Genomic DNA, 115343 nt, shown 5'->3' on the forward strand with positions numbered 1-115343 from the left:
GCCAACTCCTTGTCTAATCGTGCCTAACTTGTTCGGGCGTTGTCGAAGTCGTTGTCGGAATGCGCCAAAAGCGTGCCGGACAGCGCGTAATCGCTCCCTGAATTGACTCATGCGTTTTTAGTCGAAGAAACCTGATAACTATACATGGTGTCGTCCTAAAGCCACTAACCTATCCGGCTACCGAAAAGCAGTACAGTAAATTCCGCTTCGACAGATTTACTCAGCTTATATTGATCGGACGATTTACCTCACCGGCAGACTGGCCGAGCGTCAAATATAACGTATTTTCGACCGATCTTATATACAAAAACCGGGTTGCGTGAACAACCCGGCTGGTTTTTAGTAAGTTAGCAGCAACGTACTGTATGAGCGGTATCGCTATTCAATAAACGGTCTCTGCTGGGCGATACATTTTGCCGTATCCGTTATTTTTTCTCAAACGTCATGGCGACACCATTCATGCAATACCGAAGACCCGTTGGTTTAGGTCCATCGTTGAAAACGTGTCCTAAATGCCCTCCGCAAACGGTGCAAAGCACTTCGGTACGGACCATACCATAGGTTTTATCGGTTACGTCCTTAACGGCAGTTTTAGAGATCGGTGCGTAGAAACTAGGCCAGCCTGTACCCGAATCAAACTTCGTATCGGAGGAGAACAAAGCACTGTGACAAGCTGCGCAATAAAAGGTACCGTGGTCGTGAATATCGTTCAGTGGACTGGTAAACGCCCGCTCGGTACCGTGTTCACGTAGCACCGAATATTGGTTCGGCGTCAGGATTTTTTTCCATTCAGCATCGGTCTTGACAACCTTCTTAGGTGGGTCATCATGTGTAACACGGCTAATCGAACTGGAGGTTTCGTGACTGTTCATACCTGGTAATTTGTTGGTGAAGCCAGCCAGTAAACAGGCAGGCAATAATAAAAACAGAATATTTTTCATGAGCTTATGACTTTGTTATAACAAAATATACGACCGGATTACGCCTGAGGATTTGGGTTTGTTGAAATCTCCCGACGCCATACGAAGCCATTGACTAACGTAGTAATAACAATAAAATCGCGGGTGTCGTTCAGGAGCTTATAGGTGCCAGCGCCAGCAACGTCGAGAGGGTTGGGGTAGGGCTGCCGCCACGTTTTTCGACGGTCACTGCAAACGCTTCCGCCCGATCAACGGAGCGATTCAGGCGTTGAACAAGCTCAGTGGCATTCGATGCTTCAAAAACACCGGCATCAACGGGTTTCCCTTTAACCATGTACCAGAGTTGATACTGCTTGTCGGCGGGCAAAGCGGGCAACGACTGAACCTGCACGGCCACCTGGTGCGTTTGGGTATTCCAGAAGACAAGCATATTGCCTTGCGGGGCTTTCTCATTACCCTTTAACTCCAGCGTTCGCAAACCGGGCTGACGCAATAAGGCCAATGCCTGATCGGCCTGTGCCTGATGATCTTTCAACTTCCGTACCTCCGACTGAAGTGAATTATTTGACGTCCGGACCGATGCCAATGTATTTTGATTCGTCCGTAACTGAGAAAGTAAATAAAAAGAAAATAATAAAACTAACAGGCCGATGGATGCGGCCACCATCCAGGTGAGTCGGTACGTATAGGTTGGTCCGGTCGTAAGATCTACGGGCATTGGCCGTACGACCGTTTCCTGAGGCTGATCGAAATCGAGTTGTGCCAGCAACTTCGCTTTTACAGAAGCAGGTGGCTCAACACTGTATAATTGTGTATACTGTTCAAGCGCAACCGATAGGTGATCCAGTTCCTGTCGCACATCTGGATAGATAGACGATAGGCACTCAACCTCGCGTCGTTCCTGGTCGCTCACCGCACCCATGACGTAAGACTCTAAGATACCAGACGCTATATATTCCGTGACGTTCATAACTTATTTAAATAGTTGCTTTAGTTCCTGTAAGGCGGCTCGAATTCGGGTTTTTACCGTTCCCAGCGGCAACTTCAGTTCTTCAGCGGCTTCTTCGTGGGTGTATCCTCCAAAATAGATCAGGTCAATAAGTTGTTTCCGTTCGGGGCGTAACTGGCTTACAACTTCTTTGAGACCAATGTGGTCGGGATTTGGTTGTTCCGTGTTATGTTGCCGATCAACAATATGTACGTTCTCCTCATCGGTTCGGATTGCACTGGTGGGTTGTGTTTTTTGAGCACGTAGGGAATCAATGGCCGTATTGCGAGCCACATTTAGCATCCAGGTGAACAAACGGCCTTTGCTGGCGTCGTAAGCATCCAGGTTCTTCCAGATTTTAACGAAAATGTCCTGCAAGAGATCTGCAGCCTGGTCTTCATCACGCACAATGCGTAATACAACCCCATACAGAGCAGGCGAATACTGGTCATAGAGCCACTGAAAGGCCTGCTGATCACGTCGAGTAAGCTTCTCGATCAGGACACTTTCAGAAACTAAAGAAGATTGGCGTTTCACGCAGACGGTGTGTTAAGTGAGCCAAATATAAGAGAAATTCAAAACTATGAATGAGGTAAGAGGCTATTACACTTCTTATAAAAGCTATATGTGTCCCATTATACCGATTATGTACGTTAAAAACCAATAATTAGCCATGTGCCTCTTCAGATTATTACTAAAAAGGTACATGACTAACTATGCTGATACGTTGTATATAGCCAATAAATAAACAAAGGATTCCAGTACTTACTCACTCTTTTTATCGAAAAGAACCCGACCCAGACTTAGGCATCAGGACACTGCTGATTTCATAAACAACACCGTTAAGCTGGCGATTTCCACTCCCTTCAACAGCCGCGGTTCCACCTTTCTCATCGGTTAATTGTATCTGACCGTTTGCGCCAAGTTGCGCCATTAAGCTACCACCCGCCAGTGTTTTTAATTGGGCTTTCCCATTGCCCGCTTTGATTTGCCGGGTTAATTCGTCGATGGTTAAAGCACCGTTCACAACGTGATAGGATAGCAGTTGTGTCAGGGCGTCACGATTACTGCCGTCCAGCAAGCCAGCCTGCGTAGTCGCAGGAAGTTTTTTGAAGGCGCTGTTGGCTGGTGCAAAGAGCGTGTAGGGGCCAGTTCCTTTAAGGGTCTCATCCAGTTTGACTGACTGAAGAGCATTTTGCAATGTTATATAATTGGGCGATGATGCCACAAAGTCGCCGATGCTGGTGTTTCGAACCGTACTTCCTGCTTTCACGGCGGGAGATTCAGTTGTTCTGGCACCTGAGATGGCTTCGGCAGCGCCAGCATCAGACCTGGCTTCTCCCTTCGTATTCGTGGGTGTGCCCGTGCTGGGAGATGATGTTGTGTTGTTTAATGTGTTTGGATTGCTACCCGCCCCGGTAGGCGCATTGGTGACGTTGTTACTATTATAATTTGTAGTATTGCTGTTATTGATAGACGTTCCCTCGCTGGCTGAACTTTGCCGGTAGTTAGCGTCCTGAGTAGATGTATTTGTGGTGCTGTTTGCGTTCTGATTTAGGGAATTTCGGTTCCGTTTCATGGCTTTCTTCTGACTGCGCGATGTTTTTGCAGGGGTTGAATCTGGCGCAATGGCTCCCGTCGGATAGCCAGTGGCAGGGGCCGTACTGGTAGGCGTCGTCTGAGCCCAGCCAGGGCTGATGACCAGCGTTATTCCCAACGCGATCAGGCCAATAGGTTGCTTGATTTTCATAATGTTGTTTATTGATTGCTTAGTAATAATCAGTCATGGATTAACCTGTTGTATCCTAAAAAGTTTGTTGGCTTGTGTTCATTGTTTGGCCAAAGGCCGGTAGATTTGCCCGTATCTCAACAAAGAACGAACTACGTATATGCAGTCTATTCTGCCACTTCCGACCCAGCCCGTTAAGCCCGGCACTAGCACTGGACAGCAGTTCTGGCATACTGACACACAGAAAACCATTGAATCGTATTCGCCGGCTGATGGTCAACTGATTGCTCGTGTTTATGCGTCAACCCGTGCTGATTATGACCGTGTTGTCGAAACAGCTCAGGCTGCATTTGTCGAATGGCGGCAGGTTCCAGCTCCACGTCGGGGTGAAATTGTCCGGCAAATGGGTGAACAGTTTCGTCACTATAAACGCGAACTGGGAACGCTCGTTAGTTACGAAATGGGCAAGTCGCTACAGGAGGGATTGGGGGAGGTTCAGGAGATTATCGATATCTGCGATTTTGCCGTAGGGCAGTCGCGCCAGCTTTACGGCCTCTCGATGCATTCCGAACGCCCGGCTCACCGAATGATGGAGCAGTGGCATCCGCTGGGTGTAGTAGGCATAATTTCGGCCTTCAATTTCCCCGTGGCCGTCTGGTCGTGGAATGCCATGCTGGCGTGGGTTTGTGGCGATGTCTGCCTCTGGAAGCCCTCCGAAAAAACACCCCTGACGGCGTTGGCCTGCCAGCAGATTATTGGCGACGTACTACGTAATAACAATGTTCCCGAAGGCGTATCCTGTCTCGTTACAGGTGGGCGCGATGCGGGCGAGTGGCTGGCTCGCGATCCACGCATAGCGCTTGTGTCGGCTACGGGTAGCACGCGTATGGGTAAAGCGGTTGCTGAAGCGGTGGCGAGCCGATTGGGACGTAGTCTGCTCGAACTGGGTGGTAACAACGCTATTATTGTTTCGGAGCATGCCGATCTGGATTTGGCTGTTCCCGCCATCGTGTTTGGGGCCGTTGGCACCGCCGGGCAGCGTTGTACATCTACGCGCCGAATCATTGTGCAGGAGAGCATATACGATGACGTAAAGAATCGGCTGAAAAACGCCTACGCGCAACTACGTATAGGAAACCCGTTAGACGAGTTGTTTCATGTGGGGCCAGTGATCGATCAGGCGGCTGTTCACAGTTATTTAGCAGCTATTAATGAAATACGAGAGTTAGGCGGGCATTTTGTCGTTGAGCCGGGCGTGTTGAATGGGTTGGGTTTTGAGTCAGAGTGCTACGTTCGCCCCTGCATTGCCGAAGCTGATAATAAGTGGCCCGTGGTGCAGCGCGAAACCTTTGCGCCAATTCTGTATTTGCTTAAATACACTACGTTAGACGATGCTATTTCACAGCAAAATGACGTACCGCAAGGATTATCGTCGGCCATTTTTACACTGAACCTGCGTGAAGCAGAGCGATTCCTGTCAGTTGCCGGATCGGATTGTGGCATTGCCAATGTGAACATCGGTACGTCGGGTGCCGAAATTGGTGGGGCTTTTGGCGGTGAAAAAGAAACAGGCGGTGGCCGCGAATCAGGTTCCGATGCCTGGAAAGCCTACATGCGTCGACAAACCAACACCCTCAATTATGGTACCACCATGCCCCTGGCACAGGGTATCACGTTTGAACTGTAAGTCGTGACTGGAAATAGACTTTTGGGGTCAATAAACCCTCATTGATCCTGAAAATCTGTTTTATGGTTACCATTCGTATTAATGATAAAGACCACCGCTACGTCTGTTGAGGTAGAACAGGCCACAAACCCGCCCTGGTCCCACTCAGCAAACGCATCATTGGTACTCATCGCAGACCGTTCCGATACGTACCACCCCTGCGTGAGTTCGACAAACACCCGGTTATTGTAGCGATCTCCGACGCACTTCAGGTGCAGAACTACAGCTATAAAACCCTCAAAAATTATAAACAGGCTCTTGTTGCCCTACTTCGTTGCGCTGCTCCGAAGCCCGTCGAGGAATTGACCAAACCTCAGTATTAGAAATATCTCCTGTATCTGATTGAGAAGAAACGGCTTAGTCGCTCTACGCTGAATGTCCATATCAACGCATACAAGTTCTATCAGGAAAAAGTCTTACAACGCGAGAAAGAATATTACGAAATCGCCTATCCCCGGCAGGCTACAAAACTACCAACCGTGTGTAGTGCATCTGAAGTAAAAGAAATTTTCAATGCTACAACCAGCTTTAAATACCGTGCACTTTTTACATTGATCTATGCCACAGGTCTACGCCTGAGCAAAGTGGCTTATCTTAGACTAACTGATCTCGATCGTATACGAAGGCTTATTCATGTTCGGAGGGGAAAAGGTAAAAAAGACCGCGTAGTAATGCTAACCGACAAACTTGAAATGATCCTTGATACGTATATGGCGCGTTACCGTCCAAAGACATACCTTTTCGAAGTAGTTGTTTCCGATGAGTCATTACAAAATTGCTCCATTCAACAGGTATACAGCGACACGGTTCGGCTTGCGGGCGCACTAAACGAGGGGGAATTCATACCTTGCCTCATTCATTTACTACGCACCTATTGAAATCCGGCACGGATAGCCGGTACATTCAGCAGTTGCTGGGTTATGAAAGCATCCTGACAACCTTGCGGTGTACACACGTAACAGCCGACAAGATCAGTACACTTAAAAGCCCTCTGGATGATCTATGAAATGATGATGTCGGAGCATTAGGCGGAATTGAGTCAAACTATAGAATCGACTTTTAAGTACGTAGCCTTGGGTATATCGTTTCAAACTACGCCGAATGCGTCTGAGTTCGCCCCGTTTTGTTATTCGGTAGAGTTCATTATCGTCGGAAAAAGTGGGTATGATACCCATCAATATCCCACCGCCTTAGTAAGGGCAACTTGTCCATAGCATTTAATCACTTGGTCATGCCAATTTTGTTAATTTCTGGCGAAAGGTATTCATTTGTTGTACTATCTTTCGCCAGATCAAGGTTCGTATTTTGCGGAACTAAGATAGGCTGATAGCTAGTAGCTCAAAAGTCAGTGGTTCCGCAGAATCTTGTACAATACTATGTGTTGGGTGAACTGGCCAAAATGGGAGTTAAAGGACGGGTTACCTGTGCAAGTGGAGCCGCCCCGACAGTCATGGTCTGACAAGGCTCAGCATAAAAAATCAATTGTTTTAGCCTAATTTTCAACATGAAATCAATTGTATTAATTTGTTTCGTTTTTATGATTTTTAGTTGTTCGCCAAAAGGGAATGAAATAACACCTTCTCAACAAACCTGCTTTATAGGATCTATTAATACTACTGATGGAATAAATTTTTCAACTACTAAATATAGCTATAGTCTAACTGGCCTTTTATTGCAAAAGGTAGATTCTAGCAACTCCACTATTAGTTATTTTTCATCTTATACAATTAAACAGGTAAGTTATTTATATGATAAAAATGATTATCTGAAAGAGAGCCAAACCACCCTTAGCTTTTTTTCTAAAGACGGAAAATTAGTAGAGATTCCTTCAAAACGTGTAGAATCGTACATGTATAATCCTCAGGGCCAATTAATCAAAAATGAGCACTATGGAATAGGTCAATTTTTATCTGAACCTGCATTAACTGATACTTATGATTATAATAATGGTCAATTAACACAGGCTACTTTGCGTACTTCATCGGAAACGGTAGTTATCAGTTTTCGCTCAGGTTTACCCATAACTATGACTTCTACTCCGACTGACCCCACAATACAAAACTCCAGTATATATGAAATAAATGAACAAGGCTTCGTAAAATCTATCCGGTTTAAAGATGTAATAAATAGACAATGGCTTACTATTAGGAATTATGACAACCAACAGCGCCTTATCTCAATAGAAACTAAAGTTGATAATCAAAATCCAAGTAAATATTTAGTTGAATACGATGATAAAAAAAGTCCAGAAACGTTGGTGCCGACTTTAAAGGGCTTCCCTCAATACGATTTGTATGGTAAACAACTAAACAATGTAATTAAAACTAGTTATGTAGAGAATACTGGTAATGCAATAAGTACCATTTATGAGTATAATAATGACAGCTATCCTATTAAATCTCAGATTACAGGTTCCACAATTTCTAACCCAATTAACTATTTATATACATACAGTATGTGTAAATAGCTCAGCAAAAGAGATAAGGGAATTGAAAACATGAAATGTAATGCTAAATCAGTCTTGCCTAGAATGAGTAATTAAGTTGTCCGCCCCGCGTAGGGTCGCTTCTGGCGACAGGTTGCTCGCCCCCGAAGGTAGGCTTTCAGCCCAACGAAAACAGAGGTGTAAAGGTGACAAGTATTTTGTGTTCAGTTATCTTGCTTCCTTATCCATCAACCCCTGTGGGTGTTGGGCGGGTTCCGGTTGACACGAGAATCGCCCCAGACAGGCCAGCTTTTTAAGCTCGTTTGTTACGTATCGTGCGACAGGTCAACCACCGTAAGTATAAAACCAATTTAAGTCCGGCCAGTCATTATGAGAAGTTTCGTTTTTTCTGAGAATACTGACCAGTATAAAACCTTAATTTGGCGACAATTTTATCACTCGCAAAAAGTAGAGTTCTTTCAACGTAAACGGGTTCAGACAATCGTCTTACTTATTGTGCCATTTTTATTGCTTTTGGCCTACTTTGCCAATCATAATACTAATAATTTGGTAGCTGCCTTCATTCTCTTTTTGGTGCTATGTTTTTGGATACTGCTCTTTTTCGTAAAAAGAAACTTGGTGAAGAAAAGTATTGCTGATTTCCCCAATAGGCATTTATACACAATAACATTGGATGAGGAGACTATTATCTATGCAACGGCCGTATCGCAGAGTGAAATAAAATGGAGTTATTTTCCTGAATACGAAGAATTTGAGAAGAATTTTACGCTTTATCCACGGGAAAAACCCAGAGAGCCAATTTATTTGCCTTTGTCATTTGCGTCAGACAGTGAAGATTTAGCCGCATTGATTCGCCAAAAAGTCAAGAAAAAAGAATAAAAGGGTTTTTTTGCTCGTGTTTCGCTTCGCGTGAGGCAGCTTCCCGGTGACAGCGAGCACGTCCCCAAGGAGAGTTGGCAGCCCAACTAAATGAGTGTGTAAAGGTGCAGGAACGTTCATTTTGGAGAATTTTGCCCTCATCCATTAACACTCATGGTCGTTGGGTGAACCGACTAAGTTGCGCGTGTTTGTGAGCTTCCGCGAGACAGGGGACACGTCTTGACAGGCAGGCTTCGGGGCTTGTCAGGCGGCTTTGGTTGACAGATCAAACGCCCAATTAGGTAGGTATTAGGTTTCCATTGCCAGCTTTCCGCTGACAAAATAAACTTGTGAGTAATTTTAAAACGCAATGACTACATCTATCATTTTTAGTCTACTGGGTTGGGTAGTTGCGGCAGTCAACTTCTATGCGATTTATAAAGTCTGGAAAGCCAATGTATTCTCGAAATGGTGGAAGATATTACTTCCCATTCTCATTAACTTACCAACGCTTACTTACACGGCGGTACAAGGCGTGGGCTTTCAGTTATTGCACTTCTTGCTGTTTGGCAAAGGCGTTGCTCAAAATTATCAGTCCAATCCTTTTGAACCGATTGTAGCAGGTGAAACGATCTCATTTGCTCTACCATTAGGCGCACTATATGTGTTCTATAAGCTGGATAACTGGGTTAGGACGAAGGAATATGCAGAGGAAGGCATTTAGTCGTTCTGCATGGGGCGGCTTCCGTTGACAAGATACATGTCCCGAGGGTGGGTTTTCAGCCCAAACAAACGAGTGTGTAAAGGTATGAGTAAGCTCGTTTGTTCTGACTTGTGTGCCCACCATCAACACTCATGGTCGTTGGGTGCGGGTCTATAAAAGTGCTTTTATTTCCGGGTTTCGGGCGACAGGCCGCACGTCTCCGACAGGCAGGTTTAGGTTTCAATTCGGGGCTCCGGTCGACAGGGCGAACGCTTAATATATTTACAATTTTTCTTACCATAAATATCAGTATGTTTTCAAGTAAAGACTACTCTAAAATGACACTTGACGAATTAGTGTCAGAAGAGAAAAGAATGAAATCGCAGAAAACCCTGATTGCTCTGATAGTCGGTCTTATCGTTGGCATTGCTGTATGGTCTGCAACACACAAATGGGGGGCTTTCTTTACTTTTGGTTTACTAATTCTTCCGCTTGTCATCGGTTCCACATATTCAAAAACCTTGAAGGCAATTGAAGCGGAAATCAGCCGCAGGGATGTTATTGATTAATTGGCTCCGCGTGGGGTCGTCTCCTGCGACAGGAAGCGCGTCTCAAAGGAAAGTTTTCCGACCGACCAAACGAGTATGTAAAGCTGTACGTAATTGTGTTTGAATGAACTTCTGTGCCTGCCACCGACACCCGTTGGCGTTGGGTGATAGAAAATGCCGGGTTTCCATTTCTGGCTTTCATGCGACACTGGATACGCTCTGGTTAGGTAAGTTTAGCCTTTCATTTTCGGGTTGCGTATGACAAGTGGTACGTCTGAGTGAGTCAGGTTTGTGAGTTTCAAGTTTCGGCTGACAGAGGAAACGCCCCTATATTTTAAACTAATTCAATAATCAGTAACCTCAGAACCCCTGTAAAAATTTGAACCATGAAATTCAACCGTGTACTTAGTTCGATTGCCATATTTACTACGTTTTATGGGTGTGCTACTAAAGATACTTCCAGCCCAATTATCGGAACCTGGGAGTTGACATCGGCAACAACGACAGAAAAAGACTCTACGTTTTCTACGTTTGATCCAAGCCACAAAATGATTAAAATCATTAATCCAACGCATTTCGCTTTTTTGAATCATGCTGTAAACACGGCGAAAGATTCATCAAATGCATTTACGGCGGGTGGAGGAAAATATACGCTAGTTGACAGTGTTTATACAGAGAGCTTAGACTATTACAGTGACAAAGCCTGGGAGAATAACAAATTTCCATTCGTTGTTAAAGTAACCAATGATACGTTGATCCAGAAAGGTGTTGAAAAAGTTGAGAAACTTGGTATTGACCGGGTGATAATTGAAAAATATAAACGAGTCACCAACTAATTTTGCATGACAGCTATTCAATAAAATCTACTTCTGTAGCATTGCCATAAGGCCCATATCACCCGTAACTGGCTGGTTCCTTACCTACTTCATATAGACTCATGTGTAGACTGAGAATGCATAATTACTTATCGCTCATCGAATTATTTCGTAAATTCGATGTTTCTTAGGTAGATAATTTTGCATACTCATGATTGAAAGACCCCTTACTGACTGGTTGCCTCTGACGATGAAAGAAGTCGAAAAAAGAGGCTGGGATGAAGTTGATGTCGTATTGGTGTCGGGGGATGCCTACGTAGATCACCCAGCTTTTGGCACGGCTGTGATTGGGCGCATCATGCAGAGTGAAGGGTTTCGCGTAGCGATTATTGCCCAGCCTAACTGGAAAGACGATCTGCGCGATTTCAAGAAATTTGGTAAGCCAAAATACTTTTTTGGTGTTACGGCAGGCTGTATGGACTCGATGGTTAACCACTATACCGCCAACAAACGACTGCGTTCCAATGACTCTTATACGCCTGGTGGCGAAGCGGGCTTTCGTCCCGACTACGCGACTATTGTGTACTCCAATATTCTGAAAACACTGTATCCCGACGTACCGGTGCTGCTTGGGGGTATTGAAGCTTCGTTGCGCCGGGTAACGCACTATGACTATTGGCAGGACAAATTAATGCCCTCCATTCTGGTCGATGCGGGTGCCGATATGCTGGTATATGGCATGGGTGAGCAACCTCTCCGCGAAATCCTGAAACTGGTGCAGAAAGGCGTGCCTTTTTCGTCGATGCGCAACATCAACCAGGTGGCGTTTCTGCACGACGCCAATACCGAACTACGCGACTATAATAACTGGAGTTCGGTTGAACTGGCGAGTCATGAGGTTTGCCTGGAGGACAAAATCAAATACGCGGCCAACTTCAAAATTGTTGAGGTTGAATCAAATAAGTGGCAGGCCAACCGGATCACCCAAAAAATAGGTGATCAGATTCTGGTGATTAACCCGCCATTCAAGACGATGGAAGAGGCCGAAATCGACAAGTCATTCGATTTGCCCTATACGCGTCTGCCTCACCCGAAATACAAAAAACGGGGTCCGATTCCGGCTTACGACATGATTAAGTTCTCGGTCAATATGCACCGGGGCTGTTTTGGTGGTTGCAGTTTCTGCACTATTTCGGCGCATCAGGGCAAATTCGTGGCATCCCGAAGCGAAGCATCGGTACTTAAAGAAGTCGATGAAATTACGAAGCACCCCGAATTCAAGGGCTACATCTCGGATTTGGGCGGTCCATCGGCCAATATGTACAAAATGAAGGGCAAAGACGAATCGATATGCGCCCGTTGCCAGAGTCCAAGTTGTATTCACCCGGTCATTTGCTCCAACCTCGATACGTCGCACAAACCTATGACGGAATTGTACCGCAAAGTCGATGCTAACCCAAACATAAAAAAGGCATTTGTTGGCTCGGGCGTTCGCTATGATTTGCTGGTCGATGATTTCAACAAAAACAACGCCGACGGGAATCACGACGAATATATGGAGCAACTGGTTACGCGCCACGTATCGGGTCGGTTGAAAGTCGCACCCGAACATACCTCCGACGATACGTTGCGGGTGATGCGGAAACCGTCGTTTAAATATTTCAAGTTATTCAAGCAGAAGTACGACAAAATTCAGGAGAAGCATAACCTCAAGCAGCCACTGATTCCTTACTTCATCTCGTCGCATCCCGGCTGCGAAGAACAGGACATGGCCAATTTGGCCGCGGAAACGAAAGATCTGGGTTTTGAACTCGAACAGGTACAGGACTTTACGCCGACCCCGATGACAGTCGCCGAAGTGATCTATTATTCCGGTGTCCATCCTTACACGCTGAAACCAGTCAAAACGGCAAAAACGCGGGAAGAGAAACAGGCGCAGAATAACTATTTCTTTTGGTATAAGCCTGAATATAAAAACTGGATTCGGAATCGCCTGAATACACTCAAACGGCCGGATTTAGTAGAGCGTTTATTGGGAAGTCCAAAGATGGAAAGTAACGGTAAGCCTAAATTTTCGGGCAACTATTCGGGCAAGAAAAAGCGATAAAGTAAGGTTCGATTTCTGAAAAATTTTAATTCGAGCGTAATGTATAAACAACATTACGCTCGAATTTTTTTGACTGAATTTATTGCTAATCAGGGGGAATAGTTCTTGTCTGAACGTTGGGTAAAAATACTTACTCCCGTATTTTTTTTTCGGATTAGTCACGTTTATAGTCTGGAAGATTAGCCGGTAACGTATGAGGAGTTAATGAATAATGTAGTCTTTTTAGCCTAACTAATCTTTTTCTAAAACGATGTTAATCAAAATCTCAACAATCGGTATACTTATATGGCTCGCTTTAACGGATTTACAGGCGCAGGCGCTTAATACGTTGACTCCTCAGGAAAAAAAGGAAGGTTGGAAATTACTCTTTACGGGGCAAAATGTAGAAGGCTGGCATACGTATGGCACTAAAACAGTAGGTGCGTCCTGGAAAATTGATCAGGGTGCGTTAAAGTTAGATGTACCTAATCGAGTCGGGAATAAAGCATCTGATGGGGGCGATTTGGTAACCGATGCCGTATTCTCCGGCGACTTCGAGTTTAAGGTGGAATGGAAAGTGGAACGATTCACCAACAGCGGTATCTTTCTCTTTGTTCAGGAAGCACCGCAGTATAAAAACATCTTCGATACCGGGTTGGAACTCCAGGTGCTGGACGACGCTATCTACGAAGGTGCCGCCGAAAATAAGCACCGGGCCGGCGATTTTTTTAGTGTAGCTAACGCGCGGGTTCGCGAACTCCAGCCCGTTGGAAGCTGGAACAAAGTGCATGTGATCTTTAAAAACAACAAGCTGAGTGTTTCGCTAAACGGCTTCAGCATTCAGGAACATGATGTGACCAGCTCTGACTGGAAACAGCGCATTTCTACCAGTAAACTCAAAGATAGCCCCCTGTCGAAAGGCCGACTATCTGGTCGAATCGGTTTGCAGGATTGGGGTAGCTCAGTCTGGTTTCGGAATATTAAATTTCGATCGCTGTAACCCTTAATCCAATCGTACCCATATGGTGCCAGACAGTGTCTCGCCTGGATTCAAGATAACCAATCCTTCACCGTTGTTGAATGCATCGACATTGGCTGTTAGCGGTTCGATCGCTACACTATCACGCCGGGTGGGCGTGTAACACACCAGATAGTTGAGTTTACCTTCGCCAGTCTCCTGCCCTACAATCAACCGGACGCCCGTTTGTAAGGATGTCAGTACCGTTTCGGCAAACGACTCAGTATCCGTTGGGAGGCTCGTTGGCTCAATGGCAAACGCCGTATCCAGTTCTTGATCTTTCAGGCCAATTGTTCCGGCTTCCTCACGCGGTAGTCGACCTTTCGGAATCATGTGATCATCAAGCTCAATGGGCGTTCGGATAGGTAGTGATAGCGTTTGATTGGCAATGGGCTCGTCTGAAAATGTAAAATAAGGATGCCAGCCAAAAGCGGCCGGACAACGTGTTGCGCCCGTGTTGAGTGCCGAATAACTCATCCGAAGCGCGCACATCTTGTCTTCGGCAGCACTGCTACCAAGGGTCAATGCATTGGCCTGAACCAATTCATACGTAACAGTTAACGCAAACGGAAACGGATAACCAAACGTATCACCTTCGTAGTCGTAACGTAGGGTTAGCTGCGCGTGGGTTGGTGATATATCCTGGCTTACTACAGAAAATACGCGCCCATGTACAAAGCCATGTAAGGCATTGTCGCGTCTCATCTCGTTCAGTTTCACGGCATAGCTTTCTCCCTCGAAATGGTAAACACCATGCCGAATCCGGCTTGGAAACGGGTAGAGTAAAGCGCTGGCATAACTCTCCGCGGCCAACAATGCCTGTGGTGATTCTGGAGCCTGTATCAACTCGAACCGCTTTGTGCCTTTCCGAAGGACTAGCCGCCTTAGAATGGCGCCAAATTCAGGAATGATCGTGATAAACTCGCCTGATTCAGGGTGGGCAAGTATGAATTCAGTGAGAGGCTCCGTACCGGTTGGCAACGGGCCAAAGGGCTGGGTAGTGATCTGGAAGGGCATAATGGATACGCAAAGGTCAGTGGAATAATAAGCCGTTTAAAGTGAGGATTGTTTGCTGATATGGGTCAAAATGAGAATTATAACAGCGTTGCTCTCATTTTGCTTATATTTCAGGGTAATCGAATGGGCTCCATTCCTTCCCCACTCCATGCAAACTACGTTTACTGAACCTCTTAACTGGTCATTAGAGCGAAAAATTATATTCCGGTTTTTCTGCGCTTACTTCGTTTTGTATACATTCCCTTTTCCCCTCGATATTATTCCGGGTACGGATAATGTATCTGGATACTACACAAACGTATGGCATCTCATTGTGCCGTGGATAGGCCGGAATCTATTGAATTTGCCTTACGAAATCACAGTTTTCCCAAACGGAAGTGGCGATACGACCTATGATTACGTGTATGTACTTTGCCTGTTTGTTCTGTCAATAATCTTCACCCTTATTTGGACGATTTTAGATCGTAATCGTCTAAACTACAATGCAACGCTCTATTGGTTATTGGTACTGCTACGTTATTATCTGGCATTTACGATGTTTTCCTATGGTTTCGCGAAACTGTTCAAAACTCAATTCCCATTTCCGAATCTGGGGCGATTAATGCAGCCCTACGGTCAGTCATCGCCAATGGGGCTAGCCTGGACGTTTATGGGATATTCGACTGGTTATAACTGGTTTACAGGCCTGGGCGAAGTTGTTGGTGGAGCACTGCTTTTGTTTCGAACAACCGCCATGCTGGGATGCCTTGTCCTGATTGGCGTGATCGGCAATATCGTGGCTATGAATTTCTTTTACGACATTCCGGTCAAGCTATTTTCGTCGCATCTGCTAATCATAACATTGTTTGTGCTGGCACCTGATGCAAGTCGACTTTTTGATTTGTTTGTCCTTAATCGACCAACCCCAGCCCGAAATCTGGAACCCTTCTTTCCTCAGCAAAAGGCTCGTATTGGACGTATTGTGATTAAAGCCGTACTGATTCTGTTCGCGCTTTATTTCAATATCAATAATAGTCTGGAAACCGTTAAAAACTATGGCGATACGGCTCCCAAACCACCACTTTATGGGGTATATCAAGTGGAGCGGTTTATGCTGAACGGCGATTCGCTGGCGGCAGATACAACACGTTGGCGGCAAGTTATTGTTGCAGGCTATAAGGGTGCCTCTAACCTAACAATTCGTCTCGCCAATGACTCGCTACGTCGGTATCAGTTTGAGCCAGATTCGGCTACGTCAAAAGCGGTATTATATGTTCGTTTCGATATGGCTCATAAACACCATCTTACCTATCTGCGACCCGATACAAACTCACTGGTGTTGCATGGTCGAATAAAGCAAGACTCCGTATATGCACGACTTCGCAAACAGCCAACGGATAAGTTTTTGCTGGTCAATCGGGGGTTTCACTGGATTAATGAGTATCCATTCAACCGATAAAAACGAATAGAAAGCTTACATTTCGCCTTCGACACCTAATCCGAAAAGGGCAAAATCATACCGCACTGGATCTGTTGGGTCGAATTGACGTAGTGTTTCAGTAAGTTCGAGCGCTGCTTTCCAGTCGGTTTGCGGTCGGGTGAGCAAGCCCAACTGGCGTGCTACCCGGTTTACATGGACGTCAATCGGTATCACTAGCTGGTCAGGCCGTAGCTGTTTCCAGAGCCCAAAATCAACGCCCCGCTCATCGTTACGTACCATCCAGCGCAGAAACATGAGCAGTCGCTTACACGACGAGTTGCGGGCGGGTGTGGCTATGTGCTTGCGTGTTCGTTCCGGGAAAAAATCAGTGAGGCCACAAAATCGGTCATGGAACGTCATGAGGGCTGATTCGATTGTTCGTTGCGTGGCCGGAATGCTGCCGTCTTCAATTTGTGGCATTCTGGCCGCGCAACTCAGAAAAGCATTCTCCAGCGAATCATTTTCCCGGTAATACTGCCGAAAGAAATGGAGGAAATAAAGCGCATCGGTCGCGTTGAAGGTGCGGTGTTTGAAAGCCAGAAACCGGCTCAGGTCACTTTCCTGATGATTGCGAACAAAATCGTAAGGCGTGCCATCCATGAGTTCGACCAGCTCGGTTGTTTTCTTCAGAATAACGGAGCGTTTTCCCCAGGCAAGTATGGCCGCCCAGAAGCCCATGAGTTCAATGTCCTGTTTGCGACTAAAGCGGTGCGGAATACTGATGGGATCGTGCTCAATAAATGAAGGCCGATTGTATTGATCGGCCTTCAGGTTCAAAAAATCAATAAGTTCGGGTTGTGTCATCGTAACTACGTAGTGGCTGGCGAAGGCTTAGTGCGAACGGCCTCCGCTAACGATCCATGCCATGGCGCGGGAAATACCTGAAAAAACAGCCAGCAGCGTCGACATAACGAACGTAAAGACCGCAATGAACGGATACGCCAGTGTGAACATAATGCTGAACGTCAAATAACCTGGGGTGGCTTTCATCTGCTCATCGCGTTCGCGGTGACGCCGGGCAATGCGCTCTTCTTTGGTTTCCATAAATCCTTATCGAACAATATAACTGACCTCAGCTCGAAAACGCCGATCTTCGGGTGAAAGTTTCGAAAAAGCTTGCGTTGACAATTTAATCAGAATCTTGTCATTGATACCTGTGTTCGGTAAGCGACCAATTACTTTCACCCAGAGGCTCTGGTTGTTGAAAGCATTACGAACCTGTACCAGCGTACCAATGGGAGCAGTGCGGTGCAGGGCGAGGTACTTTCCCGACCCATCGGCACCCTCAATCATTTCAGCGATCCCACTGTCCGAAATTCGTCGTCCGTGGGTAGGCATGGGCGCATCGTTCCCTGGCCGGGGCGACTCAATCTCCACTTCAGCGGGTTTGGCCGATGTAGACATAGAGCTTGGCTTACTGGCTGCATCCACTTCATTATGAGCAACGTCACTACGTCGTTCCGGTTTTTGTTCGGAGGCTGGCGGTGTGACTTTGGGTTCGGTAGCATGGGGTTCAGTAGCTGGCGTTGTCGAGCGAGGCTCGCTAGGTTTCGGTTCAACAGGACGCGGTTCTGTCGGATGAACTGCTACGGTTTTCGGCGCGGGTTCGGGTGTTTTGTCCGGTGTTTTAGCCGCGATCTTTGCCATTGATTTTGACGGGACACGCGCCTGGTGGGCTTTTTCCGAAACAATCAATGCCTGACCAATGAGTACGTTATTGCCCGGTAAATTATTCCATTTGCGCAGGTCTTCCTGCGAAACGCCATACCGGCTGGCCAAGCTGTAGAGTGTTTGACCGTTTTCAACAACGTGAATACCCGCTCGTGCCGGATCTTCTGCTTTCTTTAGCTCTTTTCCGGCACTTTTTTTAGGCTTGGCATCTGGCTGAGTTTCTGCCGATGCTGGCTTCGAAACCGCTTTCTGGGTTGTATCCAGCTTCCCTGCTTTTTCCTGTTTCGAGACGACTTTGTCAATGGCTTTGGTTTCTTTGGGCTTTGGAGCACCATCGGCCATAGGAATTCGAACAACCTGGCTGTATTTAACGGACTCTTTGATATCGGGGTTAGCGGCTTTAATATCCGCCACCGAGCGATGATACTTGCGGGCAATCGCGTAGAGCGTCTGGCCTTCGTCGACGCGGTGTAGCACGAAACGCTTTCCGTTTTTTTTCTCGACACCAATGGAGTCGATGACTGTTTCCCGAACAGGAAAAGTCGGATGGGCTTTAACCGAATATATAAACGTAATGCCGCTCATTACCAGCAAAGCACAACGAATAGCGAATTTTTTCATAGGTATCGTCAGCCAGAGCGCAGTTGATACGTGGTAGGCGTTGTGAGCCACGAATTGTCAACTGATTAAACGGCGTCTGTTGTAAAAGTAGCGTAAAATACGCCTGATTTTGCCAGAAATGTATTTTGTTGCCGCCGAGTTCGTTGATTAAGTAACTAACACACGACTTTCTTATAAATCTGTTAAATCTTCTTAAAAAGGCAGTTCCAATGATCTTTCGGAACAGAAGTCTGCGTTTGAAGTTAAACAATGAATGGTTTCGCTTTCTACTACAACTGGCAGATCTGCGAAATCTGTATGATAAAATCCCCCCGAACGCATGCAAAATTATTCGATACTCTGGGCCGATGATGAGATTGACCTTCTGAAACCACACATTCTGTTCCTGAAAAATAAAGGATATGATGTCACACCTGTCAATAGTGGTGCCGATGCTCTCGATCAGGTTGAACAGACCAACTACGACGTAGTGTTTCTGGACGAAATGATGCCTGGTATGACAGGATTGGAAACGCTCGCGCAGATCAAGCAAATGCGGCCCAATTTGCCTGTCGTTATGATTACCAAGAGTGAAGAAGAGCATATCATGGAGGAGGCTATTGGCTCTAAAATCGCCGATTACCTCATTAAGCCGCTTAATCCGAATCAGATATTATTGTCGGTTAAAAAGATTCTTGATAACAAACGGCTCGTCACTGAACGTACTAACATTGGCTACCAGCAGGATTTTCGAAATATTTCGATGCAGTATAACGACCGCATGGATTTTGAGGAATGGGCTGATGTGTATAAAAAGTTAATTTACTGGGAGTTAGAGCTTGATAGCTCGCAGGATAAGAGTATGTCCGAGGTCATGAACATGCAGAAAAGCGAAGCCAATTCGGAGTTCTGCAAGTACGTGATGGACAACTATGAAGACTGGTTGAATGAGCCTAAAATGGAGAGTCCGGTCATGTCGCACCAACTGATGCGCAAGAAGGTATTTCCATTGCTGGACTCGAATGCTCCCCCCTTGTTCTTCATTCTGGTGGATAACCTGCGCTATGACCAGTGGAAAGTTATCGAGCCCCTGTTGTCCGAATACTTTACCGTTGAGGAAGAGTCATCGTACTATTCCATTTTGCCAACCACGACAGGATTTGCCCGGAACGCCATTTTTTCGGGGATGATGCCTAGTGAAATGGAGAAAAAGCACCCTGATTTGTGGGTTAATGATGACAGTGAAGATGAAGGGCTGAACAACCACGAAGACGAGTTTCTGCGTCGGCAAATTGACCAAAGCCGCCTGAATATTAAATCGTCGTACCACAAGATTCTGAACGTCAATCAGGGGAAATCGCTTGTCGATAACTTCAATAACCTCTTGCAGAACCAGTTGAACGTAGTGGTTTACAACTTCGTGGATATGTTGTCGCACGCTCGTACGGACATGGCCATGATTAAAGAACTGGCTCCCGACGAGTCGGCCTACCGCTCCATCACGCGGTCGTGGTTCCTGCATTCGCCCTTGCTGGAGTTTATACAGAAAATTGCGTCTAAAGGCGGACGGCTTATCATCACGACCGACCATGGTATGATTCGCGTTCAGAAACCCGCCAAAATTGTTGGCTATCGCGAGACGAACACAAATCTTCGATACAAGCAGGGCAAGAATCTTGGTTTTGATGATAACCATCTCTTTGTCGGGCGTAAGCCAGAGCGGCTTTTCTTACCGAAGCCACATGTATCAACGGCCTATGTATTCACACTGGAAGATTATTTCTTTGCTTACCCCAACAACTATAACTACTACGTTAATCACTACCGTAATACCTTCCAGCACGGGGGGGTATCGCTGGAGGAGATGATTATTCCTTTCGCCTATCTGAAGGCGAAATAGGAGGGTAGAGAAAGGACGAGCGGGAGGAAGGGGAGAAAAGGGATTCATTATGCCCCTTTTTCCCTTTCTTCCCGCTCGTCCTTTTTCTTACTTGTAGGAATCAATACGTAGCAAAAACGTCCTCCATCACATAGGCATGAGTACCAAGCCATTTGGCCGTTCCATTCAATTTGGTAAGCTCGATGGTCATATCGTTCCGGAAGTCGCTCAAACAATATTTACTGATCGCCTGCTCAATGGTGCTCAGAATAAAAGCCGCTGCCCGGATCAGCACACCATCAACAATAATTATCTCTGGATTGAACAAGCTGATCGCAATAGCGAGGCCTTTGCCCAACTGAAACCCCGTTTCATGCAAAATGTCGATTGCATAAGAATCGCCCTGATGGGCCGCACTGATAAGCTCGTCAATGTCGATCTGGTCGACCCGATCACGAAAAGCAGCCAGTTTCGATACTTGTCCCGCCAGAATGTCGCGCTGTACACGCCGAACCAGCGCCGAAGCCGACGTAACGGTATTAAGACAGCCAATTTTACCACAATAACACAACTCACCTTCTGGGTCAACCTGAATATGGCCTAACTCGCCGGCAAATCCGCTGGCACCCTGAAAAACCTCACCATTAACGATAATTCCCAAACCAACGCCCCAGTCAATATTTATAGCGAGTACTTGCTTTTTGCCCCGTGCTCCACCAAATCGACTTTCGCCCAAAACAGTCGCTTTGGTATCGTTAATTAAATAAACGGGTTTGCCAATTTTTTGGGAAAACCACTTCGTCAGGGATTCATCAGTCTGATTTAAATTCTTGTAGGTCATATTTTGACCACGACGTGAATCAATTAAACCGGGCATCGATATCCCAACAGCAATCAGATTATCTATGGTTAAGCCAGAATCGTTCAAGGCAGTGGTAAAGTGTTGAACTAATGACGTGAGAAAGGCCGGATTGTCGTTTAAGCGCAGGTCATAATCGCCCCTGAAGATTACTCTCCGTTGCGCATCCATAAACAATATTTTGGTGTCATGTGTGCTAACGTCCAGCACGGCTGCATAATGATGTTTCCTGTCAAGCCCAAATAAAACCGGTCGTCGACCATTACTGCCAGTTGCCGTGCCGATGGCTGTTACCCATTGATTATCAATCAGTTCCTCGACCAGATTGGTGACAGAGGGAACACTGCTATGCAGCATTTTTGTTAAATAGGCCAGTGTACATGTTCCCTCTGCATATAAATAAGCCAACGCTTTACGCTGTTTTTGATTCTTTTTATAATCGACAACTGACTGTTGAGTTGGCGATTCTTCTTCAAAGATTATATCTGGATTCATTAGTGTAGATGAATGCGTTACTGAAAACGAGAAAAAATACAAAGAACTGTTTAAAGTTGCATCTTAATGTATTAAAAGGGCGTGTCGACTCAAGAACTTACGCTTCCTTCCAATAGGATCAGACATTATAAACAGAGCTTCAGTCGTTCAAAAAATTTAGTTAGTAAAGAAATTTTTAATTTTATTTTAATATCTAAAGAAAATATGTAGCCTGACTTACTTGATCGTTGCGTACTTATTTATTTATTGGCCTGAGCGAAGTTATTTTAGGTTTAGCGAAAATTTTATCCCAATGAAATTGTTCGGTCCGGATTAATACAGGGGGTGGCTGAATGGTAATAAATGTAGTTTCTCACGGTTTTCTACGGGCAAAAGAATGATTAATAATCAAAAAGGAAGAACTGTAGCATCCGTTACAACGGCTAGAAATGTCACGATGGATAGTAAGCGAAACGGCCTGAATAAGAAAAAAGGCATTCAGAGAGACATAGCCCTGATTGCCTTTTTATAGAAAAACTTAATTTATACCAGTTTATCCGCGTAATTCGACTACTTGCCCATCTTGGCAACGTAGCACGCGGGCTGGGTATTTGTGCAGTAAATCGTAATTGTGCGTAGCCATAAGAATGGCCGTTCCAGCGTTATTGATCGCCTGGAACACTTTCATGATTTGATCGGCAACGGCCGGGTCGAGATTACCCGTTGGTTCGTCGGCGATGAGCACTTGTGGTTTATTCAACATGGCACGGGCGACAACAACACGCTGCTGTTCGCCACCCGAAAGCTGGTGAGGCATTTTTTGCTGCGCATTTCCCAGACCAACCTGAGTCAGCACATCAGCAATGCGAGCGTCCATATCCGTCTTGTTTTTCCAGCCGGTTGCCTTCAGCACAAACTTCAGATTCTCCTCTACAGACCGATCGAAAAATAACTGGAAATCCTGAAAGACAATCCCTATTTTTCGACGTAACTGAGGCACATCGCGCGGGTTGAGTGCGTCCAAAGCATAGCCTGCTACGTGTCCCTTTCCACTCTGGAGCCATAGATCGGCGTACAATGTCTTAAGCAACGATGACTTACCACTGCCTGTGCGGCCGATAAGGTAAACAAATTCACCGTTGTTAATGATAAACGATACGTCCCCTAAAACCAGTTTTTTGCCCTGGTAAATATCGGCGTGGTCAAGAGTCAGAACGGGTTCCTGAGAAAGCATAAAAAAAAGTTGTCAATAAAGTCATCAGTCGTCAGTCAATAGTCATACCTACGACGGATAGCGCTGGTAGTTACGACTTATTGACTGACGACTGACGACTTTTTTTATTATTTAACGGCTGCAAGAGCCTTTTCGTGGTCGGCAAGGAATTTAGCCAGACCGCTGTCGGTAAGCGGGTGATTCAGTAGTGATTTAATAACGCTCAGCGGAGCCGTCATCACGTCGGCACCAATTTCGGCGCACTTGATAACGTGCATTGGGTGACGTACTGATGCCGCCAGTACTTCGGTTGTATAACCGTAGTTCGTAAAAATCGTTACGATCTGCTCGATCAAATCCATACCGTCGGTCGAGATGTCGTCTAACCGACCCACGAACGGCGATACGAAAGACGCACCAGCTTTAGCCGCCATAAGTGCCTGACCAGCCGAAAAAATGAGTGTACAGTTCGTGCGGATGCCCTTTTCAGAAAAATATTTAATGGCTTTAACACCATCAGCCGTCATTGGAATCTTGACAACTATATTCTCGTCGAGTTCGGCCAGTTCATCGCCTTCCTTGATCATCTCTTCGTACTTGATCGAGATAACCTCTGCACTCACATCGCTTCCTACGATGTCGCATATTTGTTTATAATGGCGCATTACGTTGTCTTTACCCGTAATGCCTTCTTTTGCCATCAGCGAAGGGTTGGTGGTAACGCCGTCGAGAACTCCCATGTCCTGGGCCTCACGAATGTCAGCCAAATTGGCCGTATCAATGAAAAATTTCATGGTAAATAATGTTAATTAAATTGGTCAATCCGTAAAACAATCATTCAAAAGGTGTGTCAATCAGATAGTAAGTCGAAATAATGATTCTGCTACTGACTGGCGCATTGACTATTTTACGGGTTTATTCTGTGCGTCCCATTTTGGATTTTGCAGACGTGAAGGTACGCATCTTTCCCCGTTTGGGCTTTGTATTGTTTTGTAATCAGGTCAGTAAAGTCATCCAGCGCGTTTTCGCGTACCAGATTAATCGTGCAGCCACCAAAGCCGCCACCCATCATTCGGGCACCCAGCACACCCGTTTGCTGGTGAGCAATGTCAACCAGGATATCTAACTCAGGACAACTGACTTCATACCAATGGCTTAGACCTTCGTGGGAGCCGTACATCAATTGGCCAAACTGAGCCACATCGCCTGCTTCGAGGGCGGCTACGCCATCCAATAAACGCTGGTTTTCCTGCACTACGTAGGCGCACCGGCGGTAGATCAATGGGTCCGTATCGCGGAGATGCCGATCCAGCATCGGCATCGTTACGTCGCGCAGACTCTTGATGTCGGGATAAAATGTTTGAAGAAAGCGGACGCCTGCTTCGCATTCTGACCGGCGCGTATTATACTCCGACGTAACCAGGGAGTGTTTCACCCGCGAGTCGCACAGGACGATACTGATGCCTTCCATTTGTAAAGGAGCATAGGTATAGTCGAGGGAGCGGCAGTCGAGTTTAATGACGTGATCGGCTTTGCCCATCATGCTGGCAAACATATCCATGATGCCCACCTTGGCGCCAACAAACTCATTTTCGGCCCGTTGCGACAGTTTTAGCATCGTAATTCGGTCGAGCCCTAGACTGAATACTTCGTTAAGGGCAAAGCCAACGCCGTTTTCGAGTGCCGCCGACGACGACAGACCGGAACCCATGGGAATTGTACCCCCAAAAACGCAGTTGAAGCCACCGGGTTCATGGCCCGCCAGCCGAAACTGCGCCACAACACCCAATAAATAATCGGCCCAGGTATGCGTTGGTTCTAATCGGTTGAGAGTGCCCTGATACGTTTTGTTCAGGTCATAGGCCACGAAGTGAAGTTCATTGTCGGAGCGAGGGCCAACAGCCAGGTAAATTGCCTTGTCGATGGCGGCAGGGAGCACAAAACCTTCGTTGTAGTCGGTATGTTCGCCAATGAGATTGACGCGTCCGGGAGAGCAAATCAGCAACGGATCAGCCTGAAATGCATCCTGAAACGTTGTGGTAAGTTGGCTAAGCAGATCCATGTTGGGTTTAGGGAATTTAGCGGTACAGCTAAACGGATAACCCGCTAAACAAGATAACCGCCCCTGCGGAAGTGATCAGCCTGGACGGAAATAAAAAATGGCAAACCAATGTCTCACCGCTACGACCACCTACCCTTGCTTCGGTCAAGACCTGGGGGATTCAGCAGGAGCTGGTAGCACCGATTTGCCGATGCAAAGTTAAACAATAGTTAATCAAACGACCAAATTTCACCCGTACCTTTGCGGCCAAATTAAGTAATTATGAAGCGTTCGTTGGTTGTTTTGTTTAGTATTGTACTCAGTATCAGTGGATGTAGTTCGTCGGATAAATATGTTGAACAGGGGAGGGTTTATTTGAAAGAAGGGAAATTTCGGGAGGCTGTACAGTCACTTAATCAAGCCGTAGAGGCAGATGATCATAATTTCGAGGCTTTCAACTCACGGGGCGTTGCTTATTTTGAACTGAAAGAATATGCCAATGCGGCCCTCGATTACGACCAGGCCATCAAGCTAAAGCCCGATTTTTATCGGCCTTATTACAACCGGGGGTTGCTCAAAGTTGCCCAAAACGATTTGACGGGTGCCCTGAAGGACTATTCGGATGCTATTCGGCTGGCTCCCGACACAAGCCGTTCTATCAGTTCCGAATTATTTCTAAATCGGGGCCAGTTGTTTGCGACGCAGGGGCAGCTTCAACCGGCTCTAACCGACTTTTCGCAGGCTATTACGTTAGATTCCAAAAATGCGCTGGCTTTATATAACCGGGGCAATCTTCGGTTTCAACAGAAGGAGCTTGCCGGTGCCATTGCTGATTTTCAACAGGCTGTGCAGGCTGATCCGAAATTCGGTAAAGCCTTCTATGCCCTGGGGATCGCGCAATTATTGAACAATCAACGCGAGAGTGGTTGTTTAAGCTTAAAGCAAGCGCAGACGCTGGGCTACGAAGATGCTGCTAATGCTGTGGCTGAATACTGTAAATAAAGTCATTAGTCGATAGTCAGTAGTTGTCAGCTACTAATGACTATTGACTATCAACTACCGACTCACTTATGCGCAAAGCTATCTCTATTTTTTTCGGACTGCTGTTTGTTTTGTTTGCCATCTTTCAATACAACGATCCTGATCCGGAGGTCTGGATTCCGATTTATGGATTAGCTGCCATGGCCTGCTTTATGGTTTTTGCTGGCGTGGGGCAATGGTGGATATACGTAGCCATGGCCGTCGCCTACAGCGTTGCGGCTTTCTATCAGTGGCCTCCCAAATTTGAAGGGTTTTTGTTTAGCGAGGTAGGTATGCGGAGCATGAACATCGAAATGGCGCGTGAAGCGGGTGGCCTGGCCATCTGCTCGACTGTCATGATGCTGCTGGCCTTCCTGATGCGTCAACCGATACGCCGATGAAACTTATTGAATGTCCCCGTGATGCGATGCAGGGTCTGGACCATTTTGTGCCGACAGACCTCAAAATTCGCTATGTGAACACCTTATTGCAGGTTGGTTTCGATACGCTTGATTTCGGCAGTTTTGTCTCGCCCAAAGCAATCCCGCAAATGCGCGACACCGCCGACGTACTGGCAGGACTTTACCTGGCGAAAACAAAAACCAAACTCCTGGCTATTGTTGCCAACGTTCGCGGGGCCGAACAGGCGGTTGCTTATCCGCAGATTCAGTACGTTGGTTTTCCGCTATCCGTTTCGGAAACGTTTCAGCAACGTAATACAAACAAATCGATCGCTCAGGCATTCGCCGAAGTAGGGGAGATGCAAGAACGCTGCGTTGGGGCTGGGAAAGAATTGGTCGTTTACCTGTCGATGGGATTTGGTAATCCCTACGGTGACCCCTACAGTCTCGACCTGGTTGCCGGGTTCACAGAGAAATTAATCCAGGTAGGAATTGGGATTATTGCCCCCTCCGATACGGTCGGTACGTCAACGCCGGAAGCCGTTGAAACACTATTCCGGCACTTAATTGGGCAGTTTCCGCAAGTGGAGTTTGGGGCTCACCTCCATGCGCGTCCGGGCGAGACACCCGCTAAAGTGCAGGCGGCTTTGCGTGCAGGTGTCCGACGAATTGATGGAGCGCTACGGGGTTTTGGTGGCTGCCCAATGGCCACCGACGAACTTACGGGGAATCTGCCAACTGAGGAAATCATTCAGGAACTTGCTGCCGAAGGAATCGCTCTGAGTATCGACAAGGAAGCATTTCAAAAAGCCATGACCCTGTCAGCAGGGGTGTTTTAGAGCGTAGGGCCTGGAGCGAGGAGCATAGACTTTCTCTTACCCCATGCTCTTCGCTCCAGGCCCCACGCTATTTCACATAAACATCGCTTGAATTTCTCCTTTTACGGCCTGGAGAGCGTCGGCCGTTGGTTGCCTGTCTTTCTGAATGATACGTTCGAAAATTCGCTTTGAGAGTTCGAGCGCGGGTGCGTCAGGGCGCGTATCGCCCGAGGCCTGATTGATGAGCGTCATTACGTCGTTCATCGCGGCCTGAATCTGGTCCCAAACGCCCTGACTCATGTACACCTGCTGCGACAAATTGTGGTTGTACTCCTCCCGGATTTCCTGCAAAAGTCGCTGCTGAAATTCCAGTACGGTGGTCGAACTGCCGCCCAGCCGTAGTAAGAGATTATTGGGACTGATACGTTCCAGAAATAACACCATCCGCTCATACGCCTGCAACCGGATAGGGACAACGGTTTCCGTATAGCGGGTTTTAACATCGTAGCGGTGACGGTCGGCTTCGCGCTCCAGCAACAATTTGACGGTCAGATACATGCCATATAATACTAATCCTGCCGGTACGATCAGTTTCAGGAAGTCACTCAATAGGTCCATAGAGGGGAACGTTGTTCAATAAAAATGGGTAAATTTGACTAAAGGTTTTCGATCTAGTTGTATGCTCACTCTTGATAATCCCGTTTTTGTTCGGCCCGAAGCGCGCCAGCAGATTCTGGATACGTTGCAGGCTAATAAAATTCCCGGCGAATATGGATTACGTGTCGGTGTCCGGGGTGGGGGCTGTGGCTCATCCTGGCTATTAGGCTTCGATTTGCCTGGCCCCGCCGACGAAGTGTATAACGTTGATGAGGTGCGCGTCATTATCGACCGGAAGCATTTACTCTACGTACTAGGGGCCGAAATTGGATACGAACCCGGTGGATTTACGGTCGATAAAGTGACTGAGAGCCGGTAAAAATTTAGTTAACTCCGCTGACGTAGCGATGAGCCACGCACGATGAGCTGGGTTTCCATCACTTTGGTTTCTTTGGGAATCGTATTGTCGGTAGCCTCTATTTCCCTCAATAACAGCCGTACGGTTTCGGTGCCCATTTCCTGAATTGGCTGACTAATGCTGCTGAGCGTTGGCGAAAAATAAGCCGAAATAGGTTCATTATTAAAACTCACGATCGCCACATCATCGGGAATGCGAATGCCCTTTTGTTGCATGGCATATATGGCCGAATAAGCCATTCGATCGCTAATGATGACGACACCGTCGGGCGGTTGTTGCAGACTCATCATCGCTAACGTCTGCATGATCGTATTCTCCTGCGTATAATCGCAATTGAATACGTATTGATCGCCGACCGATAATCCATGTTTTGCCAGGGCCGCCCGATAGCCGTTTATGCGCTGATTGCTCAGGACCAACTGAGCCGGACCGGCCAGAAAGCCGATACGTTGGCAGCCATTTTCAATGAGATGTTCCGTGGCTTTGAAGGCGGCTGCGTGATTATCCACAATGACTTTCGACACGTTGATACTTTCGGCATAGCGATCAAAGAGCACCAGCGGAATGTTCTTGCGGGTCAGTCGTTCGACGTGTTCGTAATTATCCGTATCCCGCGACAGCGAAATAATGAACCCCTCCACCTGACTACGTAGCAGGTTCTGAATGTTGGTAATTTCACGTAAATAGGACTCATTCGTCTGACAGACCAGCACACTATAACCAGACTGCAAAGCGGCCTCCTCAATGCTATTGAGCATGGCCGAGAAATAATAGTAACTCAGGTTGGGCACAATAACACCGATAGTTCGGGTACGGCTCTTGGCCAGATTTTTGGCTAACTGGTTCGGCTGATAGTCCAGTTCTTCGGCCAGTTGTGTGACAGCTTTCCGTGTATCGGGGTGAATTTCGGGCATACCACGTAGCGCTCTCGATACCGTTGAGATTGAAATGTTCAGAGCCCGGGCAATATCTTTAATGGTAACCGGCGTGTTTTTCATAAAGAATTTATCCAGCTAAACTAGGGGCCCGCAAGTATAACTTTTACAAGATGAAGTCTTTCGAATCAGTGAGAAGTAGCCAAAAGCGCATAAGCGGAAGTAGCAATTATACGAAGAAAAATTTAATCTTTTAAAGGTAGTCCGGGCTCATGCAACCGTTACCGCAAACGTTTGCGGTAACGGTTGCATGAAAAAAGATAATCGCTACACTCGAACAGGCTTGACAAGTTGTACTAAGCGAGTATATTAGTAGATGATACCCAGAAAATAGGCTGGAAGCGAGTTTTGTTAGCCCCAACCCAATTTTGCTTTCAAATTACTGGGAATTGTATTTTATATAGAAATTTAAAAATATAAGTGGTACTAAATGGAGCGGCATCCACGCATTGCAAACTGTAGTGTGGCACTTATAAATAGATACGTTCAAACCCTCTACTCTGAAAACAGACATGGCTACGTCAACACTGGTTCCTTCGGATGAACTACTACTCGCGGAACTCTGGACTCGATTCAAAGCCGGTGATGAGCAAGCTTTTGACCAACTGACTCGGGCACGGTATCGGGTACTATTTAATTATGCCACCCGCTTCACCAAAAACCGGGAGTTAATTAAGGACTGTATTCAGGACCTGTTTCTGGAACTCTGGAACCGGCGCAAAGCCATTGTTGACACGCCCTACGTAACAATTTATCTCATTAAGGCATTGCGTAACAATTTGTTACGTAAACTACGAAAGGAGCAGGGCTGGCGAGCGACTACCGATGAAGGAATTGAACCAGAAACCAGCATTACTGATGGGCAAACAGCCGAAACCGAATGGATTGCGCTTGAAGCCCTGACCGAAACCGAGCAAAGTCTCCGGCAGGCTGTGGGACAGTTGCCCCAGCGCCAACAGGAGGTTGTGTTCCTGAAATTTTACGAAGGTCTTTCAAATGAGGATATAGCCCAAGTGATGGAAATAGAAAAGCAGACTGTTGCTAACTTCCTCTATCGCGCCATGACGCAATTGCGGAACTATCTCCCCGCCCGTATTTTTTCTTAAATTTTTCAAACACAGAGCGGTCCGCCGGTGCGGGACAGAGAAGGTACGAAGAACATAGAGATAAAAAATCTTTGTGCCCTCCGTGCCTTCTCTGTCCCGCACCGGCGGACCGCTCTGTGTTTGAAATCCTGCAACTAATTCTCAAAAAATTTCTGTCAGAAAGAGTATTGCCCCGGTAAGTCGGTCTATTTCTCTGTAAAAGGGGAAACCGAGACAACCTGAGCATGCCTGATTATACCTGCTATACGTTCGACGAATTCGTGCTGGACAGCCACTTCAGGCGGTGGGCGCTGGCCGATGCTCCGGCCGATCAGATGTTCTGGAATGACTGGTTGCGGGCAAATCCCGACAAACTGGATCTGGTACTGGCGGCCCGGCAGTTTGTCGTTCAGATGCAACAGGCGCAGGACGAGCTGTCTGACGATGAGCTGGATAATGAATTAGATCGATTGAAAATAGCTCGTCAACAGGTGTCGGATGAGGATAAATCTGGTGGTCGACAGGAATTTATGAACTGGTTGTTCATGGCTGCGGCTGTAGTCGTTGTGGGCATCGGTACGTTGGTCTATGTCAATCAGCGGCCAGGTGATACACCATTGGCTGCTTATCAAAAACAAGCCGAACAGGATGCCGGACCGCTACGTGAGGTTACGAACGAAACGTCGTCGAGCCAGCTCGTTACGTTGCCAGACGGAAGCCAGGTGACGCTCCATAAAGGCAGCCGGATCAGTTTCCCTCGTGCATTTACGGCAAAGCAGCGGGAGGTATTTCTGGTTGGCGAAGCGTTCTTTAGCGTGGTACGTCGCCCAAAACAACCCTTTTTAGTCTATACAAATCAGTTGACTACCAGAGTATTAGGGACAAGCTTTACGGTACGTGCCTACGCTGATGACAAGGAAGCAAAAGTAATTGTTCGCACGGGTAAGGTGTCGGTGTTCACCACGCCAGCCGATAAGAAACCAGGCGAGTTCGATGATAAAAATCCGGCGTTTATTCTGACGCCCAACCAGCAGGTAACACTGGACCGGGAGGAGAAACAACTGAAACGGTCGCTGGTCGCTGCGCCCGAGCCCGTAGCCGTTACGTCGGCCCAGCCGCAAGCCACTGTGTTTGACCATACGCCCGTCGTGTCGGTATTCAAAAAACTGGAAACTACCTATGGCATTGTCATTAATTACGACGCCGACCTGCTGGCCAACTGCGAGCTAACCGCCGAGTTTGGCACGGAGTCGATGTACGAAAAATTAGACCTGATCTGCCGGGCAACGGACTCCCGTTATGAGGTTATCGACGCCCAAATTGTCATTTATAGCAAAGGCTGCCGACCGGCCAACTGAGCAACGTACCGTATGAACCAACCTAACACCCGTATGAGAAAACAGTACCAATCACTCGTCTGAATGCAGGCCTAGCCCTATCGCTGTCGCTAGGGCAGCCGATGCCTGCGCGGAACCACTACGTTATCCATCCTCTCCGATTTCAACAGTTTTTTCAATCCAGGTGAATACTGGGTAAGGGGATTCTTTGCGCCAAATTTTTACTACGTATTTTCTATTAATTTTATGCTAACCACTACAAAACCACGGGTGATTTTCGGAAAAATCATGCGAACGGCGTTTTATCAGGTCTTCATCCTGGCCTGGTGTTCCAGCCTGGTGCTGGCCTTTGACGGAAAGGGGCAGGAGTTGCTAAACCGCCCTGTTTCGGTCACGATTGAAAATGAGCAGGTTGAACAGGCTATTAAAAAGATTGGCAAGCTGGCCTCCGTGAAGTTCATTTATAGTCCGCAGGTGATTCGTTCGAATCGGAAAGTGAACCTGTCCGTTCAGAGCCAACCGCTGTCGGAGGTGCTGAATACGTTGCTGACGCCACTTCAGGTAACCTACGAAGTTGTTGGTTCTCAAATTATTCTGCGTAGCGCCAGTACCAGCCAACGTTCGGCTACGTTGCCGGTGAAGGAAGCACCGGTTGCGCCGACCGATCAAACCGTGAGTGGGACGGTTTCCGACGAAAAAGATGCACCACTGCCGGGCGTAACCATCGCTGTGAAAGGTACCACGCGTGGCACCACGACCGATGCCAATGGGAAATACTCGCTCACTGTACCCGACCGAGCCGTTCTGGTTTACTCCTTTGTTGGGTACGAACGACAGGAAGTAGTTTTAGGTAATCAAACAGCCCTGAACATTCAGTTGAAAGCGGAATCTCGGGGTTTGGATGAAGTCGTTGTGGTCGGGTATGGTACGCAGAAACGCGCTACGTTGACGGGCTCTGTGGCGACCATCGATTCTAAAGTTTTTCAGGATAGAGGGGTTGTCGATAACCCATTATCGGCGTTGCAAGGGCAGATTCCGGGCGTAGTCGTCACGCGTACATCGTCGGCTCCCGGTCGGGCCAACTGGAACTTTCAGGTTCGGGGGGCCTCATCGAGCAACGGAGCCGAACCGCTGATCATCGTGGATGGCGTTCCGCTGGTGAATCAAAGCGCCCTGAATTCCATCAATCCGAACGACATTGACAATATTTCGGTCCTGAAAGATGCCTCGGCGGCAATTTACGGTGCCCGGGCAGCTGGTGGGGTTGTGCTGGTTACGACCAAGCGGGCGAAATCGGGCAAAGTGCAGATTCAGTACGATGGGTCCGTCTCCCAGAAAGTACTGGGTCTTCAACCGCATCTGATCGATGTGCAGCAATTTGGTCAGGGCCTGATCGACGGGACCACGAACGATTTTTACGGCGTTCCGCCCACCTCGTTTCTCTGGTATCGGCTGGGGCAACTACAAGTTAATCCTCCGGCATCGGGCTTTATCGACTTCACTACGTATAACGGGCAGCCTGTTAGTCCGGCATCTCACCCGCTGAATCCAGGCTTTGGCGACGTGAAAGACATGACCTTTTTCAATACGAACTGGGTGGATGTGTTGTGGGGTAAAGCTACATCGACACAACACAATCTGAGTGTATCGGGCCGGGGTGAAAAATCGGGTTATCGGGTATCGCTGGGTTATTTGCGTGATGGCAGTATTCTGCAATGGGGTCAAAACTCAAACAGTCGCTACAATATCCGGCTGACGCACGATTACCAGTTTACGAGCAAACTGAAACTGGAATCGAATATTTCGCTGGAGAAAAACGACATCGTTCAACCGACTATGCTGAGTAGCGTACTGGGTCAGTATCAGCAACCTGGCTTCCCGATTGAGACCTTAAACGGCAAACCCTATGCCTGGGGAACGCAATACAGCCCGAACTGGCAGGCCGAATTGGGCGGTGAAAATAGGGAGTATAACAGCCGGGTTTTCACTAATTTCAAGCTGACTTATGAACTGGGGAAAAACCTGCGGCTGGTGGGTACGGCGGGTTACAACTGGACCTCAACCGACATCAAAGAACAGCAGAAGTCGATTCCTTGGTATAATTACCTCGGAACGATTCAGGCGGCCAGTAATCCCACACAGGCCCTTACGTATTATTCGCGCAGGCTGAATAAAGATTCGTATGCCAACCTGAACGCCTACCTGGAGTATTTTAAAACGTTCAACAGTATGCACGACGTTGGCGTTACAATCGGTACGAACTACGAGCGCGATGAGGCCAACTGGTATCTGGCCCGGACAAACTACATCGCCAATGACAACGTACCGTCGTTGAACCTCGGTATCGGCGATAACACCACCAAGAGCGTAAATGAAAATCAGAATCACTACGCCATCGGGTCTTATTTTGGCCGGTTCAACTACGCGTTCAAACAAAAATATCTGGTCGAAGTAAACGCTCGCTACGACGGTTCGTCGAAGTTTAGCGCGGCCAATCGCTGGAAACCCTTTTATGGTGTATCGGCTGGCTGGCGCGTTTCGCAGGAAGAGTTCATGAAAGGACTCACCTGGCTGGATGAACTGAAATTGCGCGCGTCCTATGGCACGGTTGGTAATCAGAACGGGATCGGCCTGTATGATTACATTCAGCTACTGAACGTAAGTGCTACGTCTGGTCCAAGCAGCAGCGGTTACCCGATTATCGGTACGGCTCCGGTCGTGTATGTGGGGCCAACCGCCAGTTTAGTGAGTCTGAACCGTACCTGGGAGAAGATCGAAACGACCAACGTTGGCGTCGATTATTCGGTGCTGCAACGGCGCCTGTCGGGTAGTTTCGATTACTTCGTGAAGCATAACCGCAACATGCTGTTGGGCCAAACCTATGCCGCCGTCATTGGGGCCACGGCTCCGGCCGGTAATATTGGCCACCTGAAAGCCTGGGGCTGGGAAACATCGATTCAGTGGAGAGACAAGATCGGTAGCGTAAATTATCGAATCGGTGGTTCGCTGACCGACAACCAGAACAAGTTGCTGAGCTACGGCGGTGCCAATTTGATTAACCCCGGCATCAATGCGAACGTAGAAGGCTATGCCCTGAACTCGTATTTCGGACTGGAATATGCCGGCCGTATTCAAACGGCTGAGCAACTGGCCGCTTACCGTCCGCTGGCTACCGGTAATAACATCAGCATGCCCGTAACGACGGCCAGCGTGCCGGGTGTTCGATTAGGCGACAACATGTTTAAAGACCTGAACGGCGATGGCAAACTAACGACGCCGGGCGATCTGAAATACCTGGGCCGGGATGATCCACGCTATTGTTTCGCGCTGAATCTGGGCGCCGATTGGAAAGGTTTCGATGTCTCGGCGGTGTTTCAGGGGGTTGGACAACGTACCATTTTTCGGGATGGGAACTGGCGTGTGCCCTTTGGCTCCATCTTCCAGGGGCAAACCGATTTCTGGGTAGGCAAAACCTGGACACCAACGAACACCGATGCGTATTACCCGAATTTGTCAACGGGCCAGAACGGCACAACCTACAATACCTACAGTTATCAGGCTTCGGACTGGTCGGTACAAAACGGCGCGTATGTTCGGTTGAAGAACCTGGTGATTGGCTACACGTTGCCAGTGTCCCTCACGCAACGGGTGAAAATCGACCGGTTTCGTATCTACTACTCGGGCAGCGACCTGTGGGAAATCAGCAAAATTAAAGATGGCTGGGACCCCGAAGCGCCAAGAACGGCGGGTCGTACGGCTGATCCTAACCGGAATACCGCCGTTGATCGCTATCCCTTCTATCGTCTACATACGGTCGGCGTAAACGTCACTTTTTAATCAGAACCTTAACTACCCCCACCCCCTAAAGGGGGCTTCACTCACTCTCAAGCCAAGCCCCCTTTAGGGGGTGGGGGTAGTTAAGCTTGTTAATAATAGCAAAGACATGAAACCATTTCGATTATTCTATACGCTCTTGTTAGTGGGCGCGCTCTCCCTAACACAGACCAGTTGCAATAAAGTACTGGAACTGGACCCCCTGGACCAGCTTTCGGATGCTGCCTACTGGACATCACCGAATGACTTTCTGCTGGCTGCCAACGGGTTCTATCCGTACATGCGGACGTTTGCCGACGTAGTGTATGACAACGTGCCGAACGCCACAACTCAGAATTACCATTCGGATTACAAGTCGGATATCGTGGCCTCACAAAATATTTTCAGCCGTGGCCTGAATACCGTACCCACGACCGATAATCCGTATAGCAACGGCTACTCCCGCATCCGGAATATTAACTACCTGCTGAGCAAGGCGCCAGCCTATCCGACACCGGCCGAGATCAGCAAATACGTAGCGGAAGCGAAGTTTTTTCGGGCGTACATCTATTTTGATCTGCTCCAGATTTACGGCGGTGTTCCCATTATCAGCAAGTTGCTGGCACCCAATTCGCCCGAGTTACAGGCACCCCGCAATACCCGCGATGAAGTTGTCGATTTCGTCATCAAAGATCTCAACGAAGCCATTGCCGATCTGCCGAATAAAACGGGTCAGACGGCGGCCGAACTGGGACGTATCAATAAAGAGGTGGCTCAGTCGTTTCTGGGTAGGGTCGCGTTGTATGAGGGAACGTGGCAGAAATTTCGGTCGGGCGCACGGGCCAATGCGCTGCTGGACGTAGCGATCAGTGCGAGTGGTGCCGTGATCACGGGCGGCCAGTATAGCCTGTTTGCGCCGGCGGCACTGGGCGATTCGGCGCAGAAATACATGTTCATTCTGGAAAACCAGAAGTCGAATCCGGCTAGTATTCAGAAGTCGGCCAACAACGAATACATCCTGGCGAACCGCTACGACCAAACAGTACGGATGATCAACAACAACGTTACCCGGTCGGCGGGCGTGGGGCTGACGAAGGGTTTTGTGAACATGTACCTGAGTAAAGATGGCCTGCCAATCGAGAAGTCACCCCTGTTTAAAGGGTATGCTACAATGACGTCTGAGTTCGAGAATCGTGATAACCGAATGCGGTACAACATGCGTATTGCGGGTGGTTATTACTGGTCGTCAAACGCCAACTGGCGGATCGACTGGACGAACGGTCCGGCTGATCGGGCTAATGCCGATGGATCGCCTTTCAAGCCGTATGCCAATGGTTTGTCAGGCTATTCCAGTCAGAAATTTATTGGGGAACGGCAGGTGCCTGACAATCAGGAAGGATTCGACTATCCAGTAATTCGGTATGCTGAAGTGCTGTTAAATTACGCAGAGGCCATTTATGAACGTAACGGAACCATCAGCGATGCTGATCTGGACAAATCCCTGAATCTGGTCCGTAATCGGGTAAACAAAATCATGCCGAAACTGAGCAATCAGTTTGTAACGGCGAATGGTCTCAACATGCAAACCGAAATTCGGCGGGAACGTACTATCGAATTATACATGGAAGGTTTCCGGCTCGATGATCTGAAACGCTGGAAAACGGCTGTTGACGTGTTGACCAAACCGTTAGTAGGTATCAAATGGACGGGCACTGAATTTCAGACGCTCTGGCCGTCGCAAGCCGCTACGGCGAAGGATGCCCAAGGGAACCTCATCGTGGACGGTAGCCGGTCGTTCAGCGAGAAAAATTACCTGTTGCCAATCCCTTCCCAGCAGATTCAGTTGAACCCGCAACTGACCCAGAATCCGGGCTGGTAATCCATTCATGTACTCTTCCCATGTGACGCAAGCAGGGCTTTTAGAATAAATAACCTAAAAGCCCTGCTTGCTCAAACCATTAACGCCAGGCGCCTGACCTACGGCGATGGGGTTTGTCATGCCTAATCTATCTGAAAATCATCTTTCTTCTATTCCTTTCTCCTAAAAACTCGCGTATGAATTTCGTCACCACTACGTCCGATCTTGCCAATTCAAGGCCTTCCAGAAAGTCCTACTTTTTGATCGGAATTATCACGGTCCTGTCGTTCGTTTTTGTCGTTTCGTAGACATCTTTTGCGCAGTCATTTGTGCATCCAGGTCTGCTGCATAAACAGGCCGATCTGGATCGGATGAAAGCTAAAATTGATGCCAACACGCAACCCTGGAAAGCGAGTTGGGACATTCTGGTGGCGAACTCTCATTCGTCGCTGACCCGGGCGTTTACCAACCCTGTACCAGCTACGATTTACCGGGGGTTTAATGGCACGAATGCCGAGAACTATGCGTCTCTTTTTCGGGACGCGGCATCGGCGTACGCAACGGCCCTGCGGTGGAAAATAACGGGTGATGCTGCCTACGCCGAGAAGTCAATCGCGATCATGAACGCCTGGTCTGCGTCGCTAACAACCATTAGTGGTACGTCGGATAAGTTTTTGTTGGCGGGTATTCAGGGGTATCAACTGGCGAATGCGGCCGAAATTATGCGTACCTACAGCGGCTGGGCTCCCGCTGATCTTGCCCGTTACCAGAACTGGATGCTGACCGTTTTTTATTCGATGAACCACGACTTTCTGGTCAATCACAACGGTGCCTGCATCAGCAATTACTGGGCCAACTGGGATCTGTGCAACATGGCGTCCATGCTCAGCATCGGCGTCCTATGCGACCGACGGGACATCTACAACGAAGCCGTTGATTACTTCAAAAACGGGGCTGGCATGGGTTCGATCAAGAACGTAGTGCCGTATGTGTACGGCGACCTTGGTCAATGGCAGGAAAGCGGTCGCGATCAGGGACATACAGTGCTTGGCGTTGCGCTGGCCGGTACGTTCTGCGAAATGGCCTGGAATCAGGGGGATGATTTATATGGATACGACGACAACCGGCTGCTGAAAGGCTTTGAATATATCGCCAAATACAACCTGGGGTATGAGGTTCCGTACACTACCTACAGTAATTGCATTGGGGTTGTTCAGCCAATTGTGTCAGAAGATGGGCGGGGGAATATCCGTCCGGTTTGGGAACTAGTGTATAATCACTACGTCAATCGGAAAGGATTGGTAGCCCCTTATATAACTCGCTTTGCGCAGATCGTGCGGCCCGAGGGCGGGGGCGGTAACTACGGCCCCAACAGCGGAGGCTACGACCAGTTGGGTTATGGAACGCTGGCGTTTTCGCTGGATGAGCCAGTCAAGCCCAATAACCAGACTATTACGTTCCCCGCCATCGCCAGTAAGGAATTCGGTGCCGCCGATTTCAATCCGGGTGCTACGGCCAGTTCGGGTTTGCCGGTCGTTTATTCCAGCTCGAATCCGGTCATCGCGTCGGTGAATGCGGATGGAACGATTCACGTATCGAAACCGGGCACAACGACCATTATTGCCCAGCAAATGGGTGATTCTCAGTACAACCTGGCACCGGTTGTTTACCAAACACTGACCGTAAACCAGATTCCCGGTGTGACGGATGGCACCTGGACGAACACCGCAGGCATTACGACCAGCACGATCTCATCAACCGCTGGCAGTGCTGATCTCACCTGGCCGGGGCAGACCTTCGTAGTGGGCGATCTGGTTCGGTTAACGGGAACGGTTCCGGGTGGTTTCATCGCCAATACGGCTTATAACGTAGTGGCTGTCAATGGTAGCAAGATACAGCTATCCCAACGGCCGGGCGGAACGGCTGTTGTCGCTACGTCTGCCATCGCTAATGGAACCGGTTTGCGCTTTCTGAAATGGTCGACGGCGACCAACTGGAGTGGATCGATTATTCCGGGGGGTGTTCAATCGAATGCTACGTTCGGGCCAACGAGTTTTGGTACTATTGGGGGCGTGACGCTGGATGGCAACATCACCGTCGGCACCCTGACCTATGCCGCCAATGGAACGGGGGAGTTGCACCTGGCCAGCGGCCTGAATGGCGGCACCCTAACCTTCCAGACGCTCTCGGGAACACCATTACTAAACATGATCAACAGTGGTGCCCGGAAGCTTTTTATGGGAAATGCCAACAACAATTCGAGGGTGCCGTTGAAAATTGCCGGGACGCAGGGATTGAAAATCATGACGCCCATATACGGCAGCAGTGGCTCGTATGCCGGTTTACGCATTCAGGCCGCGATGGACTGGAGTGGCATGATGGGTGGAATTAATCTGGCACAAGGCACCATTGAACTGCACAACACCACCAACAGCACCACCGATGCCAACGACGTGTTGTTGCCACCCCGACGGTTTACAATGGGCACCGATGCCACCGCCGTTCTGGTATTCAACGGGGCCAATTTGTACACCAGTAAACAAACCATTGGCGCACTGGATGGAACGGATATGGCCTATATTATTTCCCGAAATGCGCTGACGAACGGCGTTTCTACGCTGGCGATTGGTGCCGATAATCAGGATGGTACGTTTGAAGGAACCATTGGGTCGGGACCTACCGCTGATGCTGTCGACAAAGGCCGGGTGAACCTCGAAAAAATAGGGACGGGCACCCAAACTATCACCGGAGCCATCAAGAACGGGACGACAACTATTGGCGGAACGCCGTTCTACTCGACCGTAACGGTAACGAATGGAAAACTGATCCTGAACGGTGCAAATGAATATTTGGGGGCTACGACCGTAACGAGTGGCTCGCTTGTGGTAAATGGGTCGCTGGTTAGCCCCATTGCGGTTAGTGGTGGGGGGGTGGCAGGCACAGGTACCAGCACCGCTTCAGTAACCGTCGGAACAGGGGCAGGAACTGGGGCCGCCATTGCGCCCGGTAATTCGGTGGGTACGTTCACGACCTCAGCAGGACTTTTACTAAACGCCGATGCTACGTATCAACTTGAATTCAACAGCAATCAGGCGTCGTTCGATAAGCTCGTTGCCAATGGGGTCACGATCAATAACGCCCTGTTGGCGATCACGGATGTAGGAACGGGCGGTACGTTGCCGACGGGGACCAGTTATGTTATTGTCGATAACACGAGTAGCTCGCCAGTAACCGGCACGTTCAACGGATTAGCCGAGGGGAGTATGGTTACTCTAGGAACAAATAGCTTCCAGATCACCTACCTGGGCGGGACTGGAAATGATGTAGCACTTCGTGTGGCGAACGCCCTTGTGCCAGATCTGGTCCCCATTATGAATGTGCTGCCCTCCACTTTATACGGAACGTCTTCCATCGCGGTGGTGGTCGATGTACTGGAACTCAATTCGGTAACCACCAATGGGCCGATTACGATCCGGCTCACGAAAGATCCGCTGGTCAGTCTGTCCTTGAATCCTGAACTCACTACGTTAGGCGGCAGAAATGTGCAGAATAGTGTCTGGACACTGGATAATTCGGATCAGAATGTCTACATACTGACAACCAATTCAGCGATCATAGCAGGCAGCAAACTTTCTGTCGGTTTAATGGGGCAAATAACGCCGGGCAATACCAAAGGTGTGCTGTCGCTTAGTGTTGTGGTGCAGGGCGATAATATAGGTGAAGTGACAAACACCAATAACGCCGACGCCGAACAGATCAATTATTTCCAGCGCTAGGCTGCTGATCAAGCGTCCCTGTCGGTCATTCATGGAAAACTAATCAGGGCTGGCGGGTATGGCCGCCGTACGAATGACTACTTACAGGCAATGAGCAGCGTGCATCGTTTCTGCTGCTGCCTGTAAGCCTTCTGTTTTTGAATGATACCGTTTGATTACGAATAGCATGTGGATCAATAAATTCTTCTTAGGATGCTTGTGGATGTGTCTGGGATTTGTTTGTCCGTCTCAGGCGCAGGTCTGGCAATGGTCAACGGCTGTTCAATCCGATATTTCACCCGAAACCAACGACCATCCGCAGGCTTTTCTGTGGATTCCCGAGTCCTGCAAGTACGTACGGGGCGTCGTGGTTGGTCAGCATAACATGCTGGAAGAGGGCATTCTGGAGCATGCCAATTTCCGTAAGAAACTAACGCAACTGGGCTTTGCCGAAGTCTGGGTGACACCGGCCATTGACGTACCATTCGATTGGGTAACATCCCGCTCTAACAATGGAGCCGGGGCCGAATTTAACGACATGATGACCCGGCTGGCGAAGATTTCCGGTTACGGCGAATTGACAATGGCCCCCATCGTGCCCATGGGTCATTCGGCTCTGGCCAGCTATTCCTGGAATTTTGCAGCCTGGAATCCCGGGCGTACCCTCGCAGCCATTTCCATTCACGGCGATGCACCGCTCACCAAACTTACCGGCAGCGGTCGACCCAATCCTGATTGGGGGAGTCGTACCATCGAAGGCGTTCCCGGTTTAATGGTCATGGGCGAATATGAGTGGTGGGAAGATCGGCTTACTCCGGCGTTTGACTACGTAGCGAAACATCCAAACACACCCTTTAGCTTACTCGCCGATGCCGGGCGTGGCCATTTCGACTATTCCGATGAGCTGGTCGATTTTCTGGCGTTGTACATTGAAAAAGCGGCTACGTATCGGTTACCCGACAAGCCAGGTTCCAAAGATAGCGTCATTCTAAAACCCGTCAATCTCAGGAACGGCTGGCTGATGGACCGTTGGCGAAAAGATAGCTTACCGACCGCCAGTTCTGCGCCTTACGGCTCCTACAAGGGCAAAAAAGACGTGGCCGTCTGGTGTTTCGATAAAGAAATGGCCGATGCTGCCGAAGCGATTTACCAGAAAGCACGAGGCAAAAAACAGCAATACCTCGGCTTTCAGCAGGCCGGTAAACTCCTGAATCCGACCAAAACGCACGCCAATTATCAGCTACAGTTTTTGCCAGACGCCGATGGTATTACGTTCCACCTGAAAAGCGTGTTTACCGATAGCTCGCGGGTGCAGCCCACGGCGAATCACGCCAGCACGGGAATTTCAGTGGATCGGATTTGCGGTCCCGTGAAAAAGCTCAATGACACTACGTTCCAGCTCAGCTTTTACCGCATGGGATTCAATAACCCGAAACGCTCTAACGATATCTGGCTGCTAGCGTCTGCCAACGGCGATCAAATCTACAAGAGCATGGTGCAACAGGCCGACTTGCGATTTCCCTTGACGAATAAAGAAGGCAAGCCACAGACAATCAGCTTTCCGCCTATACCAGATCAAACGATCGGGATAAATTCGTTGCCGCTCAACGCTACGTCGGATGCGCTACTGCCAGTGCAGTATTACGTGAAGGAGGGGCCTGTCATCGTTCAGGATAATCAACTGGTCTTTACAAGAATTCCACCCCGTAGTAAACTACCCATGAAAGTAACTGTAGTCGCCTGGCAATATGGCACAAGTGTCGGTGCTAAAGTGCAATCGGCCATGCCGGTTGAGCATGCGTTTTTCATAACGGGTAAGAGCAAGTGATGAGAATTCGCGTAATCACGTGCGGTTTCACCCCCAACCCCCTGAAGGGGGCTTTCGTTGAGAATAGTCAAGCTAAGCCCCCTTCAGGGGGTTGGGGGTGGAACCGCACCAAGATAATTTGCTTAACCTTAATCAATTGACCCAATATCTGTGAAATACCTTCTCAAATCCCACCTGTTCTTTTCAATCTGTCTCCTGTTATTCGCGCTTTGTCTAACCGTAACTGCGCAGGCCCAGAAGGCACATCCATACCTTTTTTATACGCCACAACGTACCGAGCGGCTGAAAGAACGAATCAAAACTGATACGTTGCTGGCCAATCGCTGGAATGCCCTACGGCAACGCTGCGATACATGGGTTGGTGAGGCCAAAGGAGGCAATATGGAGCAACTGGCGCTGGCTTACACCATGACGAATGACAAACGCTACGCCGAACGGGCTAAAGCATTGCTGTCGGACTTGGTAGGTAGGCAAGCCTGGGATGGCATGGACGATCGGACACCCCGGTGGAACGCCGGACTTGGTACCAGCCATAATAACTGGGCCGCTTCCGTCACCTACGACGCCATTTATACGGCCTTGTCCAAAGCGGAGCGGAAAGACATTGCCAGTAAGATCGTGACGCTGGGCATCGAGCCATCCATCGCCGACTGGGTCTCGAAAGACAAGCGTATCCAGTCGCTGAACAACATGGGGCACAACTGGTGGGCGGCTGTGGTTTTTGAAGCGGGCATTGCCTCGCTCGCGGTAATGAGCGATGTGCCGGAAGCCAAAAAATGGGCGGGCGATATTATGCAGGATAGCAAACAATGGTTTGCCTTTGCGGGGAGTATTCTGGAAAATAAGCCATCCAACTTTGACCCATCCGGTGGTTTTTACGAGAGTGTTAGCTACGCCAATTATGGCGTATCGGAATATCTGTTGTTCCGGCTGGCGTATACAAATGCGACGGGCGCGATAAAAATGCCCTACGATGAACTACTGCAGAAAACCGTCGACTGGTTCATCAATGTCTCGTACCCCCGTACGGAAAGACCCCTGCTGTCGCTGAATTTTGGTGACAGCAATGACTTTGCCAATGGCGACCGGCCCGCCAAGTTGCTGATGGCTTTAGGTTTGGGTAAAGACCAATATTACTGGTACCTAAAACACACAGCCGTACGACGGTCCGACCAGAATAAATTTGGTGAAGATCTGAATGTAAATACACCAATGGGGTTGCTCTATCAGCCGGAAAATAAGCCTGCTCCAACTGCTCCGGCCTTACCCGCTTCGGCGCTCTATTCATCAATGGGCTGGGGAATGCTACGGTCATCGTGGAAGCTGGATGCTACGTTGCTGGGTGTGAAATGCGGCTTTACCTGGAACCATGCCCATGCTGACGCAGGCTCGTTTGTGCTGTATCACAAAGGCGAAAATCTGTTGATTGATGGTGGCGATGTAGGCTATGGCAACCCGGAATACAGCAGTTATTTCGTCACCAGCCGGGCGCATAACGTGTTGATGTTCAATGGTGAGGCTCAGGACTCCCGCGACCAGTATGGCGCCGTAAAAAATCCCGGCCATTTAGACAACATGCTGGATGGGGGCTATGTAAAGTATCTGCTGGCCGATGCCACCGGCCCGACCGCCAAAAACTTCCTGCGTAATTACCGCAATTTCCTGTGGATCGGGAATGTGATTCTGGTGATTGATGATGTAAAGACCTATGAGATCGGGAAGTTTGATTACCTCCTGCATTTTGCCGATAAGGCAGTGAAGCGGGGCCCCGATCTGGAAATTACGAAAGACAGTGCTGCCATCCTTTTTCGGCCTTTATATCCCGAAACATTGCCCTTAGGATACCCGCACGATTTCCCCGAAAAAATGAAGTATCGCACCGAGTTTGGGCTGAAAGACCGGACGACCAATGTGCAGATTCCGTACTACATTCTATCGCCCCCCGAAAAAAGCGACCGCACCAAATTCGTGAACGCCATTATCCTGCTGGATGAAACCAACAAGTCAGTCAAAGCTTTTACGGGTTCGTCGGGCGCCAGTGGCGGTGCCGGTCGTAGCAATCTGCCGGTAATCGAAAAGTTTGAAGGGACAAATTACATGGGCGTACGTATCACACAAAACGGTCAGGTAACCGAGGTGTACATTAATCTGTTGGCCGATGGACGGTTGATGCACCGCAATGCTAATGCAACAATAAACGGGTGGGAGACTGATGCCTATATCTCGGCCGTTACGTTTCCCGAAGGTGCTGACCGGCAAGACCCGTCTCAGCTATCAGCTTTCTTTATCAGCAATGGCAGTTACCTCCGCCGAAACGGCAAGCCTTTGTTCAGCTCTCTGTCCAAAGTGTTTATGTATGCTGCGAAGGAGTCTGGGAATCAGGTAAACGTGCAGCTACAGGGCCAACCGCTGATACGGGCCTCTTTAGGATTCGGTAAAGTCAACAAACTGACCGTCAACAACAAAGCCGTAACCCCGCAATATGACACCGATAAGATGTTGCTGATTGCTATTGAGGAAACCAAGTAATCGTAATTATCATAAAAATCTGCGTTCTCTATTATTAAATACATGACACGTTTTAGCCTCCTGATTTTTGCGCTTTTATCGACTCGGCTAGCCTTCAGCCAAACTACTCCAACTATCCGGCTACAATCCCCCGATGGCAAACTGGACGTAGTGTTTTCGCAGAAAGAAATCAGTCCTGGAAAACGCCAGATGACGTATCGGGTTGATTTTCAGACTAAACCCGTTATTCTTGAATCGGGGCTGGGTATTCAGGTCGATAATCACATTTTTGAGCAGGCGATGGCTCAGAAAGTATCGAGTCCGGTGGGGGCAGCGGGTGCTGGCTGGTGTGATAATCTATCGGTCAAAAACGTCGTTAGGACGCAGCGCGATACAACCTGGAAACCCGTTTATGGCGAACGAAGCCAGATTCGGGATCACTACAACCAGATCGAAATTCAGCTTCAGAAAGACGACAACCCCAACTACAAACTGAGCGTCTTTATCCGGGCTTATAACGAGGGCATTGCCATTCGCTACTTTTTCCCCGAACACCCGCAGGGCTTGTATCATCGCGTGATGGCTGAAAACACGGAGTTTACGCTGCCCGCTGATACCAGAGCCTGGTTCACGGGTTGGGCGCAGGGCGCATATTCACTACGTCCCTTAGAAAATTGGCCAGACATGGCTGAGCGCCCGTTGACGCTCCAACTGCCCAATGGGCCTTGTGTCAGTCTGGCCGAAGCCGCCCTGACCGATTACGCCATGACGAAGTATAAACTGGTACCTGACAAGCCGAACACCATCGTAACGTCCATGTATGAAAGTGCCGATCTGATGTCGGATGTGGGCACGCCCTGGCGCGTGATCATGGTAGCTGACCGGCCCGGCCAGCTTCTCGAAAATAACGACATACTGCTGAACCTGAATCCACCCACTACGTTGGTCAATACCGACTGGATCAAGCCGGGGAAGGTGATGCGCGAGGTAACACTCACCGACGAAGGTGCCAATGCCTGCATTGATTTTGCGGCTGCCCATAACCTGCAATACATCCTGTTCGACTGGAAATGGTACGGTCCGGCCTTTAGTTTCAATTCGGATGCAACCAAGGTGGTTGCCAAAATGGATCTCCAGAAAATCATCGAATACGGTAAGTCGAAAGGACGGTCCGGCGCTCCGGTTGGGATAATTCTGTACGTCAATCTGCAAGCCCTTTACAAACAGATGGACGAGCTGTTTCCCTTGTATAAAAAATGGGGTGTTAAAGGGGTGAAGTTTGGTTTTGTGCAGGTTGGGTCGCACCGCTGGATGACCTGGCTCACCGAGGCCAAACGCAAGGCAATGGAGAACGGACTAATGGTCAACGTCCACGATGAATATCGGCCAACGGGCACCAGTCGCACCTACCCGAACGTGATGACGCAGGAAGGGATTCGGGGCAACGAGGAGTTCCCGGATGCGACACACAACACCGTGTTGCCATTTACGCGCTATATCGTCGGGGCTGGAGATTACACCATTTGCTACTACGACAAGCGCCTGAAAAATACGCACGCCCACCAATTAGCGATGAACGTAATTTCGTACAGCCCGTTGCAATCGGTGTTCTGGTACGACAAACCTGCGCTGTATGGTGGTGAACCCGAAATTGAATTCTTTGAGAAAGTACCGACTGTCTGGGATGAAACGAAAGTGATTCACGACGCCATCGGTGAGTACGTGACCATTGCCCGACGTAGTGGTAGTGACTGGTTTGTCGGGACCATCAGCAATAACGATGGTCGCAGTTTGAAACTCCCGCTGGATTTTCTGCCAAAAGGAAAAAATTACACCGCTCACATCTATTCCGACGACCCGGCCGTGCCAACCAAAACCCAAGTACGGGTAACAACCCAAAAAGTGAAAGCCGGCCAGTCGCTAGACATGAAATTGCTGCCGAGAGGTGGGCAGGCTGTTTGGTTAACACCGGTTTTGTAAGAACGCAACCCTACGTATATGCGATATACCTTCCTGTTTTCCTTCCTGATTTCCCTTCAGAGTTTTGCGCAGAAACCATCTGTCAACGCCAGCAAACAACTGGATTACTGCGTGGCTCAGTTAAAAAAAGCGGTACCCGAACAAACCGATTATGCCCGGGAGCCCCGGCGGATTCCGGCTGGGCAGAAAAACTGGAACACGGTGGCCGTGACCGACTGGACGAGCGGGTTCTGGCCGGGAACGCTCTGGTATGCCTACGAATACGCAAAAGATCCATTTCTGAAAGCAAAGGCCGAGGGCTTCACCGAATCGCTGGCGACGGTGTTGAATAAGCCCGTTGTTGACCACGATCTGGGTTTTCAGTTCTACTGTAGCTATGGCAACGGGTACCGCCTGACCAAAAGCCCGGCCTACAAGAAAATCCTGCTCCGGGCTGCCGATTCGCTCGCTACATTATTTAATCCGAAAGTCGGTACAATTTTGTCGTGGCCCCGACCCGTACCCAATATGGAATGGCCGCAGCACAACACCATCATGGACAACATGATCAACCTCGAACTGCTGTTCTGGGCGTCGAAAAATGGAGGAAGCAAAAAGCTGTACGACATTGCCGTGAGCCATGCTACAACCACGATGAAAAACCACTTTCGGCCTGATTGGACGTCCTACCACGTAGTGGTTTATGACAAACAGACTGGCAGGAAGATTAAAGGAGTGACCCATCAGGGCTATGCGGACAACTCCATGTGGGCGCGTGGACAAGCCTGGGCTATCTACGGCTTCACGATGTCGTACCGCGAATCGGGTAGGAACGAATTTCTGGAAACAGCCCAGAAAACCGCTGACGTATTCATCAAAAATCTCCCCGCCGACCACGTTCCGTATTGGGATTTCAACGCGCCGGATATCCCAGATGCACCGCGTGATGCGTCGGCTGCGGCTGTCGTTTCATCGGCGCTGCTCGAACTCTCGACGCTGGTTAAGGATAAGGCCTTGCAGGTGAAATACCGTGCTGAAGCTGAAGCCATGCTGGCGTCGCTCTCGTCCGACACGTACCAGAGCCATGCAGTAAACAATGCGTTTTTGCTGCACTCAACGGGACACAAACCCAACAATTCTGAAATCGACGTATCGATCAACTACGCTGATTACTACTACATTGAAGCGTTATTGCGGTTAAATAAATTGCAGGAAGCGGAGAAATAGCCGTAAATAGTCTTTATCATTAGGTCGCGCGGGTGGAAGCCCGCGCTGCTTAACCATATCGCCTTGATGAAAAAACTGGTTTTTACGTCTGCTCTTTTCCTGGTTGCCCTGATCGCTCAGGCTCAGCAATCCACCGCTCTGAAACTCTGGTATAAACAACCCGCCGGTCAATCCTGGACCGATGCGCTTCCCATCGGCAACGGTCGGTTGGGGGCGATGGTCTATGGAAATCCTGAACAGGAAATTATTAAACTCAATGAATCGACGTTCTGGTCGGGGAGTCCGTCGCGCAACGATAATCCCGATGCACTGGCGGCCTTGCCCGAAATCCGGAAGCTGATTTTCGAGGGGAAAAGTGCAGAAGCGCAGGCACTGGCGGGCAAAGCAATCATTGCCAAAAAGAACTCCGGACAGATGTATTTGCCCGTGGGCGACGTTCGTCTCGATTTTCCAGCGCACCAGACGCCCCAAAATTACTACCGAGAGCTTGATTTGAAACGGGCCATCGCCACTACCACCTACGATGTCAACGGGGTTCATTACAAACGCGAAGCCTTCGTTTCCGTCCCGAATCAGGTCATTGTGCTACGTATCAGCGCCGATAAAAAAAATAGCGTCTCGTTTACGACGCACCTGATGAGTCCGTATAAAACCAGTCTAAAAACGACGACGAATCAACTGGCTATGTCGGGGTTGGGCGTCAGTCATGAGGGCGTTGACGGGAAGGTTCGGAGTCATACACTGGTGAAATTAGTGCCGACCGACGGCCAGTTGTCACGTACTGACAGTACGGTTTCGGTGCAGAATGCGTCGTCGGTGTTGCTGTTTGTATCGATTGCCACGAACGTCAATAACTATCAGGACATTTCTGCCGATGAAGTGAAACGGTGTGCTGACTACCTGAGTCGGGCGGAGAAAATACCCTACACGCAACTGACGGCCAATCACCTGAAAGCATATCAGTCGCTGTTCAATCGGGTAACGTTGAATCTGGGCGAAACACCAGCCGCAAAACTTCCCACCGACGAACGTATCAAGGGGTTTGCCACCGGTAACGACCCCGCACTGGCGAGTCTGTATTTTCAATTTGGCCGCTATTTACTGATTTCGGCCTCGCAACCGACGGGCCAGGCCGCCAACCTTCAGGGTATCTGGAATGCCGATGTCAAACCCGCCTGGGACAGCAAGTACACGATCAACATCAACGCCGAGATGAACTACTGGCCCGCCGAGGTAACCAACCTCTCGGAACTGCACGAGCCACTGCTGCATATGACGCAGGATTTGTCGAAAACGGGTGTCGAAACGGCCCGAACGATGTACGGCGCCCGCGGCTGGATGGCGCATCATAATACCGACATCTGGCGGAGTACGGGGGGCGTCGATGGCGCTTTCTGGGGCGTCTGGCCGATGGGTGGCGCGTGGCTGAGTCAGCACCTGTGGCAGCATTATCTGTACACCGGAGATCAGGCTTTTCTGAAAGCCAACTACCCGGTTCTGAAAGGTGTTGCTACGTTCTATAAAGATTTTCTAATTCCTGAACCAACTCATCAATGGCTGGTTGTGTCGCCGAGTATTTCGCCCGAAAACTCGCCTGCCGGACGCTCTAAAGCCTCCATTGCGGCTGGTGTTACGATGGATAATCAACTGGTTTTCGATGTACTGACCAACGCCATTCGCGCGGCCGAATTACTGAAACAGGATACTCCTTTTGTTGATTCGCTGAAAACTATTCTGAGTAAACTGCCGCCCATGCAGATTGGCAAACATGGGCAACTGCAGGAGTGGCTCGAAGATCTCGACGATCCAAACGACAAACACCGGCACATTTCACACCTCTACGGCCTGTATCCATCCGCCCAGTTATCGGCCTATCGAACGCCACAATTATTCAGGGCGGCACGTAACACACTCGAACAGCGGGGCGACGTATCGACAGGCTGGTCGATGGGGTGGAAAGTAAACTGGTGGGCGCGGCTGCTGGACGGGAATCGCGCGTACAAACTGATCACGAACCAACTTTCGCCGGTAGGTACCCAGCAGGGTGGAGGTACATATACGAACCTGTTCGACGCCCATCCGCCGTTCCAGATCGACGGTAATTTTGGTTGCACGGCGGGCATCGCCGAAATGCTCATGCAAAGTCACGACGAGGCTATTCACCTGCTTCCTGCTCTGCCCGATCGCTGGCCATCGGGCAGCGTCAGTGGCCTTCGGGCGCGGGGTGGATTCGAAATTGTTTCCTTACTCTGGAAAGATGGGAAAGTGGCAAGCGTAACGATCAAATCGACGTTGGGGGGCAACTGCCGGATTCGCGTCCCGAACGAAATGAAAGCCAAAGGATTCAAAACGGTACTCAATGCGGCTACCAATCCGAATCCATTTTTTCAGGCACTCGCTATCAAAGATCCCATCGTATCGCCCGATGCCCAACTGATCATGGCAAAACCAAGAATTGGCCAGGTGTATGATTTCATGACGCAACCGGGAAAAAGTTATACGCTGAATTTGTAGAGACCGGTCCGCCGGTGCGGCAACCCCTTGCGTTTTCTTGTCTGGATGGCCTCTCACCCGGATAGTTTAGGCTGACGCATCAAATTGCTGACGCCTGAGGAGACGCAAGGGATTGCGTCTCCTCAAAAAACAACCCTTAAAAAGGGTATACCTACCATCGATAGTACTATTTGTAGGTAATAGAATCAGAGGTTTTCTGACTTCTGATTTCTACTACAAAGTGCATCAGCAAGCTACGTAGTCTATTGGAATGTAAAGTAGTCATATCCTATTATGCCTCGTAACCCATCAAGGCGAACCTTCCTCAAATCGTCCGCTTTGATCGGATTGGTTCCCCATGTTGTACCAGATACGGCTTTCTCCGACGCATCATCGGCTGGAGCCGTCAACGAAACGGGTCTTGTTTTCCTGTTTCAGGGCGATTCCATTACGGATGGTAACCGGGGAAGAAATGCGGACCCCAATCACATTATGGGACACGGGTATGCATTCTCGGTGGCCAGTCGAATTGGTGCCGATTTTCCGGAACGTGATTTTGCGTTTTACAACCGGGGAGTCAGCGGCAACAAAATAACTGATCTGCAAAAACGCTGGCAAACGGATACACTGGACCTTAAGCCGGATGTGCTCAGTATCCTGATTGGCATCAACGACACCGCAGCGACCATCAGTAAACCCGCCGAAGCGACTACTCTTGAGCAGTTCGAAACGATCTACCGCAGTTTGCTGGAAGAAAGCCGACGTAGCAATCCAGACGTTCTGTTCGTGCTGGGTATTCCGTTTGTGTACCCGGTGGGCAAGCGCACTGAAAACTGGGAGCGTTGGCGGGATGATACCGCTAACCGGCAGGCGGTTGTCCGGAAGCTGGCAGCTGAGTATAACGCCGTTGTCGTCGATTATCCGGCTGTGCTGGACAAAGCCATTGCGCAGAAAAAAGCTGAATACTGGGTTTGGGATGGCATTCATCCGACAGTATTTGCCCACGAACTAATGGCCCGCGAGTGGATTAAGCAGGTAAGTTTTCGATTGAAATTTTTGAAAAAATACAGGCATAGTTTCTGAAAAAAATCCTCTCAGCAGGGGGCGTTGTACCTATTGACAAGCAATCAATGAAAAAAATAGTATCGTTTTGCTACGTTGGTCTGGTTCTGTCGCTGGTACTTATACAGGGAGTTGCACAGGCAGCCAAACCGCCGTATCAGGCGACATCGCCCGATGGCAAAACACGTATGGAGCTAACCGTCAATGACCAGAAACAACTGGTGTATCGGGTGACTTTCGAAGGCAATCCGGTGGTAGATTGGTCGGCGTTGGGGTTTCAGCTAACTAATCTGGCTGTGGGGGAAAATGCGGTTATTACGAAACAGACCCAACGGACTAACAAGGAACAAGTTGCCTGGCCACTGGGAGAGAAGGATATCATTCAAAATAATTATCAGGAACTAACGCTGGACTGTCGGTCTCGGGGACTCCATTACAAGATTATTGCCCGGGTGTTTGATGGAAGTGTGGCGTTTCGCTACGTTCTTCCCCAACAAAAGGGAAAGGAAGTCATTCCGGAGGAGCGAACTATATTTACCCTGACTGACGCCTACACGATTTATCAGTACAACGAAGAGTCTGTTTTTACGCCGGTTGCCGTCAATAAGCTGGACAAAACCTGCGATTTTCCGGCTACGTTGACCAATGGTAAATTCTTCATTTCCCTTGGCGAAGCCAGTAACGATTCTTACACGAAAGCCGTATTAGCAAAAGGCCCGGCGGCCAATTCGATGGCTGTTGCTTTTCTTAAAGATTCGGTCACTACGTCCGCTGATTTTCAGACCCCCTGGCGCACGATCAGCATCGCCACGTCGGCTATCGGGCTGCATCAATTCAGCGACTTGCCACTGCGGTTAACGCCACCCGTGAAGGAAGTTTAGAGCTGGATAAAACCCGGCAAACTTATCCGTTCGTCGCTGACAACACAGGCCGGTCTGGATTGCATCGATTTTGCGGCTAAACACGATTTTCAGTACATCCTGTTCGATGCAGGCTGGTACGGTGCCGAGTTCCGGGGTAGCTCCGATCCGACAAAACCCATCCCGGCAATTGATATGGCGAAGGTTATTCAGCATGGGAGAGACAAAAATATAGGCGTCATTCTTTACGTCAACCGCGTTGGCCTTCGGGCCAAACTGGACACCATCTTGCCACTTTACAAAAAATGGGGTGTAACGGGATTGAAATTTGGATTCGTGGACGGCCTGAGCCAGGAGGGGATTAGCTGGCTGGCGGGGGCCATCAAAAAAGTGTACGACTATGGCTTTATTCTGGATATTCACGACAATTACAAACCTACCGGCCTGAGCCGATCCTTCCCGAATTTGCTCACGCAGGAAGGGATTCGGGGCAACGAGAATAATCCTGATGCGTATCACAACACCGTCCTGCCTTTCACCCGATTTCTGGCCGGAGCCGCCGATTACACGTTCTGTTTTCCGAACTCTAACCGGTTTTTCAACGATAACTTGTACAAGACTAAGTTGCAGGTTAGCAAAGGACAGCAACTGGCGTTGTCGGTGGTGTATTTCAGTCCGTTGCAGGCGATATTCTGGTACGGTAATCCGAACGATTACAACGACGATCAGGAAACGGAATTCTTTAAACGTGTGCCAACCGTCTGGAACGAAACCCATTACCTGACGGGCGATATTGGGAAGTACATCAGCGTTGCCCGGCGGAAAGGAACAAGCTGGTACGTCGGTTCGGTCGCCGGTTTGAGCGATTGGGAAGATGCCGTTCAATTTGATTTTCTGACTAAAGGGAAGTCCTATATCGCTACCATCTACGAAGATGATGCGGCAGGGGGTATTCATAAGCGAACGGTTACCCTGAAACAGGGCGATACGTTCCCGATCAGATTAAGAGCCAAAGGCGGACAGGCTATCGTCATTGACGAACACTGATGTCTTTATAGTTTTACATATCAACTGGGCGTAATAGTTGCCGTAAGCTATTGATTATGACCGATTAATAAGTAAGGGAAGCTAGCTTTTACTGGGGCTTTTACTTTTGAATACGTCCTCAAACGAGGGACTATTCCTAAATCCTAAAAATTAATAATGCTATGCCTCCAACAATAGACATGCTCGAACGGGCTGCCGAAGCGTTAGCCGAGGTTTCTCTTCAGTCGTTTACCGCCACGCCCGCCAGCATCCGGCCCTTTGGTTCCAGTTCACAATTAAAGTGGAAAATTCAGCGCCCTACCGGATCAATCGTTCGCCTTTTCCTTCAGGGAGCAACCGTCAGTACGACGGGCACACGTAGTGTCAGCCCGGACCAGACAACCGTTTACCGAATTGTGGCAAAAGCATCTACTCTCCAGCGGATTCTGGGTTCGGTAACGGTTAACGTTGATACGAGCGCCTGCCTTTCGAGTTCGATCCCGGAATCGACGATTCAGCAAACCGTTCGGGATACGATTACCACTCAGTTGCCATCCAATGACCAGCTCAGTCAACGAAGTCCGGCAACGGTCGAAGTGGCGACGAATGGTATTACCGTAAAACTGCGATTACAGGCGGCCATTAATAATTTCGCTGATCCGGACATTAATGTTGATTTTCGGTTTACGCTGGGTGTCGCGTCGGGACAGGCTGTTGTGACGATTGCCAGTTTCAATACCGATGTTAGCTGGCCCTGGTGGGTGACGGTCGTTACGATAGGGGTTTCGCAGATCATAGAAGAGATTGTTGCCAATCGAATCGAAAAAGGAATTCGGCCGGTACTGCAAACCAGATTGAAAGCGCTGGTAGACGCTCAACTGGCGGCTCTTCCTGCCACGCATCGCCTGCATGCGTTAAGCACTTCAACAGATCAGATAAACTTTACTGTTTGCCCGATCTAAAAAAGAAGGCCCTCTGTGAACCATCAGAGGGCCTTCTTTTGGTCAATGTGACCGGGCTATGTTTCATGCTCTCTAGGCTTACTCGACGCTCGAGTTTAACTGATTACGCCCATAAGAAAGGAAATTGCATCGGGAGAATGCAGAGCCGCTGTTGATTCCATAGTAATCAGGGCAATCTCACTGGCTCTTGCCCGCATCTGTTTTTCGTAGGCTGCAATGGCGGATTGTACATCCGGAAAATTCTCACTGGTGAGGCATTGACTTAACTCCAGCGCATCCTGCATCGCCATATTGACGCCTTCACCGGCGTAGGGAGGCATTAAGTGTGCCGCATCACCCAGCATCGTCAGGTTTGGTACCGCTTCCCACGTCTGGTCGAAAGGCATGCAGTAGAGTGGACGAGGCACAAAAGGAGAAGCAGCCTGTTCAACTAATTCCAGCCATACGTCATCCCAGCCCGCATAGTCGGCTTTGAACCAGGCGAGTACCTGCGCTTTATCGGAGAAGTCGATTCCACTGTCCCGACTCCAGAATTCATCCGTTTTGACACCGGTATAAAACACCAGACTACCATCGCCTTTCGAGCTTACAATCAATGATTTCTCGTCGCCCATAGCAAATATTTTCCCGCCGTTCAGGAGTTTGTGCACCGTCGGACTGGCTGTTTCGGAGTGGTAGACGGCACCTTCTACGGCCGTAACGCCCGAATAAAATGGCTTGATTGGTGTGATGTAAGACCGAAGTTTCGAGTTGGCTCCATCAGCGGCAATCACTACGTCGGCAAGGACAGACGTCCCGTTTTTAAAGTCTATTTTCCAGGAATCATTGTGCGGTGTCAGCGACACAAAATGACTGTCCCACACAACAGTACCCAATTGTAGGGAATCCAGCAAAAGTTGCTGCAACGGGCCGCGATCAATCTCTGGCCGATCCGTTTCGATTCTGCCATTCACATCATCGTCAAACAAAATAGTGGCGCTTTTATCGACGATACGTAGCTTGTCGGCCCCCGGCCGGTAATTCGCCTTAAACGCATCCATCAGCCCAGCTTCGCGTAGGGCCGCCAGTCCCGATTCTTCATGCAAATCCAGCGTAGCGCCTTTAGGTCGGGCATCTTTATCCGTATCCCGTTCGTAGACGTTTACGTCTGCACCCTTCATTTGCAAAAGTCTGGCCAGCGTTAATCCGCCCGGACCTCCGCCCACAATTGCTATTTTCTTGTGTTTAATCGTGTTCATTGTCGTTGTTTACTGTTAGTTATTGTTCTGATCGCATTCCTTTTATTACCATGTCGCAGCAGGCTAAAATCAGGTCTTCGGTGATGATTTGCTGAGGTCGCTCCTGATAATCAAAGTACTCGTTTACCAGATCGAGAAGTGGAGAAAACAACAAAGCCCGGTACACATCAAAAGGAAATTTTCGGATGATACCGGCTGCCACATTACGTTCCCAAAAGCGGTGAACAGGCGCAAAGAAGTGACCTTGTTGAATGTTTGCTTTCTGGTAGGCTTTATTCAGAAGGGGGGAAGCTTTGCCATGTTGAATCAGGGCAAAATGGTGTTTGTTGTCTGTCAAATACCGGAACGTGTTCAGCCAGATTATTTTTACCCCATCGGCAAAATCCATGTCAGGGTTAAAGTTGTCCAGCACCGCTTTTTCATAAGGGCCCAATACGTCGTCGATAAACAGCTTGATCAGAAAATCCTCCTTGTTCTCATACTTGATATAGATCGTACGGGGCGATACGTTAGCTGCTTTCGCTAACTTCTGCATGCTCAGATTTTCCAGCCCTTCTTCCGCAATGAGTTGCAGGGCTATGGTCCGAATGGCTTCCTCTTTTTCTAAATTCTTGGGTCTCATAAGGAGCTTTCCTTCGTTTTCTAAAAGATTTAGCAAAGTAAGTAAATGTTTATTTACTAATGAAATGTCCGTCTAACTTTTTTTGAATGATCTATCGCTGGCTTAGCCGTTGGCAGTGGTCGAATTACTGTTGCGGTACTGAATTTGTCATTCCGAGGAACAAGGAATCATTGGGTAGGGATAATTTGTCCAGCTACCAAAGACCTCGTTCCTCGGAATGACAATATTGGCTTGATTGGCAAAGACTAAACAAATTGTATAAATAAATTCTCCTACTTCACCAGCGTCCGTATCTGTTCCTCCAACTGTCTGGCTTTATCTTGCGCTTCCTTGAGCGGCAAGCCTGTTTTCATTTCGGGGCGTTTATGGCCCGTGGCGGTGAGCCAGGCGTCTTTCATGAGCGTTTGCCGTTCGCCGACCAGCTTTAAAATCTGCTCTCCGTCGGGCACTGTCGATATAGCCGCTTTTATAGTAGAAAAAGGAGCAACATTTTTTTCGCCCAGATAGAGCAGGATGGATTTGGCCATGATCCAGTGGCCTACTTCGCCGGGATGTACACCATCGTTGGCCAGCGCAAAACCGTCAATGGCAAATTGAGCATCTACAGCGCGATGGGCATCCAGGTAGGTTTTCATGGGATAATGCAGGTCGGCCACCTCCCAGTTGGCAGCCGCTTTCTGACTAAGTAACCAAGTGGAATACGTATCGAGGACGCTTGCATAGCCTTTGTCGGGCCCTCTTAATTCGTCGTAAACGGGGGGAGTTAGGTGGATGATTCGGGCACCGGTTTTCGCCAGTTGATCATGTAGCCACTGAATTCCGTCTTTGAATGCTTGAAAACGCTGCTCCTCAAGGGGTAAATAAATACCATCGTTCATGCCATAACAGGCAAAAATAAGATCGGGCTTTGTCTGCTCCAGCACACGTTGCAGACGCTCATGCAAATCAGGCCGAGGGAATCGACCGCCTGCATGACCATCTTCGGAAAGCCCGGAAACTGTTTCGCTGGGTAGGCCTACGTTGATGAATTCGATCTGCCGCTTTGGGTAACGGGTAATGAAATAGGCTTCGATGTCGGTAATGTAGCTGCCCGCGTACGTAATGCTGTTGCCCAGAAAAAGCACTTTGTGTACGGTAGTAGCTATGGGTTGTGCTGATACGGCGAGCGCATAAGAAACGCTGAGCAGAAGGGAAAGTAAAATGCGTTGGTTTTTCATAGACGACTATGAAAAGCCAGGTTGGCTTAAATAACTACTTTTAGCGTAGTACTACGTAGCCTATAGGGAACGAAATAGAATATATCTTCCAGCTTAAAAGGCATACCACCGCATTAGCCGGGCCACTTCTCCAGACCGGCAGCAATGCGCAGGGCTCGCTGAACATCTTCCCAATAAAAACCACTTTCATAACCCGTGGATATACGGTCGCAGATGTCCAGAAAGTCGTTGGCTGCGTCAATTTGTTGCTGCGCAGGCAACGGTTGCTGATCATCTACAGCATGTGTATCAGGTGTAACGTCCATGTCGCCAAAGTTAATGCTACATGTTGTTACTTACTAGGCCATACCGTACTCTGTAATGATCTGACCAAATTGCTGCCAGCCAGTCATATCGGTTTTGATAACAACCCGCCGTAGGGTGGGATTATTCGGCAAGACGTCCCTGGCCTGAATGGCGGTATTGGGTAGATTATTAAGGCGCACCTGCAAATGCCGGGCAAGTGTATCAGAAAGTAAAAAGTTGCCAATGATATTCATGATCAAGTTTATTCGTTGTTCAATACTCTAACTATTTATTGCGTAAAATGTTCAAGGCTAGCTACTTATGTGGAATTTGTTGCCCAGTTAACACCCAATTGGGGATTCAGCGCTACGTTCCGTTCTGAAGCGGGCTAAGTTTTTCGACGTAACACCTTTTCCACTTCATGAAGCAAGTTCTTTGCCTCGATTTATAGTCCTTCTGCTGATTTTTAACTCGCCTACTTCGCCGACTGCTCAAATAGAAAACCCTTAGTGAAATTCACCAAGGGTTTTGACATGTCAATAAGGGAACCGAAGTCTACGCTAGTTCAATAAACAGATCTTTTCTGGAACGACGCACTTTGGTCGCCTTTGCTAAGAAGTCTTTTTCTGCATCCCGATAACCGAGTGCGACTAATGCTACACTACGTAATCCTTTGGCGGGTAAGTCCAGAATTTTGTCGAGGGCTGCGGCATTAAAACCCTCCATGGGGGTAGCGTCAACGTGTTCGGTGGCTGCTGCAATCAGGGCGGAACCTAAGCCAATATACGCCTGACGAGATGCCCAGATGGCCTGCTCTTCGGGGGTTTTAGACAAAATATTGCCTTTGATTGAATCGGCAAACGGACGTAGCGATTCGACCGGAACGTTACGCGTATCGGCAATCAACTGCATATACGCATCGACCTGTGCCGCTTCTACGTTCGCCCAGTGGGCGAAAACCAGCAAGTGTGATCCCTCAACGATTTGCGGTTGCGGACAAGCCAGTTCATGAATTTTGCCTTTCAGTTCATGATTGTCGATTACGATAACATTATACGGTTGTAAACCTGCCGACGATGCCGACAGGCGAATTGCTTCCAGAATCGTGTCTACTTTTTCGGCCGGGATTTTCTGGCCGTTCATCTTTTTGGCAGCGTACCGCCAGTTCATTGCTTCCAGTAATTCCATAAGAGTGGGTTGTATTCTTTGGGTAAGCTATTAACAGACTTCGCCGGGTGAGCAAGCTGGTCCATCGGTTGGGCCTTGGACAACCAAAGGATTTGCTTTTTCCCATGCTGACCAGGCTGTGTCGAGGGCACCCAGAAATGTCTCGGGCTGTTGAGCCCCCGAAACTGCATACCGGCGATCTAGTACAAAAAACGGTACGCCCCGTGCGCCCACCTGCTGCGCTTCGTACACATCCCGGCTAACGGCCTCGGCGAACTGATTGCTGTCCAGCATTTGCTGAACCTCAGCGGCATCAAGGCCAATCCCAGTGCCCATTTCAAGTAACGTAGCGTGATCGGACGTATCGCGTCCTTCAGTAAAATAAGCCCGTAACAAACGTTCTTCGGCGGCATCACCCAGGTTATGTTTTTTCGCAAGTTGGATCAGGCGGTGCGCATCCCATGAATTAGCCACAACCGCTTTGTCGAAGTCATACGATAAACCAACTTCGCGGGCCATTGCCGTAACCCGATCGTTCATGCGTTTGGCTTCGTCCAGGCTCCAGCCTTTCACGTCGGCCAAATATTGGTTAATGTTTTTACCGGGTTCCGTTTTCATGTCCGGATTCAGCTGAAAGCTTTTCCAGACAACATTTACCTGGTCTTTATGGGCAAATTCATTGAGCGCGTGCTCAAACTTCCGTTTGCCAATGTAGCAAAAGGGGCACATCACATCGCTCCAGATTTCAACGTCCATTTCGTTTCGTGATTAAGCCGCCTGGGCCAGTTGAATGTTGGCAATGAGTTTAATGTCTTCGCCGAGAGCAAGTCCACCCGTTTCCGTCAAGGCATTGTAGGTCAGGCCAAATTCTTTACGATTGATCTTTCCGGTAACTTCAAACCCAAGTTTTTTATTACCGTAATTATCCTTGGCTGTTCCGCCATATTCAGCTTTCAGGGTCACAGGTTTAGTAACGCCTTTCATGGTCAAATCACCCGTCAGTACATATTCGTCGTCGTCAACTTTTTTGAAGGAGGTCGATTTGAAGGCGATTTTCGGATAGGTTTCAGCCTCGAAAAAATCAGCTGATTTCAGGTGGGTGTCCCGCATTTCCTGATTGGTATCAACGCTGTTTACATCCAGCGAAAAGTGAACTTCGGCCCCGTCGAAATCGTCGTGTTCGGTGGTTGCTCCACCATCAAAATTTCGGAACGTACCGGTTACCGTCGAGATGACCAGGTGTTTTACTTTGAATTGTACTTCGGAGTGCATTGGGTCTACGACCCATTTAGTTGTTGCCATGATTAGTTTACGTGATTTGACTTGTTTTACTAGTTGTTTTTGCTCCTGTTTATCGCGTGTAACGGCTCAGTAGTAGTTTATTGAGTACGCTGATATAAATGCTAACACCGTTAGTTTAGGGGCAAAAAAATTATCCTTTTAAGGTTTTTATAAAGCCATCAATAGCGTCTTTCAGCACCAATTGACTCCATGGGTTAGTCGTTACTTTCCCGTCAATCAACTGGATTGAAACCAGACCGTGTAAAATGGACCAGTACGTATGAAACTTTAGAAAGGCATCGACCTGTGGATTTGTGCTGGTGCTAATGGCTTCCTGAATAACGCCGATGAGTACGTTCGAAAACTTCTTCATCTCGGTAACCTGATTTACTTCTTCACAGCGCGGAATCCCCAGCCCGAACATAAGCTGGTAAAACTCCTTATGATCGAAAGCAAAGTTCCAATAACCCTGTGCAATGGCCTCCAACTGCTGACTAGCTTCGGGTTGGCTGTCGCGCTGCCGAATAACTTCTTCCGTTAGCAAGTGGAATCCTTCCCGGGTGAATTCTGCCAAAATGGCGTCTTTGTTTTCAAAGTGGCTGTAAATCACAGGCACACTATACTCGATAGCATCGGCAATCTTACGGATAGAAAGCGCCTGCCAGCCTTCCTCCAGAACCAACTGCCACGCTGCCTGTAAGATGCTGGTTTTAACTTCTACTTTTTGCCGTAATCGACGCTCAAGAATTCCCATTGTGGGTGTGTTCTGTTTTATAACAGTGTTAACTATACTATCGGTCGTAAAGTTTCCTAGTACAGAAAATAGGTAAAAAAGATGAAAATTTTTTTTACCTGCGCAGAAACACTGCGTAGTAGTCCCTAACCTTTGATGCGATGGTTCGAATTAATAGCTAAACCGGATGCGGGTTTCTGTATAGCCCCATAGTATCGAAGCCCCTGGCTGATCCCGATGTGCTGTTGGTTATAGATTGGTTCTGTCACTGAATGCAGGTTCGAATCCTGCTGTCAACCTGACACGTTGATCCATGGGGTGGAAGAAGATGACCACTTCTAAAAAGGTCACTCAGCTAAATAAAATCGGTTAGAAGCTATCCGGTGGCGTAGTTGGCTTGCCAGAGACGTAACAGTTTAGTGAGAGCCAGCAGGCAGGTCTCGCCTTTGTCGGGCGTATGCTGTTTCTGGAAAGTACTCGGGTAAGTTGGTTAGTTGAATAGAAGCGTTGCAACTGCTCAGGCAATCTACCAGTCGGAAACCTTTCTCCGAAGCAGCGTACCAAAATAAGGGCTAACCAGCTTCCGCCTTGCTGAATGGATAGTTTCGGACCGGTTATTTTTTTGACTATTTAACCAATACGATGATGAAAACTGTACGCATCCAGGCCCTACAGATCGGGTTAGTGTTCAAACATGGCGGCTACCAAAAAATGCTTTCGACGGGTAACCATTGGGTCTGGTCGAGCGAAACCGTTTATGTCTACAACCGGGGAGAGCTGTTAAAGAATCCTCCCTACGATCTGGCCATGCTGCTGGAGTACCCGGAGGTTGCTGCCGAACTCGATGTGGTTGAGGTAAAAGACAACGAGATCGCCCTTCAGTACGAGAATGGGCTTTTTCAGACAGTCCTCCAAAAAGGCCGTCATGCCTACTGGAAGTCGGAGCGCCGAAGCGGGTTAAAGCAGTACCAGTACATAAAAGCCGATTTGAGTCAACTCGAAATTCCGGGTACTATTGACTTGATTTCACTAATGCCACAACCCTTATCGGCCTTTGTGCGGACATATACCGTTGAAGCGCATGAGCAGGGTGTTCTGTTCATCGACTGGAAATTTGACCGGCTATTGAGTCCTGGTACGTATTTCTGGTGGAAAAACAATACGCCTGTCCATGTACTGAAAGTCGATACACGCCAGCAGCAGATGGAAGTTTCGGGACAGGAAATCCTGACCAAAGACAAAGCGTCGTTGCGCCTGAGTTTTTATATTCAATATCATGTGCAGGATATAATCAAAGCACTGGTCGACAACAAAGACTACGACAAGCAATTATACGTGTCAATTCAACTGGCTTTGCGTGAGTACGTTGGTAGCTTGACGCTGGATGAACTCCTCGACAAAAAAGGCGAGCTGGCGCCGTTCGTGGTAAACGCCACGTTGGCTAAAGCCGCTGAACTGGGTGTTAAACTTCGCAACGGTGGCGTGCGTGACATCATTCTGCCGGGCGACATGCGCGACATCATGAATCAGGTGTTGATGGCTGAAAAGAAGGCGCAGGCCAACATTATCATGCGTCGGGAAGAAACGGCTTCGACCCGTAGCTTACTGAATACCGCTAAATTGATGGAAGACAACGAAATGCTCTGGAAATTGAAAGAGATGGAATACGTAGAGAAAATCTCGGACAAAATCAGCTCGATCTCCGTTTCGAACGATGGCTCAATGGTCGATCAATTGAAGCAGCTTTTCGTTCGCGGGCGAGGCCGAAATACGTAATTATTTTCTGTCATGCTGACGCACCGGGCGGCAGGCTGCGTCAGCATGACAAAACAAAAAACCAACATGGAAACACCAATTTCATTAGACGATATTCTGTCCCTGGGGCCAATCCCGGAGCATTTACATACAACGTTTCTGCGGGTAGCAAATGGCCTCGTGCAACGTGCTGACTACTCCAGAGAAAAGGCAATGGGATTGATGGCACAGATGCTTCAGAATCCTAAGAAGTTTGCCTATTCCAAGAACAAGGTCACCAATCTGGCGCGGTCAATTTATGACATGAACAAGCAGGGTATTGCCGTGCCGTTGAGCGAAACGGGTGTGGGACACCTGCCACCCGAGCCAGCTCCGTATGTGTTAAATTCTGCCAAAAAACAATTGGAAAATGCGTTCGAATTACGTAGCGGGCCACTGCCGTATGCCGTTTTTGGTCGTGAGCAAATTGAGGAAGGGGCGTTGCGTCAAATGGAAACAGCAGCTAGCCTGCCGGTTTCGGTGGCGGGTGCACTTATGCCCGATGCACATCAGGGCTACGGACTTCCCATCGGGGGCGTCCTGGCTACAGAAGTAAATACGATCATTCCGTTTGCGGTTGGCGTCGATATTGCCTGCCGAATGTGTTTATCGGTATTCGATTTGCCCCCTGCATTTTTGAAACGGGAACCGCATTTATTGAAGAAGTCGCTGATGGAGCAAACCAAATTTGGACTTGGTGGCGAAACCCGCGAAAAGTTCGACGAGAGCGTGATGGACCTACCCGAATGGCGGGCCACGAAAGTGATTCGCGACCTGAAAGACAAAGCTCACCGCCAGTTAGGAAGCTCCGGTACGGGTAATCATTTCGTAGAATGGGGACTTGTTGACGTGTACGAACACGATGATCATTTGAATTTGCCACCGGGCGAATATCTGGCTTTATTATCGCATTCCGGGTCGCGTGGATTTGGCGGGAACGTAGCGAATTACTATTCGAAACTGGCGATGCAGAAAACCAAACTGCCCAAACAGGCAGCGCATCTGGCCTGGCTCGACCTGAACACCGAAGAGGGGCAGGAGTACTGGATTGCGATGAACCTGGCGGGTGACTATGCCTCTGCCAACCACCACGAAATTCACAATAAACTGGCTAAAGCACTAGGGGAGAAGCCACTGGCAATGGTCGAGAATCACCACAATTTTGCGTGGAAAGAGCAACTGGCCGATGGCCGTGAGGTGATGGTTCACCGAAAAGGAGCCACCCCCGCCGGAACCAATGTGCTGGGTATTATTCCGGGATCAATGACGCAACCGGGCTTTGTCGTACGTGGACGAGGCAATGCTGACTCCATTAACTCGGCCTCGCACGGGGCTGGTCGGTTGATGTCGCGGACGCAGGCGTTCAATACATTGACGCGTTCTCAATGGAATAAAGCCCTTACTGAGGCTGATATTCAACTCGTTGGTGGTGATCTGGATGAAGCGCCGATGGTCTATAAAAACATTGATACCGTTATCGACGCCCAGCGCGATCTGGTATCGATACTGGCGAAGTTCACGCCCAGAATTGTTCGAATGGCCGACGCCAATCGAAAAGAAGGGCGGGAAGATTGACGCTTGGCTGCGATCATAGCGCTTCGTGCGTTTCACTACGTTGTTTTTTACAGTGATTTAGTTAACGTAACGTGGACTTCCATTCCACGTTACGTTATGGAAGTGAGTAACCCTTAAAGAAACTCCAGATGATGTCGTTATTGACGAACGCGTCCGATGGGGCATCCCCGATAAACCTAGCGCCTTTCTGCCCACCCGGCCAGGCGTGTCCGCCGTCTGTTGTCAGATAGTATTGAATTTCCGAACCGCCCTGGCAGTCCGACCATTTATAAAATGTGTACTTATCTGTTGTGCGAACGACCTGTTTCTGAGTCTTGCACTGCGCGAATTGGGCAAAAACGGCCAGTGTCCTGTCCACCGGAGCGTTCCACTGTTTGTTAATACTTTTCGTACCAACACCGCCCGTGTACGGAACATTGCGATCCAGTTGGGAATGGACGTGCAGAATCGGCATGACGCGCTTAGGCTGGCAAGGTGTTTTTAGCTGCATGGTTCCCGAGTTTGCTGCGATAGCCGCCACTTTATCCGATAGTTCGCAGGCCAGTCGATAGCAAAGCATCGCTCCATTGGAATGACCTGTGGCATACACGCGTTTCTCGTCGATTTGATACGTAGTAGTCAGTTTATAGATCAATTTGCTGATGAACCCAACGTCGTCTGCTTCCTGTGTCGACGCCACCTGTCCACAGCAGGCGCCCGCATTCCAGGTTCGCAGATGCAACACGCCGGGGTTTTGCAGGCCATCGGGATAGACGACAACAAACCCTTCCTGATCCGCTTTTTCGCTCAACTTTGACTGAGATTCAAACTGCTGACCGCTGCCACCACCGCCATGCAACGCAATGACCAGCGGCAGTGAACTCCCATTCTTTTTATAGGCAGGCGGTAGGTGTATCCAGTAGATTCTGGTCTGCCCGTCATGCCGGATCGTATCACGAACGCTGGGCTCTACTAACGTAGTGAACGCAGATTTTCGAGTTATGAAACTAGCTGCGAAAGCTGTATCCGGCAGTAGAATAGCGCTATCAATTAGCATCAAAAGGAGCAATTTACCCATGAGAAAATGAAATTTTGGGTGGACAAGGATATACGTAACATAGTTCCGGCAATCTGTCGCCACGAGCGACGAAGGATTGTGTGCCAAGATAAGCAGCAACGGAGGGTTTATGGGATACAAAGGTGAACCAGGGAGTTAAGGGATGAGACATGAGTGGATTACAATTAGACGTCTGGAAATAAATAGTTGGGCCCAATTTATGTCGTATTAATAGGCCTGTCTTCTATAGGGTCGATATTTAGAAAATAGCTGCCCCAAACGAGTAACTTAAAGCCGAAAGGGGTAATTTGGCGTGGAAAAGTACTTTATGACCCTAGACGAGTGTCTTGACTAAAGCAGGATCAGGTTACTCGACTGTCTAATCAGCCTAAACACAATTCAATCATGCAGGCAACACCCGTAGCTAGCAAATCGACGCCAGCCTCGTTTACCGAAAATAAATACCTGATCACGCTCGTCTTTGTTACCTCCCTTTTCATGTTTTGGGGTGTCGCCATCACGATGGGTGATGTGTTGAACAAACACTTTCAACACGTTCTGAGCCTTACCAAGACACAATCAGCCTTTGTTCAGTTTGCTATTTTTGGGGCCTATTTCGTCATGGGTATCCCGGCTGGTTTGTTCATGAAGCGGTTTGGGTATAAAAACGGAGTATTGCTAGGGCTTTCGCTTTTTGCCGTAGGTTCGTTTTTGTTCGTTCCTGCCGCAGCCGCTGCTTCTTTTACTTATTTTGGTATTGCCCTATTTATACTGGGTTGCGGCATTTCAACCCTTGAAACGGTTGCTCATCCCTTCGTGGCCGCCCTCGGCGACCAGCGTACCAGCGATCAACGTATCAATTTCGCCCAGGCTTTCAACGCCTTGGGGGCCATCATCGGACCAGCCATCGGCTCTTATTTTCTATTGCGGAACAATACCGTGGGAAGTACCGATCTGACCTCCGTTAAGACATTGTACATTGTCATCGGTAGTGTCATCGCGACGATTGCCATCCTTTTTTCATTCGTAAAAGTGCCTGCGCTTACGGACCCACACACCGTGGTTACCGATCCTGATGCCGCGAACGTTGATGTTGAGCCTGGTAAAACCCTTTTTCAACATAAACACTTCGTGTGGGCCGTCATTGCCCAGTTTTTCAACGTAGCCGCGCAGGGAGGAACCTGGGCCTTTTTTATCAATTACGGACACGAAAAAATGGGTTTTTCGGACGCCGTTGCGGGCAACTACATGGTGTTGTTTATGGGGCTCATGCTGGCCGGACGCTTTGTTGGTACGTTCCTGATGCGGGTCATTGCCCCCCATTCCTTACTGGCTATTTTCGCTGCCTGCAATATTGTTATGTGTCTGATCATTACGCAAAGCCTGGGCTGGCCTTCCTTCATTGCGTTGCTGATGCTCAATTTCTTTTTCAGTATCATGTTCCCAACCATATTTAGTTTAGGATTGAAAAATCTTGGATCGCACACACAGCAAGCATCTTCGTTTATCTCAATGGGCGTGGTTGGTGGCGCTGTTTTCCCCTTTTTGATGGGCATGGCTGCTGAGAAAGATGTAGCCAATGCCTACTACCTGCCGATTATCTGCTACGTTGTCATTGGCCTGTTCGGCGCGAAGTTTTATAAGGTAAAATAAATTCAATCTTGATATTAGCGAGCTAAACGTAAAGAGTCATCGCCCGGTTGGAGATAACCTGCTGGTTAGTACAGGGAAATTTTTTATCGCTTTGTAAATAGCCTGAAAATCAGCAATTAACTGCTCTGGCGATTGTGCCTGAACCTTGTATAAAGCGCCCCGAAACAGGATAAAATAAACCCGTTGCGCCTGAAATGCGGGCATTAAATCGCTCGTGACAACGTCAGATGGTTGCTGAAGGGGACGAAAAAACTTCGGGAGAATTCGCCCATGTTAGGCATTCAGTGCTGTTTCCTGATGGCGCAGGGGTTGTCGTTGCCAGTACGTAAGACTGCGCCAGCACCATTCGAGCGGGCCAAACTGGAAATACCTCAGCCAGATTGGACTGACGATTAGTTGCAACACCCAGATGCCCACCACGATAAAAAAGAGTTGATAATATTGCAATTCGGCGAAGTAATTCAGCCCATAACCGAAGAAAATAAACGTGCAGATAACGGTGTGCATAACGTAGTTGGTGAACGCCATCTGCCCAACCGCTGCCAACCGTTTCAGGAAACGCTGCGCGGCTCCCGACTGAATCAGCAAAATAAGTAGACTGGCATGGGCCATTACCAGCAAAATACGCTGGAACGGATAAATCAACGACATCCAACTGATGGCGTGTGTTTCCATGTACGCCAGTCGGGACGCTACGTTCGGGAAGTGAGTATAGGAATTGTAGTAATTAAAGATGACTAGAGGCAGGCCAATTCCGTACCCCACCAGCATAATTTGAATGTAGCGTCTGCGTGGCCATTTGCCCGCGAAATAGCCCCATTTGTACAAAGCCATCCCAAGTAACATCAACGCCAACGGGTCCCAGATAGCGTAGGCCAGGTATTTGGTTTGAAAATCCCAGGATAAGGGGCGTAGGTAATTGGCTACCGTTGTGTAGTTTGATTTCATCGAACGTGTATGTTCCGCCACTTCAGCCTTGTTGGGAATGAACTCTTTCTGAATGGCCCGCCAATCCGTCATCGCTTTCTTTTGCTGTTCGGTCAATGTCTGATGGTGTTCCTGTGCAGCTTTGGCTTCTTTATAGCCCAGCAATTTTTCCCGCATGTTTTGGTAGAACAGCGTGCCAGACGTGAAGTCGATAAGCGCAATCAGCGGCACACCAATGGCCAGATAAGCGGGTTTGACATTGCGAAATAGAAAGGCCAGCAACCCACAGACACCATATAGATACAAAATGTCGCCGGACCAGAGCAATACGTGCGCATCAATGAGGCCGAACAAAATCAGCCAGCCCATCCGGCGGTAATACAGGCCGACAACCGATTTTCCCGTTCGTTCCTTTTTAGTGGTAAAGAGCAGAATGCCTACGCCAAAAATCATGGAAAATAAAGCACGCATCTTCCCTTCGAACAAGACAGTTACGACGGCATCTACCCAAAAATTAACGTTATCAGTATCACTTCGGAAGCTTTTGGAGAAGTACTCCGGCATAGCAAAAACCGGAATGTTCATCATCAGAATGCCTAACAAGGCTACGCCCCGAAGGATGTCAACGGTTTCAATACGTTCCGCCTGGGCAATGGGTCGGAAGGAAGCAACTGGTGATGTTACAAAGGGATTTGAGTACGATTCAGCTTGCATAATGGTGTTGATAGGTAAGGGTTTAACGCATAATCAGAACCGATGCCGAAAATCGGGCTTGGTGTAAGTACAGAATTTTCGGCATCTCTCACGTCATCTTTTGATTAAACGTAGTGGTTTCCTGGAGTAGACTTACAAAGCCGCTGGAAATGCGCTGTCATCTAGTCGAAATTAATCTGACCATTATCGCCTTTCTTGATGTATGTTAATGGCCAACTCGAAGGGCTACAGTCTTCTGCACCAGTCCTGTATGACTGATTTTATGTGGAAAATTGCAAAAAAATGGACAAGGAAAGAGTACAAAATCAATAGTACTGTCTCTATGCTATATAGAAGGACATCGTCGACTTCGGCGATGCTTTTTGGTTGCTGATCTGTCGTAGGATGGTCGGGATAATGACCCAATACATACAGCTTTATAGTTTATCATAGGTTAGGATTTTTTAAGGCCTCTGGCATTGCCGGAGGCCTTATTTTTCGAAATTAATCAAGTTGGTCGTAAATTTGCTGGCCGCCGAGTGGGTATGATAACGATAAAATTATCCATGTTCACGTACCGGTAGAAGACGCAATAATTCGACGCCTAAAGGGTATTACTGGCTTCCTGGTGACTATTTCTTGATGAAACATCCTCAACTAGTTAGTCAAATGAACCGCATAGAGAAAGATATCCAGCCTGTTAACCCATATCTTTAGGCGCACAACAACTCCCTGCTATTAGCCGACAATCAATCCATATATGCAAACCGAACAGACTACGCTCGCGGAAAACCAAGCTGAACAGCAAACTTTTTTTGAAAGCCGATATGCCAATTCGCCCAACGAGGTGAAAGGAATGGATACCGCGCAACTCCGGCAAAATTTTCTCATTGAGACGCTGTTTGTCGCCGATCAATTTCACTGGGTACTGTCGTTTTTCGATCGCTATCTAACCGGTGGGGTTATGCCGGTAGACGGCCCTGTTACGTTAACGACGCCCGATCAGTTGAAAGCGGAGTACTTTCTGGAACGGCGCGAACTGGGCATGATCAATGTTGGGGGCGCAGGTCGGGTTATAGCAGATGGCGTGGCCCATGATCTGGCATACAAAGAAGCGTTGTACATCGGTCAGGGAACCCGCGACATTCAGTTTATTTCCTACGACGCTGAATCACCGGCCAAGTTTTACCTGAACTCTACACCCGCCACCAAAAATTACCCAACCCGCAAGGTGTCCAGAACCGATGCCGACGTAGTGGAATTAGGCAGTATGGGGACAGCCAATCATCGGACAATCAATAAGTTGCTTGTCAATAGCGTCTTGCCGACCTGCCAATTGCAAATGGGCATGACCGAATTGAAAACTGGCAGCGTCTGGAACACCATGCCTGCTCATACGCATGATCGGCGGATGGAGGTTTATTTCTATTTCGAAGTTCCGGAGGGGCAGAGCGTTTGCCATTTTATGGGGCAACCGCAGGAAACCCGCCATATCTGGATGCAGAACGAACAGGCCGTGATTTCGCCAAACTGGTCGATTCACGCTGGGGCCGGTACGTCGAACTATACCTTTATCTGGGGTATGGCCGGTGAGAACCTCGACTACAGCGACATGGACTTCTGTGCGATCACTGATTTGAAATAAAAGGAGGTTTTCGATAAGACGCTCCTCAACCGTCATCCACTAGTCTGAAAATAAATGAGTTCTGTACTAAATACATTTTCATTAACCGGTAAAGTCGCCTTGGTGACAGGCTGCAAACGCGGTATCGGTAAAGCAATGGCCGAAGCGCTGGCCGAAGCTGGCGCCGACATTATTGGCGTATCGGCCAACCTCGAACTCGAAGGCAGCGACGTAGCAAAAGCCATTGAATCCCGCGGCCAGAAATTCTATGCCTACCAGGCCGATTTTGGAAACCGGGAAGCGTTGTATGCCTTTGTAAATCAGGTTAAAAAAGATCATCCAGTCATTGATATTCTGGTCAACAACGCGGGTACGATTATGCGTAAACCAGCCGCCGAGCACCCCGACGATTATTGGGATGAGGTGATTGCCATCAATCAAACGGCTCAGTTTATACTCACGCGGGAAATTGGCAAAGACATGATCGCCAGCGGAAGCGGCAAAGTCATTTTTACGGCTTCGCTGCTTACGTTCCAGGGTGGTATCAACGTACCGGGCTATGCTGCCAGCAAAGGCGCTATTGGGAGTCTGGTAAAGGCATTTGCCAATGAGTGGGCTGGGTTAGGCGTTAACGTCAACGCCATTGCGCCCGGTTACATCGCTACGGATAACACCGAAGCATTACGCGCCGATCAGGCGCGTAGTCAGTCTATTCTAAGTCGAATTCCAGCCGCTCGGTGGGGTGAACCTGAGGATTTTAAAGGACCGGTTGTTTTCCTGGCATCCGATGCCGCCAGCTACGTTCATGGTACTATTTTGACCGTCGACGGCGGTTGGATGGGACGATAAGAGACGAATAATCCCGTCATAGCAGAAAATCCCGCCAGTTTTTAACTGGCGGGATTTTCTGCTTATAGAACAAAAAAACTGTAAATATTTTAATCGAGCGTAACGTGTTTCCAATTTTCCCCCGAGCGAATGCGGTTGAGCTGAGTGTGCGTGATCCCGAACTGTTTCGCAATCATCTTCAGTCGGTTCTTATCGTTGAGCAACAGCTTTTTAATGATTCTGACTTTGCTCTCCGTTAGTTTGTAATTGCGTGTTTGGCGAGGTAGCTGGCGGTTTTTGAGGCTCGGGTTTTCCCGGTTGTGGGCAATCATTTCATCTTTCGTCACCCACCGCAGGTTCTTATAATAATTGTTCTGTTTATCGTAGTCAATGTGAATAACGAATGTCTGCTCAGGCTGCGCCCGGGTAACAAAGTGCTCGGCTACTAATTTGTGGACGTAGCGATTTAGCGTTTTGCCTTCCGACCGAATGTTCAGCGACCGATAACCCTGAATAACCGACCCTTTTATAGCTTTGCTGATAGGTTTGGCGTTCGGATTATTTATCTGCGATGAGGTAGATGACTGGAAACTGCGCAATCGCCCGTAGTTTGAAACCTCATAGTGAGGTGGCTTTTCAAGGCCCTCAAACATAATTGGCACCCACTTCTCATTCCAGAAACTTTGGTTTCCTTTGGCGTCCATGACCGAAGCTAATTTAGTGTAATACGCATCCGGGCGATCCGTTTTGCAATTGCCTGCCCTACTTTTGCTGATTATCCGACGTACTGCTAAACAAAGCAAAACTCGTTGATGAGTCTTTAACAACGATACAACGAAATGGTTGTCCATTCTTCATACTATGTTCGTCTTTCCAGTATAAATAAAGTCTATTCCAGGGCTGTTATTACTGTACGGCCGAAAATGGACTATTTCCTGGTGCGTTTGTCAACGATGGAAACCGCTTGTTGATCGAATTCGTTAGTAAGAAACGCTGTTGTATGTACGCCCGATATACCGTGTGGTGTATGCACCCAATTTGTTTACAAAGATTATGGACAACCCCGAAAAGAAAACATTAGTAATTGGCGCTACGGAGAAGCCGGGCCGATACGCCAATCTGGCTGCCCACAGTTTACTTCGTCATGGGCATGCTATTGAACTGCTTGGACTGAAGAGTGGAGAAATTGACGGCCATGCCATCCAGACAGGGCAACCTTCGCTGGAAAATGTCGATACGGTAACGATGTACGTTGGCCCACGTAATCAGCCAGATTTGTATGAATACATCAAAAGCCTGCATCCCCGGCGCGTGATCTTTAATCCGGGTGCCGAAAATCCAGAATTTCAGAAGCAGCTTCAGGCAGAAGGCATTGAACCTATTGAAGCCTGCACGCTGGTTATGCTGTCAATCGGGACGTATTGATTTTTTGTAGAGACGCATAGTTGCGTCTCTACGTGTGTCTCACCATTTGATCAATGCCGATGCCCACGTAAAACCGCTGCCAAATGCGGCCAGACAAACCAGGTCACCGGGCTTGATTCGACCTTGTTCGAAAGCCTCGGTCAGAGCAATGGGGATGGAAGCGGCTGTGGTGTTTCCGTACTTTTGAATGTTGTTAAACACCTTGTCATCGGGCAGGTTCATTTGCTGCTGAACATAACCCGAAATGCGAATATTCGCCTGATGAGGAACCAGCAGAGCAAGGTCGTCGGGCTGGAGACCATTGGCCGCCAGACTCTCGTTGATTACTTCCATAAACCGCACCACGGCATGTTTGAAAACCGTGTTACCATTCATCGTTACGTTATATTGTTTGTCGGCGAGGGTAGTCTCCGAAATCCATTGACCTTCCCGGCTGCTACCTGGATCACGGACGTATAATTCTTCGGCGTAGCGCCCGTCGGCGTGAAGGTGCGTTGACAGAATACGGTGCTCCGGGTCGGTAGTGGCCTGTAGAACAGCCGCGCCCGCGCCATCGCCAAAAATGACGGCGACGCCCCGCCCTTCGTTACTTTTGTTCAGAAACGATGACTGAATCTCCGAACCGACCACCAGAATGGTCTTGTACATGCCGGTTTTTATAAACTGATCGGCAATGGAAAGGGCATACACAAAGCCTGAACACTGGTTTCGGATGTCGATAACGCCAATGCCCTCCAACCCCAATTCCCGCTGCATCAGAAAAGCAGAACCGGGAAAGTAATAATCGGGGGTGATAGTAGCATATACGATCAGATCAACGGCTGAGGCTTCTAGACCGGCGCGGTCGAGTGCCATGCGCGAAGCAGCCGTGGCCATGCTGGCGTTCGTATCTTTCCCATAAGTAAAATACCGACGCTGCTTAATGCCCGTCCGTTCCTGAATCCAGGCATCGGAGGTATCCATATATTGGGTCAGGTCGTCATTCGTAACAATGGTATCCGGTACGTAGAAACCTAGCCCCTTAATACTTGAGTAAACCGTATTCATTCGATAGTAGAATAATAGTCGATAAAAATAGAACTATTTCTGGTATCAAATATCTTGCTGACCAGACTTTGCTATCAATACCAACAAAAGGCGACCCCTGTTTTCAGACCGCGTGCAATTCGAATGAGTATTCTTCCATAATGAGGTTTGCCAATAATTGGCGGCAGGCCGAGTCCACTGTCGTACGGGCCTGGTCTTCGGTGGCGGCATCAACTTCAAGCCGGATATGCTTACCAATACGGACGTTATCTATGCTGTCCATCTGGAGGTTATGAAGTCCCAACTTAACGGCTTTGCCCTGTGGGTCCAGAATTTCCGAGCGGGTCATGATGTTAATTTCGGCGATGTATTTCATTACTTAATGAGTGAAAGAACGAAAGAGTGAATGTGCGAAATGCGAGTACGTAGATTACAGTTTGCTCTTTCGCTCCTGGGTAAAAAGTGAAACAAGTATATAAAGCAAAATAATCAGCGGGATGGCTGCGAACTGCAAAAATAGCAGGAGTAACGCGGACGCCATCAGAAAACTGAATTTAATCCGGTTTTCAGCCCAGCCGAAGGTCTTAAATTTAAGGGCGAAAAGAGGCACTTCGGACACGAGCATGAACGAAAAGGCAATCATCATGCCCATTGCAATGTCATTCTTCCAAATCCCATCGAACTGGGGTTGATAGCGTTCCATCAGCGGAAAGGCTCCAAGCAGCATGGCATTAGCCGGAACGGGTAGACCAATAAATGACTCCGATTGACGCGTGTCGATGTTGAAATTCGCTAAGCGCAGGGCTGATAAAATGGCGATCAGAAACGATCCATACGAAATAGCGCCTAAATCCTGAAACCAGCACAGCTGAAATACGATGGTAGCGGGCAACACGCCAAACGTAACGACATCGGCCAGTGAGTCCAGTTCCTTGCCAAACGGCCCCGATACGTTAACCAGTCGGGCTACAAACCCATCGCCAAAGTCGAGCACAGCTGCCAGACCAATTAACCAGGCCGCCGTGTCCAGATGGCCACGTAGTGCCATGACCACGCCAACACAACCACACAGCAAATTGCCGCAGGTCATGGCGTTGGGAAGGTGTTTGAGTAGGTTCATATACGTAAATATGGGTCGGTCGCCGAAGCGATTCCAGCCCGTATGGCCGTCAGGCCAATTATCTTACTATTAATTGTTGGCCTGACGGCCATGCGGGCTGAAGCCCGTATTTACATCGCGTTAACAAATGGATTCGTACGTTTTTCTTTACCTATGGTTGTTGGTTCCATATGCCCGGCATAAACCGTGTAGTCGTCGGGCAGGGTGAAAAACTGGGTTCGGATGCTGTCGATCAGATCGGCATGGTTACAGTACGGAAAATCTGTCCGACCAACGCTTCCATTAAATAACACATCGCCCCCAACTATGTATCGCTCAGCGTGATTGACAAACGCTACGTGTCCGGGTGCATGACCCGGTACAAAGATGACGTCCAGCACGGTATTACCAAAGCGGAACTGATCCCCTTCTTTCAGAAACTCATCAATTTCGGAGGGTTCATATCCGCGAAGACCGTAGAGCGCACAGCGGGTGGGTACGTCGTTATAAATCACCATATCCAGCTCATGCAGATACGCCTTAACGCCAAACTTGCGCTTTACGTAGGCTACGCCAAACACATGATCGAGGTGCGAATGAGTCAGTAGCAGGTACTTGATCTTGAGTTTGTGCTGTTCAATAAATTGTCCCAGTGCTTCTTTCTCAACCTGTTCATAGCAGCCAGGGTCAATAAGTACAGCCTCACCGGTCGCATCATCAGCAATGACGTAGGTGTTTTCGTGAAACGGAGAGAATTCGAACGCTTGAATCATTATGTAGCGAGGGTGTAAACCCGCATTCAGTAGCTTTAAAGTAGGTTTACACCCACACTACGTTACAAAAGTAGAAACACTGTTGGTTTTTTGCGTAAGTCAGGCACCTGGGATTTCCATTCACGAATGCTCAGGGTACGGACGAAGGCATCGGGCGCTGTTAAGTTACAGGCCACACACAGGCGTGTATTGGGCTGACAATTGGCCAGCACATCGGCAAAGAGTGCGTCGTTGCGATAGGGCGTTTCCATAAAAATCTGCGTCTGGAGTCGGCCCTGTGCTTCTTTTTCGAGAAATCGTATAGCACGGGAACGATCCTGCCGATCAATGGGGAGATAGCCGTGAAAGACAAACGATTGCCCACTCATACCCGACGCCATCAGCGCCAGCAAAATAGACGATGGGCCGACTAATGGCTCTACCTTCCAACCCAGCGTATGCGCCATACCGACTACCACCGATCCCGGATCGGCAACACCAGGGCAGCCCGCTTCCGATAAAACGCCTGCACTACGTTTGCGCTCCATCAATTCCTGGATCTGTTTGCGCGTATCGGCAGGTGGCGTGTCTTTATCAAGTTCAAAAAACGCTGTTTCGTCAATGACACGGTTGGTTTTCAGGCCAGTGATAAACCGCCGGGCCGAACGAACATTCTCGACAAAATAGGCGTCTGTTTTTTCGATGATCATCGAAATGTGGGACGGCAACACTTGTTGAGCGGTATCATCGGCCAGGAGGGTAGGAATAAGATATAGAGTTGGCATTTTTTGTCATGCTCGCTGGGTTAAAACGGCAGCTAGGACTAATTCGTTTTAATAAATTTCATCAACGTTTCAACAAATTCAACAGGCTTTTCGGCTTGTACCCAGTGTCCAGCCCCCTGAATCGTTTCAATTTGAGCATTCGGGAATATGCGTCTGATGATGGGAAGGTCCTCATCCAAAATATAGGGGGACTCACTTCCCCTTATAAATAACGTTGGATCGATGACAATTCGTGGATTGGTCAACTCTTCCCCAACCGTGTGCAATTCGCGCTCAATGACGGGTAAATTCAGTCGCCAGTCGAACAAGCCCTGCTCATTCCGGAACAGGTTTTTAAGCAAAAACTGCCGTACAGCCAATACGGGTTCGTAACGACTCAGCACCGCGTCGGCTTCAGTGCGACTCCTGATGCCAGCCAGGTCAATCGCGTTGAGCCCACGAATAAGTTCAGCGTGGTGTATTGGGTAAAACTTGGGGGCAATGTCAACAACCACTAGTTTTTGGAATGTACCCGGGTAGGTCATTACGTATTGCATGACTGTTTTACCACCCATCGAATGACCAACCAGAATAGGCTCGTCGAGTTTTTGGTCAATGAGAAACTCGCGCAGGTCGGCGGCCATACTTTGGTAATCCTGCTCATTGGCACGGGGCGACTGGCCGTGATTCCGCTGATCGAGAGCAAAAACCCGGTAACCCTGTGCGGCAATGGTTTTGCTGGTAGTCAACCAATTATCGGAGGAGCCAAAAATACCATGCAAGATGACAATGGCCGGTCCCGTCTCGCCCGTTTGACGAAAGAATAATTTCATATTGATTCAAACGCAGAGAACACTGAGTTGAACACGGAGACCACAGAAAAGCTTTGTGACCTCTGTGCCGAATTCCGTACTCGCTGCGTTTAGCATTTAGTTTACATAAATAACTTTTTCACGTTGCTTGACCAACTCACCGAATGAGTGGAGCGCAAAGCCGTTTTCGGCGGCTACCTGCTCAAATTCAATCGTACTTTCTGGCACAACCGCAATGAGTAGCCCACCCGACGTTTGTGGATCGGCCAGTGTGTATCGTTGGGTTTCGGTCAAGTCGCTGATCTTGTGGCCGTAGCTGTCCCAGTTACGGACTGTGCCGCCGGGAAAGCTTTTCTGCGCCAGATAGTCAGCTATAATCGACAACTTTGGCACATCATCGAAGGTGATGACAGCACTAAGACCGGAACCTTCGGCCATTTCAGTAAGGTGCCCTAGCAGCCCGAAGCCTGTTACGTCGGTTAAGGCTTTCACATAGGGTAATTTACCCAGAACAGCCCCGAATTTATTAAGCTGCGCCATTTGCTGAGGAGCGATATTCGCATGTTCGGGTTTGAGGATTCCTTTTTTCTGAGCAGTCGTCAGAATGCCAACACCCAGCGGTTTTGTCAGATAAAGGCGGCACCCTTCGGTGGCCGTGTTGTTTTGCTTGAGGTGATCGAGCCGGACTTTACCCGTCACGGCCAATCCAAAAATTGGTTCGGGCGAATCAATGCTGTGTCCCCCCGCGAGTGGAATGCCCGCTTCACGGCAGATGGCTCGTGAACCCTCCAGCACTTGGGCGGCTATTTCTGGAGGTAACGTATTTATGGGCCAGCCCAGAATAGCAATAGCCATAATGGGTTCGCCACCCATAGCGTACACATCACTGATGGCGTTAGCCGACGCGATACGTCCGAAGTCGAAGGCGTCGTCTACAATAGGCATAAAAAAATCGGTGGTGCTGATGATAGCTTCCCCATTTCCAAGGTCGAGCACGGCCGCATCGTCCCGGGAATCGTTGCCGACGAGTAGATTTTGATAATGCGGCTGAACAGACGTCTGGTTCGTATGCAGAATCTGGTCCAGTATTTTGGGCGAAATCTTGCAGCCGCAACCGGCCCCGTGGCTGTATTGCGTAAGTTTAACGGATGTCGTTTCGGTTGGTGTCATAAAGGGACAAAACTAAGAGGGAAATGTTGTAACCTATGCACATTATCGTACAGTACTAAGACTCTTGGGGGTTGAAAGGTTCTATTTCGGTCAGTGAGCTATCTATATGATTACGTGTGATTAACAATATGATAATGTGGTTTATAGAACGTAATCATCTTGAAATAGGGTTATTCTTAGAATAACGTCTATAAGATTATATATAGTGGTACTTTTTTAAGATACCCCCCATTAAGACTTCGAAAAAAATAGCATATTTGCTTCTTATTTGAGAAACTGTTCAAATGGATAAATATCTCAGATAGTACTAACCAAATCAAACACTTCTATGTCTAAAAAACTACTGCAAATGCGAGCGACTTTAGTGCTGGTCGGCAGTATGCTATTGGCCGTGCTCGGTGGGAGCGAAGCCATGGCACAGGTGACAACCTCTGTTATCGACGGTCAGGTGACCGACGATAAAGGTGGTGCTTTACCCGGTGCCACGGTTGTGGCCATTCACGAACCATCGGGTAGCCGGTATGGTACAACTACAAACGGCTCAGGTCGCTATACGCTTCCCGGTGTTCGCGTAGGTGGACCATTCAAAGTAACGGCTACATTCGTTGGCTTTAAGGATCAGGTTGTCGAGGGGGTCTTTACAAATCTGGGTACATCGTCTGATGTAAGCTTCAAAATGACTGACAACAGCACTGTGTTGTCGGAAGTAGTTGTTTCAGGCAACCAGAACGGCGTTATCAGCTCTAACCGAACGGGAGCCGCTACGTCTTATGATCGGGCAACGATCAATACGATTCCAACGATTGGTCGTACAATTGCTGACGTTACCAAGTACAATGCGTACGGTAACGGTCAATCATTTGGTGGTCAGGATGCTCGTTTCAACAACATCACAATTGATGGTGCGGTTTTCAACAACGGTTTCGGTTTAGGCTCATCGGCTCAGGCGGGTGGACGTACGGGTACAACGGCTGTGTCGTTAGATGCTCTCGATGAAATACAGTTGAACGTAGCGCCTTATGACGTTCGTCAGACTGGTTTTTCGGGTGCGGGTATCAACGCCGTAACGCGCTCAGGAACGAACGATTTTTCAGGATCAGTTTATTATTTGTTCCAGAACAGTGATTTAGCTGGTAAAAAAGCTGATGGAAGAAATCTGCCTCCGGTGACTCTTGATAAAAAGACAACTGGTTTCCGCTTAGGTGGACCGATCATTAAAAACAAGTTGTTCTTCTTTGTTAACGTCGAACAATATAAGAGTAGCTCACCAGCTCTTGATTACGTAGCTGACCGGGGACCAGGAACGACAGGTAACGTATCACGTACGACAGCGGCCGACTTAGATGATCTGAGCGCGTTTATGAAAACGAATTTCAACCGTGATCTTGGGGCTATTGATAACTTCAACAACCAGGTCAAGAGTTTGAAAGGCTTAATCCGGCTTGATTATAACATTAATGACAACCATAAGCTGTCGGTACGTTATTCTCACCACGATTCTGATTCAGATCAAGCGATTAGTAACAGTAATAGTAGTAATACAGCTGGTAATGGCAACCGTACTGGTTATTCCTCTTCTGGATACTCTGGTCGAGAAGCCCTGTCTCCTCAGAATACAGGCTACAAAATTGCTGACAATACGCGCTCGTTTGCTGCCGAATTGAACTCGACGTTCGGAGGAAAATTTGCAAACAAACTGGTTGCTACGTATAACAAACAGATTGAAGACCGGACGTACCTGACAGGAGTTTTCCCTACCATCGACATTCTGAAAGATGGTACTACGTATACTTCGATTGGTTTTGATCCATTTACGCCTAACAATAAACTGAATTATTCGACCCTGAATATCACAGATAACTTTAGCTATTTCGCGGGCAAGCATACACTCACCTTTGGGCTGGCTTACGAAAAATACACGTCGAATAATGTGTTCTTCCCAGCTTCGAACGGTGTATATGTGTATAATTCCATTGCCGATTTTAAGGCAGCCGCTCTTGCGTCAATAACGAACCCAACGGCTACGACATCGCCTGTTGGTGTGGCACGTTATAACTTGCGTTATTCGTTATTGCCAGGTGGTGTGGAGCCGTTGCAGACCTTACACAGAAGCACCTATAGTGCCTACGTACAGGATGAATTTCAGATTAGCCCAACCTTTAAACTGACAGCTGGTGTTCGGGCCGATATTTTTGCGTATGATAATTCAACCGCCAAGGATTTCTACAATCCAATAGTGGGTGGACTTACCTTCAAAGATGAAAACGGAGCAAATTACGGCGTCAATACAGGTGCATTTCCCAAAGCTCGTTTACTGATTTCACCCCGCGTTGGTTTTAACTGGGATGTAAAAGGTGATAAAATGACTCAGTTGCGCGGAGGAACCGGTCTGTTTGTATCTCGTATACCAGAAGTATTGGTTTCTAACCAATTGGGAAATAACGGCGTAAATACGGCGTTGATTAGCGCTCCTGCTGGCTCAAGAGACTATCCGTTTGTTACCGATCCAAGTCTATTACCTGCTGCTGTCCGACCTAATCCAGGTAATATAAAGCTTGAAAACTTAGCTCCGTACGTCGTTAATGCTACCGATCCAAATTTGAAATATCCTACGGTTTGGAAAACGAACATCGCTATTGATCAGCGGTTGCCCTGGGGCTTAATTGGAACATTGGAAGTTATTTATAACAAAACTATTCAGGGACTTCGCTACATTGATGCTAACCTGAAAGGCCCGGATCGCGTCTTGGCTGGCCCAGATACGCGTGGACGTTTTCCTGCATCGGGCGTAACAAGCACAGGCACAGGGGCGAACAATACAGTCAATATCGCCCGTTTCTATAACACGGCTGTTACGAACGTATTTGTTCTGAAAAACACAACTGAGGGTAGCGCCTATACGTTTACGGCGAAACTTGAGAAGCCAGCCAATAATGGGTTCGGTGGCATGTTAGCCTACACGTATGGATTGGCTCGTGATTTAATGTCAGTAGGTAGTACGGTTGTTGGTAACACACCTACGGTTGCTGGTCAAAATTACTTAGGGCTATCGTATGGCGACAATGATCTGCGTCACCGGATTATTGGCTATGTTAATTACCGGATCAATTACGGCGGTAAATTTGGTGGTTCTACTACGTTCACTCTTGGCGGTACCTCTACCAGTGGTTATAAAGGGTCCTACTTATATGGTAGTGATCTGAACGGCGATGGCCAGACGAATGACCTGATTTATGTTCCTAAGACAGCCTCTGAATTGACGTTCTCTGCGTTGACTGTGGGTACTGGAGCAGCCATGCAGACGTTTTCTGTAGAACAGCAACAGGCAGCTTTCGAGTCTTACATTAACAACAACGACTATTTGAAAACTCGTCGTGGTCAGTATGCAGAACGGAATGGTGGATTTGCTCCCTGGTTAAGCCGTTTCGATTTCACGGCCATTCAGGAATTTTACATCAAAACAGGTGCCAAAGGAACACGGCACAGCATCCAGTTCCGGGCTGACATTCTGAATGTTGGTAACCTTCTTAACAACAAATGGGGTGTAGGCTGGATTCCAACAACGGCTAACCCATTAGCCATTGCTGGTGTTAATGCTGCTACAGGTTTGCCAACATACCGGCTTGCTACGCAGACCTTACCAGATGGTAGTGTTGTTTTACTAAGAGATTCGTGGGTTAAAAGCATAACGATCGATAACGTTTGGCAGGCTCAGCTTGGCGTTCGTTACTCGTTCTAATACGATTGGTCGAAGAACTGAAAATCCCCCGCACAGCTCCTGTGACGGGGGATTTTTGTTGATGTAAATTTGCGTATGAAAGTAAAACTTCTCTTTTTAATCAGTGTGCTGCTCACCAGCGAGGGAATGGCACAATCAATAAATCGTTTTCGGGATAGCCAGACGATCGATGCGTTTTTCCAATATTCGCCAGAACGGAAACGCCCGCTTATTCTGGCGCACCGGGGTGGTCCCGGACCGGCAGATACGGAAAATTCGATTATAACATTTGATAAAACAGCCAGTGCTCTTCCTGATGCCATTCTGGAAATGGACGTGCGTATGACCCGTGATAGTGGCTATGTTTTATTACATGACGCTACGTTAGATCGGGAGTCGAATGCCAAAGGAGCTGTAGCTGAACGATCACTGGCAGAGTTAAAGTCGATTCAACTCAAAACCCTTGCTGGGGAACTGACAAATCAGCACATGCCCACCTTTGCGGACGTACTGGCCTGGAATCAGAATCGCTACTTATTATCCTTGGACGTGAAGCCGGGAACTGATCCAATTCGGGTGATGGAGGTGGTGAAGAAATATAAGGCACAAAATGCCGTTTTTGTTATCTGTTATTCACTAGCCGATGCGCAGCGCGTGCGCACTACATATCCGAAGCTCTGGCTGGCTGTGGGTGTCAATAGTCTGGCTGATTTGGATAAATTTGAACGCAGTGATTTGCCCAAATCGCGGTTAATTGCCCTTACTCCCCAGAAGTTGCAACCAGTTGCCTTTTATGAACGGCTTCATAAGCTTGGCATTCTGTCGTCTGTGGGAACATACGGAACGGGCCAGCTCGATGAAAAACCAATGCAGGAAGCGGCTGCTGGCTACAGAGAGATCGTTCGACAAGGCGGAGATATACTCACTACAGATCGCCCGCTTGAGGTGTCCGGTTTATTCTGATCGCTATGTCTCTCACCCATTTACGTGTTCTTTTACTGACTCTATTGGCTGCTGGTGGCGCTTTCGCACAGCCAGTTGGGCAACCGCTTACTGTCTGGCGGGAAGGGCAACTCGATATTCACCACATTAACACGGGTCAGGGCAATGCTACGTTCGCTGTGTTGCCCGATGGCACTACGTTATTAATTGATGCCGGAGCCATTAACACGCTTGACTGGCGTACCGGAAAGCCACGTAATTTACCCGTTAAACCCACTAATGACCGGCAGGCAGGGGAGTGGATTGCCCGGTACATTCGCCAAACGCTACGTTTCCAGGCTAGCCCCGCTATCGACTACGCGATTATTACCCATTTTCATGATGACCATATGGGGTCACCGTTAAACGTGACCAAAAAATCAGTGGGAGGATACGTAGCAGCGGGCATCACGGAAGTTACCGAGTTTATTCCGGTCCGGAAAATATTGGATCGGAGCTGGCCGGATTATACCTACCCACGCCCGTTCGAGCGTGATTCGATGGTGGTCAATTATCGGCGATTCCTCACCTGGCAAATTCAGCAAAAAGGCCTTATTGCAGAGCGGTTTCAGGCTGGACGAAACGATCAGATCAAGCTACTGAATCATCCAAAGCCTTATCAAAATTCGTTTGAAATCAGGAACCTGGCCGTTAATGGCGAATTCTGGACAGGTAGGGAACAGGCCACAGAATCGCAGTTTCCAGACCTGTCGTCGATACCGGCGGCCCAGTACCCGAACGAGAATATGTGCAGCATTGCGTTACGTATCCGGTATGGAAATTTCGACTATATGTCGGGCGGTGACCTGACCGGCGTATTGCAATTTGGCGAACCGGCCTGGCATGATGTTGAAACCCCGCTAGCCAAGATTGTAGGACCAGTTGATGTACAACTGCTTGATCATCATGGTTATGAGGATTCTCAGAATGGAGCGCTACTGGCGAGTTTACGTCCGCGGGTGCTGGTCATTCCTGCCTGGGCATCGTCTCATCCGGGCCGTAAAGTCTTGGAACGAATCTACTCCGACGAATTTTATACGGGCGAACGGGATGTGTTTGCCACCAACCTCCTCGACGAAGCGAAATTGACGATTAGTGACCTGTTGCCTCGCCTAAAAAGTACATCAGGCCACGTTGTTATCCGCGTTGAACCGGCTGGCAAAACCTATACTGTTCTGGTTATAGATGATGCCGATGAGTCAATGCGCGTAAAGGCCCTATACGGCCCCTATCAGACGCAGTAAAATGAGTTTGGTACATCAGGATTAAACAGACGCATGACTCGCTAATCGATTTGTTTTCAGCATGTCGGTACCTGCCTGGTAGCCTTGAACAATCATTCGGCCAATGTCTTCGGAAGTGAATCTCATTAGATTGAGGTAGAGGGGTTCGGTAGGGCGAATGACGGTCAGGCGAAGGGGGTGCCCCTGGCTTTGCTCGCGTTCGGCAAACCGTTCGGCCCAGGCAATATCGTTGTTCACTAACTGATTGACCGTAATGTCTTTGACCCGATCCATCAAATTCAACAGGTTTCGGTAATTGAATTTCTCGTTATAAATCTTTTTGGCATGACAGGCTACGCAGGCAATTTCGGTGGCTCCATCTTCGATAGCGACACGTAGTGGAGCGACTTCCCGCATACCGCCGTCTAAAAAGGCCCGCCGATGATCGCCCCCAATTTGCACGGCTGGCATTAGAAAAGGCAGTGAGCTACTGGCGTATACATAGTCTAGAAAATTAGGGTCATGAACATCCGCGTAGCACATATCCCCTTCAATAATATCAACGGCACCGACCTTCAGTTTTACCGGACCGTTTTTAATGGCCTCCAGATTGACGTGACTGCGGATAAGGTTTTTGATGGGTGAATTGTCCAGTAAGCCATCAAAACGGCTCATAATCGTATTATAACCCATGCGAAACCGCGACCGAATTACCGCTACGTCGCTGGGTTTAGTGATATTCCTGATCCAGAACTCAATCAAATACTTACCTACTTTTACCCAGTCGACCTGGCCCGTTTCGGCTTGTTGACGGGCTGCTTCATTTGCGATGAAGGTTGCATTCAGACTCCCCACCGAAATGCCATAAAGACTGTCCGGAACAAAACCCGATTCAAAAAGTGCCATAACGGCCCCAACCTGAAAAGCACCTTTAAGGGAGCCGCCCCCCAGCACAAGCGCTTTCAACGGTAGTTGTGTTTTTGGCGGAGCGGAGTCGAGCTGCGGAACCGGCGGGATTGGATTATCAACCATAAAGAGCCTTTATTCGTGTCGGGAATGGAACACACGGGTGGAAAATTGAATCTTTTTGGACAATAAACAAAACGAATCTGTTATGGGATAGTTGTGCGAACGTAGTCTGGTTTTCAAAATGGCTTTTCGGCGTCTGCACTTTCCTTACTATACTTGCCAGAAATTTAGTCGACAGTCGTTCGTCAAACGTCGCTAGCAGTAGCGTCACCCATTGGCTGTCGACTAATGACTATCGACTACCAACTCCAATATGCCTATTACCGTTGCTGAGATACAAGCCCCAATTGCTGCCGAAATGGAGTTGTTCGAGCAGAAGTTTCGGGGTCAAATGAAAAGCGACGTCATGCTTCTCGACCAAATCATGAAGTATATCGTGAAGCGGAAGGGCAAGCAACTCCGTCCCATGTTCGTATTTCTGATGGCGGGGGTTTGTGGTCAGATTACGGAATCAACGTACCGGGGGGCGTCACTTATTGAATTACTGCATACGGCTACGCTTGTTCATGACGACGTAGTCGACGATTCCAACTACCGGCGTGGATTCTTCTCCATCAATGCACTCTGGAAAAACAAAATAGCCGTGCTCGTGGGCGATTATCTCCTGTCGCGGGGCCTGTTGCTGTCGGTAGACAATGGCGATTTTGACTTGCTTCGACTCGTTTCGACGGCCGTGCGCGAAATCAGTGAAGGCGAATTGCTTCAACTGTATAAAGCCCGTCGTCTGGACATTACCGAAACAGTTTATTATGATATTATTCGGCAGAAAACGGCTTCCCTTATTGCTGCCTGCTGTGCCGTAGGTGCCAGATCAGCCGGTGTTGACCAGGCAATTATCGAGAAGGCCCGCACGTTTGGCGAGAAAGTGGGGATTGCCTTCCAGATCAAAGACGATTTGTTCGACTACGGCACGGCCGAAGTGGGCAAGCCGCTGGGAATTGATATCAAAGAGAAAAAAATGACGTTGCCTCTCATCTATGCCCTCAACAAGGCTGGTTATTTGGAAAGGCGCCGAATTATTAACATCATTAAAAACGAAAGCGAAAAGCCAAAGAAGGTTAATGAAGTAATTGATTTCGTTAAAAATTCGGGTGGGATTGACTATGCTACCCAGGCTATGAATCACTACGTTGCCGAGGCTCAGACGCTACTGGATTCGTTCCCCGATTCTTCCTATCGGCAATCGTTGTATAAGCTGGTACAATACACCATTGACCGGAGCAAATAAAGAAAATACGCTTCTCTGGCTGCTGAACAGCAAACGACATCGGCCCTGTAATTTGTTTGTACATTTGTAGACCCAATCCTTCTAAAACGGCTATATGCGTCTTTTTTCTCCCTTTATTCTGATTGCACTGCTTACCACGTCGGTCATTGCTCAACCTAAAAAAAGTACCGTAACGATTCCTGCCTCAGGAAATGGCCAACGCCTGGCGCGGCCGAAGCTTGTTGTAGGTATTGTGGTTGATCAGATGCGGTATGATTACCTATACCGCTACTACGACAAATTTGGAACCGGTGGTTTTCGGCGGATGATGGATGGCGGGTTCAACGCCCGTAATAACCATTACCACTATGCTGCTACGTATACGGGCCCTGGTCATGCTGCTGTGTATACGGGCTCTGCTCCAGCGCTCAATGGTATTGTTGGTAACGATTTCTACGAGAGAAATCTTGGTCGGTTAATGTACTGTGCCGAAGATACCTCCGTCAGTACAGTTGGCAATACCGGAACGGCTGGTAAAATGTCGCCACGGAATCTGCTGGTGACTACCATTGGCGACCAACTTAAGCTGGCTACGGACGGGCGTGCTAAAGTTGTGGGGATTGCTCTGAAAGACCGGGGCGCTATTCTGCCGGCGGGTCACACGGCGAACGCAGCCTACTGGTTCGACTCGAAAGACGGCAATTTTATTAGCAGTACTTTTTATCAAAAGGAATTGCCTCAATGGGTCCAGGCGTTCAATGCCCGCAAATTACCTGAGCAATTCATAACCCAGAAGTGGGAGCCAACGTTAGCGGCAAATCAATACGCTGAAAGTACCCCCGATGATGAACCATACGAGGCTTCAATGGCGGGAGAAGACAAACCTGTTTTTCCACATAGCTTCGCTGTTCAGGCAGGTGGACTTAAATACGAGCCGCTACGTACCAGCCCGTATGGTGACCAGATTACCAAAGAATTTGCGCTGGCTGCCATAAAAGGTGAACAATTAGGTCAGCATGACGTAACGGATATGCTGTGCCTCAGCTTCTCTTCACCCGATTACATCGGTCATGCCTTTGGTACGCACGCGGTTGAAACAGAGGATAATTACATTCGACTCGACCGGCAGTTGGCCGATATTTTTGCGCAGCTGGACGCGACCGTTGGCAAGGGACAGTGGCTGGCGTTTTTATCCGCCGACCATGGTGCGGTTGATGCACCGGGCTTCCTACAGATGAACCGTATTCCGGCCGGAACAAGAGGCTACGGAGACATTAGCGATCTTGTAAAAAGTACGCTCGAAAAAGCGTACGGACCCGGACAATGGGTGCTGTCTTACATCAACCAGCAGATTTATCTGAACCATACATTGCTGACAGAGAAGAAGATTGCCATGCAGGACGTCTATGAGTTGTTACGTACTGTATTATTGAAGCAAAAGGCAATTGTTAACGTCATAAATCTACACAATCTCGGGGCAGAAGCGCTGCCAGAATTGCAGGCTAATCTGTTTCGAAACGTGAACCACCCGAATCGGAGTGGCGATTTCTACGTGATGCAGCCTCCGGGCTGGATTGAGGGACGTAGCAAAGGTACTACGCATGGAACCGTCTACGCTTATGATACGCACGTACCGTTTCTGCTCTATGGCTGGGGTATAAAACCCGGTCAGACCCTACGCCGGACGCACGTTCACGATATTGCCCCAACGATCACGGCGCTGTTAAGTCTTCTCGAACCCAGTGGCTGCATCGGCAACCCCGTTGAGGAAGCGATTAGTAAGTGATCGGGGCCGCCCGCGCGGTATGATGTATGGTATAGGATGTATTGATTTCGAATAGTTGTCGCAGCCTATACCATATAGCCTCCATCATACATCCCAAACAAAACTTACTTCTTTAAACCCAAAATACCGCACTTTCCCGTCGTCGGCGATGGCTAAGCGACCAGTGTCATCAACACCGATGATTATACCTCGGAAAAAGTGCCCTTCGCTCTCGAACCCATGTTCCTCCTGAAAGCGATAGAGTATCTGTAAATAATTGATTTTTAACGTATCCCGATTACCTGATCGCAATTGAAGGTAACGTTGTTCCAGCGTTTCACAGAGTCGGCTAAGCAGTCCTGGCAGGTCATACGTATTAGGAAGTGGAGCTTGTAGTTGGAGGGACGTAGCGGTTTGATAGCCAAATTCGGTCTGATTTACATTTAGACCGATGCCAACTATCGACCAGGCAATTCCGTAACCATGCAGGGTATTCTCGATTAAAATTCCGCCTAATTTCTGGTCACCAACGTAAATGTCATTGGGCCATTTGATACGTAGTGAATTGCCAACAAGTGGTTGAAGCGTATCGTATATACCCAACGAAATAGCCATGTTAAGCCAGAACTGTTCGGTAGCCGTGAGAAACGAGGGTTTGAGGATGAGCGAAAACGTTAGATTTTGTCCCGACTGAGCTTCCCACTGATTGCCACGTTGTCCACGCCCGGCCGTTTGGTTATCCGTTATGACAAGGGTTCCTTCAGCGGGGTCTGTTTGGACAATCAAAGCAGACGCTTCGTCGTTAGTAGACTGACAGCTTGGCAGGTATTGGATTTTTTGCCCAAGAAAAAGTGTTTTGGGATAGATTTTGTACAAAATAATGTGTAGTTTAGTAGTAAAGCTGATGAATGGTACTGCGAAAGTCAAGTGATCTTAACCAATGTACCCGCTGATTGGCTTATCGTGCCATGTTAAACCGAAAGCATGAGAAGTAACAAAAACCATGAGTACACCGCCGAGCAGATCCGTGACTTCGTTGTTCAGGGTATGCAGGAAAAAAAAGCGCAGGACATTGTTGTAATGGACCTGCGTAATGTTAAAAACGCCATCTGTGATTACTTCGTTCTTTGTTCGGGTAATTCTGATACGCAGATTGATTCCATCTCTACTTCCGTTGAAGAAGAAGTATATAAAGCCAGCAAACAAGATCCCTGGCATAAAGAAGGGAAATTGAACCGGGAATGGATTCTGCTGGATTATGTCGATGTAGTCGCTCACGTCTTTAAAAAAGATCGCCGGGCTTTCTATGATCTCGAACAACTTTGGGGCGATGCTGAGATTCATTTGATTCAAGATAATGAATTTACGGCTGCGTCCTGAGAGATTGAATTAGTTTGACAACGTAGTCGGCAAGCAGGTCTGTTTTGGTCCGTCTATGGGGTCGATTGACCGTCTGTCCCAAGCGTTTAGCAATAGAAACATTCATTCGCAAAACGGTGTTACCCATGTAATCCGTTTGTACAACCTGAGGAAATGGCAGAGAATAATAATAGAAATCCGTTATCACCACGTAGTGGGCCCCGTAAGCCTAACTTTCAAGGGTGGATTGTTGCGTTGCTGATTGCTGCCATTCTTGGCATTACATTCTTCAACCGGAGTTCAGCCACCCGCGAAATACCGCAGAAGCGGTTTGAGCAAATGGTGAAAGAGCATGAGGTGGCCGATGTTGTAATAGTCAATGACAAAATTGCCGAAATCACACTGACCCAACAAGCTGCTCAAAGCCCTAAATACAAAAGTTTATTCGCCGAAAAACCATATTTCGGTAGTAATCATGGGCCGCATTTTCAAATCCAGATTGCGTCTGGCGAAACCTTCAAAAAGGACCTGGATGCTATGGAGAAAGACACGCCTGCTAACGAAAAGGTTGAATACCGATTCGAACAGCGTAGTGACTTTGGTAGTATCATTAGCACTTGGGGTTTCCTGATCGTGATGATTCTAGCCATGTATTTCCTGCTTGGCCGGATGTCGGGCGCGGGTGGACCGGGTGGCCAGATTTTCAATATCGGGAAATCAAAAGCTGCGCTGTTCGACGCTGATAATAAGGTGAAAATCACCTTCAATGACGTAGCAGGTCTGGATGAAGCTAAGGAGGAAATTAAGGAAATCGTTGACTACCTGAAAAATCCGACCAAATTCACCAAGCTGGGCGCAAAAATTCCCAAAGGAGCTTTGCTTATCGGCCCTCCGGGTACGGGTAAAACCTTGCTGGCGAAGGCTGTAGCAGGTGAAGCGGCTGTACCGTTCTTTTCACTGTCGGGTTCCGACTTCGTGGAGATGTTCGTTGGGGTAGGAGCTGCCCGTGTACGTGACTTGTTCAAGCAAGCGAAAGAGAAAGCGCCCTGTATCATCTTTATCGATGAGATTGATGCTGTAGGCCGCTCACGCGGACGCGGTTCAATGCCGGGTGCTAACGATGAGCGTGAGAATACGCTGAACTCGTTGCTGGTTGAAATGGATGGTTTCGCTACCGATTCAGGGATTATTATCTTGGCGGCTACCAACCGTCCCGACGTACTTGATTCGGCTCTGCAACGCCCTGGCCGTTTTGACCGCCAGATCAGCATTGACAAGCCAGATATTATCGGTCGCGAAGCAATCTTCCGGGTGCATTTGAAACCAATCAAATTGTCAAACGATGTTGACCCAAGAGAACTGGCTGCGCAAACACCCGGTTTTGCGGGCGCAGAAATCGCGAACGTTTGTAATGAAGCAGCCCTGATTGCCGCACGTAGCGATAAGGAATCTGTTGACATGAAGGACTTTCAGGATGCCATGGATCGCGTAATCGGTGGTTTGGAGAAGAAGAATAAAATCATCTCTCCAGACGAGAAAGAAATCGTTGCCTACCATGAAGCAGGTCACGCGGTGGCTGGCTGGTTCCTGGAGCATGCTGATCCCCTCGTTAAGGTGACCATTGTGCCACGTGGCGTATCGGCGCTTGGTTACGCACAATACCTGCCGCGTGAACAGTATCTGTATCGCACCGAACAGCTTATGGACGAAATGTGTATGGCGTTGGGTGGCCGGGCAGCAGAAGACCTGATTTTTGGTAAAGTGTCGACAGGTGCGTTGAGCGATCTGGAGCGAATTACCAAACTGGCCTACAGCATGGTGACGATGTATGGGATGAATGATAAAATCGGAAACATATCATTCTACGATTCCAAGCAGTCAGACTACAACTTCAACAAGCCGTATTCTGAGGAAACTGCCAAGTACATCGACCAGGAAGTTCGGGACATCGTCGCTATGGCCTATACACGCACGAAGGAGATGCTGACAGAGCACCGTGACGCCTTGGAAATTTTGGCTAAGGAATTACTTGAGAAAGAGATTCTTTATCAAAATGATCTCGTCCGATTGATTGGTAAGCGTCCGTTTGAACGTGAGACTGTCTATCAGGCCTACAAAAACAAAGGTGTCGCTGAAGAGATTAAGGAAGAGATCGGAAAGGAATCTAAACCTGCCGAAACAGAACCTGAATCCATTGCCGATATACTTTAAGTAATCACAAAAAAGAGGGCTATGCTGCAAAGTGTAGCCCTCTTTTTTTGTGATTATTTCTTTCCCAGCTCAATTACCTGCATATCGGTGATCTGACGATCCTGGAGCGTAAACCGAATAGCGGTTCGCATGATATGGAAACCAGTTTTCCCCGCTGCACCTGGGTTAAGATAAAGCAGATTATGCATGGTTGGGTCGCGCTTTACCTTTAAAATATGGGAATGACCGCAAACAAAAATATCGGGTAGATTCACTTGTAACTGTGGTCGGACTTGAGGGTTGTATTTTGGTGGAGCCCCGCCAATATGCGTTATCCAAACGTCCAGCCCTTCGAGCAAAAAGCGTTGATTTAGGGGTAAGGCATTAGTCTCATTGTCGATATTCCCGCTTACGATGCGCAACGGGCGAAAAGCTTGTAGTTGTTCTACAATAGTAAGGTCACCTATGTCACCCGCGTGCCACAGCTCATCACAGTTGTCAAAATGAGTGAAAATTTTCGGATCGAGATAACTGTGTGTATCTGAAAGTAAGCCAATACGTGTCATAAAACAGGTTGTAATGGAAGACCGACGGGCCGGTTTCTACGCAGACTGAACGCCCAAAATTAAGTCTTTCATTTCGCTTCGGATTCGTTTTTTGTCAATTTTACCGACGCTCGTTTTAGGAATCTCCGGCACGAACAGGATTCGATCGGGTACGTACCATTTATGCAATTCTCCCCTTTCCACCTTCGCCTGTAAATTTGCTTTGACTCCCTCAGTGGTTAGTGTATACCCAGGTTTTTGAACGATAAGCGCATGAGGGCGTTCGCCCCAACGGTCGTCGGGCAGACCAACAACGGCAGATTCGGCTACGCCGTCAACCTGGGACAATACATCTTCCATATCGAGGGACGATACCCATTCACCCCCGGTTTTGATCACATCTTTGGTCCGATCTGCAATGATAACCCAGTTGTCGGGTGTGACACTGGCTACGTCGCCCGTATGTAGCCAACCCCCTTTCCAAAGGTCAGCTCCTCGTTCAGGATCTTCGTAGTACCCTTGCGTAAGCCACGGCCCACGGGCCACAATTTCACCAAGTGAGTGACCGTCGTGCGGAACAAAGTTTCCATCGTCGTCCATCAGTCGCATATCTATAAAAGGCGAAATTCGTCCTGCTCTCGTGCGTAATTCTAATTGGTCCGCTGTCGGGAGTGCCTTCTCCTGCTCGTTCAAATATCCAACGGCCATAACAGGTGCTGTTTCTGACATGCCATAACCTGACATTACGGTTATGCCCAATTCTGTAGCTGCTTTTGCTAACCCTTTTGTTAGGGCTGAACCACCAATGAGAACTTTCCAACGGCTAAGATTCTCCCGGTATTTCTCAGCCGCTGGGCTGCTGACAAGCATATTCAGGATTGTGGGTACACAATGCGATAATGTTACTTCTTCGGTAATAAGCAGCTTAAGCAGTAGTTCGGGTTCGTAGCGACCGGGATAAACCTGCTTCGCCGACATCATAGTAGCTAAGAAGGGAAATCCCCACGCGTGGACATGGAACATGGGCGTAATAGGCATATATACGTCTGAAGACCCTCTGAATGGCATAGCTTCGTAACCGATAATGTAGGTCAGGAGGCCCATCGTATGCATAAACAACTGCCGGTGGGAGAAGTAAACACCTTTTGGGTTTCCTGTCGTACCCGTAGTATAGAAGCTCGTCGCCCATGTATTTTCGTCAAAATCAGGGAAGTCATACTCGGATGGCGCATTAGTTAACAATGCTTCATATTCTCCCAAAAAGTCAGTTGGTATATCGCTTAGCCGATTTATGGTGGTTGATCCCGTGTACACTTTGTCGCTGAGAATGATGTAGTTTTCAACGGTAGTAAGCTGGCTTTTTATAGCCGTCAAAATCGGCAGGAAATCCTCATGAATCAGCACAACTTTATCGTTTGCATGATTCATCGTGAACAGAATCTGCGCTGGCGACAGGCGGACATTGACTGTATGCAGGATGGCACCAACGCTTGTCACCCCAAAGAAGCATTCAAGATACCGATGACTATCCCAGTCTAGCACTGCCACCGTATCGCCCGGCGCGACACCTGAGTCTGCCAGTACGTTAGCCAACTGCCGAACCCTCCGATTGAAGTCCACGTAGTTCATGCGGAATAAATTCCGGTAAACTATCTCGCGCTGTGGTTCATATCTGAGTGACTGAGCTAACAACGTTTTTATGAGCATTGGTGGCTCTTGAGCTTCGGCGGTTCGGGGAATCAATCGTGTTTGAATCATGCTTGAGAACGTTTTCACCTATAAAACGCAGGAATTAAAGGTAGGATTGAATAATGTAAAGAAAAAATAGTAATTCGTAGAAATGATTACACCAAATTAGGGTAGGCATCTGCGTCTACACGTAATTGATAAGGTTTAGATAATCTAATTTGTACAGACTACTCTGTTGCATAAAGAAGCAGGCAGCCCAACTAAATGGGCTGCCTGCTTCTTTTATAATTGTGTGAGTTAGAACGCGGTGTTACAGTAGTAATCCGGCAATAGTGGCCGACATGTAGCTGGCTAACGTACCACAGATAAGCGCTTTAAAACCCAATTTGGCCAAATCGCTTCGACGATGTGGGGCTAGCTCGCCGATACCGCCTACCTGGATGGCAATCGAGCTAAAATTGGCAAAACCGCAGAGAGCGAAACTAACAATGGCAATTGTTTTTGGGTCGAGAGTTGGTTTGAGTTTTACCAGTTCTAAGTAAGCGACAAACTCGTTGACCACCATTTTGGTACCCATCAGGGCTCCGGCCGTTTCGATATCTTTACCCGGTACGCCCATTGCCCAGGCGAAAATCGAAAAGAACTTACCCAACAAGAAATTCAGACTTAGGTTATCCATTCCCAGGACGTAGAACCCCACCTTAAATAATAAACTATCAATAAGTGCAATGAGGGCGATGAAACCAATAAGCATGGCTATAACATTGAAACCAACCTTTAGACCTTCACTAGCTCCGGAAGCAATAGCGTCCAGCAGGTTAGCATGGGCTTTTTTGATTTCTACCTTCACTGTTCCCTGTGTTTCTGAAACTTGTGTTTCAGGCATTACAATCTTGCTGATGACCAGCGCGCCTGGTGCCGCCATGATACTGGCTGCTAACAGATAAGGAGCCGGTACACCAAGTGAAATATACACGGCCAGAACACCACCCGCAATACAGGCAAACGAACCCGTCATGCTGGCCAGCAATTCGGAGTTGGTCATACCGTTGAGATACGGTTTGATCATGATCTGCGCTTCGACCTGCCCTACGAACGTACTGGCCACGTTTGAGAGTGCTTCGGCACCACTCACACCCATCAGCCACTTCATAGCCTTGGCCATCACGGCTACCACTCGTTGCATTATGCCCAGGTGGTAGAATATATTGACCAGCACGGCCACGAAAATAATCGTCGGAATAACTTTGAAAAAGAAAATAAAATCATTCCCAGGACCAAAAGCCTTTTGAAGAACGTCTGGTCTAACCAGTGATGAAAAGACGAACTCTGCCCCCTGGTTCGCCTTTTGGAGTAGCCGGTCAACGTAGTAGCCGAGTCCCTGGAAAAGATTCCGTCCAACGTCGGTTTTCAAGACGAATATGGCCAGACTAAACTGGAGAGCAAGTCCGACACCGACAGTACGATAATTTATTGCTTTACGATTATTGGAGAGAGCATAGGCGACGCCCAGAATTAAAACAATGCCAATTAGTCCGGTAAAACGCTCCATTCAGTGATGATACAATTACAGTTAGGTCGGCTAAGATACAAAAAGTAGGCAAGGAACATGCCCATAGAAAGGGAGCAGCACGAAAACAGGCATAGTTAACGAATAATATTCGTTAACTATGCCTGTTGGCTTATGGGACAATCTGTCTAGAGTAGTGTTGACAGATCAAGCGAAAAATTTGGTAATACGTCTTCACCAGATAACAAACCTAAGCCAACTATTTGCTGTGGCGCCTGTTTTGCTCGGTAGACGTACGTTATTTGATTGGATAGGTCAATTAACCAACCCAACTGACAACCGTTATCCATCCAATCATCCATCTTTTCAAGACAATCTTTTAGGCGATCAGATTGGGAACGTAATTCAAGGACGAAATCCGGGCAGATTGGTACGATTTTTTTGCGTTGTTCAGGTGTTAGTTCGTCCCAGCGACTTTGGGAAATGGCAGAAACATCGGGTGACATAATAGACGTATCGGAAAGCCGGAAAGCAGTCGATGAGTCGAAAAACTTGCCGAATTTGACCTCTCGATTCCATATACCAAAAGTGACGTTTAATTCAAAATTATTATTACCTGTCTCTCCACCTGTATTGGCCATAAATACAATGTCACCGTTTTTTCGGCGCTCAAACTTCAGGTCCGGGTTGTCCTGACAAAAACGAGTGAACTCATCATCGTTCATTCGTAAATCTTCCGGCAAATGCACCCGTATTGACTCCATACCGTAGTGAACAAAATCAGTCTTAAAGATACGCTATCTACAGCTAAATATTGGCGATGGCTCGCTCGGCACCTTCCTGGTATTCTTCCTCAATCTTGGCTACTTCAGACGGTTTAATTTCCAAATCGAATAACTTAGCTGCCTGAACTTCTTTATCCGTCACATCGAAGAACCGCTGGTGCATATTGAATGGCTTACCACCCTCCGGTACGTCGCATTTCTTAAAATCACCGTCTTCTTTCAACTCATACGCATTGACATTGTCGAGCAGATTGTAATGCAGGATCAGGATGGCCTGTTTAGTTACACGAGGGTCTGCCAAATAAAATAACGATTCGATGCGTCGGTCGAAACTACGTACCATCACGTCAGCGCTGCCCCCATATACTTTGGGATCGCCATTATTGTGGAAATAGTATATCCGGGTGTGCTCCAGGAAATCGCCTACAATGGATCGAACAGTAATGTTGTCGCTTAGTCCTGCCCGCTGCGGACGCAGGCAGCAAATACTACGTACAATCAGCCGGATAGGTACACCCGCCTGCGATGCTTTATACAGTTCATCAATTACCTGCTTATCTTCCAGGGAGTTGGCTTTAATACAGATTCCACTCGCTAAACCACGTTGCGCATTGTCGGCTTCTATCCGGATTAATCGCAGCAATTGTTCGCGCATGTCGCGTGGGGCTGTGATCAGGTACTGGTATTCGTTTGGGACGGAGTGACCCGTGATCACATTAAAAAACTCCGAAATGTCGTGTGTGTACGTTTCGTTAGTTGTTAGCAGCCCAATATCCGTGTACAGCTTTGAGGTATCTTCATTGTAGTTACCGGTGGCCATGTGCGCATAACGCACCACGCGACTGCCTTCGTTACGTACTACCAGCAGCAGTTTCGTGTGCGTTTTGAAGCGGCTGATTCCGTAAATAACGAAGCACCCTGCTTTTTGCAATCGTTGCGCTTCGCGGATGTTATTCTCTTCATCAAAACGAGCTTTCACCTCGAACAGGACCGATACGTGCTTGCCGTTTTCGGCGGCTTTCAGCAGGGCCTCAGTAATACGTGACCGTTTCGCCAGCCGATAGACCGTAATTTTGATAGCCAGTACGTTCGGATCTTCAGCAGCCTGCTCGAGCAACTGCAGCACAGGCTCGAAGTTGTTGTACGGGTGATGTAGCAGCAAATCACGCTGCTTTATAATCTCGAAAATATCGTCGTTTTTGTCGCGTCCTAAACCCAATGGCGGTACCGGCGCGTGGGGGAGAGGCATATCATCTTTGAACTCCGGGTTACCAATGATCTGCCAGAAAGCCGAAAAGTCGAGTAACGTATCCGACTCGAAGATGTTCAGGTCATCAATTTCCCAGCGTTTCTTCAGCAGGTTTAGCATCCAGGGCGAAGGAATCTCGCCGTTGCCGTTGGTCTCGATCTCAAGTCGCGTTACGCGTCCAAGCCGCCGGTTTTTGATTTTCTGCCGAACCTCATCAATGAAATCTACTTCGTCGTCGTCGTTTTCATCAAGGGTGAAATCACCGTTACGGGTAATGCGGAACAGATTTACCGAAATCGTCTCGACGTTACGGTAGAGTTTCTTGATATTTTGCCGGACTACTTCTTCAATGGGTACGAAGGCAATCGAGTCTTCCCGTTCAAACGATACAAACCGGGGTAAATTAGCGGGAATTTGCACAAACGAGAGCCGTTGCCGGTCGTCTTCATCTTCCGAACGTAAACTTTTAATCTCCGATCCGTCGGGATTTTGTGTGACAACTCCAAAAATCAACACTTTAGCGAGCAGCACCGGAAAGGTGTGCGTATAATCATAAAGCATTGGCGTTAGGGTCGGGTAGATAGCCCGGTCGAAATAATCCGTTGCTTCAACTTGTTCGGCTTCGGTCAGGCTTTCATAGCCAATTAGTTCGAGGCCATTTTCCACGAACAAAGGCAACAATTGCTCCGAAAAAACAGATTGTTGATCCTGAAAAAACTGATGAGATGCCGTATAGAGGGCTTTGCGAAAGGGCACTTCGCGGAGACCTGAGTAATCAATACGTTGTTTGTGGTAATCGAGGTAGTTGTACAGGCTTCCGACACGAATCATAAAAAATTCGTCGAGGTTCGAGGCTGAAATCGCCAGAAACTTCAACCGTTCCATGAGTGTCCGGTTCGTGCTGCGGGCCTGATCCAACACACGCTCATTAAACTTTAACCAACTTAAATCACGACTGAGGTAATCACTTTGGTCAATTACACTGCTTACTTTCTCACTAACTTTTGCCATTTTATCGGTAACCGGGACGGGCGCATTGGCCTGCCGATTCGTGAATCGAGAAACCAGATTGCCCAGTATCGTACGATTGGGGTTGAAGGAATAACGCATACTCGTTTAAAGCTTTGAAGTAAAACAAAAAAGCGGGCATTTCAGCCCGCTTTATGTTATCATTCGGTTAAACATCCACTCGGGCATATTTTGCATTTCGTTCGATGAACTCTCGTCTTGGCGCTACTTCGTCACCCATCAGGGTTGAAAAGACGTGGTCAGCGTCAGCAGCAGACTCCACCGTAACAATTTTCAGGGTACGCGAATCTGGGTTCATCGTCGTACTCCAAAGTTGTTCGGCATTCATTTCCCCCAGACCTTTATACCGCTGTACACCTACGTTCTCTTCTCGACCCGATCCTGCTAGTTCCTTAACAGCCGCTTCGCGCTGCGCTTCAGTCCAGCAATAGCGCTCTTCCTTTCCTTTCTTAACCAGATACAGGGGTGGTTGAGCAATATAAATGTAACCGTTGTCGATCAGGGCCTTCATGTTGCGATAGAACAGCGTCAGAATCAATGTTCGGATGTGGCTACCATCAACGTCGGCATCGGTCATGATGATGATTTTGTGATACCGTAGTTTATCTAAGTTCATCACCGTTTCATCGTCTTTCTTTTCGAGCCGCACGCCCAGTGCCGTCCAGATATTTTTGATTTCTTCGTTTTCGTAAATCCTATGCTCCATCGCCTTCTCAACGTTCAGGATCTTACCACGTAGTGGCAGAATCGCCTGAAATGCCCGATTGCGGCCTTGTTTGGCCGTACCACCAGCGGAGTCACCCTCTACGAGGTATAATTCGCACTTCTCGGGGTCTGTATCAGAGCAGTCAGCCAGTTTGCCAGGCAAACCCATGCCACCCATGAAATCCTTCCGATCGGTCATGATGCGCTTGTAGGCCAAATCGGCAGCAATCCGCGCCTGCGCTGATACAAGCACTTTTTTAACAATACCCGCGGCTGTTTTTGGGTTTTCTTCAAGCCATGTTTCGAGCAGGTCGGCCATCGCCTGGCTTACGGCACTCACTACGTCCTGGTTACCCAGTTTCGTTTTGGTCTGGCCTTCAAACTGAGGTTCCTGAACTTTCACCGAAATAACGGCAGTCAGTCCTTTCCGGAAATCCTCACCACTGAACGGCACCTTGCCCGAGTTCTTGGGCAACACCCCCGGATTTTTATCGGCGTAGTTTTTCAGCACGCGTGTCAGCGCCGAACGGAAGCCCTGCACGTGTGTACCGCCCTCGTGGGTATTGATATTGTTAACATACGACAATACGTTTTCTCCAGCCTCGTAGTTGTATACCAGCGCAACCTGAACAGGTGTCGATCCCTTGGTGCTTTCCATGTAGATCGGTTTCATACCATCGAGGGCAGGGCGCGTTTCGTCCAGAAACTGTACGAACTCAACCAAACCACCTTCCGAAAAGAAATCGTCATGGCGAACGGGCTCACCGTTTTCGTCCAGTTCGCGCAGGTCGTTCAGGAAAATATGAATGCCTTTATTCAAATAGGCCAGTTCGCGCAGACGACCTGCTACGGTATCGTACTTATAAACGGTATCCGTGAAGATACTACCGTCGGGCTTGAAGTGCGTTCGTGTGCCCGTATCATCGGCATCGCCAATGATGCGTACATCATATTGAGGAATACCGATTTTATACTCCTGTTCAAAAATTTTGCCTTCGCGGTGAACTTCAACACGTAGGTCGGTCGAGAGGGCGTTCACGCAGGATACGCCGACGCCGTGCAGACCACCGGATACTTTGTAGGTGTCTTTATCGAATTTGCCCCCAGCGTGCAGCATGGTCATCGCCATCTGAAGGGCCGAAACGCCCATCTTGGTGTTGATACCGGTAGGAATCCCCCGGCCATTATCCTGCACAGTAACTGAGTTGTCGGCGTTAATCGTTACGGTAATTTTGTCGCAGTAGCCTGCCAGGGCTTCGTCAATGGAATTATCAACGACCTCCCAAATCAGGTGGTGCAACCCGCGGGTACCTACGTCTCCTATGTACATGGATGGACGTTTGCGGACAGCTTCCAGACCTTCTAACACCTGAATGTTATCGGCACCATAGTTGCCTAACGCAGTTTCAACGGGGGCGTCTGCTTCAATTAATTCGTTGGTCATATCAAAATAGAGAAATGTCGGAAATTTGTTGTTCAGGGCTCAGTAAACGTCCCTTTCAAGGGACATTTAATAGATTGTAAAAATACAAAAAAATATCATCTTTTCCTACCGTATTTAGCAAGATTGCTTTAATATACAAAAAAATGTTTTCATCCCCAAACCATTGGATAAATTATAGCTTTTAAGCGCTTTACTATCCCTTTTGTTATAATTTACGGATGCACAACCGCAGAGTAGACAACCGAAAAAAGGATTTTTTAACCCCTGTTTACCAGATCGTTGTTTCTCGAAAAAGTATCATTGTGCCTAACACAGGACTGCCTTCTGATAAGCCTAAATTGCTACGTTGTAAGTTGAGCTTATTTCTACTGGAATCCAGCGATACAAGCACGCAGCAAACGAAAAATTGGTATAAAAAATAAGGCCGAATCGCATTGATTCGGCCTTCGTACTACGTAGTGAAAAAGTCGTTAATCTTCGGGATATGGAATGTAGACAAAGCCCGCAAAATCGCCGTGTACCACAAACAAACAGCAGTATTCATCCGGCGCTTTGTAGTTCTCTTTCCACAAGTCGATAGAATTCGACCCAATCAGTTCGCGCTGGATAAACTCATCGACGAACGAGGCCTTATAATTCCATTTGTTCTCGATTTCATCGGCAGCAATCAGAAGCTGGCCGACGGGTATTTCACGGCGTGACGCCACAAAGACCGGATAGTCCGAAAAACCACGTTTCCGAATTTGGTACGAGGCTTCTTTCAGTTGATCGGCAACTTTGACGAAATCCGACGAAATCGCACCCATCAATTCTCGGTTGACATCGTATGAGTTCGCGTCGTCGAGGAGCGTATTTTCGTTGCTATGGTTAATCATAAAATCAGTTGATAGTCAATAGTCGTCAGTCAATAGTCCATAGTTAACTGTTTACAACTAGTTACTGATGACTATTGACTGACGACTTGTTTTAAAATCGGGCCGCCAGCAGCAGGTCTAAATCCTTGAAGCGCATGTTGAACTTCCGGGCAATGTAGGCGTTGGTAAGCGTTCCCTTATGACTATAAACACCTTTCATAAACCAACGGTTCGCATACATCATCTGTTCAATGCCGCCAGTCGTGCCCGTTTCAAGCAGAAAGGGCAGAAATATATTACTCAGAGCCATGCTGGCCGTGTAGGCTACACGAGCGGCTATATTCGGGACGCAGTAATGGATGACGCCCATATGCTTGTAGGCTGGGTCTTTGTGCGTCGTCATGCGCGAGGTTTCGAAGTTGCCACCCTGGTCAATCGATACGTCGATGATCACCGAATCGGGTTTCATCCGGCCAACCATTTCTTCTGTTACCACAATTGGGCTCAGGCCATCATCGGCCCGCATGGCGCCAATCACCACGTCGGCTCGCTGAATCGCTTCTGCCATCGTATCGGAGTCGATAATGGATGTGTAAACGTGCTGGCCAACCGCGTATTTAAGCCGCTGAAGTTTATACAGATGCCTGTCGAATACTTTTACGTCAGACCCCATGCCAAGGGCGGTACGAATGGCGTACTCCGTTACGGTGCCGGCACCGAGCATTACCACTTTTGTGGGAGGAACCCCCGTGATGCCACCCAGAATAATACCCCGGCCGTTATCGGCATTACTCAGGTATTCGCCTGCAATCAGCATGACCGTACTCCCCGCAATCTCGCTCATTGATCGGATAATGGGCAAGCCGCCACTCTGATCTTCAATGTATTCGTACCCGAAACACGTAAGATTCTTCTCGTTGATTTTTTCGAAATATGCCCGATCATGAGAGGGCAGATTCAGAGCCGAAATAACCGTACTTCCTGATTTTACGTGTTCGAACTCGCCGTCCACCAGGGGTTCTACTTTAAGAATAAGATTGGCGTCATACACTTCCTGGGGCGATGGGGCAATCTGGGCGCCAGCTTCACTATATTCATTATCAGGAAACTTGGCTTTCTCGCCCGCGCCTTTCTCAACGATTACGTTGTGGCCGTTACGTACCAGAATTGATACGGCTTCGGGCGTGAGTGCAATCCGGTTTTCCTGAAGTGATACTTCTTTGGGTAAACCGATGAGCAGGCTATTTCGGCTGGTTTTCACCGCCAGCGGAGCTTCTTTTGGGTACAGGGCCGTTTGTTTGGCCAATTCCTCAAATCCAGTCACTTGTGATAGGTTTGTGGTTTCCGGTTTTCAGTTCGCAGTTGGCTGACGCGTTAGCATTTTCTGCGTCAGCCAACCGTGAACTAAAAACCGTAAACTATGAAACTGAGTTAGTTTCTACCGTCCGACTACCCGCTGAATCTGCGGATAGGTAAACCTGATAGTACGTAGCTGGCCATAGCGACGTGATGCGCTCCGGCCATTCAATGAAACAGTAATCGCCTGAGTCGAAATATTCTTCAATACCAATATCCAGCGCTTCGATTTCATTTCGAAGCCGGTAGCAGTCGAAGTGATAAACCGAGTGGCCTTCGTGGGTGGTATATTCGTTTACAATCGAGAACGTTGGGCTTTGTACGGTGCTAACCACGCCCAGCGCTCTACAGAGCGCTTTGATAAGTGTAGTTTTCCCCGCCCCCATGTCGCCCTCGAATAGCCATACCGATTGATGACGGCCTTCGGCCAGTAATTGGTGCGCTACGGCATTGAGGTCATTGAGTTCGTGAATAACCAGCTTCATGGGCGTGTTACGTTAACAGCCCGCAAAGATACATATTTTTAGGAGGTCCACTTCGTTCGCATGGGGCGGGTGAGCAATCGGTTCGCTTCGGCGTCGTTATCAAATTTTTCGGTGCCCGGATTCCAGCGAAGTGGGCGACCGAGTTGATAAGCAATATTGCCGAGTGAGCAGACCGACGCCGTACGATGACCTACTTCCACATCGCAAATGGGATTCTTACGACTTTTGATGGCATCCAGAAAGTCTTTGTAATGGTTGTCACTGAAGTAAACAGGTTGGCCCACGCCGGCGGACTGGTTGCCATGTTTTTCGCCTTCGCCGATGACCTTGTCTTTTAACGTATCGGGCGTAGTTGTCAGGTTACCACGGCTTACTTTTGCTTCACCTTCGGTACCGATAAACTGGCAAAATTGCGGACCATCGACAGGATTGTGGTGCATTTCGACCCCGTTGGCGTAACGATAGACTAGCCCTTTGCCGTTCTGCTCCGGGGTTAATTCTGTGGGGCCGGAATTGTCCATGTCCAGTCCCCATTGAGCAATATCGAACATATGAGCGCCCCAGTCGGTCATGCCGCCCCCACCAAAATCGCGGATGTCGCGCCATTTTCCCCAGAACGAAGCGCCAAGAACGGGATCAAGTACATTATTATAAGGTCGTTCAACTACATTGGGTCCCAGCCAGGCGTCCCAGTTTAGGCCAGCGGGAATCGGTTCGGCTGTCAGATCGAAGTCGTGCGGAGGACCGCCCACGTTTACATTTACGGTTTTTATCTGCCCGATATACCCGTTACGTACCAATTCGACCGCCTGCCGAAATTCTTTCCACGAGCGTTGCATGCTACCCGTTTGAAACACACGCTTATACTTCCGGGTAGCGTTCACCATATCGCGCCCTTCCTGAATGGTGAGCGACAGCGGTTTCTCACAGTAAATGTCTTTTCCTGCTTTGGCCGCAGCGATGGCAATGGCGCTGTGCCAATGGTCGGGCGTGGCAATCACGACAGCATCGACATCTTTATTGTTGAGCAATTTTCGATAATCATCATAGAGCAAACAACCATTGTAAGAGGTCTTTTCGGCTTTGTCGGCATAAAATTTATTTACGGCTTCGGAGAACGCCGTTACTTTAGGCTGATCCACATCGCAGATGGCCATAATGCGGGCATCGTTTTTCAGAAACTGATTCCGTAAGCCGCCACTTTGCTTACCGAGACCAATGAAACCTATAGAAATTTGATCACTGGGTGCCAGATAACCACGCCCCAGCACATGGCGTGGAACAATATAGAAAGCGGATAGACCAGCCGCTTGCTTTAAGAATGTCCGGCGGTTTGGCTGAGCCAATGAGTCGTGCATGAGCGTAGTGATTTAAAGAACAAAAAGTGGGCAACAACCAAGCTTTACTTGTCTGTTGCCCACCGTAATTAATAGAACTTCCCGAAAGCTTCAAGCTTTCGGGAAGTTGATCAACGTAATCCGATTTAATTGTAGCCCGGATTCTGCGTTAGTGTTGCCGTGCTGCCTTTTTTGCTATTAAAGATTTCCTGAATTGGAATCGGGAAATACTCATGTTTGCCTTTGGTGAACGTAACACCTTTCAGGTAAGTCCGTTTTGTGGGTACAGATTCGCCCACGTAGTAGGTATTAAGTACCTGATCCGCAATGCCCCAGCGGACAAGGTCGAACCGGCGGTGGCCTTCCATGCCAAACTCCAGGCGCTCCTCAAATTGCACAGCTTTGCGTGCCAGATCTCTATCTGTCCAGGAAGCCGTGTACTCGCTGATGACGTAATTTGCAGCTGCTTTGCCATCCGCCGTTTTGACAAACCCATCTGGATTAGCAGCCCGTTTCCGAATCTGATTAACATACCCACGCGCTTTATTCAGGTCGCCAATTTCTACTTCGATTTCAGCTAACCACAACAACACGTGGCTATACCGAATCATTCGGTAGTTGTTGGCATTCAGGCGGGGGTTACCGGCAAAGGTGTTCGTGCCAACGTCAGACTTATACATGACGTGCTTTTTCGGCGAAAATGGACCGCCATACGACTGATCGCGAACGTAGTTTTTGCCAGGGTGAACGCCCCAGTCTAAATACGGAATTCCACGACGGCCAACCGTCCAGTCTAAACGCGGATCGACGGGTCCGGCATAAGGGGTAAAAGCAGCTGTCGATTCGATCCCCTGATCGCTGGTAACATCCGTGGCATTGAACGTATCCATTAACGGCAGACCAGTTACGTCCGTTCTGAATGAATTCACCAGGTTCTGCGATGGCTGGAAGAAGCCGCAGCAAGTCGTAACGCCACCACCACCATACGGATAGTTTAGCGTAGAGCCAATATTGCCGTTTTCTCCGCCCGATGCCCCATCGTTGACCGAATACTGCACCTCAAAAATGGATTCAGCATTGTTGTTGGTCACCGCCTTGAAATTGTCATGATACCTGTCTGCCAGTCTGTACTGACCGCTGGCTACGACGGCTTCGAGTAAGGGTTTTGCTTCGGCGTATTTTTTCTGGAAAAGATACGCTTTCCCCATTTCAGCGGCAGCCGCCCATTTGGTAGGTCGACCAACCTGCGACTGTTTGGCTGGCAGAATGTCATAAGCCGCCTTCAGATCGGCCATAATATTAGGCCAGATGTCGACATTGTTCGGCAATTTCGTGCTTTCCAGATCGTTCGGGTTATATATTTTTTCGTCGATGTAGGGGACCATATTGAACATTTTCTTGAGCTCAAAATGGTAATGACCACGCAAAAACCTAGCTTCGGCATTGACCTGTGCCTTCTCCGCATCAGTCATGTCTTTGGCAGCAGCCATAGCCTGTAATACGTCGTTAGACCGAGCGATCCCGTCGTACATACCCCGCCATTTGCCCCGGAAATATATATTGTCGGACTGAATATTGTTTTGCTCGATTAGGGAGATATTCGGCTGGTCGCCAGCAATCGTGCCTTTGTAAGCATCGTCGGAGGCTACGCTGCCATATACCCAGTTATCGGCACCGACATTGTAGGAGCGGTAGGCGCCTTCGGGTGTTGCCCAGCCATCCAGCAGCGAATAAGCGCCAATGAGCAGCGAGTTAACGCCCGCTTTGTTCTGCAATACCGTAACGGCTAAGGCGGCTTTAGGCTGCACATCCAGGAACTTGTCAGAACAGGACGTCGCCACTGCCAGACAAACTGTTGTTATAAAAATGGTTGTTTTTTTCATGATGATGTTTTTATGTATGGTGTAGGCTATATGATGTATATTCAAGAAGTAATACATCCAATATCATACATCATATGTCTTACATTAGAAGCTTAAATTCAGACCTATCAATATCGTTTTAGCGACTGGATACGAGCCGCCATCTACGCCGATCTGACGGTCGTTACCCGCCGAATAGGCTCGCAGGTTAACCTCAGGGTCCATGCCCGAATACTTCGTAATCGTGAACAGGTTTTGGGCCTGAATGTAGACCGACGTAGCCCCCATCTTCAATTTCGACAGCAGGACCTGTGGCAATTGGTACGTCAACTGGATGTTCTTCATGCGGAAGTACGAACCACTTTCGAGGTAGTAGGTTGACGGCTGAATGCTAACCTGATCGGCCGACCGAAGCTGGGGCAGAATGGCATCGGTTGCACCGGGACGCCACGACTGATACAACATGCGCGTGCTGCGGTTGCCGCCGAATGTTGGGAAGTCGGTCCAGTATTTGGTATAGTTGAAAATTTGGTTGCCCTGAACACCCTGCCCGAATATTGTCAGCCCGAAGTTTTTGTAATTCAGACTCAGGTTTATCCCATAATTGAATTTTGGGTGCGGACTGCCAATGATACTCAGGTCCTGGGAGTTGATTACACCGTCGCCATTTGTGTCGTGGAATTTGAACCGACCCGCTACGTTTTCCGGGTTGTTGGCCGTACCAGCGGCTTTATCGCCAAACTGCGGTACGTAGGCTTTTGCTTCTTCGTTCGACTGGAAAATTCCGTCGATGGTGTAACCGAAAAACGAGGCCAGCGGATAATTCTGCTGCGTAACAACGAAGTTCTGAATCCGCTCATCATTGATACCGAAATACTGTGTGCTGGGATCGCCGGTTGTTTTGGTCACTACGTTCCGATACGTACTGAAATTGACGCCAACGTTATAGGTCAGGCCACCGCCACCAATTTTATCGCCATAGTTAATCATCAGGTCAACACCCCGGTTGCGCATCGAGCCGATATTCTGGAAAGGAGCTGTTGCGACGCCCTGCGTCAGAGCTGGTTGGACGGGGAACAGCATGTCCGACGTAGTACGGGTGTACCAGTCGAACCCAACCGTCAGGCGATTTTTGAGCAGGCTGGCATCGAAGCCGATGTTCAGGCTGGTCGTTGTTTCCCATTTGGCTCTAGCGTTACCAAACTGAGTCAGTTCATAACCCGGTACAGCTGACGTGCGTGTGCCATTGATGTCGTAGAACGATGTAATTGGGTTGGTGCTGAACTGAGTGAACGAGTTATAGTTACCAATCTCCTGGTTACCGGTTTGCCCGTAACCCACCCGGAATTTCAGATCATCGACAATCGTGAGAGGCTTGAAAAAATTCTCTTTCGAGATACGCCAGCCTGCGCTCGCTGCCGGAAATACCGCTGACCGGAACTCAGGCGCAAAGCGGGATGAACGATCCCGACGGACCGTCAGATCAAGCAGGTATTTATCGTCCAGCCCATAGTTAAGTTTGGCAAACTCGGAAGCTAGCCGCCAGTTCGATGCCCCACCATTGTTGGTTTGCACACCCGTACCCGCACTGAGGTAACGGTTTTCAATATCATCTACCGCGAAGTTAGTACGGGAAGCATCAAAGAATTCAAAGTAGTTTTTGATCGACTCCGTACCCACAATCACATTAAAACGATGTCGATCGCCGAGGGCCAGATTATACGTTAGGGTGTTGTACCACGTCCATGTCCAGCCATAGTTATTGCTGGTTGCCAGGCTGTTAGAGCCACGGGCTTCCGATGCTTCGATGTTCCGAATCGAGTAATTACGGTAGTTATAGGTATTGTAGTCAATCCCGAAGCTTGTGCGGGCCGTCAGATTGGGCAGAATATCTACTTCGGCAAAAGCATTCCCAAACAAGCGAACCTCAATCTCTTTGTTATCCTTGTTGCGGTACAAATCGGCCATTGGGTTGAAAGCGTTGTCGAGGTCGCCACCGCGTGTGCCGGCAAAATTGCCCGCTACGTCGTAAACCGGAATAATCGGTTGAATCCGGTAAGCAAATGAAATGGGGTTGCTCTCGGCATTGTTTCCATTGGGCTGACCGATACGTTCGCCATAAGCCACCTGGAAATTCTGACCCACGCGAATGCGCTTGTTGACATTAAATTCCGTGTTAGCACGTAGCGAATACCGTTTGTAGCCCGTATACTTCATGATACCATCCTGGTTGAAGTAGTTGAGCGACATGGCATAGCGTCCATTTTCACTGCCGCCCGAAACCCCTAACTGGTGGTTCTGAATGGGGGCAGTCCGGAAAATTTCTTCCATCCAGTCCGTGCCTGTTTTATTAGCTTTGGTGATCAGCAGGAAGTTTGGGGAGTTAATGTCATTGTTGTAGTTGACATACGTACCGTCCGGGTTTTGGGCAACGCGTGGATCACTGGCTGATGCACCACTGGGTAAAACGTAATCAGGAATTACGGGTGTTGGCCCATTCCCAAACTGCGAGTGCACCGGATTTCCGTTAGCTCCTACAACACCCGAGTTTTTGCGCGATTCCCAGATGAGATTAGCGTATTCCTGCGTGTTGAGCATATCCAGTAATTTACCATGCCGTTGGGAACCATAATACGTATCGTACGTAAATTTGGGCTTGCCCGCTTTGCCTTTTTTGGTCGTGATGATGACAACGCCGTTACCCGCCCGTGAGCCGTAAATTGATGCTGACGACGCATCCTTTAGTACTTGCAGGTTCTCGATGTCGCCCAAGTTAAGAGTGTTCAGGTTGCCTTTGGTTGGCACACCGTCGATGACATAAAGCGGGGAATTGTCATTGATCGTACCGAAACCACGGATACGTACCATGACGCCACCACCCGGTGCGTTTTCATTCCCGACTGTTACGCCCGCCACGCGACCCTGCAGGGCCTGCCCAACGTTCGTGGCCGGAACCGACAGTAATTGCTTGGTGTCTACCGTAGCAACGGCCCCGGTAATGTCGCGTTTGGCCTGAGAACCATAACCGGTCACGACCACTTCGCTCAGCGTTTTGATGTCGGGAACGAGCGTAATCGTGAGGGCAGTTCGATTACCGATAGTGACCTCCTGCGATGCGTAGCCGATTGCCGAAATGGTCAGTACATCACGACCAGCAGCGACATTCAGCGAAAACTGCCCGTTGGCATCGGTAACAACGCCAGCTTGTGTACCCTTCACGACGACATTGGCTCCGGGTAGCGCATTATTATCGTTTCCGTCTGTAATTCGACCGGTTATTTTTCGGTCCTGAGCGAGTGCCATCGTACACATCAACCAGCTTAATAGGAGAAGTGGTAATTGTCGGTAGGCTTGTTGTAAAGCTTTGTTCATCATGGATGGGGGAGAATTAAGTAACAGTGTAATATTAAGTATTAATGCTTAAAGTAAAGCACTCCGGCGTTCTAACTGTATTTTTACTTATATTATGAATAAATTGACAAAAAAGAAGAAATATCCAGTCTCGTTGAAAAATTAATATGATAATTTGATGATATAATTTATTCCTATTGGTTTTTCAATAGTAGATAATCAATATAGCATCCGTATTTCCCTTAAGCATTAATGTCAAATTGCCGATGAGTAAAAGAAATAGGAGGGGGATAAAGCAGTAAAGTGGTAGATAAGATTGGATAGAGTAACCTAAAAAAGGCGCCGAATAAGAATCCGGCGCCTTTTTTATGGATATAAGGTGTTGATTTCTAGGTTACAAGCACCTATAGCCTAGCAGGACGTAATGGATTTAAAAAGAATGTTTCCTGCTTATGTCGTTCGCACGACTAACTGTTTGTAGGAGCAATGATCAAATTAGCAGGTAACTACATCAACCTGTGATTGGCAGCACTTCCACGGTTCAACCAATTGCCCTTCATTCGGCACAAAGTCGGATGAATCTATCCACATCCATTTAACCAGTAAACACAATGAAAATCAATCACAGTTTCGACCACTACAAAACGCTTTTTGTAGCAACTGTCTGCCTTTTGTCGGCCTCATCCATTCAGGCACAGACGTTTACGGGTCAAGCAGATCTATCTGCCTCGCCCACCAGCTTCGAGGCCGTAGTTTATCCGGTTGCTAGCAGCCCTACTACGATCCGAATCAACTTTAATAACCGAACGAACGGTGCTGTTCGGGTAGTTATTCGGGGTGAGAATGGGAAACCTGTGTATGAAGAATTCGAGTCGATCGCTCTTTACCGCCGACGGTTCGATTTTGCATCAATGCCTGCTGGAACCTACACGATCGAACTCAGTAAAAAGAACGATCTCTTTACTCAAACGTTTTCGATCGAGCCACCAACAACGAGCCATATTACGATGACCAGCCAGCCAGTCCGCAAAACCCCCGAAACAACCGTGGAGAAAAAGTTGATTGTCAGCCAATAACGGGACGTAGTGAATAGGCATAAAAAAAGCACCAGACTTAAGTCTGGTGCTTTTTTTATGATCGAAAACGCTGAGGAAAATCTAGGCGCTTTTTTTCGTGGTCTTGGCTGATTTCGTGGTCTTTTTGGTAGAGCTCTTTTTTGCTCCACCGCCATCCAATGAGTTAATCCACACGGCTAACTTGGTAGCATCTTCCTTAGGTACCTGTTTCATGGGAGCCATTGGGGGGTAGCCAGGCCAGTGGGCCGGAATAGGATTATAAATCAGATTTACAATTTCTTCAGTGGAATACTTTTTCTTGGCTACGTCTGCATAAGCTGGGCCCACTAATCGCTGATTCGGACGGTGGCAGGCAATACAGGTATATTTCGTCATCAGCGTATTCATTTCCTCTGGAATGTCGGCTGGTGCCTGAGCGTTAGCATCAATGGAGGCTACGGCCAGCGCAGCCGAAGCGATGAGAATGCCAAAAGTTTTTTTCATGAGCTAGGTAAGCGAAAAAATGGACTGACTGATTAATAATTGGTTAATAGGCAACCTCGCAAAAATAGATGGTTTCGGACGATAACCCAATTTTGGCTTCTGTTTTTCCTATTAAACAAAACATTAGACAGTTGTTCCTTAAAAACGTTTAAAATTGGCAAAACAAAATAATATGCAACCGCTCGATCGCTTTTCCGGCCACGCCAATCTCTACGCTCAATACCGCATTGACTACCCGGCTGACCTATATGATTTTGTGCTTTCTTTCGCAACAGATCGGCAAACGGCCTGGGATTGTGCAACGGGCAACGGGCAGGTGGCGGGCGCACTGGCTGATTTTTTTGCGCAGGTAGAAGCTACAGACATCAGCGAAACGCAACTCATTCTGGCGATTAAAAAGCCAAATGTTACTTACCAGATCAGCACCGCTGAGCAATCGCCCTTTGCCGACAATACGTTCGATCTCATTACCGTAGCGCAGGCATTGCACTGGTTTGATGTGGCCGCCTTTCATCAGGAGGTTCGGCGGGTTGCTAAACCGGGCGCCGTGATTGCCGAATGGGGCTACGGTTTAGTTCAACTCGGGGCTGACCTTGATCCAATCATGCTGGATTTCTACCGCAACCGGATCGGACCGTACTGGGACCCGCAGCGTGCCTACATTGATGATGCCTATGCTACGTTGCCATTTCCATTCGCCGATCCGCAACGAGCTGAATTTACCGCCCGCCGGACCTGGTCGCTGGAGCGATTTTTAAATTACCTCAGAACCTGGTCAGCCGTTCGGCAGTACATCCACGAAAACGAAGAAGACCCTATAATTGGGCTGGGAGAGGAGCTTGCACCTACTTGGGGCGATGACGAACGCGAAGTAAATTTCCCGGTTTTTTTACGGGTGGGGCGGGTTTGACTACCACTGGTTTCTCGACTTCTCGTAATCAGACAAGATTCTTCTTAGAACTTTATCCGGTAGTTGTAGATAGTCGATTTAACCTTACACATTAAAATGAAATGTTCGTTTGTAAAACCTGTTACCCGAAATTGAGTAATAGGTACGTTATTCAATGTGCCATTTGCATATAATAAGTCCGATTCAAAAACTACAAAATTTAATTTGAAAATAGAATCAAACTGTGATTTAGTAAATTGAAAAGCATTGCTCGACATCTCCATTTTTTCGATACAGGTAAACGTCGTTTTTTCCTTGAGTTTAGCTCTAAATTCCTGGGCATTTAAGGACATCGTTGTATAAGATATACCTGATACGTTCATGGCGGCAGTCCTGTTTGCTAAAACTATGTATATACCGCCCGTAGAGTCTATTTGGGTAGTGTGGATCAGGTTGCCACCGCTCATGGCACATTGCATTTTTAGTTTACGAAATAACCGCTTCTTGGCTATTCCCATACTACCCAGTATAGCACCAGCAAGTGCGCCTGCGGGATTAACCGAAACACTTCCCTCCATCTCAGCATTCACGGTGCCGACCTGACGAAAATTCCGTACTTCACTCGCTGCACGAGTCATTGAGACATTTTCCCAATCATCAGGACCAATTACTTTATTGTAAGTTGGTGGTTCAGAAAACATCTGAATTTGTCCAGATCTGGAGATAATCTTCTGCACCGTGTTTTTATGAATACTGGTTATAAGGGCTTCATTTAGTTGGGTAAATTTTACAGAGTCTATTGTTATCTCATGCACAATACAGATAATTTTTTCTGTATTTGTATAAATGGTATCGCTTTGGGAAAAACATGCATAGGTAGCGTGTAATATTAAGAAAATTACTAGTAAAATATGCTTCATCTAAAGGTAGATTTTATGCACGCAAATTGTGCTTTGTATGTAGTGTAAATGAGCTAAAGATATAAATCAGGTGCCAAATATATACATTTGTTTGGCGCTAGGCATCCCAAATGACACGTATCACTTTGCCGTGGACGCCAATCGTCTGGAAAAATTCCAGCCAGTGTAGTTGCTGCGGGCCGAGGTGATCGGTGGGAGATTTAACTTCGACAAAATCGTACTGGCCCTGTTCATTCCAGATCAGCAGATCGGGGAAGCCACGCGTGTGTTCGCGGAGGTTACGAGCCATTTCGAGCAGAATCAATCGCAACTGATCAACATCCAGTAGTTCGATCATTCGCTGCACGAGCGTTAATAACTCATCAGACCAGTCGACCAGTACGTTCGTGATACCGTATTTGGCATTGAACATTCGGCCTGTATGCCTTCGCCACTCATCTTTTGTGATAAGTTCGGCTAGCCGCTTTTTGAGTAGATCTTCCCGCTTGACGTAAAAATCGGGCAGGTAAAAATCCGATGGAGCACGTTGCAGCGGATGGTGAATTGCCGATACGTTGGCGTCGTAAATAATATCCCAGAACACAAGCCCAAACAGACCGCGCCAGGGATAATTCTCTGTAAAAGCCGCATCGTAGTCATTCTCCAGGTAATAATTCATGACCCCCGCTTCGACGTGATGCCGATAGGCCGCCGGAATGTTAACGCTGTCGGCATCCAGCAAAAAGCGGGTTGTCGCTTTGCGGGTACGTTTCTTTTCACCTACACTCAGAATTTTCTCCCGGAAATCGGTGGCGAAATAACGTTCCTCAGCATTTAGTGGGTTCACCGCAATTTCGTCGCAGAGAGCAAGGGCTTCCTCTACAGAACCGTTTTTGAACAGCAACCGAACACGCCGTTCGCGGGCCGGCACACGGTCCGAAAGTTCGTAAACCGACAGGGCCTGCTCGGGCAATTTCTGCCGTTCCAGGTAAGCGCCCACCCGAACGACCAATTTCTGATAGGCTGGAATCGCAATTTCGGTGAGTTCAGGGCGGGTTTCGTTCCAGTTCAAAAACCAGTTGTAAATATCTTCGGCGGGTGTTTCAGCTTCTTTGAGGTCGTAGAATTCTTCGCTCGTGAGCGAAATCAGCAGTTTATCCTCCACCTCTTTCCGGGTTCGGAAACGGGCCGTTAACTTACTCTCGTCGTAGCGTTCAAAATTAACCATGCCCAGATCGCGAACCACAAACTCGGTCATGCTACCGCCCCGATTGCCGAAAAACAGGTATTTTACCATCATACCCTCGGCCTCGAAGTTCATTTTCGTGACCGTTTCGCGGGTGGTCAGGCTGGTAACTATCTCGCCGAAATCGAGTTCATTGAGTGCATAACGGACTACGCCCTCTTTTTTTTCTTTGTTTAACGGTCGGATTTCTTCGGGTTCCAGAGGCAGTAAGTCGAGTAGTTCGGGTTTGGTAAAAACGCTCAATGCGGCTTCACCAACTATAGCATGCTGGGCCGATAGTCGCTCAATAAATCCCGTTGTAATTAATTCATCAGCCGCTGCCGTTACGTCACTTATTTCAGCAT

97 protein-coding genes and 1 pseudogene (2 of these 98 cut by a window edge) are annotated in these 115343 nt (G+C 48.4%); 44 read left to right on the forward strand and 54 right to left on the reverse strand.

What is annotated here, in order from left to right; genetic code table 11:
* The 5 genes from BM202_RS05320 to BM202_RS05340 form a co-directional block, all read right to left on the reverse strand.
* A protein-coding gene (locus BM202_RS05320) for a penicillin-binding protein 1A (RefSeq protein ID WP_093823777.1) crosses the window boundary here: on the reverse strand, positions 1–111 show its start. 2472 nt of this gene lie to the left of the window's left edge; only the first 111 of its 2583 coding nucleotides appear in the window; its start codon is at positions 109–111; the stop codon falls past the left edge of the window.
* A gap of 314 nt (positions 112–425) precedes the next feature.
* Positions 426–872 (reverse strand): peptide-methionine (R)-S-oxide reductase MsrB, encoded by a 447-nt coding sequence (gene msrB, locus BM202_RS05325; protein ID WP_394333785.1) that lies wholly within the window; start codon positions 870–872, stop codon positions 426–428.
* 199 nt (positions 873–1071) lie between these two features.
* Positions 1072–1890 (reverse strand): anti-sigma factor, encoded by an 819-nt coding sequence (locus BM202_RS05330; protein WP_093823780.1) that lies wholly within the window; start codon positions 1888–1890, stop codon positions 1072–1074.
* Positions 1891–1893: 3 nt separating this feature from the next.
* On the reverse strand, positions 1894–2445 hold the full coding sequence (locus BM202_RS05335) for an RNA polymerase sigma factor (RefSeq protein ID WP_093823782.1): 552 nt from the start codon (positions 2443–2445) through the stop codon (positions 1894–1896).
* Between the two features lie 241 nt (positions 2446–2686).
* Complete coding sequence (locus BM202_RS05340; RefSeq protein WP_093823785.1) at positions 2687–3658, reverse strand: fasciclin domain-containing protein; 972 nt, start codon at positions 3656–3658, stop codon at positions 2687–2689.
* 139 nt (positions 3659–3797) lie between these two features.
* Here BM202_RS05340 and amaB point away from each other — a divergent pair, with 139 nt between their 5' ends.
* Positions 3798–5324, forward strand: a complete 1527-nt coding sequence (amaB, locus tag BM202_RS05345) for an L-piperidine-6-carboxylate dehydrogenase (protein ID WP_093823787.1) — start codon at positions 3798–3800, stop codon at positions 5322–5324.
* Between the two features lie 38 nt (positions 5325–5362).
* Here amaB and BM202_RS05350 read toward each other — a convergent pair whose 3' ends face one another.
* Positions 5363–5542 carry a hypothetical protein gene (locus BM202_RS05350; RefSeq protein ID WP_093823789.1) on the reverse strand — a complete coding sequence of 60 codons (180 nt, stop codon included), beginning with the start codon at positions 5540–5542 and terminating at the stop codon, positions 5363–5365.
* 300 nt (positions 5543–5842) lie between these two features.
* On the opposite strand from BM202_RS05350, the pseudogene BM202_RS05355 reads away from it, so the two are divergent.
* From BM202_RS05355 to BM202_RS05375, 5 genes and pseudogenes are all read left to right on the forward strand, one after another.
* Positions 5843–6369 (forward strand): annotated as a pseudogene (locus tag BM202_RS05355) (tyrosine-type recombinase/integrase).
* Positions 6370–6867: 498 nt separating this feature from the next.
* Entirely contained in the window at positions 6868–7830 is a 963-nt protein-coding gene (locus BM202_RS05360) for a hypothetical protein (RefSeq protein WP_093823791.1), read from the forward strand.
* A 348-nt stretch (positions 7831–8178) separates the two neighbouring features.
* On the forward strand, positions 8179–8688 hold the full coding sequence (locus tag BM202_RS05365) for a hypothetical protein (RefSeq protein ID WP_093823792.1): 510 nt from the start codon (positions 8179–8181) through the stop codon (positions 8686–8688).
* A 349-nt stretch (positions 8689–9037) separates the two neighbouring features.
* Positions 9038–9391: a hypothetical protein gene (locus BM202_RS05370; RefSeq protein WP_093823794.1), complete on the forward strand. Its 354-nt coding sequence runs from the start codon at positions 9038–9040 to the stop codon at positions 9389–9391.
* A gap of 317 nt (positions 9392–9708) precedes the next feature.
* Positions 9709–9939 carry a hypothetical protein gene (locus tag BM202_RS05375; protein WP_317039675.1) on the forward strand — a complete coding sequence of 77 codons (231 nt, stop codon included), beginning with the start codon at positions 9709–9711 and terminating at the stop codon, positions 9937–9939.
* Here BM202_RS05375 and BM202_RS36565 read toward each other — a convergent pair.
* A complete protein-coding gene (locus BM202_RS36565; RefSeq protein ID WP_143100637.1) occupies positions 9936–10127 on the reverse strand; it encodes a hypothetical protein in 192 nt (63 codons plus the stop codon). The genes BM202_RS05375 and BM202_RS36565 overlap by 4 nt on opposite strands.
* A gap of 177 nt (positions 10128–10304) precedes the next feature.
* Between BM202_RS36565 and BM202_RS05380 the strand changes: the two genes are divergently transcribed.
* The 3 genes from BM202_RS05380 to BM202_RS05390 all read left to right on the forward strand — a co-directional run bounded on the left by BM202_RS05380 (position 10305) and on the right by BM202_RS05390 (position 13819).
* The gene (locus BM202_RS05380) at positions 10305–10754 is read left to right on the forward strand and encodes a hypothetical protein (protein WP_245776534.1); all 450 of its coding nucleotides are present in this window, start codon (positions 10305–10307) and stop codon (positions 10752–10754) included.
* 190 nt (positions 10755–10944) lie between these two features.
* Positions 10945–12840 (forward strand): YgiQ family radical SAM protein, encoded by a 1896-nt coding sequence (locus BM202_RS05385; RefSeq protein ID WP_093823796.1) that lies wholly within the window; start codon positions 10945–10947, stop codon positions 12838–12840.
* A 250-nt stretch (positions 12841–13090) separates the two neighbouring features.
* Positions 13091–13819, forward strand: a complete 729-nt coding sequence (locus tag BM202_RS05390) for a 3-keto-disaccharide hydrolase (protein ID WP_093823798.1) — start codon at positions 13091–13093, stop codon at positions 13817–13819.
* Positions 13820–13822: 3 nt separating this feature from the next.
* Here BM202_RS05390 and BM202_RS05395 read toward each other — a convergent pair whose 3' ends face one another.
* Positions 13823–14854 carry an aldose 1-epimerase gene (locus BM202_RS05395; RefSeq protein ID WP_093823800.1) on the reverse strand — a complete coding sequence of 344 codons (1032 nt, stop codon included), beginning with the start codon at positions 14852–14854 and terminating at the stop codon, positions 13823–13825.
* 148 nt (positions 14855–15002) lie between these two features.
* Between BM202_RS05395 and BM202_RS05400 the strand changes: the two genes are divergently transcribed.
* On the forward strand, positions 15003–16292 hold the full coding sequence (locus BM202_RS05400) for a DoxX family protein (protein WP_093823802.1): 1290 nt from the start codon (positions 15003–15005) through the stop codon (positions 16290–16292).
* A gap of 15 nt (positions 16293–16307) precedes the next feature.
* On the opposite strand, the gene BM202_RS05405 is transcribed toward BM202_RS05400, so the two are convergent.
* Genes BM202_RS05405 through BM202_RS05415 form a run of 3 tightly spaced genes read right to left on the reverse strand, consistent with a single transcriptional unit; the run spans position 16308 to position 18605 of the window.
* Positions 16308–17117, reverse strand: a complete 810-nt coding sequence (locus BM202_RS05405; protein WP_093823803.1) for a TIGR02757 family protein — start codon at positions 17115–17117, stop codon at positions 16308–16310.
* A gap of 27 nt (positions 17118–17144) precedes the next feature.
* Positions 17145–17357 carry a hypothetical protein gene (locus BM202_RS05410; RefSeq protein WP_093823805.1) on the reverse strand — a complete coding sequence of 71 codons (213 nt, stop codon included), beginning with the start codon at positions 17355–17357 and terminating at the stop codon, positions 17145–17147.
* Positions 17358–17363: 6 nt separating this feature from the next.
* Positions 17364–18605, reverse strand: a complete 1242-nt coding sequence (locus BM202_RS05415) for a LysM peptidoglycan-binding domain-containing protein (RefSeq protein WP_093823808.1) — start codon at positions 18603–18605, stop codon at positions 17364–17366.
* 319 nt (positions 18606–18924) lie between these two features.
* Between BM202_RS05415 and porX the strand changes: the two genes are divergently transcribed.
* A complete protein-coding gene (gene porX, locus BM202_RS05420) occupies positions 18925–20484 on the forward strand; it encodes a T9SS response regulator signal transducer PorX (RefSeq protein WP_093823810.1) in 1560 nt (519 codons plus the stop codon).
* A 100-nt stretch (positions 20485–20584) separates the two neighbouring features.
* On the opposite strand, the gene BM202_RS05425 is transcribed toward porX, so the two are convergent.
* From BM202_RS05425 to galK, 4 genes are all read right to left on the reverse strand, one after another.
* Positions 20585–21817 (reverse strand): ROK family transcriptional regulator, encoded by a 1233-nt coding sequence (locus BM202_RS05425; protein WP_093823812.1) that lies wholly within the window; start codon positions 21815–21817, stop codon positions 20585–20587.
* A 532-nt stretch (positions 21818–22349) separates the two neighbouring features.
* Complete coding sequence (locus BM202_RS05430) at positions 22350–23030, reverse strand: cell division ATP-binding protein FtsE (protein WP_093823814.1); 681 nt, start codon at positions 23028–23030, stop codon at positions 22350–22352.
* Between the two features lie 107 nt (positions 23031–23137).
* Complete coding sequence (gene fsa, locus BM202_RS05435) at positions 23138–23803, reverse strand: fructose-6-phosphate aldolase (protein ID WP_093823816.1); 666 nt, start codon at positions 23801–23803, stop codon at positions 23138–23140.
* Between the two features lie 113 nt (positions 23804–23916).
* The gene (gene galK / locus BM202_RS05440; protein ID WP_093823818.1) at positions 23917–25071 is read right to left on the reverse strand and encodes a galactokinase; all 1155 of its coding nucleotides are present in this window, start codon (positions 25069–25071) and stop codon (positions 23917–23919) included.
* A gap of 261 nt (positions 25072–25332) precedes the next feature.
* On the opposite strand from galK, the gene BM202_RS05445 reads away from it, so the two are divergent.
* From BM202_RS05445 to BM202_RS05455, 3 genes are all read left to right on the forward strand, one after another.
* On the forward strand, positions 25333–26052 hold the full coding sequence (locus BM202_RS05445) for a tetratricopeptide repeat protein (RefSeq protein WP_093823820.1): 720 nt from the start codon (positions 25333–25335) through the stop codon (positions 26050–26052).
* Between the two features lie 68 nt (positions 26053–26120).
* Complete coding sequence (locus tag BM202_RS05450) at positions 26121–26471, forward strand: transmembrane 220 family protein (protein ID WP_093823822.1); 351 nt, start codon at positions 26121–26123, stop codon at positions 26469–26471.
* A complete protein-coding gene (locus BM202_RS05455) occupies positions 26468–27310 on the forward strand; it encodes a hydroxymethylglutaryl-CoA lyase (protein WP_093823824.1) in 843 nt (280 codons plus the stop codon). The genes BM202_RS05450 and BM202_RS05455 overlap by 4 nt, the downstream gene beginning before the upstream one ends.
* Positions 27311–27382: 72 nt before the next feature.
* Here BM202_RS05455 and BM202_RS05460 read toward each other — a convergent pair whose 3' ends face one another.
* Positions 27383–27907, reverse strand: a complete 525-nt coding sequence (locus tag BM202_RS05460; protein WP_093823825.1) for a DUF7935 family protein — start codon at positions 27905–27907, stop codon at positions 27383–27385.
* Between the two features lie 61 nt (positions 27908–27968).
* On the opposite strand from BM202_RS05460, the gene BM202_RS05465 reads away from it, so the two are divergent.
* A complete protein-coding gene (locus BM202_RS05465; RefSeq protein WP_093823827.1) occupies positions 27969–28265 on the forward strand; it encodes an iron-sulfur cluster assembly accessory protein in 297 nt (98 codons plus the stop codon).
* Between the two features lie 8 nt (positions 28266–28273).
* On the opposite strand, the gene BM202_RS05470 is transcribed toward BM202_RS05465, so the two are convergent.
* Positions 28274–29302, reverse strand: coding sequence for a LacI family DNA-binding transcriptional regulator (locus BM202_RS05470; RefSeq protein ID WP_093823829.1), 1029 nt, complete (start codon positions 29300–29302; stop codon positions 28274–28276).
* A gap of 449 nt (positions 29303–29751) precedes the next feature.
* Between BM202_RS05470 and BM202_RS05475 the strand changes: the two genes are divergently transcribed.
* The 14 genes from BM202_RS05475 (at position 29752) to BM202_RS05535 (ending at position 55012) form a co-directional block, all read left to right on the forward strand.
* On the forward strand, positions 29752–30345 hold the full coding sequence (locus tag BM202_RS05475; protein WP_093823831.1) for an RNA polymerase sigma factor: 594 nt from the start codon (positions 29752–29754) through the stop codon (positions 30343–30345).
* Positions 30346–30569: 224 nt separating this feature from the next.
* Entirely contained in the window at positions 30570–31682 is a 1113-nt protein-coding gene (locus BM202_RS05480) for a FecR family protein (protein ID WP_093823833.1), read from the forward strand.
* Between the two features lie 225 nt (positions 31683–31907).
* Positions 31908–35498 carry a TonB-dependent receptor gene (locus BM202_RS05485; RefSeq protein ID WP_093823835.1) on the forward strand — a complete coding sequence of 1197 codons (3591 nt, stop codon included), beginning with the start codon at positions 31908–31910 and terminating at the stop codon, positions 35496–35498.
* 106 nt (positions 35499–35604) lie between these two features.
* Positions 35605–37353 (forward strand): RagB/SusD family nutrient uptake outer membrane protein, encoded by a 1749-nt coding sequence (locus BM202_RS05490; protein WP_093823837.1) that lies wholly within the window; start codon positions 35605–35607, stop codon positions 37351–37353.
* Between the two features lie 308 nt (positions 37354–37661).
* Positions 37662–41108, forward strand: a complete 3447-nt coding sequence (locus tag BM202_RS05495) for an alginate lyase family protein (RefSeq protein ID WP_218160518.1) — start codon at positions 37662–37664, stop codon at positions 41106–41108.
* Positions 41109–41274: 166 nt separating this feature from the next.
* Positions 41275–42915 carry a hypothetical protein gene (locus tag BM202_RS05500; protein WP_177236547.1) on the forward strand — a complete coding sequence of 547 codons (1641 nt, stop codon included), beginning with the start codon at positions 41275–41277 and terminating at the stop codon, positions 42913–42915.
* A 150-nt stretch (positions 42916–43065) separates the two neighbouring features.
* Entirely contained in the window at positions 43066–45444 is a 2379-nt protein-coding gene (locus BM202_RS05505) for a heparinase II/III domain-containing protein (RefSeq protein WP_245776535.1), read from the forward strand.
* 42 nt (positions 45445–45486) lie between these two features.
* Entirely contained in the window at positions 45487–47403 is a 1917-nt protein-coding gene (locus tag BM202_RS05510) for a glycoside hydrolase family 97 protein (protein ID WP_093823841.1), read from the forward strand.
* Between the two features lie 18 nt (positions 47404–47421).
* On the forward strand, positions 47422–48609 hold the full coding sequence (locus BM202_RS05515; protein WP_093823843.1) for a glycoside hydrolase family 88 protein: 1188 nt from the start codon (positions 47422–47424) through the stop codon (positions 48607–48609).
* Positions 48610–48675: 66 nt separating this feature from the next.
* On the forward strand, positions 48676–51123 hold the full coding sequence (locus tag BM202_RS05520; RefSeq protein WP_093823845.1) for a glycoside hydrolase family 95 protein: 2448 nt from the start codon (positions 48676–48678) through the stop codon (positions 51121–51123).
* 273 nt (positions 51124–51396) lie between these two features.
* Positions 51397–52185 (forward strand): SGNH/GDSL hydrolase family protein, encoded by a 789-nt coding sequence (locus tag BM202_RS05525; protein ID WP_093823846.1) that lies wholly within the window; start codon positions 51397–51399, stop codon positions 52183–52185.
* Positions 52186–52232: 47 nt separating this feature from the next.
* Entirely contained in the window at positions 52233–53045 is an 813-nt protein-coding gene (locus BM202_RS38120; protein WP_245776536.1) for a glycoside hydrolase family 97 N-terminal domain-containing protein, read from the forward strand.
* Positions 53046–53108: 63 nt separating this feature from the next.
* Entirely contained in the window at positions 53109–54071 is a 963-nt protein-coding gene (locus BM202_RS38125) for a glycoside hydrolase family 97 catalytic domain-containing protein (RefSeq protein ID WP_245776591.1), read from the forward strand.
* A 161-nt stretch (positions 54072–54232) separates the two neighbouring features.
* Positions 54233–55012 carry a hypothetical protein gene (locus BM202_RS05535; protein ID WP_143100638.1) on the forward strand — a complete coding sequence of 260 codons (780 nt, stop codon included), beginning with the start codon at positions 54233–54235 and terminating at the stop codon, positions 55010–55012.
* A 95-nt stretch (positions 55013–55107) separates the two neighbouring features.
* On the opposite strand, the gene BM202_RS05540 is transcribed toward BM202_RS05535, so the two are convergent.
* The 9 genes from BM202_RS05540 to BM202_RS05580 form a co-directional block, all read right to left on the reverse strand.
* Positions 55108–56250: an FAD-dependent oxidoreductase gene (locus BM202_RS05540; RefSeq protein WP_093823851.1), complete on the reverse strand. Its 1143-nt coding sequence runs from the start codon at positions 56248–56250 to the stop codon at positions 55108–55110.
* Between the two features lie 19 nt (positions 56251–56269).
* Positions 56270–56872 carry a TetR/AcrR family transcriptional regulator gene (locus BM202_RS05545; RefSeq protein ID WP_093823853.1) on the reverse strand — a complete coding sequence of 201 codons (603 nt, stop codon included), beginning with the start codon at positions 56870–56872 and terminating at the stop codon, positions 56270–56272.
* Between the two features lie 272 nt (positions 56873–57144).
* Positions 57145–58089 carry an SGNH/GDSL hydrolase family protein gene (locus BM202_RS05550; RefSeq protein WP_093823855.1) on the reverse strand — a complete coding sequence of 315 codons (945 nt, stop codon included), beginning with the start codon at positions 58087–58089 and terminating at the stop codon, positions 57145–57147.
* Between the two features lie 113 nt (positions 58090–58202).
* Positions 58203–58394 carry a hypothetical protein gene (locus tag BM202_RS05555; protein WP_093823858.1) on the reverse strand — a complete coding sequence of 64 codons (192 nt, stop codon included), beginning with the start codon at positions 58392–58394 and terminating at the stop codon, positions 58203–58205.
* Positions 58395–58427: 33 nt separating this feature from the next.
* The gene (locus BM202_RS05560; RefSeq protein ID WP_093823860.1) at positions 58428–58628 is read right to left on the reverse strand and encodes a hypothetical protein; all 201 of its coding nucleotides are present in this window, start codon (positions 58626–58628) and stop codon (positions 58428–58430) included.
* A 301-nt stretch (positions 58629–58929) separates the two neighbouring features.
* Complete coding sequence (locus BM202_RS05565) at positions 58930–59562, reverse strand: NAD(P)H-dependent oxidoreductase (protein ID WP_093823862.1); 633 nt, start codon at positions 59560–59562, stop codon at positions 58930–58932.
* Positions 59563–59592: 30 nt separating this feature from the next.
* Positions 59593–60297 (reverse strand): DsbA family oxidoreductase, encoded by a 705-nt coding sequence (locus BM202_RS05570; RefSeq protein ID WP_093823864.1) that lies wholly within the window; start codon positions 60295–60297, stop codon positions 59593–59595.
* A 12-nt stretch (positions 60298–60309) separates the two neighbouring features.
* Positions 60310–60843, reverse strand: a complete 534-nt coding sequence (locus BM202_RS05575; protein ID WP_093823866.1) for a YceI family protein — start codon at positions 60841–60843, stop codon at positions 60310–60312.
* 130 nt (positions 60844–60973) lie between these two features.
* A complete protein-coding gene (locus tag BM202_RS05580; protein WP_093823868.1) occupies positions 60974–61576 on the reverse strand; it encodes a TetR/AcrR family transcriptional regulator in 603 nt (200 codons plus the stop codon).
* Positions 61577–62197: 621 nt separating this feature from the next.
* Between BM202_RS05580 and BM202_RS05585 the strand changes: the two genes are divergently transcribed.
* Complete coding sequence (locus tag BM202_RS05585; protein ID WP_245776537.1) at positions 62198–63331, forward strand: slipin family protein; 1134 nt, start codon at positions 62198–62200, stop codon at positions 63329–63331.
* A gap of 66 nt (positions 63332–63397) precedes the next feature.
* Positions 63398–64924 carry an RtcB family protein gene (locus BM202_RS05590; protein WP_093825121.1) on the forward strand — a complete coding sequence of 509 codons (1527 nt, stop codon included), beginning with the start codon at positions 63398–63400 and terminating at the stop codon, positions 64922–64924.
* A gap of 94 nt (positions 64925–65018) precedes the next feature.
* On the opposite strand, the gene BM202_RS05595 is transcribed toward BM202_RS05590, so the two are convergent.
* Positions 65019–65981: an extracellular catalytic domain type 1 short-chain-length polyhydroxyalkanoate depolymerase gene (locus BM202_RS05595; protein WP_093823870.1), complete on the reverse strand. Its 963-nt coding sequence runs from the start codon at positions 65979–65981 to the stop codon at positions 65019–65021.
* A gap of 384 nt (positions 65982–66365) precedes the next feature.
* On the opposite strand from BM202_RS05595, the gene fucP reads away from it, so the two are divergent.
* Positions 66366–67613, forward strand: a complete 1248-nt coding sequence (fucP, locus tag BM202_RS05600) for an L-fucose:H+ symporter permease (protein ID WP_093823872.1) — start codon at positions 66366–66368, stop codon at positions 67611–67613.
* Positions 67614–67649: 36 nt separating this feature from the next.
* Here the strand turns inward: fucP and BM202_RS37115 are convergent, their stop codons facing one another.
* Together BM202_RS37115 and BM202_RS05605 are read right to left on the reverse strand one after the other, a co-directional pair.
* Positions 67650–67817, reverse strand: coding sequence for a hypothetical protein (locus BM202_RS37115; RefSeq protein ID WP_177236511.1), 168 nt, complete (start codon positions 67815–67817; stop codon positions 67650–67652).
* A gap of 69 nt (positions 67818–67886) precedes the next feature.
* Positions 67887–69254 carry a DUF418 domain-containing protein gene (locus tag BM202_RS05605; protein WP_093823874.1) on the reverse strand — a complete coding sequence of 456 codons (1368 nt, stop codon included), beginning with the start codon at positions 69252–69254 and terminating at the stop codon, positions 67887–67889.
* Positions 69255–69993: 739 nt separating this feature from the next.
* Between BM202_RS05605 and kduI the strand changes: the two genes are divergently transcribed.
* Both kduI and BM202_RS05615 read left to right on the forward strand, forming a co-directional pair.
* Positions 69994–70878: a 5-dehydro-4-deoxy-D-glucuronate isomerase gene (gene kduI / locus BM202_RS05610; protein ID WP_093823876.1), complete on the forward strand. Its 885-nt coding sequence runs from the start codon at positions 69994–69996 to the stop codon at positions 70876–70878.
* 54 nt (positions 70879–70932) lie between these two features.
* Positions 70933–71706 (forward strand): SDR family oxidoreductase, encoded by a 774-nt coding sequence (locus tag BM202_RS05615; RefSeq protein ID WP_093823878.1) that lies wholly within the window; start codon positions 70933–70935, stop codon positions 71704–71706.
* A gap of 89 nt (positions 71707–71795) precedes the next feature.
* On the opposite strand, the gene BM202_RS05620 is transcribed toward BM202_RS05615, so the two are convergent.
* Positions 71796–72389, reverse strand: coding sequence for an HNH endonuclease (locus BM202_RS05620; protein WP_093823880.1), 594 nt, complete (start codon positions 72387–72389; stop codon positions 71796–71798).
* 349 nt (positions 72390–72738) lie between these two features.
* Between BM202_RS05620 and BM202_RS05625 the strand changes: the two genes are divergently transcribed.
* Positions 72739–73110: a CoA-binding protein gene (locus tag BM202_RS05625; protein WP_093823882.1), complete on the forward strand. Its 372-nt coding sequence runs from the start codon at positions 72739–72741 to the stop codon at positions 73108–73110.
* A gap of 39 nt (positions 73111–73149) precedes the next feature.
* Here BM202_RS05625 and BM202_RS05630 read toward each other — a convergent pair whose 3' ends face one another.
* The 7 genes from BM202_RS05630 to selD all read right to left on the reverse strand — a co-directional run bounded on the left by BM202_RS05630 (position 73150) and on the right by selD (position 78733).
* Entirely contained in the window at positions 73150–74157 is a 1008-nt protein-coding gene (locus BM202_RS05630) for a 3-oxoacyl-ACP synthase III family protein (RefSeq protein ID WP_093823884.1), read from the reverse strand.
* Positions 74158–74260: 103 nt separating this feature from the next.
* Positions 74261–74512 carry a phosphoribosylformylglycinamidine synthase subunit PurS gene (gene purS / locus BM202_RS05635; protein WP_093823886.1) on the reverse strand — a complete coding sequence of 84 codons (252 nt, stop codon included), beginning with the start codon at positions 74510–74512 and terminating at the stop codon, positions 74261–74263.
* 54 nt (positions 74513–74566) lie between these two features.
* Positions 74567–75256: a CDP-diacylglycerol--serine O-phosphatidyltransferase gene (gene pssA, locus BM202_RS05640; protein WP_093823888.1), complete on the reverse strand. Its 690-nt coding sequence runs from the start codon at positions 75254–75256 to the stop codon at positions 74567–74569.
* Between the two features lie 110 nt (positions 75257–75366).
* Complete coding sequence (locus tag BM202_RS05645) at positions 75367–76008, reverse strand: MBL fold metallo-hydrolase (protein WP_093823890.1); 642 nt, start codon at positions 76006–76008, stop codon at positions 75367–75369.
* A gap of 62 nt (positions 76009–76070) precedes the next feature.
* The gene (locus BM202_RS05650; protein WP_093823892.1) at positions 76071–76772 is read right to left on the reverse strand and encodes an SAM-dependent methyltransferase; all 702 of its coding nucleotides are present in this window, start codon (positions 76770–76772) and stop codon (positions 76071–76073) included.
* A 38-nt stretch (positions 76773–76810) separates the two neighbouring features.
* Positions 76811–77584, reverse strand: coding sequence for an alpha/beta fold hydrolase (locus BM202_RS05655; RefSeq protein ID WP_093823894.1), 774 nt, complete (start codon positions 77582–77584; stop codon positions 76811–76813).
* A 96-nt stretch (positions 77585–77680) separates the two neighbouring features.
* The gene (gene selD, locus BM202_RS05660) at positions 77681–78733 is read right to left on the reverse strand and encodes a selenide, water dikinase SelD (protein ID WP_093823896.1); all 1053 of its coding nucleotides are present in this window, start codon (positions 78731–78733) and stop codon (positions 77681–77683) included.
* 328 nt (positions 78734–79061) lie between these two features.
* On the opposite strand from selD, the gene BM202_RS05665 reads away from it, so the two are divergent.
* The 3 genes from BM202_RS05665 to BM202_RS05675 all read left to right on the forward strand — a co-directional run bounded on the left by BM202_RS05665 (position 79062) and on the right by BM202_RS05675 (position 84676).
* The gene (locus tag BM202_RS05665) at positions 79062–82472 is read left to right on the forward strand and encodes a TonB-dependent receptor (RefSeq protein WP_093823898.1); all 3411 of its coding nucleotides are present in this window, start codon (positions 79062–79064) and stop codon (positions 82470–82472) included.
* A 75-nt stretch (positions 82473–82547) separates the two neighbouring features.
* Entirely contained in the window at positions 82548–83414 is an 867-nt protein-coding gene (locus BM202_RS05670; RefSeq protein WP_093823900.1) for a glycerophosphodiester phosphodiesterase family protein, read from the forward strand.
* A 5-nt stretch (positions 83415–83419) separates the two neighbouring features.
* A complete protein-coding gene (locus BM202_RS05675) occupies positions 83420–84676 on the forward strand; it encodes a ComEC/Rec2 family competence protein (protein ID WP_093823902.1) in 1257 nt (418 codons plus the stop codon).
* A gap of 21 nt (positions 84677–84697) precedes the next feature.
* On the opposite strand, the gene BM202_RS05680 is transcribed toward BM202_RS05675, so the two are convergent.
* Complete coding sequence (locus tag BM202_RS05680; RefSeq protein ID WP_093823905.1) at positions 84698–85687, reverse strand: patatin-like phospholipase family protein; 990 nt, start codon at positions 85685–85687, stop codon at positions 84698–84700.
* Positions 85688–85937: 250 nt separating this feature from the next.
* Between BM202_RS05680 and BM202_RS05685 the strand changes: the two genes are divergently transcribed.
* The gene (locus BM202_RS05685; RefSeq protein ID WP_093823906.1) at positions 85938–86912 is read left to right on the forward strand and encodes a polyprenyl synthetase family protein; all 975 of its coding nucleotides are present in this window, start codon (positions 85938–85940) and stop codon (positions 86910–86912) included.
* A gap of 94 nt (positions 86913–87006) precedes the next feature.
* Positions 87007–88677 (forward strand): alkaline phosphatase PafA, encoded by a 1671-nt coding sequence (gene pafA / locus BM202_RS05690; protein WP_093823909.1) that lies wholly within the window; start codon positions 87007–87009, stop codon positions 88675–88677.
* An 84-nt stretch (positions 88678–88761) separates the two neighbouring features.
* Here the strand turns inward: pafA and BM202_RS05695 are convergent, their stop codons facing one another.
* Entirely contained in the window at positions 88762–89532 is a 771-nt protein-coding gene (locus BM202_RS05695; RefSeq protein WP_093823911.1) for a biotin--[acetyl-CoA-carboxylase] ligase, read from the reverse strand.
* Between the two features lie 108 nt (positions 89533–89640).
* Here BM202_RS05695 and rsfS point away from each other — a divergent pair, with 108 nt between their 5' ends.
* Positions 89641–90036, forward strand: a complete 396-nt coding sequence (gene rsfS, locus BM202_RS05700; RefSeq protein ID WP_093823913.1) for a ribosome silencing factor — start codon at positions 89641–89643, stop codon at positions 90034–90036.
* 153 nt (positions 90037–90189) lie between these two features.
* Positions 90190–92226, forward strand: a complete 2037-nt coding sequence (gene ftsH, locus BM202_RS05705) for an ATP-dependent zinc metalloprotease FtsH (protein ID WP_093823915.1) — start codon at positions 90190–90192, stop codon at positions 92224–92226.
* A 53-nt stretch (positions 92227–92279) separates the two neighbouring features.
* Here ftsH and BM202_RS05710 read toward each other — a convergent pair whose 3' ends face one another.
* The 12 genes from BM202_RS05710 to BM202_RS05765 all read right to left on the reverse strand — a co-directional run bounded on the left by BM202_RS05710 (position 92280) and on the right by BM202_RS05765 (position 110427).
* Entirely contained in the window at positions 92280–92771 is a 492-nt protein-coding gene (locus BM202_RS05710; protein WP_093823917.1) for a metallophosphoesterase family protein, read from the reverse strand.
* Between the two features lie 36 nt (positions 92772–92807).
* The gene (locus BM202_RS05715; RefSeq protein WP_093823919.1) at positions 92808–94508 is read right to left on the reverse strand and encodes a fatty acid--CoA ligase; all 1701 of its coding nucleotides are present in this window, start codon (positions 94506–94508) and stop codon (positions 92808–92810) included.
* Positions 94509–94749: 241 nt separating this feature from the next.
* Positions 94750–95991: a NupC/NupG family nucleoside CNT transporter gene (locus BM202_RS05720; protein ID WP_093823921.1), complete on the reverse strand. Its 1242-nt coding sequence runs from the start codon at positions 95989–95991 to the stop codon at positions 94750–94752.
* 146 nt (positions 95992–96137) lie between these two features.
* Positions 96138–96674, reverse strand: a complete 537-nt coding sequence (locus BM202_RS05725; RefSeq protein WP_218160519.1) for a Uma2 family endonuclease — start codon at positions 96672–96674, stop codon at positions 96138–96140.
* Between the two features lie 82 nt (positions 96675–96756).
* Positions 96757–99093 carry a polyphosphate kinase 1 gene (ppk1, locus tag BM202_RS05730; RefSeq protein ID WP_093823925.1) on the reverse strand — a complete coding sequence of 779 codons (2337 nt, stop codon included), beginning with the start codon at positions 99091–99093 and terminating at the stop codon, positions 96757–96759.
* Positions 99094–99160: 67 nt separating this feature from the next.
* Positions 99161–101161, reverse strand: a complete 2001-nt coding sequence (gene gyrB / locus BM202_RS05735) for a DNA topoisomerase (ATP-hydrolyzing) subunit B (protein WP_093823927.1) — start codon at positions 101159–101161, stop codon at positions 99161–99163.
* Positions 101162–101631: 470 nt separating this feature from the next.
* On the reverse strand, positions 101632–102036 hold the full coding sequence (locus BM202_RS05740; RefSeq protein ID WP_093823929.1) for a hypothetical protein: 405 nt from the start codon (positions 102034–102036) through the stop codon (positions 101632–101634).
* Between the two features lie 91 nt (positions 102037–102127).
* On the reverse strand, positions 102128–103339 hold the full coding sequence (locus BM202_RS05745; protein ID WP_093823931.1) for an alanine dehydrogenase: 1212 nt from the start codon (positions 103337–103339) through the stop codon (positions 102128–102130).
* A 94-nt stretch (positions 103340–103433) separates the two neighbouring features.
* Positions 103434–103856, reverse strand: a complete 423-nt coding sequence (gene tsaE, locus BM202_RS05750) for a tRNA (adenosine(37)-N6)-threonylcarbamoyltransferase complex ATPase subunit type 1 TsaE (protein ID WP_093823933.1) — start codon at positions 103854–103856, stop codon at positions 103434–103436.
* Between the two features lie 38 nt (positions 103857–103894).
* The gene (locus BM202_RS05755) at positions 103895–105214 is read right to left on the reverse strand and encodes a Gfo/Idh/MocA family protein (RefSeq protein ID WP_093823935.1); all 1320 of its coding nucleotides are present in this window, start codon (positions 105212–105214) and stop codon (positions 103895–103897) included.
* A 125-nt stretch (positions 105215–105339) separates the two neighbouring features.
* Positions 105340–107076, reverse strand: coding sequence for a RagB/SusD family nutrient uptake outer membrane protein (locus tag BM202_RS05760; protein WP_093823937.1), 1737 nt, complete (start codon positions 107074–107076; stop codon positions 105340–105342).
* 84 nt (positions 107077–107160) lie between these two features.
* The gene (locus tag BM202_RS05765) at positions 107161–110427 is read right to left on the reverse strand and encodes a SusC/RagA family TonB-linked outer membrane protein (RefSeq protein WP_093825123.1); all 3267 of its coding nucleotides are present in this window, start codon (positions 110425–110427) and stop codon (positions 107161–107163) included.
* Positions 110428–111017: 590 nt separating this feature from the next.
* Between BM202_RS05765 and BM202_RS05770 the strand changes: the two genes are divergently transcribed.
* The gene (locus BM202_RS05770; RefSeq protein WP_093823939.1) at positions 111018–111482 is read left to right on the forward strand and encodes a hypothetical protein; all 465 of its coding nucleotides are present in this window, start codon (positions 111018–111020) and stop codon (positions 111480–111482) included.
* Between the two features lie 81 nt (positions 111483–111563).
* Here the strand turns inward: BM202_RS05770 and BM202_RS05775 are convergent, their stop codons facing one another.
* Positions 111564–111965 (reverse strand): c-type cytochrome, encoded by a 402-nt coding sequence (locus tag BM202_RS05775; protein ID WP_093823941.1) that lies wholly within the window; start codon positions 111963–111965, stop codon positions 111564–111566.
* Between the two features lie 172 nt (positions 111966–112137).
* Between BM202_RS05775 and BM202_RS05780 the strand changes: the two genes are divergently transcribed.
* The gene (locus tag BM202_RS05780; RefSeq protein WP_093823942.1) at positions 112138–112875 is read left to right on the forward strand and encodes a class I SAM-dependent methyltransferase; all 738 of its coding nucleotides are present in this window, start codon (positions 112138–112140) and stop codon (positions 112873–112875) included.
* 44 nt (positions 112876–112919) lie between these two features.
* Here BM202_RS05780 and BM202_RS05785 read toward each other — a convergent pair whose 3' ends face one another.
* Both BM202_RS05785 and BM202_RS05790 read right to left on the reverse strand, forming a co-directional pair.
* Positions 112920–113774 carry a hypothetical protein gene (locus tag BM202_RS05785; protein ID WP_093823944.1) on the reverse strand — a complete coding sequence of 285 codons (855 nt, stop codon included), beginning with the start codon at positions 113772–113774 and terminating at the stop codon, positions 112920–112922.
* A gap of 97 nt (positions 113775–113871) precedes the next feature.
* A protein-coding gene (locus BM202_RS05790) for a VRR-NUC domain-containing protein (protein WP_093823946.1) crosses the window boundary here: on the reverse strand, positions 113872–115343 show its 3' portion. 217 nt of this gene lie beyond the right edge of the window; the window shows 1472 of its 1689 coding nt (coding positions 218–1689); the start codon falls outside the window, past its right edge; the stop codon is at positions 113872–113874.

Origin of the sequence: Spirosoma endophyticum, from assembly GCF_900112365.1 — a bacterium.
GTDB lineage: Bacteria > Bacteroidota > Bacteroidia > Cytophagales > Spirosomataceae > Spirosoma > Spirosoma endophyticum.

What these genes read in the sequence shown, in the direction of transcription:
- msrB (WP_394333785.1), bottom strand. Translation starts at nt 872, where the DNA reads ATGAACAGTCACGAAACCTCCAGTTCGATTAGCCGTGTTACACATGAT.
- BM202_RS05330 (WP_093823780.1), bottom strand. Translation starts at nt 1,890, where the DNA reads ATGAACGTCACGGAATATATAGCGTCTGGTATCTTAGAGTCTTACGTC.
- BM202_RS05340 (WP_093823785.1), bottom strand. Translation starts at nt 3,658, where the DNA reads ATGAAAATCAAGCAACCTATTGGCCTGATCGCGTTGGGAATAACGCTG.
- amaB (WP_093823787.1), top strand. Translation starts at nt 3,798, where the DNA reads ATGCAGTCTATTCTGCCACTTCCGACCCAGCCCGTTAAGCCCGGCACT.
- BM202_RS05360 (WP_093823791.1), top strand. Translation starts at nt 6,868, where the DNA reads ATGAAATCAATTGTATTAATTTGTTTCGTTTTTATGATTTTTAGTTGT.
- BM202_RS05365 (WP_093823792.1), top strand. Translation starts at nt 8,179, where the DNA reads ATGAGAAGTTTCGTTTTTTCTGAGAATACTGACCAGTATAAAACCTTA.
- BM202_RS05370 (WP_093823794.1), top strand. Translation starts at nt 9,038, where the DNA reads ATGACTACATCTATCATTTTTAGTCTACTGGGTTGGGTAGTTGCGGCA.
- BM202_RS05375 (WP_317039675.1), top strand. Translation starts at nt 9,709, where the DNA reads ATGACACTTGACGAATTAGTGTCAGAAGAGAAAAGAATGAAATCGCAG.
- BM202_RS05380 (WP_245776534.1), top strand. Translation starts at nt 10,305, where the DNA reads ATGAAATTCAACCGTGTACTTAGTTCGATTGCCATATTTACTACGTTT.
- BM202_RS05385 (WP_093823796.1), top strand. Translation starts at nt 10,945, where the DNA reads ATGATTGAAAGACCCCTTACTGACTGGTTGCCTCTGACGATGAAAGAA.
- BM202_RS05390 (WP_093823798.1), top strand. Translation starts at nt 13,091, where the DNA reads ATGTTAATCAAAATCTCAACAATCGGTATACTTATATGGCTCGCTTTA.
- BM202_RS05395 (WP_093823800.1), bottom strand. Translation starts at nt 14,854, where the DNA reads ATGCCCTTCCAGATCACTACCCAGCCCTTTGGCCCGTTGCCAACCGGT.
- BM202_RS05400 (WP_093823802.1), top strand. Translation starts at nt 15,003, where the DNA reads ATGCAAACTACGTTTACTGAACCTCTTAACTGGTCATTAGAGCGAAAA.
- BM202_RS05405 (WP_093823803.1), bottom strand. Translation starts at nt 17,117, where the DNA reads ATGACACAACCCGAACTTATTGATTTTTTGAACCTGAAGGCCGATCAA.
- BM202_RS05410 (WP_093823805.1), bottom strand. Translation starts at nt 17,357, where the DNA reads ATGGAAACCAAAGAAGAGCGCATTGCCCGGCGTCACCGCGAACGCGAT.
- BM202_RS05415 (WP_093823808.1), bottom strand. Translation starts at nt 18,605, where the DNA reads ATGAAAAAATTCGCTATTCGTTGTGCTTTGCTGGTAATGAGCGGCATT.
- porX (WP_093823810.1), top strand. Translation starts at nt 18,925, where the DNA reads ATGCAAAATTATTCGATACTCTGGGCCGATGATGAGATTGACCTTCTG.
- BM202_RS05425 (WP_093823812.1), bottom strand. Translation starts at nt 21,817, where the DNA reads ATGAATCCAGATATAATCTTTGAAGAAGAATCGCCAACTCAACAGTCA.
- BM202_RS05430 (WP_093823814.1), bottom strand. Translation starts at nt 23,030, where the DNA reads ATGCTTTCTCAGGAACCCGTTCTGACTCTTGACCACGCCGATATTTAC.
- fsa (WP_093823816.1), bottom strand. Translation starts at nt 23,803, where the DNA reads ATGAAATTTTTCATTGATACGGCCAATTTGGCTGACATTCGTGAGGCC.
- galK (WP_093823818.1), bottom strand. Translation starts at nt 25,071, where the DNA reads ATGGATCTGCTTAGCCAACTTACCACAACGTTTCAGGATGCATTTCAG.
- BM202_RS05445 (WP_093823820.1), top strand. Translation starts at nt 25,333, where the DNA reads ATGAAGCGTTCGTTGGTTGTTTTGTTTAGTATTGTACTCAGTATCAGT.
- BM202_RS05450 (WP_093823822.1), top strand. Translation starts at nt 26,121, where the DNA reads ATGCGCAAAGCTATCTCTATTTTTTTCGGACTGCTGTTTGTTTTGTTT.
- BM202_RS05455 (WP_093823824.1), top strand. Translation starts at nt 26,468, where the DNA reads ATGAAACTTATTGAATGTCCCCGTGATGCGATGCAGGGTCTGGACCAT.
- BM202_RS05460 (WP_093823825.1), bottom strand. Translation starts at nt 27,907, where the DNA reads ATGGACCTATTGAGTGACTTCCTGAAACTGATCGTACCGGCAGGATTA.
- BM202_RS05465 (WP_093823827.1), top strand. Translation starts at nt 27,969, where the DNA reads ATGCTCACTCTTGATAATCCCGTTTTTGTTCGGCCCGAAGCGCGCCAG.
- BM202_RS05470 (WP_093823829.1), bottom strand. Translation starts at nt 29,302, where the DNA reads ATGAAAAACACGCCGGTTACCATTAAAGATATTGCCCGGGCTCTGAAC.
- BM202_RS05475 (WP_093823831.1), top strand. Translation starts at nt 29,752, where the DNA reads ATGGCTACGTCAACACTGGTTCCTTCGGATGAACTACTACTCGCGGAA.
- BM202_RS05480 (WP_093823833.1), top strand. Translation starts at nt 30,570, where the DNA reads ATGCCTGATTATACCTGCTATACGTTCGACGAATTCGTGCTGGACAGC.
- BM202_RS05485 (WP_093823835.1), top strand. Translation starts at nt 31,908, where the DNA reads ATGCTAACCACTACAAAACCACGGGTGATTTTCGGAAAAATCATGCGA.
- BM202_RS05490 (WP_093823837.1), top strand. Translation starts at nt 35,605, where the DNA reads ATGAAACCATTTCGATTATTCTATACGCTCTTGTTAGTGGGCGCGCTC.
- BM202_RS05500 (WP_177236547.1), top strand. Translation starts at nt 41,275, where the DNA reads ATGTGGATCAATAAATTCTTCTTAGGATGCTTGTGGATGTGTCTGGGA.
- BM202_RS05510 (WP_093823841.1), top strand. Translation starts at nt 45,487, where the DNA reads ATGACACGTTTTAGCCTCCTGATTTTTGCGCTTTTATCGACTCGGCTA.
- BM202_RS05515 (WP_093823843.1), top strand. Translation starts at nt 47,422, where the DNA reads ATGCGATATACCTTCCTGTTTTCCTTCCTGATTTCCCTTCAGAGTTTT.
- BM202_RS05520 (WP_093823845.1), top strand. Translation starts at nt 48,676, where the DNA reads ATGAAAAAACTGGTTTTTACGTCTGCTCTTTTCCTGGTTGCCCTGATC.
- BM202_RS05525 (WP_093823846.1), top strand. Translation starts at nt 51,397, where the DNA reads ATGCCTCGTAACCCATCAAGGCGAACCTTCCTCAAATCGTCCGCTTTG.
- BM202_RS38120 (WP_245776536.1), top strand. Translation starts at nt 52,233, where the DNA reads ATGAAAAAAATAGTATCGTTTTGCTACGTTGGTCTGGTTCTGTCGCTG.
- BM202_RS05535 (WP_143100638.1), top strand. Translation starts at nt 54,233, where the DNA reads ATGCCTCCAACAATAGACATGCTCGAACGGGCTGCCGAAGCGTTAGCC.
- BM202_RS05540 (WP_093823851.1), bottom strand. Translation starts at nt 56,250, where the DNA reads ATGAACACGATTAAACACAAGAAAATAGCAATTGTGGGCGGAGGTCCG.
- BM202_RS05545 (WP_093823853.1), bottom strand. Translation starts at nt 56,872, where the DNA reads ATGAGACCCAAGAATTTAGAAAAAGAGGAAGCCATTCGGACCATAGCC.
- BM202_RS05550 (WP_093823855.1), bottom strand. Translation starts at nt 58,089, where the DNA reads ATGAAAAACCAACGCATTTTACTTTCCCTTCTGCTCAGCGTTTCTTAT.
- BM202_RS05555 (WP_093823858.1), bottom strand. Translation starts at nt 58,394, where the DNA reads ATGGACGTTACACCTGATACACATGCTGTAGATGATCAGCAACCGTTG.
- BM202_RS05560 (WP_093823860.1), bottom strand. Translation starts at nt 58,628, where the DNA reads ATGAATATCATTGGCAACTTTTTACTTTCTGATACACTTGCCCGGCAT.
- BM202_RS05565 (WP_093823862.1), bottom strand. Translation starts at nt 59,562, where the DNA reads ATGGAATTACTGGAAGCAATGAACTGGCGGTACGCTGCCAAAAAGATG.
- BM202_RS05570 (WP_093823864.1), bottom strand. Translation starts at nt 60,297, where the DNA reads ATGGACGTTGAAATCTGGAGCGATGTGATGTGCCCCTTTTGCTACATT.
- BM202_RS05575 (WP_093823866.1), bottom strand. Translation starts at nt 60,843, where the DNA reads ATGGCAACAACTAAATGGGTCGTAGACCCAATGCACTCCGAAGTACAA.
- BM202_RS05580 (WP_093823868.1), bottom strand. Translation starts at nt 61,576, where the DNA reads ATGGGAATTCTTGAGCGTCGATTACGGCAAAAAGTAGAAGTTAAAACC.
- BM202_RS05585 (WP_245776537.1), top strand. Translation starts at nt 62,198, where the DNA reads ATGATGAAAACTGTACGCATCCAGGCCCTACAGATCGGGTTAGTGTTC.
- BM202_RS05590 (WP_093825121.1), top strand. Translation starts at nt 63,398, where the DNA reads ATGGAAACACCAATTTCATTAGACGATATTCTGTCCCTGGGGCCAATC.
- BM202_RS05595 (WP_093823870.1), bottom strand. Translation starts at nt 65,981, where the DNA reads ATGGGTAAATTGCTCCTTTTGATGCTAATTGATAGCGCTATTCTACTG.
- fucP (WP_093823872.1), top strand. Translation starts at nt 66,366, where the DNA reads ATGCAGGCAACACCCGTAGCTAGCAAATCGACGCCAGCCTCGTTTACC.
- BM202_RS37115 (WP_177236511.1), bottom strand. Translation starts at nt 67,817, where the DNA reads ATGCCCGCATTTCAGGCGCAACGGGTTTATTTTATCCTGTTTCGGGGC.
- BM202_RS05605 (WP_093823874.1), bottom strand. Translation starts at nt 69,254, where the DNA reads ATGCAAGCTGAATCGTACTCAAATCCCTTTGTAACATCACCAGTTGCT.
- kduI (WP_093823876.1), top strand. Translation starts at nt 69,994, where the DNA reads ATGCAAACCGAACAGACTACGCTCGCGGAAAACCAAGCTGAACAGCAA.
- BM202_RS05615 (WP_093823878.1), top strand. Translation starts at nt 70,933, where the DNA reads ATGAGTTCTGTACTAAATACATTTTCATTAACCGGTAAAGTCGCCTTG.
- BM202_RS05620 (WP_093823880.1), bottom strand. Translation starts at nt 72,389, where the DNA reads ATGGACGCCAAAGGAAACCAAAGTTTCTGGAATGAGAAGTGGGTGCCA.
- BM202_RS05625 (WP_093823882.1), top strand. Translation starts at nt 72,739, where the DNA reads ATGGACAACCCCGAAAAGAAAACATTAGTAATTGGCGCTACGGAGAAG.
- BM202_RS05630 (WP_093823884.1), bottom strand. Translation starts at nt 74,157, where the DNA reads ATGAATACGGTTTACTCAAGTATTAAGGGGCTAGGTTTCTACGTACCG.
- purS (WP_093823886.1), bottom strand. Translation starts at nt 74,512, where the DNA reads ATGAAATACATCGCCGAAATTAACATCATGACCCGCTCGGAAATTCTG.
- pssA (WP_093823888.1), bottom strand. Translation starts at nt 75,256, where the DNA reads ATGAACCTACTCAAACACCTTCCCAACGCCATGACCTGCGGCAATTTG.
- BM202_RS05645 (WP_093823890.1), bottom strand. Translation starts at nt 76,008, where the DNA reads ATGATTCAAGCGTTCGAATTCTCTCCGTTTCACGAAAACACCTACGTC.
- BM202_RS05650 (WP_093823892.1), bottom strand. Translation starts at nt 76,772, where the DNA reads ATGCCAACTCTATATCTTATTCCTACCCTCCTGGCCGATGATACCGCT.
- BM202_RS05655 (WP_093823894.1), bottom strand. Translation starts at nt 77,584, where the DNA reads ATGAAATTATTCTTTCGTCAAACGGGCGAGACGGGACCGGCCATTGTC.
- selD (WP_093823896.1), bottom strand. Translation starts at nt 78,733, where the DNA reads ATGACACCAACCGAAACGACATCCGTTAAACTTACGCAATACAGCCAC.
- BM202_RS05665 (WP_093823898.1), top strand. Translation starts at nt 79,062, where the DNA reads ATGTCTAAAAAACTACTGCAAATGCGAGCGACTTTAGTGCTGGTCGGC.
- BM202_RS05670 (WP_093823900.1), top strand. Translation starts at nt 82,548, where the DNA reads ATGAAAGTAAAACTTCTCTTTTTAATCAGTGTGCTGCTCACCAGCGAG.
- BM202_RS05675 (WP_093823902.1), top strand. Translation starts at nt 83,420, where the DNA reads ATGTCTCTCACCCATTTACGTGTTCTTTTACTGACTCTATTGGCTGCT.
- BM202_RS05680 (WP_093823905.1), bottom strand. Translation starts at nt 85,687, where the DNA reads ATGGTTGATAATCCAATCCCGCCGGTTCCGCAGCTCGACTCCGCTCCG.
- BM202_RS05685 (WP_093823906.1), top strand. Translation starts at nt 85,938, where the DNA reads ATGCCTATTACCGTTGCTGAGATACAAGCCCCAATTGCTGCCGAAATG.
- pafA (WP_093823909.1), top strand. Translation starts at nt 87,007, where the DNA reads ATGCGTCTTTTTTCTCCCTTTATTCTGATTGCACTGCTTACCACGTCG.
- rsfS (WP_093823913.1), top strand. Translation starts at nt 89,641, where the DNA reads ATGAGAAGTAACAAAAACCATGAGTACACCGCCGAGCAGATCCGTGAC.
- ftsH (WP_093823915.1), top strand. Translation starts at nt 90,190, where the DNA reads ATGGCAGAGAATAATAATAGAAATCCGTTATCACCACGTAGTGGGCCC.
- BM202_RS05710 (WP_093823917.1), bottom strand. Translation starts at nt 92,771, where the DNA reads ATGACACGTATTGGCTTACTTTCAGATACACACAGTTATCTCGATCCG.
- BM202_RS05715 (WP_093823919.1), bottom strand. Translation starts at nt 94,508, where the DNA reads ATGATTCAAACACGATTGATTCCCCGAACCGCCGAAGCTCAAGAGCCA.
- BM202_RS05720 (WP_093823921.1), bottom strand. Translation starts at nt 95,991, where the DNA reads ATGGAGCGTTTTACCGGACTAATTGGCATTGTTTTAATTCTGGGCGTC.
- BM202_RS05725 (WP_218160519.1), bottom strand. Translation starts at nt 96,674, where the DNA reads ATGAACGATGATGAGTTCACTCGTTTTTGTCAGGACAACCCGGACCTG.
- ppk1 (WP_093823925.1), bottom strand. Translation starts at nt 99,093, where the DNA reads ATGCGTTATTCCTTCAACCCCAATCGTACGATACTGGGCAATCTGGTT.
- gyrB (WP_093823927.1), bottom strand. Translation starts at nt 101,161, where the DNA reads ATGACCAACGAATTAATTGAAGCAGACGCCCCCGTTGAAACTGCGTTA.
- BM202_RS05740 (WP_093823929.1), bottom strand. Translation starts at nt 102,036, where the DNA reads ATGATTAACCATAGCAACGAAAATACGCTCCTCGACGACGCGAACTCA.
- tsaE (WP_093823933.1), bottom strand. Translation starts at nt 103,856, where the DNA reads ATGAAGCTGGTTATTCACGAACTCAATGACCTCAATGCCGTAGCGCAC.
- BM202_RS05755 (WP_093823935.1), bottom strand. Translation starts at nt 105,214, where the DNA reads ATGCACGACTCATTGGCTCAGCCAAACCGCCGGACATTCTTAAAGCAA.
- BM202_RS05760 (WP_093823937.1), bottom strand. Translation starts at nt 107,076, where the DNA reads ATGAAAAAAACAACCATTTTTATAACAACAGTTTGTCTGGCAGTGGCG.
- BM202_RS05765 (WP_093825123.1), bottom strand. Translation starts at nt 110,427, where the DNA reads ATGAACAAAGCTTTACAACAAGCCTACCGACAATTACCACTTCTCCTA.
- BM202_RS05770 (WP_093823939.1), top strand. Translation starts at nt 111,018, where the DNA reads ATGAAAATCAATCACAGTTTCGACCACTACAAAACGCTTTTTGTAGCA.
- BM202_RS05775 (WP_093823941.1), bottom strand. Translation starts at nt 111,965, where the DNA reads ATGAAAAAAACTTTTGGCATTCTCATCGCTTCGGCTGCGCTGGCCGTA.
- BM202_RS05780 (WP_093823942.1), top strand. Translation starts at nt 112,138, where the DNA reads ATGCAACCGCTCGATCGCTTTTCCGGCCACGCCAATCTCTACGCTCAA.
- BM202_RS05785 (WP_093823944.1), bottom strand. Translation starts at nt 113,774, where the DNA reads ATGAAGCATATTTTACTAGTAATTTTCTTAATATTACACGCTACCTAT.